The sequence below is a fragment of the Microbulbifer sp. TYP-18 genome (assembly GCF_040932045.1).
In the GTDB taxonomy this organism is placed as follows: Bacteria; Pseudomonadota; Gammaproteobacteria; order Pseudomonadales; family Cellvibrionaceae; genus Microbulbifer.
The window spans coordinates 403,701-519,043 of record NZ_JBFRBC010000001.1 but is presented as its reverse complement, the minus strand read 5'-3'; the positions used below and the strand labels follow the sequence as shown (position 1 = coordinate 519,043).

The window sequence follows — 115,343 nt, the reverse complement described above, 5'->3', positions numbered from 1 at the left end:
TGAATCGCCGAAACCAAGGGCATGTAGACGCCTAATTCATCTGCTTTGCGTTTAATCAGACGAACGGTGTTCACTCCTTCGGCAACTTGACCGATTTCTGCGACGGCCTCCTCCAACGGGCGCCCGCGACCCACCAGGTATCCAACCCGGTAGTTGCGGCTGAGGTCGGAGGAGCAGGTCAGGATCAGATCGCCAACTCCGGCCAAGCCGATAAATGTCATCGGGTCCGCACCCATAGCCTCAGCGAAGCGCATCATCTCGGCCAGGGCGCGGGTGATAAGCAGGCTGATGGTGTTCTGTCCGCGCTCCAGGGCCACGGCCATGCCGGTGACTATGGCGTAGATATTTTTCAGCGCCCCGGCCAGTTCGACACCGAAGACGTCACCGCTGGAGTAAACCCTAAAAGTCTCCGAGTGCAGGACCGTTTGAATGCTGTCACAGAGCTCCGGGTCCTCCGAGGCAACCACTGTGGCAGTATAGTGGCCCTCGACGATCTCCTTGGCGAAGTTGGGGCCGCTCAACACCCCCACGCGCATTTCACTGGTCTCCTCGCGCAAAATATCGCTCATCAGGCGGAAGCTGTCGTGCTCCACACCCTTGGTGGTGGAAATCAGCAAAGTGCCCGGCGCCAGCAGCGGTGCCGCCTGTCGCACCACTTCCCGAAAGGATTTGCTGGGGATTGCCACGAATACTATGCGACAGCCCTGCAGGGCCTGTTCCAGCTCACTGGTGACCTCGAGTTCCGGGTGCAGTGGCACGCCGGGCAGGTAATAGCGGTTCTCGCGCAGCTGGCGACAGGCCTCCGCCCGGTCGGGATTGCGCATCCACTGGCGGGTGTCGTGGCCGTTGCCGGCGACAATATTGGCGATCGCGGTACCAAAACTGCCTCCGCCCAGGACGGCGATGGCGAGAGGTGAAGAAGCTTCCGTCTGTGTCATACGAAACCGGGAAATAGTGGGGACAAATTCTCTCAGTGGACGGATTATAAGGGGACTCAGAGGCCAGCCCAACGCACTGAGGGAGATAATACACATTGCGGCTATTTGGCGATCAAACCACACCAAATTTCCATCAGGTCGTACAAATTTTCAGCAGAAAAAATGCACAAAAAAAAGGCGGCCAAAGGCCGCCTGCAACAGTTCGGTGGCTTTTCTAGCCGTTCAACTCCAGCAACAGTGTGTTCAGACGGCGCACATAGTCCGCCGGGTCGTTCAGCTGGTTGCCGGCGGCCAGATTGGCCTGGTCCACGAGGATGTTGGTGAGATCGGCGAACCGGTCCTCGTCCTGCTCCTGATCGAGGCGCTGCACCAGCGGGTGGTTGGGGTTGAGCTCGAAAATCGGCTTGGCATCCGGCAGCGACTGCCCCGACTGCTCGAGGATGCGGCGCATCTGCGGCCCCATATCCTGATCGCTCACGACCAGACAGGCGGGGGAGTCAACCAGTCGGGTGGTGGCGCGCACTTCTTCGACACGGCTTTTCAACACCTCTTTCACCCGCTCGACCAGCGCGCCGGCGGACTTCTCCGCCTCTTCGCGCTCGGCCTTGTCCTCTTCACTTTCGGCCTCGCCCAGGTCGAGAGCGCCCTTGGCCACATCCTGGAACGGCTTGCCGTCAAACTCGTTCATATGGCCGATAAACCACTCGTCCACCTGGTCGGTGAGCAGCAATACCTCAATACCCTTCTTGCGGAATACTTCCAGATAGGGGCTGGATTTGGCGGTGGCGAAGTTGTCGGCGGCCACATAGTAGATATGCTTCTGCCCCTCCTTCATGCGCTCTACATACTGCTCCAGGGACTGTTCCTGCTTGGGCTCGTCGTTGTGGGTGGAGGCAAAGCGCAGCAGCTTGGCGATCTTCTCCTTGTTGGCAAAATCCTCCGCGGGGCCCTCTTTCATGACGTTGCCGAACAGATCCCAGAATTTCTGGTACTGCTCTGCATCCTTTTTCGCCAGCTTGTCCAGCATATCCAGCACGCGCTTGGTCAGGGCGCTCTTGATAGCGTCGGTATTGCGGTCCTTCTGCAGGATTTCCCGGGATACGTTCAAAGGCAGGTCATTGGAATCCAGCACCCCTTTGACGAAGCGCAGGTACAGCGGTAAAAACTGCTCGGCGTCGTCCATGATAAAGGTGCGCTGCACATAGAGTTTCAAGCCGCGGGCGGCGTCCCGCTGGTACAGGTCGAAGGGGGCGCGAGCGGGGATAAACAGCAGGCTGGTATAGTCCTGCTTGCCTTCCACCCGGTTGTGGCTCCAGTTCAGCGGGTCGTCGAAGTCGTGGGAGATGTGCTTGTAAAACTCCTTGTACTCCTCGGGCTTGATCTCGCTGCGCGGGCGCGTCCACAGCGCCTGGGCCGCGTTGACCGCCTCGAACTCGGGTACCGGCTCTTCTTTCTTCTCCTCTTCGCCCTCGGCGGCGGGGGCTGCGGGCGGCTGCTCTTTCAGCATCTCCACGGGAATGGAGATATGGTCGGAGTACTTTTTGATGATGGAGCGCAGGCGCCAGCCGTCGGAAAACTCCTTGCCATCCTCTTTCAGGTGCAGCACCACACGGGTTCCCCGGTGGGGCCACTCCACGGTTTCCACACTGTACTCGGCCTCGCCGTGGCACTCCCAGTGCACCCCCTGGTCGGCATCCGCACCGGCGCGGCGGGTGTAGACATCCACCCGGTCGGCAACGATAAAGGCGGAGTAGAAGCCCACCCCGAACTGCCCGATCAGGTGGGCATCCTTCTGCTGGTCACCGGTGAGGGTCTGCATAAACTTGGCGGTGCCGGAACGGGCGATGGTGCCCAGGTTCTCGATCACCTCGTCGCGACTCATACCGATGCCATTGTCGGTGACACTGATGGTGCCTTCGTCCTTGTCGAATTCGATGCGGATTCGCAGTTCGGGGTCCTCTTCCAACAACTCGGGCTTGGCCAGCGCTTCAAAACGCAGCTTGTCGGCGGCATCGGAGGCATTGGAAACCAGCTCGCGCAGGAAGATCTCCTTGTTGGAGTAGAGCGAGTGGATCATCAGGTGCAGCAGCTGCTTGGCTTCGGTCTGGAAACCGTGGCTCTCTTTATTGTGGGCCTCGACGGTCATGGAACTTGTCTCCCCTGTCAATGAGTTCGTAACAGGGGGCAATATTGGGTCGCCGGCGATGGTTTCAAGCGCCAGGCGCCGAAGATGGGCTCATCAGGGGCTTTTTTTTGCCGCGGCGATCGCCTGCGCCAGCCGGCCATTGCCGGTAATGTCGATCACGAAATTGGCGGTGAGGTCGGCGATTACCCGGGATTCCGCATTCATGAGAATAACGATGCCCACCTTGCGCTTCTCGGAATAGGCCACCGCCGCGCGGAAGCCTGCCACCCAGCCGCCGTGGTAGATGATGCGATCGTCACCCAGGGTGTACAACCGCCAGCCCAAGCCATAACCGGCGTGGGACAGGTGATCGCGCCAGATCCGGTGGCGCATGTGGCGCTTGGTCTCCACCCGTTCGGTGGTCATATCGTCGATGACCTCCGGCGACAGCACCTTGGGGTAGTAGCCCATCTGCGCCTTCAGCCACTGGGCCATGTCGGCAATACTGGCGTTGACGCCGGCGGCGGGCGCAGCGAGATAGTACTCCTTCCGCACTTTCACCGGGCGCCAGCCCTTACCGGTCTGGATATGCGGTGCCGCGCGGTTGGTGGCGGCCATGAAACTCTCCCAGCCGACTGATGCATTCGCCATCTTCAGCGGCGCGAAAAAGCGCTCCTGCAGCTGCTGCTCATAGCTGACACCGGTGGCTTTGAAAATGACGTCCTCGATCAGACTGAACAAGACGTTTTGGTAGCCGTAGCATTTGCCCGGCGCACAGCGCGGATCTATATCGGCAAACTTGGGCAGAATCTTGCTGAGCGGCTTGTTGGCTTCCAGGTAGTCGTCGTAGGCGTTGGGGGTCAGGCCCGAGGAGTGGCTGAGCAGATGCTCCACCTGCAACTGGCGCGACAGTGAACGGGTCTTGAAACGGAGTTCGGGAACATACCGCACCACCCGGTCATCCCAGTCGAATTTCTTTTCGTGCTCCAGTACCGTGGCCATACTGGCAGCAAACGTCTTGGAGACTGAAGCCAGCCGGAACACGGTATCCAGATCGACTTTGCCCCGCTTGCCCTGGACCTTGACCCCATAGGTGTCCATGGCGACTACCTGGTCTCCGTCCACGATTACATAGGCCGCACCCGGGATCTTCTGTTTTTTCAGCAACTGGCGGAAGTAGCGGTCAAATTCCTTGGCACTGCCGCGCAGATCCCCCGCGCTCACAAGCGGGCCGGCACCACAGAGCAACAACACCAGGCAAACCCGCCCGAGTCCGCACCAGCGCCGGCGGGCGAATACAATAAGGGGAAATAAAACTTTCATGCCGTACTTCACGCCGCCCCGGCAACACTACACATGACAGTAAGACTAGCAGCCTGCGAAAAAATTCTCTCGCGCCTTCTGTACCACGCCCCGGGTCAGAAACCCCGGCGGGCATGGCTCTGCTGCCTCTCTTCCTCCAGATCCGCGCCCACCGCACCGACCGTTGCGTACCTGACCGCTTTTGCGGGCACAAAAAACCGCCTTGCGGCGGTCTTTTGGAACCTGAATGGCCGGGCACTTCCGGCACCCTAAATGGCCTTGTGGTCAGCTGTGGTGTTACAGCTTGTCCGCATTCTCGCTCAGGTAATCGGCCACACCTTGTGGAGAGGCATTCATTCCCTTGTCCCCTTCGCGCCAGCCCGCCGGGCAGACTTCACCGTGTTCCTGATGGAACGCCAGCGCGTCAACCATACGCAGCATTTCGTCGACATTGCGGCCCAGTGGCAGGTCGTTGACCACCTGGTGGCGGACCACACCCTCTTCGTCGATCAGGAAGGAGCCACGGAAGGCGACACCAGCCTCCGCCTCCACGTCATAGGCCTGGCAGATCTCGTGTTTGAGGTCGGCCACCAGGGTGTACTTGACCGCACCGATACCGCCCTCATTCACCGAGGTGTTGCGCCAGGCGTTGTGGGAGAACTGGGAGTCGATGGAAACACCGATCACCTCCACGCCTCGCTTTTGAAACTCTTCAAAGCGATGATCGAAGGCGATCAATTCGGACGGGCAGACGAAGGTGAAGTCCAGCGGATAAAAGAATACCACTGCCTTCTTGCCCTTGATGGCTTCAGCCAGGTTGAAGCTGTCAACAATCTCGCCATTACCCAGCACCGCAGCCGCAGTAAAGTCCGGAGCCGGTTTGCCTACCAGAACTGCCATAAGAACCTCCTCGTTCCAATGATTGGTTAAATAAACAAAACAACAGCAGGGCCCCGGGCTCTGTGGCGAATCATCGCCTCCCAGCCCGGGGCCCTGCTGCAGTGATCAATTTATACACAGTCGCTATAAAGTGAATAGTTTTCGATAGCGGCCGACTATGATACACACGCCACCCTATCCGTCCTATTAATTTTTTAAATCATGTCGATAGCGACGACGATAGTGAAGTCGGACTTTTAGTGACTTTTCGGTCAGAGAGAGCCAGGGCAATTGGCTTGATGGGTCACTAGAATCAAACTCAGGCGACAACGAAATCTTATTGACACTCATTCTCACTTGTAATAAGATCTGCGCAGCCTAAAATTTACTCAATTTCTGCTCCTGGACTCGGCCGACTATGTACGTATGTATTTGTAAAGGCATCACCGACCGCCAGATCAAGGAAGCCATCTATGATGGTTCCACTTCGGTGAAAGCACTCCGTCACCAGTTGGGGGTCTCCTCCCAGTGTGGCCGCTGCGCCGAACTGGCCCAGGAAATTATCGATGACGCCATGACCGGCAGCCTGATGTCCGCCAACAACGACGGCCTCTTCTACCCGGCCGGCTGATCTTTGCCGGCCGCCCATTACGCTCTATAGCAGGTTGTTGAAAAAGGCATCCTGCCTGTTTCAAAACACGAAAAGCGAAAAATGTGATTTTCGCTTTTTTCCCAAAATCAACGATTTGGGCGTCGCCGATTTTGCCGGAACATCCATATTCCGGTATCAGGCGTTGAAATTCTTCGAATTTCAACGCCTGATAGAGTTCCACAGATTTCCCTGCCCAAGCCTCGGCACTTTTCCCCCACACCCCCAGCCAACAGAAAACTGCGTCCAGGGCGTTAACCAGTGGCACTGCCCCTCTTCCCACTATCCGCTGCTGCGCCTTGAAGGTCCCCTCGACAATGTCACGACAGTGCCCTAATGGCTCCATCCGCAGGCAGTGGCACCGGCTTTCGCGGCGCTGTTTGCAACTTTCCTTAAAGCAAAATATTTGCGCGCCGCTCCACCGATGAGTCCAAAACCATCGCAGAAAATAGAAGACGTATCGGATTAATCCCGCCAGTGTTTTTACTAGCAGCCGACGACTCGCAAAAAGGGTGGCTTACAGACGCAATCAAGAAAAAAACAGGCTTATAAAACGGAATCATTTTCGTTTGGCTTCAGCTCCAAGTTTGCTTTAAACCCATTATCTGCAGGCTTCAAGTGCGCTTGACTTGCCAGCCATCGCGACGCAAACTCGTGGCCTCGAACTGCGGATCAGCGAATTACCCCAAAGAAATTTCGCGCTACGCAGGACGCCATATTAGAAGTTTTAGGAATGACCCGCGGATAAAATAGATACCTGCGGGCGCACAGGAGCGAAAGCGATGAAAGGCGATCCCAAAGTTATCGAACATCTGAACAAGGCCTTAAGCAACGAGCTGGTAGCCATCAACCAGTATTTTTTGCATGCCCGCATGTATGACAATTGGGGGCTGAAAGAACTGGGCAAAAAAGAGTACGACGAATCCATTGATGAGATGAAGCACGCCGACTGGCTGATCGAGCGCATCCTGTTTCTGGAGGGTATTCCCAATCTTCAACACCTCGGCAAGCTGCTAATCGGGGAAAATCCTCAAGAAATGCTCAAATGCGACCTAAAACTCGAATCCAAAGCCATCCCGGACCTGCGCGACGCCATCGCCTACTGTGAGTCTGTACGCGATTACCGCAGCCGCGAAATTCTGCAGGACATTCTCGAGTCCGAGGAAGAACATGTGGACTGGCTGGAAACCCAACTGGAGTTGATCGATCGCGTCGGCCTGCAGAATTATCTGCAAACACAAATGGAAAAAGCCTCGGATTAAATGCGATGCCTAAGCCGTTGATTTTGGGAGAAAAGTGAAAAACACATTTTTTGCTTTTCGTGTTTTGACACAGGCAGGATGCCTTTTTCAACAATCTGCCAGAAGAAAACCGCGGTAATACCGCGGTTTTTTGCTTTAATACAACGCCTGACAATTTGCTGTCCCTAACAGAATATCCGGCTCCTAAATCAAGTCGGTAACGGCTTGGCTTGCCGCCAAGGATTTGCAGGCATGCACCACAATCCAGGGCTGAGAAAAGCCGGGCAAAGTTTTTTTACGCAACCTGTCAGTCGCCACTTTCACCTTCACCCTCGGTGGAAGCCTCGTCGACCAGGCTCTTTAATTCACCTTTCTCGTACATCTCCATAATGATGTCACAACCGCCGATCAACTCGCCGTTCACCCACAGCTGTGGGAAAGTCGGCCAGTTGGCATACTTGGGCAGCTCGGAGCGAATTTCCGGATTGGACAATATATCCACATAGGCAAAGCGTTTGCCACACGCCATCAATGCCTGGGAGGCGCGCATGGAAAAGCCACATTGGGGGGCGTTGGGGCTGCCTTTCATGTACAGCAGGATCCTGTTGTCGGCAATCTGCTGCCTGATGTTCTCCAGTGTATCCATAGAGATGTCTAACCTCGGGTAGTAGAACCGTTAGATGGGTGGGTGCCTTTGGGCGGCGGGCCTGGCACTCGGGGCGGCATTGTACCCCAGCGACAGGCCGCATACGAAAAGGCGAATTTTCGTCCAACAGGTATCTGGCGCACTATTAACTATATGGTATTATTGCCATTTTCAGGAAAAGCTGCGGAAGAGACAACACAAAACAGAATTTTCTGCGATTTTAAACAAACCCAGGACCCAGGGAGATCAAAAAGTGGCCACCTCCGCATTGATGGAAAACTACGGCGACAGGCCCCTGACCCTGGTCAGGGGCGCCGGCAGTTATGTGTGGGATGATACCGGCCGGCGGTATCTGGACGCCCTGTCCGGTATCGCCGTATGTGGACTGGGCCATTGCCATCCGGCAGTCACCGCCACCCTCACTGATCAGGCCCAGACCCTGTTGCACGCATCCAATCTGTACAACCTTCCGCCACAGGAGCAGTTGGCCGACAGGCTGGTGTATCTGTCGGGCCTGGACAATGTGTTTTTTTCCAACTCAGGGGCTGAGGCCAACGAAGCTGCCATCAAACTGGCGCGCCGCTTCGGCAGCCAGCGCGGGCTGCCCAGCCCGCATATCCTGGTGATGGAAAACGCCTTTCACGGCCGCACCCTGGCCACCATGACCGCCACCGGCAATGAAAAAATCCGGCAGGGGTTCGGCGTTTTGCCCGAGGGTTTTCTGCGCGTACCTTTTGACGATCTGGCAGCGATAGAGCAGCTGGCCGCGAGCCGCGATGATATCGTCGCCGTGTTGGTGGAACCCATCCAGGGGGAGGGCGGCATCCGTATCCCGGCACCGGGTTTTCTGCAAAAACTGCGCGAACTGTGTGACCATTACCAGTGGTTGTTGATGCTGGATGAGATCCAGACCGGCAACGGACGCACCGGCAAGCTGTTCGCCTATCAACATACCGGTATACTGCCGGATGTAGTGACCACCGCCAAGGGTCTGGGCAACGGCGTACCTATCGGCGCCTGCCTGGCCCGCGGTGTTGCGGCGCAACTGTTCGACGCCGGCAGTCACGGTTCCACTTTTGGTGGCAATCCGCTGGCCTGCCGCGCGGGCCTGACAGTACTGGAGACGCTGGAGCGGGAACAATTGATAGAGCGCGCCGCAACGCTCGGGGCGCGCCTGCTAAACCGCCTGCGAAACCACCTCGGCAACTGCCCCACAGTGACGGATATCCGCGGCTGCGGACTGATGGTCGGCATTGAACTGGACCAGCCCTGCGCGGAACTGGTGGCCCGCGCGCGCGAACGCCAGCTATTGATCAATGTCACTGCGGACAAGGTGGTGCGGCTGCTGCCGCCCCTGATCCTCAGCGATACCGAATGCGACTACATCGGCGACACCGTCGCCGATCTGATACAAAAATTTGCCGGAAGCCCCGGTGGAGAATAGCAACCCATGGCCACAAGACACTTCCTGTCCCTGATGGATTTATCCGCGGATGAACTCCGCGGTATTACCGAACGCGCGATAGAACTCAAAGCCCTTCGCGCCCAGGGAATCACCACCGAGCCGTTTCGCGACAAGGTGCTGGGGATGATTTTCGAAAAGTCCTCCACCCGCACCCGGGTATCCTTCGAAGCTGGCATGGCGCAGATGGGAGGCTCTGCATTGTTCCTGTCCCCACGCGACACCCAGCTGGGTCGCGGCGAGCCAATTGAAGACAGCGCCCGGGTGATCTCGCGCATGGTGGACATGGTGATGATCCGCACTTTTGGCCACAATGTGCTGGAGCGCTTTGCCGCCTACTCCCGGGTGCCGGTGATCAACGCCCTGTCAGACAGTTTCCACCCCTGCCAGCTGCTGGCCGACATCCAAACCTACGTCGAGCACCGGGGCAGCCCCGCGGGCAAGGTAGTGGCCTGGGTCGGTGACGGCAACAATATGTGTCACTCCTACATCAATGCGGCGCGCCTGTGTGATTTTGAACTGCGTATCGCCTGCCCCGAGGGCTACGAGCCCGACGAAAACATCGTCGCCGCGGCGGGAGACAGCGTCACCATCCTGCGCAAGCCCGAGGATGCCGTGCGCGGAGCCGACTGGGTCGCCACCGATGTGTGGGCCTCTATGGGGCAGGAGACAGAGCAACTGGTACGCATCGAAGCGTTCAAAGGGTTTCTGGTAGACCACGAGCTGATGGGGCACGCAAATACAGACGCGGTATTTATGCACTGCCTGCCCGCGCATCGGGGCGAGGAAGTGAGCGCCGAGTTACTGGAAGACGAATCCATCGCTGTGGTGTGGGACCAGGCAGAAAACCGCCTGCACGCGCAAAAGGCGCTGATGGAGTTCCTGCAGGAACAGGGCAGCTAGGGCCTGTTGGCACTAACTGAGATAGCCCTGCTACCGCTGGTTTTGTGGCCCGAAATTGCCTTTTCCGGACAGAGGGCTGCAGGTAAAACCTGATTCCAGCAGCCCACTGTTAACCCGGCAACTCGATAAATTGCCGGGTTAACAATTGCCAGATCCTACAGGGCGCAAACCGGTGGGGCCGAAAGCCATCAGGCCCACATAAAGAACGCCCAAGTGAACCGAGGAAGCATATTAACGCCATCCTACAACGCCCTTTCCAGGGCAGTTTATATACTCGAAAAGAATTGAAAGACGCCATGAAATTGGCATTTGGGTACTATTTAGATTAAAGATTAATCAATGCAAAAGGGTTATTGCTCCACTTAATTTAGGGCCTGGTTACTATTAAAAAATATTCTTAGAAGGGGGTAATCCGCGGCTTTCCCCTGACTGCCCCGAAACGCCCTTAGCAACCACGGGCACTTGCGGCAAAGTGGCTACTGACATAAGCGACCTACCCACACATTATCCACAGCTCCCCCCAAGCTTATTCTGCTTGAAATGGTCCCCTGACCGCATTATCTTGTTGTCCAGTCAACAGACGACCCCAATATATTGGGGTGCGAGCCGAAAATGCCCCGAGCCGATGGGGTGGGTTCGCACGTTGCGGCGCGATTCGGCGCCATATGCCAGGAACAGCTTTTCAGAGCAAATTCCGAGGTGACAGGCGGAAAGGATTCTCCGCCGCAGGCACAAGCCGGCATTACTTTCGGGGAAAACACCGGCAACTGAGCGGCCTGTACCGCTTCCCCGGCAATCGCCAGCGGGAAACTGCGGAAAAACGAAGGACACGTTCCGCGACGCAAGCCTGCACACCAGCGGGTAACAGCGGGCAACCATTACTCATCTTGCGGAGACTTTCATGCACACAGAGACAGGGCTCTCTCAGCCCGTGCCTTTGGCCGATCAGAGCACTTCAAGGGAACAATCCGGCAGTGCCTCCACCCTCGCAGCCACTGCGCCGGGGCAAATTCGTGTAATCAAGCGCAATGGTACTGTAGTCCCCTATGACGACAGTAAAATTTCCCTTGCGGTTACCAAGGCGTTTCTCGCCGTAGAGGGCGGCACCGCCGCCGCCTCCAACCGGATCCACGAGCAGGTTGAAGAACTGGTGGCACAGATCAGTGCCACCTTCCAGCGCCGTATGCCTTCCGGCGGCACCATCCATATTGAAGAGATCCAGGACCAGGTGGAACTGGCACTGATGCGCTCCGGCGAACACAAGGTCGCCCGCGACTATGTCCTCTACCGCGAAGAGCGCGCCCGCCTGCGCGCGCAGAAAACTCAGCGCCAAACCACTCCGTCGGTGGACCTTCACCCCAGCATCCGTGTGAAACTGCGGGATGGCAGCATGGCGCCGCTGGACATGGAGCGGCTGCGCATTATTGTCCGCGAAGCCTGCGAAGGCCTGAAGGATGTAGACAGCGAGGCCATTCTGAGCGAGGCGTTGAAAAACCTCTACGACGGCGTCTCCGAGGCCGATATCAATACAGCCCTGGTCATCACCGCACGCACCCTGGTGGAGCAGGAGCCCAACTACACCTATGCCACGGCTTTCCTGCTGCTGGACAACCTGCGCAGCGAGGCACTGCGCTTCCTCGGCGTGGCCGACACCGCCACCCAGCACGAGATGGAACATCTTTACGGCGAGACGCTCAACGCCTACGTCACCAGAGGTATTGAACTGGAACTGCTGGATCCGGCCCTGGCCGAGTTCGACCTGGCGCAACTGGGCGAAGCGCTAAAACCCGAGCGCGATCACCAGTTCACCTACCTGGGCCTGCAGACTTTGTACGACCGCTATTTCCTGCACAGTGACGACGTCCGCTTCGAGCTGCCGCAGATTTTCTTTATGCGTGTCGCCATGGGTTTGGCCATCAACGAAGACAACAAAAACGAACGCGCTGTTGAATTCTACAACCTGCTGAGCTCCTTCGACTATATGAGCTCTACCCCTACCCTGTTCAATGCCGGGACCCTGCGCCCGCAGTTGTCATCCTGCTACCTCACCACGGTACCGGACGATCTGCACGGTATTTATGGTGCAATTCGAGACAATGCCATGCTGTCCAAATGGGCCGGCGGCCTGGGCAATGACTGGACTCCGGTGCGCTCGCTGGGATCCTACATCAAAGGCACCAACGGCAAATCCCAGGGCGTGGTCCCCTTCCTGAAAGTGGCCAACGACACAGCCGTGGCCGTCAATCAGGGGGGCAAACGCAAGGGCGCAGTGTGCGCCTATCTGGAAACCTGGCATTTGGATATCGAGGAATTTCTCGAGCTGCGCAAGAATACCGGCGATGACCGCCGCCGCACCCACGATATGAACACCGCCAACTGGGTACCGGACCTGTTCATGAAGCGCGTGTTCGAAGACGGAGAGTGGACTCTGTTCTCGCCGGCGGACTGTCCCGACCTGCACGACCTGTTCGGCACCGCCTTTGAACAGCGCTACACCCACTACGAGCAACTGGCCGCAGAAGGCAGCCTGAAGCTGCACAAAAAGATCCGCGCCGCAGACCTGTGGCGCAAGATGCTGGGAATGTTGTTCGAGACCGGCCACCCCTGGATCACCTTTAAAGACAGCTGCAACCTGCGCAATCCACAGCAGCATGCGGGCGTGGTGCACAGCTCCAACCTGTGCACCGAAATCACGCTGAACACCAGCGCCGGTGATGAAATCGCCGTGTGCAACCTGGGTTCCGTAAACCTGGCCCAGCACATCAGTGACGACGGCCAGCTGGACCGCGCCAAACTCACCAGCACCGTAAAGACCGCCGTGCGCATGCTCGACAATGTGATCGATATCAACTACTACTCGGTGGATACAGCGCGCCAGTCCAATATGCGCCACCGGCCAGTGGGCCTGGGTCTGATGGGCTTTCAGGATGCTTTGTACAAGGCCGGCATCGCCTATGCCAGTGAAGGTGCAGTTGCCTTTGCGGATACCACCATGGAGGCCATCAGTTACGAGGCCATCAGTGCCTCCTGCGACCTGGCGGCGGAGCGCGGCAGGTACCAGAGCTACGATGGTTCCCTGTGGAGCAAAGGCATACTGCCGCTGGATTCCATTGCAATCCTGAGCCAGCAGCGCGGTGAACAGTTTATCGAACAGGACACCAGCTGCTCGTTGAATTGGGACAGCCTGCGCGACAAGGTCAAAGCCCAGGGCATGCGCAATTCCAATGTGATGGCAATAGCACCCACTGCAACCATCGCCAATATCACCGGGGTTTCGCAGTCCATCGAGCCCACCTACCAAAACCTGTACGTTAAGTCGAACCTGTCCGGCGAGTTCACTGTGGTGAACCCCTATCTGGTCCACGATCTGAAGGATCGAGGCCTGTGGGATCAGGTGATGGTCAACGATCTGAAGTATTACGAGGGCTCGGTGCAGAAGATTGACCGTGTACCGGAGGATCTCAAAGCCAGATACCGCACCGCATTCGAAGTCGAGCCGCGCTGGATCGTAGACGCCGCCAGCCGTCGCCAGAAGTGGATCGACCAGGCGCAGTCACTCAATTTATACATCGCCGGTGCGGATGGCCGCAAACTGGATCTGACCTACCGCATGGCCTGGTACCGTGGCCTGAAAACCACCTACTACCTGCGCGCGCTCGCCGCCACCTCCACGGAAAAATCCACCGTGGACGTCGGCACCCTAAACGCGGTTAGTGCCGGTGCCGCCTCCGGCGCGGCAATGGCGGCATCGCAGGAAGAAGTGGTTCCGGCGGCAGTGCCCAATGCATGCTCCCTGGACGACCCGGACTGTGAAGCCTGCCAGTAGACGGACGACACAGCTCGCCCCAAAAAAGGGAGAACAAACCAGCCAACAGCAGTCACAACACGCCAGTGGCCGAAATGGAAATCGCCAGGTAGCAACCAAACTGGTTGATCTTCGGGCACACAAGAACTCTCGGGGGAGAGCGTCATGACCACTTGAGTGGGTCAGACCAGCCGCACCGGCCCCGGTACGCCCTGTCTTCTCGTGCAGGAAACAGGAAAAGCAGTATGCGAACCGGGGCTCGGTCGCGAACCCGAAGGGACGGAAACTGACAGCAGGCAGCAGGTAAATAGAAACTACAGCAGAAAATAAAACACAGAAGAGCGAACCATTGATCTGGCACAACCAAAACGGAGCCGGAACAGAGTACAAAACCACAAGCGGCAAAGTCTGCATGGGCAGCGGAAGCCGCAACTATCGATTCGGCGATTTAACTGCCCGCCGGATTGATAGAGACATTCGGGAAAGAGGCGCGAAAACCCCAACAGCGCCTCAATATGAACACGCGGATACGAGCAGGCACTGCTTGTATCGATAAACGGAAGGCAACGATATGCTTAGCTGGGACGATCTCGACACAAAGCCCCAACCTCCCCAAACGGCAACCAAACCGCGACCGGCGCCGGAGCGGCGGCAGCAGGAAGTCATTCCGCCCGCAGTTTCCCGTGAAACTTCGAGTACTCCGGCGCCGCCTGCGGCCCAATCCAGTGCCGTGGAAGCCGCGCGAGCGGCCGTAGACAGTCTGGACCCAGCACCCGGCCTGGAAGAACTGGAAATGGGCGCAGCCCGTATCCAGGTGGATGAAAAGCGCATCATCAACTGCCGCGCCGACCTGAACCAACTGGTGCCGTTCAAGTACGACTGGGCCTGGCAAAAATACCTGGATGGCTGCGCCAACCATTGGATGCCGCAGGAAGTGAACATGAACAAAGACGTGTCCATGTGGAAAGACCCCAAGGGTCTGACCGAGGACGAGCGTCGCATCGTGGAATACTCCCTGGGCTACTTCTCCACCGCTGACTCCCTGGTGGCCAACAACCTGGTACTGGCCATCTACCGCCACATCACCAACCCGGAATGCCGCCAGTACCTGCTGCGCCAATCCTTTGAGGAGGCCATCCACACCCACGCCTACCAGTACTGTGTAGAGTCCCTGGGTATGGACGAGGGCGAAGTGTTCAACATGTACCGCGAGGTACCCTCAGTGGCCAAGAAGGCCGCCTGGAGCCTCAAGTACACCCAGGGCATCGGAGACCCGAATTTCAAGACCGGCACAATGGAGACAGACCAGGAACTGCTGCGCAACCTGATCGCTTTCTATGCAGTTACCGAAGGTATCTTCTTCTACTGTGGCTTCTCCCAGATTCTCTCCATGGGCCGGCGCAATAAAATGACTGGCGTTGCGGAACAGTTTCAATACATTCTGCGCGACGAGTCCATGCACCTGAATTTTGGTATCGACGTCATCAACCAGATCAAACTGGAAAATTCCCACCTGTGGACCGAAAGCTTCCAGCGGGAAGTAACCCAAATGATTCTGGAGGGCATGGAACTGGAAGTGGCCTATGCCCGCGATACCATGCCCCGTGGCGTACTGGGTATGAATGCCAATATGATGGAGGAGTATTTGCACTTCATCGCCAACCGCCGCCTGAGTCAGTTGGGCCTGAAGGAGCAGTTCCCCGGTGCGCAGAACCCCTTCCCGTGGATGTCGGAAATTATGGATCTGCGCAAGGAGAAGAACTTTTTTGAGACCCGGGTGATCGAATACCAAACCGGTGGCGCTTTACAATGGTAGCAGGCTGTGCGTCACAGTATTAAGTGACTGAAATCACAATATGTGAAGCTGCTCGCTTTTCAAGGACATGCGCCGAGCTCCGCCCGGCGGCGGTCCATCCTTGTGTCGCATTAACCTGGCAACTTATTGAGTTGCCAGGTTAATAACCATGGATTTTATTGGGACAAGCCGCACATTTCTCCTGGTGCGGCATTATCGCCAAAACGCTCCTGTATAGCGCCTATATCCTGCTCTACCCTTTACATACCATAGTGGTAAGGCTTACCCGCATTGACCATATCCCGATGTACTGGAGCAAGTGCCACGGCGTAGGCTGCCAGTAATGCCAGGGTATACTGGCTTCGCTCATCTATCGACGGATTGCTGCAATTCAATTCATTATCAAACAGCGAACCTACATCACGGAATATAAGGTGATCCGGAAGAAAGCAGACGTGATTATTTTTACTACCCGTCATGCGAAGTTCACTTACTGGATAGACGCCATTTAAGCTTGCGGAAACGCTGACAATTAAAGCAGGTTTGTGTGCCAATTCATTCGCAGTAGCCAGCATAAGGAAGTTTTTGAGTGCTGGTGTCGCCATTCCGTGCCACTCGGGTGTGATAAAAATAAACGCATCCGAGGATTTTAGCTCTTCGGCAATTTTTCGCCAGGGCCCCCACTCTTCCGTATCATTCCAAACCCCTTCGTTCCAAAATGGCAGGTTGAGTTCATACAGATCGTGAACCACCGTCTGCTCAAACAACGGCTTGGCTTTTTTTTCCAGATAACGGGCCACTGTTAGGCTTTTTGAGTCAGCGCGTTGACTGCCGGAAATAATGGTCAGTTTCATAGGATCTCCTAAACTGCTTTTTGAACGCGGAGTGGTCTGTTGCTGGTTGCCTTTTGTGCAGCCAGTATGATGGAGAGGAATATGGAAATTGCACCGACACACTGTAAGGGTGTGAGCGCTTGGTCCAGAAATAAATAGCCAAGCAAAACGGCGGAAACACTACTTAACAAGCCCAAAAAAGAAACCGTAGTGGCGGGTAGTTTTTCGATACCCCGAAACCACAATGCGTAGGCCATCACCGCCCCTACAAGACCCAGGTAACCGTAGCCAAGCCAGGCTGTTGACGTCAGGTGGACAGGGAGCCCCTCCTGTTCAAGCGCAATAGGCAGCAGTAAAACACCACCAAATAGAAGCTGCCAGCCCGTGAAGCTGAGCAGGGTCATATTTTTCGGCCTTCCCCAACGTTTGGTCAGCACCACCCCTGAAGCCATACTGGCTGCACCGAGCAATCCCACCCAAATACCACTGGTATCCAACTCTGAGGGGGTACTAAACACCAATAGCGCAATACCGGCGATTCCGATAAAACCGGCGCAGAGCTGGTGCATGCTCAAGTCACTGTTGAGCAATACAAAGCCGAAGATCATGACAAAAATAGGCTGCATGGACATGAGCAGCGCTGCCATACCACCCGGCAGAGCATTGGCTGCATAGAAAAGACAGAAGAAGAACAGGCCAATGTTGAGCAAGCCGAGTATGGCTAGCCTGCTCCACCAGTGCCCCTGCGGTAATACCCGACCAGCGAGTACAAGCAGAATACCGGCTGGCAAGGCTCTCATAGTAGCGGCAACCAATGGGCTATTGGCCGGTAGAAGCTCTGTAGTGACGATATAGGTGCTGCCCCAGACGATAGGGGCCATGGAGGTAAGCACCAATGTGACGATAAAATCAACTCTGGTCATAAACATCTCGACAACCCGCTTTTTCACAAGTATCTTTTATAAAAGATACTTTTGTGACAGTAATGGCTTTATTACTTCCCGTCAAGTATCTTTTTTAAAAGATTTATAGGGAGAAGGCTCTATGGAAGATTCAGTGGATGTGATTCTGCAGCAGTGGAGAAATGCCCGGCCTGACCTGGACTGCTCCGCTATGGGGGTGGTTGGTCGCCTACGCCGTGTCAATGGAATCTGGCAAAAACAGCTGGAAGAGATCTTCACTCAATTTGAACTGAGCGGTGTCGAGTTCGACATCCTGGCCACCCTTGGTCGCAGCCAGGTTGCGCTGACACCTACGGAGTTGTACCAAACACTCATGCTGTCGTCGGGCGCGATGAGCACACGCATTGAACAATTGGTACAGCGTGGGCTCATCGAGCGCAGTGCCAGTGAAACGGATCGTCGCAGTTGCCGGGTGCAATTGAGTGGGCTTGGGCAGAAAAGGCTGGATGCGGCGATGGAAGCGCACTTGGAGAATATGGATAACATGCTAGCTATGCTGGACAGGCGTGAACAGGGTCAACTCGCCAGCCTATTGAAGAAAATACTGGTTTTCAATTCCCCGTCGGAATAGTTCAGGCTCTATGAGGAGAACGTGGGATCATCCGTGATCTTACTGCCTTGGCTCGATTCTCAAAAAAATGCAGATGGGAATAAAGGTCGAGGAAGTATGCCTGCAAGTACGGTATAGTGGCCAACAGCAACCACTGTAGAAATTTTAGGCGGTGCTGCTGTCATGTCATATGACATCATAAAAATTTCGTATAGTAACCGAAGCTTTCTGTGTAGTTTGATTGAATATCAATTAAGTACGGTAAAGAAAAATGGGCATGAATGTAAGCATTTCAGTCATTAAGCAAGCCCGCAAAAGTAATAATTGGACACAGCAGCATTTGGCTGATATTTGTTCGCTTAGCTTGCGAACTATTCAGCGAATCGAAAAAACCGGTGTGTGTTCACAGGAGTCTCTAAGCTCTCTTAGCGCAGCTCTCGAAGTACCAAAGGAGTCTTTATTAATAGAGAAGCCTGAAGGTTCCATTAACAGAGAGATTCCCAGGTATAAAGTAGCAATTTATATTCTGACTATTACCCAGCTTGGAAGTTTACTATCGCTATACTTTAGTAGACCAGTGCTCTCGTCTGAACAGCTCAGTATTTATACTGTAGTAATATCGGCCATCTATTTAGGCTCTTTGTTCCTAGTTGCTTGGGAGGGCCTACGGAAAGGTGGATTGAAACTCCCAGAATTGGCCTAACAAAGTGCTGCAGAGGGACGGCCCGTTTTGTGCACTCTGTGTGGAGCAGGGCCACTTGCAGTTATACGTATGCGATAGACAAGGCCCGACTGGGTCTTTTGAACATAAAAAACCCGCACGTCTGGTCGGAGAGGCATTTACCTTACTCCGAACCAGAATCCGCGCGGGACAGTTTTACAAGTGTTAAAAACTAACTTTTCAATCTTTCCGATCTAATCGCAAGAAAGCGATCTAGGCCGCGGCCCCTTCAGCCACCGCGGATTTTTGCAGTGCCAGCTTAGGATCGACAAACTCATAGCCCAGCACATCGGCCACCGCTTGATAGGTCACCATACCTGCATGGACATTGAGACCTTCCAGCAAATTGCTATCGTCCAGCAAAGCCTGCTTGGCGCCCTTGTTGGCCAGTTCTACCGCGTACGGCAGGGTGGCATTGTTCAGCGCCATGGTGGAGGTGCGCGCAACGCCACCGGGCATGTTGGCCACACAGTAGTGCACCACACCATCGACAATATAAGTAGGCTCCTGATGGGTGGTCGGCTTGGAAGTTTCAAAACAACCACCCTGATCGATGGCGACGTCCGCAACAACCGCGCCTTTCTTCATGCGGCTGATGATGTCCCGGGTCAAGAGTTTGGGGGCCGCAGCACCGGGAATCAGCACCGCGCCAACCACCAGATCCGCTTCCAAAGCGTGCTTCTCGATGGCATCGTTGGTGGAATATTCGGTGCGTACGGCACCGCCGAAGATATCGTCCAACTGGCGCAGCCGCGGCAGCGATCGATCCAGAATAGTGACATCAGCCCCCATACCCAGGGCCATTTTGGCGGCGTTGGTACCCACCACACCACCGCCGATAATCAGGACTTTGGCCGGCGCGACACCGGGAACACCACCCAGCAATACGCCCAGGCCGCCCTGGGCTTTTTCCAGGTGATGGGCGCCACACTGTACGGACATCCGGCCGGCCACTTCGGACATAGGGGCCAGCAATGGCAGGCCGCCAAAGCGGTCGGTGACTGTCTCGTAGGCGATGCAGGTTGCGCCGGATTTAACCAGCAGCTCTGTCTGCTTGGGGTCCGGGGCCAGGTGCAGGTAGGTGTAAAGGATCTGGCCCGGGCGCAGCATTTCACACTCGTGGGGCTGGGGCTCTTTCACCTTGACGATCATGTCCGCAGTGGCAAAAATCTCTTCTGCCGAATCTATGATCCGGGCACCGGCCTGCAGGTACATTTCGTCGCTAAAGCCAATGGCGCTGCCACCGTCTTTCTGTACCACTACCGCATGACCGTGACTCACCAGCTCACGCACACTGGCCGGGGTCAGACCGATGCGATACTCGTGGTTTTTGATCTCTTTTGGTACACCAATCAACATTTTTATCACTCCAAGTTTTTGTCTGATGCGCCTATTGGCAGATTGCCGGTGAATGACCGAACCTCTCTTATTCGACCAGTGTAGAACCAGCCCTGGAGTGTATTTATGTATTATTTTTTGCTTAAATAGTGGAATCCACTGATTACATGGCTGAAGCCGCCAGTTTTTAAACAATCCCGCTTATTGGAGCCCCTATGCGCAAACGCGCCAGCGAACTCTCCACCATCGACCGAAACATTCTGCGGGTACTGCAGAAGAATGGCCGCACCAGCTACGCCGAGCTGGCGCGCCAGGTGGGTCTTACCGCCACTCCCTGTGTAGAGAGGGTCAAACGCCTGGAGAACGACGGTGTCATCCAGGGTTATACGGCACTGATCAACCCGGAATTTCTCGATGCGGCGCTGGTGGTATTCGTACAGATACGCCTGAACCGCTCGGCTCAGGATGCCTTTGAGGAGTTCCGCAATGCGGTGGCGGCACTGCCGGAGGTACAGGAGTGCTATCTGGTTTCGGGCAATTTCGACTATCTGATCAAGGCGCGGGTGGCGGATATGAGTGCCTACCGAAAGTTTTACGGCGAGACGCTATTGACGCTGCCGGAGGTACAGGAATGCACCAGTTATGTGGTGATGGAGCAGGTGAAGGAGACGCTGGAAGTGCCGGTACACTACAACCGCTGAACGGCACCGGACAGTTCGAAGCCAGCGGCTGCCCCGCTGGAAACCGGGCAACTGGGGCGGGATTCCGATGAATGGGGAACGATTAATTGGATTGCCGGGCCATTGAGAAATCAGCGCCGCACATAGGCCCCCAATTGTCGCCGGTAGAGCCCGGCCATTTCCTTGTCGAAGCAACAGAACACCGCGGTTTGCGGCGGACATTCCCGATCCTGATGCCGCACTATCTCCTCCACGGCTATTTCCACCGCCTGCCCGGGTGGATAGCCGTAGACACCGCAACTGATGGCTGGAAATGCAATTGACCGCATACCTTCCCGCCGGGCCAGAGCCAAACAGTCGCGATAACAGCATGCCAGCAGTTCCGGCTCGCCGAGACTGCCACCCCGCCACACGGGGCCAACGGTGTGGTAGATGCGTCTGGCACTGAGAGCAAAGGCGGGGGTGGCGCGTACCTCTCCCACTGGACAGCCACCGATCCGACGGCAGGCCTCACCGAGCCGGGGCCCCGCCGCGCGGTGAATAGCCCCGTCCACACCACCGCCACCGGCGAGGTGGCAGTTGGCCGCATTGACGATCACATCGACCTGGAGCCGGGTGATATCGCCGAGATAAACTTCGATCACTCTTGGCTTCTCCAACCGCTTTCTCGTTAATAGGGCGCGGATGGAACTCCATTTCACTGCACGGCAGGGGCCGCACGCACAGCGACGACTCAACCCATCAGTTGGCGGTGTCGCGATGCCACGTCAGTGGGACAATTCGTCACAATACTCACTAACACGATAGCAGTTGCAGAGAAAACAAACGCCGGCAACAGCTCATAAATGTCGAAGATTCCCCCGGAGAGCTGCCGCCAGACCACGACCGTCACGCCGCCGACCACCACACCGGCTATGGCTCCGCTACCGGTCATGCGCGACCAGAACAGACTGATCAGTACTGCGGGTCCGAACGCCGCCCCCAGTCCGGCCCAGGCGTAGGACACCACATCCAGCACCCTGGAGCCGGGGTCCAGCGCCACCCAGACCGCCACCAGCGCCAAGCCTACTACCGCCCAGCGGCCCACCTTCACCATGTCCGCGGGGCTGGTCTGGCGGCCAAACCAGACGTGGTAGATATCTTCCGCCAGCGCCGCTGAGGACACCAGTAATTGCGAGTCCGCCGTGCTCATAATGGCCGACAGAATTGCCGCCAGCAGCACCCCGGCGACCAGTGGATGAAACAGGACTTCAACCAGGGCCATAAATACCCGCTCGCCATCCGGCAGTGTCTGTTGCAGCTCAAGGTGGCCAAACAGGCCCACGCAGATGGCGCCAAAGAACCCCACCAGAGACCAAATCGCCGCCACAGAGGCCGCTACAGGCACATCATCGGGGCTTCTCACCGCCTGGAAACGGGCCAATATATGGGGCTGGCCGAAGTATCCCAGCCCCCAGGCCAGTGCACTGAGAATCGCCACCAGGCCCAGTGCCTGGCCATTGCTGTCGCGCAGCCAGTGCATCAGTTCCGGCACCTGCTGGTGCAACAGGCCCCAACTTTTTGCCATGCCGCCCTCGTCCACAATGACCACCAGGGGCACCGCGACCAGCGCCAGGCTCATCAGCAATCCCTGGAACACATCCGTCCAGGAGACCGCCAGAAAACCGCCAAACAGGGTGTAGGAAATCACCGCTGCCGCACCGGCGATGACCGCCCAGCGGTAATCCCAGCCAAACACCGTCTCGAACAGTTTGCCACCGGCAATCAGACCCGAAGCCACGTAAAAGAGAAAGAACAGCAGGATAAAGAAGGCGCAGACGGTGCGCAGGTAGGGGTGGCCCATGTTGAAGCGCCGATGCAGATAGGCGGGCACTGTCAATGCGTCGTCCAACTCGTAGGTATAGACCCGCAGGCGCCGTGCCATGGTGGTCCAGCTCAGCACTATGCCCGCAAACAGCCCCACCGCAATCCAGCCCGAAGAGAGGCCGGACATATAGGCGGCGCCAGGCAGGCCGAGCAGCAGCCAGCCGCTCATATCGGAGGCTCCGGCGCTCAGCGCCGCCACTGCCGGCGGCAGTGTGCGGCCGCCGAGAAAATAGTCGCTGGCGTTCTTGGTACGCAGATACGCGTAGACACCGATAACGAGAATAAGCCCCAGGTAGGCGACGAAAGTTGCCGCAATCAACCACTGTGCATACATAGACATTCCCTCTGCTGTCGACAGCGGCTTGTCTGCCAGCCCGCCATCACCGAGTTATTGCTGTTATTTGCTACGGATACCTGCCCCAAAACAGGTACTGCAACCTATTTTTGTGTTTATTGCACCTAAATCTACCCATTCGCTGGCGCCGACTCAATCCGCACACTACAAATGGGAAGACACATGGAAAATCCGACAACACTATGGGTATCTGTTTGGACGAACTGCGGCGTATGGTCATTCGTCCGACCCTGAAGCACCTTCGCGCCTGGTCTGCAGGAATGGAAGAACTTCTACTGGGCACCGCCGCACAGGAATCACAACTCGGCTTCCACCTCAAGTTCGGGCGGCGACACGGCCTGGGAATCTACCAGATCCAGCCACACACCCACCGCCGTATCTGGGACGATTATCTGATTCACCACCCAGCCCTGGCCTCCAAGGTAAGAGGGCTGGCGAGCCAGCACGACTTCCTCCAACACCCCCATAGTGAGTTGGCCACCAATCTGCGCTACGCCACCGCCATCGCCCTGCTGGTCTACCGCGCCGCCGATATCGATATACCGGACCCAGGCGACATAGCCGGAATGGCACGTATCTGGCACCGGGTGTTTCATCACGGCCCGGTTGCCACTGCCCGCGACTTTGAACTCAGCTATGCGCGCCTGGTGTCGGGGGCCCCCGCTACAGATTCAACGCCTCGATATACAGAGGGGGCTCGTCCCTATCCCCCGGCGGAAGCCAGGAATTCACCTGGCGCCCGCCTGCCATCTCACCCGCAGGGGCAGCCACTGGCGTAGTCCGGTCCAGGCGCAAATTGACAAAATCGTAGAGTTCGCCATCCGCCAGCTGTGACGGCGATACCCGGGTGAGCGCCGCAAAGATGTTTTCCGTGCGCCCCGGATACTGGCGCTCCCACTCCTGTAACATCCGCTTGACCGCCTGGCGCTGCAGGTTTTCCTGACTGCCGCACAGGTTGCAGGGGATTATGGGAAATGCCTTATAGGTGGCGAAACTGGCCAGGTCCGCCTCGCGGCAGTAGGCCAGCGGGCGAATCACAATATTGCGTCCGTCGTCGGCCCGCAGTTTCGGTGGCATAGCCTTGAGCCGGCCGCCATAAAACATATTGAGGAACAGGGTCTCCACGATATCGTCCCGGTGGTGCCCCAGCGCCACCTTGGTGGCCCCGATCTCCTCCGCAAAACCGTACAGGGTGCCGCGCCGCAACCGAGAGCAGAGACCGCAGGTGGTCTTGCCTTCCGGCACCACCTGCTTCACCACCGAGTAGGTATCCTTCTCGACGATGTGATAGGGCACCCCCAGAGAGCGCAGATAGTCCGGCAGTACCTGTTCCGGAAAGCCCGGCTGTTTCTGGTCCAGGTTGACCGCGACCAGTTCAAAACTGACCGGGGCGCTCTTCTGCAGGCTGAGCAGTATGTCCAGCATCGCGTAGGAGTCCTTGCCGCCGGACAGACAGACCATAAGCCTGTCCCCCTCTTCAATCATGTTGAAGTCGGCGATGGCCCTGCCCACATTGCGGCGCAAGCGCTTCTGCAGCTTGTTGAACTCCAGCCGTTGACGGCGGTTAAGGTCGGACATGGGTTTGCTCGAGTTACCAGGATCTGTTGACACTGTGCGGATACGAGGTGCGCGATTGTACGCATTTCCGTCAGGGAGTACACGACCGCGCATCCACCTCCGCTTGCATCAGACCCTGGATACAGGGCCACACATGCTCCAACAGGGCGGGCTGTGCCCCGGCCGTGGGGTGGATGCCGTCCGCCTGCATGGCACCCTCCTGCAGGGCTACCGGCTGCAAAAAAAACGGCACCAAAGGTACCTGCTCCGCCGCCGCCACTTTTGGGTAAACAGCGGCGAATGCCTCTGTGTAAGCCCGCCCGTAATTAGGCGGCATGCGCATGCCCAACAACAGCACCCGCGCGCCCCCCTCCTGCGCCAGTTGCACCATACGCTGGAGGTTTTGCTGCAGGGACCTGGGCGGGTAACCGCGCAGGCCATCGTTGCCCCCCAGCTCCAGAATCAGCCAGCGGGGCCGGTGCTCCTCCAACAGGCGCGGCAGCCGCGCCAGCCCACCGGCAGAAGTCTCGCCACTGACACTGGCGTTCACCACCATCACCGGCTTGTCCTCTTCAGCCAGGCGCTCGCGCAGCAACTGTACCCAGCCCTCGGTTTCGTCGAACCCATAGGCGGCACTAATACTGTCACCCAGCACCAGTAGTGTGTCACCCGCATCGGCACGGGTGCCGGCCGAAGGGACCAGCAGCAGCAGGTACAAGCCCAGCCGAACCATCGGGTGCCGTAAAAAGTCGATCGCCATGTCATACTCTCCACTGCCATTTACGTATTGTTAACCGGGCAACCGATAAGGTTACCCGGTTAATGCGGCACAGGGATATGCCGCCGCCGGACCAGGGCCGGCGCTAGCCACCAGAAAAATAGCGATTTCTTCTAATCGCCAGTTTTTCAGGGGCGAGGATCCAATCGATGAGGGATTATCCGTTGGATTGCCGGGCTAATACTATGCAACAAACCGCAGCTTAAGGAAGTCGCAATGTCCACCATGCTCAGGGCCGAAAACCTCTGCCACCGCGTCGCCACCAACGAGGGACCACTGACGCTGTTAAACGATGTTTCCCTGCAGCTCCCCCGCGGTCAAAGCCTGGCCATCACGGGCGCTTCCGGGTCCGGCAAGTCTACCCTGCTGGGCCTGCTGGCGGGACTGGAAAAGCCCAGCGAGGGACGTATATGGCTTGCCGACGACGAAATTACAGCCATGGATGAAGAGCAACGGGCCGCCATACGCGCCCGCCGGGTGGGCTTTGTGTTCCAGACCTTCCAACTGTTGCCCGGTCTCACCGCAAAGGAAAACACCATGCTGCCCAGCGAACTGCGGGGGGAGCGCAACGCTTCCAGCCGCGCCGAGGAATTCCTCGCCCGGGTCGGTCTCGATCACCGCCTGCATCACTATCCACGCCAGCTCTCCGGCGGCGAGCAGCAGCGGGTCGCCATCGCGCGGGCCTTCGCCAGCTTCAGCGATAGGGACGGCATCCTGTTCGCCGATGAACCCACCGGCAGTTTGGATGCCGGCAATGGCGACAGGGTCATTGACCTGTTATTCAAACTTAATGAAGAATCTGACGCCACTCTGGTCCTGGTAACCCACGAGCGACGCCTGGCGGAACGCTGCCAGTCCCACCTGCAGTTGGCGGCGGGAGCGGTGGAATCCGTGGATAGATTGTCCAATGACAGTAACCTCTCCGGGATGTCCATCTGATGCTGCCGCTCAAATTGCTCGCGCGCGACTGGCGCGGAGGAGAGTTGGCACTGATCGCTACCGCTCTGGTTTTGGCGGTCAGCTGTGTCACTGCAATTGCCCATTTCGGCGACCGCCTCACCCGCGCCATGCATATTCAATCCCAGACCTTCCTGGCGGCCGAACGGGTAGTCAGCAGCAGCAAACCCGTGGACCCGGCTTGGCTGCAGGAGGCTGACAACCGCGGTCTCCAGCGGGCGGAAACCGTGCAGTTTGCCTCCATGCTGGCGGCCGGCGACCAGTTCCAGTTCGCCGCCGTCAAGGCGGTCAGCAACGACTATCCACTGGTCGGCCATCTGGAAATCCGCAGCGCCGCCGAAGCGGACAAAGAAAGAGTGGCCAGCGGCCCCGCCGCCGGTGAGGTCTGGTTGGAGCCGCGGCTGCTGCCGCTACTGGATTTGCACATGGGCGACAGCCTGCAATTGGGGGACAGTGCCTTCGCAGTCACGGGACTGCTGGAGCACGAGCCGGATCGCAGTGGCAACCTGTTTTCTATGGGTGCCCGGCTGATGATGAACAGCGCCGATCTGGCGGCCACCCATATTATCCAACCCGGCAGCCGCGTGACTTATCGCTACCTGTTTGCCGGCGACAATCAGGTGCTGGACAGCTACTTCAAGTGGCTGCAACCGCAACTCACCGAACATCAGCGGGTGATCGACCTCCGCGAGGGACAGCCCAGGGTGGCCTCGGCGCTGGACCGGGCCGAGCGCTTCCTGTTTCTGGCGGGCAGTCTCGCGGTCCTGCTGGCCAGCGTCGCCGTGGGACTGGCGGCGCGCCGCTACAGCCTGCGTCACACCGCCTATGTGGCAGTGATGAAAAGCCTCGGTGCCGGGCGCGGCAAAGTGTTGCGAATCTATCTCGGCCAGTTGGCGGCACTGGTGCTGCTCGCCACCGCTGCGGGGCTGCTGATCGGCAGCCTGGTGCAGGCACAGGCGGTGGCGCTGATGGCCGACTTTTTCCCTGTGGACCCACCACCGAGCGGCTGGCACCCACTGCTGGTGGGTCTGGCCACCGGCTTTGCCTGCGCGCTCGGCTTCGCCCTGCCGCCGCTGTTTCGCCTGGCCCGCACCAGTCCCATGCGGACGCTGCGGCACGACTGGAGCAACCCCGACCGGCGCGAATGGCTGGGCCTGATCCTCGGTCCCTCATCCATGCTGCTGCTGATCTGGTGGCTGTCCGGCAGCCTCGCCATTACCGCCGCACTGTTTGCCGGCATGGCGCTGCTGGTGGCCGGCAGTGCGCTGGTGAACCGGTTGCTGGTACGCGGCCGTCTCGCCGCCCTCGGCGGTGGCTGGCGCATCGCACTGGGCAGCCTGCAGCGCCGGGCCGCCTTCAATACCCTGCTGATCGCCGCCTTTGGCACCGGCCTGCTGGCCATGCTGGCACTGGTCTTCGTGCGCACCACTCTGATCGACGAGTGGCGTATGCAACTGCCCGAGAATGCCCCCAACCACTTCCTCGTCAACATAGCCCCCGACGAGAAAGATGCGGTACAGACACTGCTGGCCGACAACGGAGTGGTTTCCACCGAGTTGTACCCGATGGTGCGCGGCCGCCTCATCGCCATCAACGGCGAAACCGTCAAAGACCGCCGCGAGCAGGACGGCGCCCTGCGGCGGGAACTGAATTTGAGTTGGACCGACAAGCTGGCACCGGACAACCGCATAGTGAACGGCCAGTGGTGGGATCAGGCCCAGGTCGATGAGGGCGTGTCCGTGGAAGTGGAACTGGCGGCGCGACTGAATCTGCAACTGGGCGACCGGCTGCGCTTTTCCATTGGCGGCCTGGAGTTGGAAGCACCCGTAACCAGCCTGCGCTCACTGGACTGGAACAGCATGCGGCCGAATTTCTTCATGCTGTTCGCACCCGGCAGCCTGGAGGGCTTCCCCGCTACTTATATCACCAGCTTCTACCTCCCCCCGGAACAAAAACTGCTGGTCAACGACCTGGTGCGGGCCTTTCCCAGTGTCAGCGTGATCGAGCTGGACAAAATCATCGAACGCATCCGCGATACCATCAACCAGGTCTCGCTGGCGATCGAGTCGGTCATGGTCCTGATGCTGGTGGCGGGAGTGCTGGTGTTAGTGGCTGGCGTGCGCGCCAGTATCGCCGAGCGATTGCAGGAGGCGGCGATCATCCGCACGCTGGGAGGCCGCCGGCGCCTGCTGCTGCAAAGCCTGGTCCTGGAATTTGGTCTGCTGGGGTGCGCCGCGGGGCTGCTGGCCGCAATCGGTGCCGAAACCACCCTGGCGGTATTGTCACGGCATGTGTTCGACCTGCCCTTCACTCCACACCCACTGCTCTGGCTGCTGGGGCCGCTGAGCGGCGCGCTGTTGGTGGGTGCCGCCGGTACCCTTGCCTGCCGCAGCTCCGTCAGCCAACCGCCACTCAGGGTATTGCGCCAGCTGGCCTGACAGACCATTGATATCGACCCGGCAATCCAGTCCACAGCCCCTCATGGACTGGGTTGCCGGGTTAATATTGCGGTGCACCCATCTACACCAATTGACGCAGTTATGGATCTCGACTTCGACCGCCGGCACATCTGGCACCCCTACGCCTCCCTGACCGACCCGACACCGGTTTATCCGGTGACCCGGGCCGACGGCGTACACATTACTCTCGAGGACGGCACCGACCTCATCGACGGTATGTCCTCCTGGTGGTGCGCCCTGCATGGCTACAATGTGCCGCAGCTGAACCGGGCCGCCACTGAGCAGATGGAGAAAATGTCCCATGTGATGTTCGGTGGCCTCACCCACGAGCCGGCCATAGAAGTGTGCAAAAAACTGGTGGCGCTGTCGCCGGGGCCATTGCAACGGGTATTCCTGGCCGATTCCGGCTCGGTGTCGGTGGAGGTGGCCATCAAGATGGCGCTGCAGTACTGGCAGTCCCGGGGTCGCGCTGAGAAACACCGCCTGCTGGCGTTGCGCAACGGTTACCACGGCGATACCTTCGGCGCTATGGCAGCCTGCGACCCGGTCACAGGCATGCACCACCTGTTCGCCAGTCACCTGAACCGACACCTGTTTGCACCCGCCCCGGCCCCCGGCTTCCATCAGCCCTGCCGCGAAGACGACATCACTCCGCTGCGGCGACTGGTAGAGCAACATCACCGCGAACTGGCAGCACTGATTCTCGAACCCGTGGTACAGGGCGCGGGCGGCATGCGTTTTTACTCACCGGAGTATTTGCGGCGCGCGCGCCAGCTGTGCGATGAATACGACCTGCTGCTGATCGCGGATGAAATTGCCACCGGTTTCGGTCGCACCGGCACTATGTTCGCCTGTGAACACGCCGACATAGCGCCGGATATCCTCACCCTCGGCAAGGCCCTGACCGGCGGCACCATGACCCTGGCGGCCACCCTGTGTACCGACCAGGTGGCCGAGGGCATCTGCCGCGGCGAGGCCGGGATCTTTATGCACGGCCCCACCTTTATGGGCAATCCCCTCGCCTGCGCAGTCGCCAACGCCAGTATCCAACTGCTGCTCGACAGCCCCTGGCAACAGCGGGTCAGTGCTATCGAGGCACAGCTGTGTCGCCAGCTGGCACCCCTCAAACAGGCTCCGGGGGTCGCCGAGGTGCGCACACTGGGTGCCATCGGCGTGGTGGAGATGAAGCAGCCGGTGAATGTGCCGCTGGTACAGAGGGCCCTGATCCAGCGCGGCGTATGGCTGCGCCCTTTCGGGAAACTGGTTTACACAATGCCGCCCTATATCATCTCCCCCGGGGAACTGGGCCAGATCAGCGAGGCCATGGTCCAGGTCCTGGGCGACTTGTAGATCTATGGCGGGTGGATCAAAAGAGAGATTCGCCTACAATCGACGGCAAAGTTGTGGAAGCTCTGATTCATTCGGTGCAACCGGCCGCTTGTTTTTCACTTGAATGCGCAAAAAGGGTTTATGGTTCAACCGCTGTTAGAAGTCACCGAAGTCGAATGTCGCCAGGGTGACAGGATCGTCCTCGAACAGGTGTCCTTCCACCTCCACCAGGGCGAGATCTGCTGCCTGCTGGGCCCCAGCGGCTGTGGTAAAACCACACTGCTGCACACCGTGGCCGGTTTCAATCCTGTCTACCGGGGGCAGATCTCTCTCGCCGGCCGGCCGATCTCCACCGCATCCGCAGTCACACCGCCGGAGCGGCGCAATATCGGTGTGGTGTTTCAGGACTATGCCCTGTTTCCACATCTGACCGTACAGCAAAATATCGCCTTCGGACTCAAATCCGCACCCCAGCCGGAGCGGCGGGCCCGGGTGCGCGAACTGCTGCAGCTGGTACACTTGGAAAGCCACGCCGACAAATTTCCCCACCAGCTGTCCGGCGGTCAGCAACAGCGCGTGGCACTGGTGCGCGCACTGGCGCCGCGCCCGGGACTGCTGTTGATGGATGAACCCTTTTCCAACCTGGATACAGAACTGCGGCGCAGTCTGGCCAGCGAAGTGCGCCATATACTGCGGGAACAGGGCACCAGCGCGATACTGGTGACCCACGACCGCAACGAGGCCTTTGCCGCAGCGGACCGGTTGGGTGTGCTGGCCGGGGGGCGCCTGCAGCAGTGGGACACGCCGGAAAGTATTTTCCGCCACCCCGCCAGCCTCGCAGTGGCGCGCACCGTCAGCGACGGATTTGTGGTGACCGGCAAACTGGTGCGGGAAGGCCTGCTGCAAACGGAAATCGGGCGTTTGGCACCGGTGCCTATGCCGAACCCGGATAGCGGCGAAGTGCAACTGTTCGTACGCAACGAAGCGCTGCTGCCCGGCGATCACGAGGATGCGATAGCGGCCCAGGTGGTCGACAAGAGTTTTCTCGGCGACCGTATCATCTACAAACTGCGCCTGCCCCAGGGACGTGTAATCGAGACCACCTTCGCTACAGATTACCGCCTGGAACCCGGCAGCGAAGTGCCACTGCGCATCGGCGAGGCCCTGATCTTTTCAGACCATTAACCCCATAGATGTTGCCACTAGCAGGTTGTTGAAAAAGGCATCCTGCCTGTTTCAAAACACGAAAAGCGAAAAATGTTATTTTCACTTTTCTCCCAAAATCAACGACTTAGACGTCGTTGATTTTGCCGGAACATCCATATTCCGGCACCAGGCGTCGAAATTCTTCGAATTTCAACAGCCTGCTAGATGTTCCCACGGTTTTTTGCCTGCGGGATCAGGGCTGCGGGGTGGCAAGCGGATCCGCAAATGCCGACCCCGTATCTGCAGCGCGCCTCTGCCCCATGGCACGGCTCAGCAGAATCACCGGCAGCAGTCCCACCAGCACTATCATCAGTGCTCCCAGGGCGGAGCGTTCCAGCATTTCATCGGAAGCGAACTGGTACACATAGGTAGCCAGTGTCTCCAACCCAAATGGCCGCAGCAGCAGCGTAGCCGGCAGTTCCTTCATACAGTCGACAAATACCACCAGCGCACCAGTCAGCAAACCCACGCGCACCAGTGGAAAATGTACCGCCCACAGGGTCTGCCAGCTGCTGCGCCCCAGGGAGCGGGATGCCAAATCCATGGCGGGGGTCACTTTTTCCAGGCTGGATTCAATCGACCCGGCGGAAACCGCGAGGAAACGCACCGTGTAGGCAAACAGAATCGCAAACACGGAGCCGCTCAACAGCAAGCCGGACGAAATACCGAAATGATCGCGCAAAAATGCGTCCACCGTATTGTCGAACGCGGCCAGAGGAATCAGTACACCGATGGCCATCACCGCGCCGGGCATGGCGTAACCCAGTTTGGCGAAATCCACCAGCATCCGTATCACCGGCAGCGGATACAGGCGCCTGCCATAGGCGAGCAGCAAACCGATCATGGCGGTCGCCAGTGCAGCGCCCGCAGACAGCAGAAAACTGTTGCGCGCCGCAGCAAAAAATTCACTGTTCCAATAACGGGAAAAATTCTCCAACGCATACTGCAGTAAAACCACCAGTGGCACCCCAAAACCCAGCAGCAACAGAAGGCTGCAGCAGAGTATCGCACCCAGCGCCCGCGGGCCGCGAAGGACATACTGATCGCGGCGACTCGACGAGGACTGGACAAAGTGTTTCTGGCGCGCACGTCCCATGCGCTCCAGCACAATCAGCAGCACTACGAACGCCAGGGTACTGCTGGCAATCTGAGCCGCGCCCCCCAAATTGCCTCGGCTCAGCCAGGTATCGTAGATACCTACACTCAGCGTGCGCACCGCGAAGAAATCGACGGTGCCAAAATCGTTCAGGGTTTCCATCAGTACCAGCGACAAACCCACCGCTATGGCCGGCCGCGCCATCGGCAGTGACACCCGCACAAAGCTCTGCCAGGGCGTACACCCCAATGCGCGGCTGGCGGCGCGAATACTGCCGCACTGCTCCAGAAAGGACGCCCGGGCAAGCATATAGACATAGGGGTAGAGCACCAGCGACAACATGGCCACCGCCCCGCCCATGCTGCGGATCGGCGGAAACCAGTAGTCCCGCGCGCTTTGCCAGCCGAACCAGTCGCGCAGCACTTTTTGCACCGGGCCGGCGTATTCCAGTAAATCGGTATAGACATAGGCGATCACATAGGCCGGCACGGCAAACGGCAGCAACAGCGCCCAGGTGAAAAAACGCCTTCCGGGGAACTGGCACATGGTCACCAGCCAGGCGCTGGCGATACCTGCCAGCAGGGTGCAGACCCCCACTCCCAGGGCCAGGATGAGGGTGGCGGAAACATAGTGAAGCAACACCGTATCCAGCAGGTGGGGCCAGATATTGTGCTCGGGGAAGAGCGCCAGTAGAAACACCGACAGCAAAGGCAGTGCCACCAGCAGCGCTATGGCGGAGACGGTGGTAATCCAGCGCAAGCGGGAAAAGCCGGCAGTGGAGGGAATGGAATCGATCAGCATAAATGGCAAAAACCGCAATCCGGCAACAGCGACCGAACTGCGATTAAAAAACTGGCACCGGAATTTGAGGCGCCCCAATCAAAAATCGAACTGGACCTCGTCGACCAGGCGCGAGGCGGTCGGTACATGGGTGGCAATCTCAGTAATACTCAACTTATCTTCTTTAAACGCACCCATGTGTTGCCGGATGAGTTCGGAGCGCTGGGTACCCGGACGCACAGGAAATTCAAAATTCTTTTCCGCGTATAGGTACTGGGCGTCCTCTCCGCTGAGAAACTCCAGCAATTTGATGGCATTGCCGCGGTGGGGTGCATATCTGGTTAGGGCCGCACCGGAAATAAACATATGGGTGCCGCGATCGCCCTGATTGGGAAACACCAGGTTGACGGACTCAGCCCATTCAATCTGTTCCGGCTGCTCCGTATTGGTGATCATATTGCCAAAATAGTAACTGTTGCCCAGGGACAGGTCGCACTCTCCCTCGCTGATGGCCTTAACCTGGGCCCGGTCGTTGCCCTGCGGCTTGCGGGCCAGATTGTCTTTCAGTCCCTGCAGCCACTGCTTGGTGTCCGCCTCGCCGTGGTGTGCAATCATGGACGCTATCAGGGATAAAGTGTAGGGATGCTTGCCGCTGCGGGTGCAGATACGCCCTTTCCATTTGGGGTCTGTCAGCTCCTCGTAGCTGGTGATCTCCCCGGCTTTCACACGTTCCTTGGAGGCATAGATCAGCCGCGCACGGGTGGTGAGTCCGAACCAGTTGCCATCCGCATCGCGAAACTGCGCCGGGACATTCCGCTCCAGCACCGCACTCTCCACCGGTTGCGTCAACCCCTTGCCCACCAGATCCATCAGGCTGCTGGTATTGGAGGTCAGCACTATATCCGCAGGGCTGTTGCGCCCCTCGCGCTCCAGGCGCTCGTTGAGACCGGAACTCGCATAGACCACTTGGGTTTCGATACCCGTCTCGCGGGTGAATTCGTCCAGTACCGGTTCGATCAGAAACGGCTGGCGATAGGAGTAGATATTGACCTGTTCGGCGGCACCTGCACTGAGGGCAGTGCCCAGGGCTGCCAGAACAACCGCCATACGGGAGACAAGGGATTTGCGCATCGGGATTCCATGATCCTGTGGATTAATCTGCGAAGAATTCTCATTCTTATTCAGGCGCAAGTCAACCGTGCCGGCCTCCGCTCAGTGACCACCGGACGAGCGGGCACCCTCCAGTTTCTCTGCCTCAGCGTCGGCCATGCGGTTGATGAGAAAGCGGGTGCTGGTGCCCTGTACCAGCAGCGAGAAGAGTACCACACCAAATACCATGGCCTGTATCGTGTACCAGTAGGGCAACTCCGTCGGCAGCGACAGTACCAGCGCCAACGCAATGACCCCGCGCACCCCTCCCCAACTCAAGACCAACCGCCAGGGTTTGAGCAGCGGCGGCCCCACAAAGCGGCACAGAGGCGCCACCAGAAATATGGCCAGCGCCCTGGCACCCACTGCGGCCATGATCGCGATCAGCATTGCCAGCCACTGGCTGGTAAACATACCCGGCGTGATCACCAGCCCCATAATCACGAAAATCAGCGCGCTGAACAGCAGCCCCAACCACTCCCAGGTGGGCCCCACATCCGCCAGGAAAGTATCCTCCTGCTCGCGCAGGCAGATACGGGTGACCACTGCACAAACCATAACCGCGAGAATACCGGACACATGCACCACATGCTCCGCCAAGTAAAAAGTTCCAAAGGCGGACAACACCAGCGTCGCCAGAGCGGCCCCGGCAGAACCCAGAAACAGGACCACAATCGCGGTCAGCAGCCCGCACATCAGGCCCAGCGCCAACCCGCCAAAAAAGATAACGGTGAAATAAAGCGACATGTCCGCCATGCCGAACAGGGGCACACCGGTAACCTCCGCCCCCTCCACCACTGTGTGCATGGCCGCGCCCAGGACCAGGGAAAAAAGTACGATTGACGCCGCGTCGTTGAACAAACTCTCACCCTCCACCACGGTGAGCAACTCCTTGTCGGCGCGGGTCTGGCGCAGCTTGTTGATCACCGCCACGGGATCCGTCGCCGCGAGAATGGTCCCGGTCAACAGGGCTGCGATCCAGGGAAAACCGGGATGCCGGATCCCATAGTAGATAAGTACAGCGGTTAATAAGGCACATATCGCCACCCCCAGTGTCGACAACAGCAGAATGGGTCCCATCCAGCGTTTCAGCAGCTTCGGTTCTATGCGCCAGGCGGCCTCGAAAATCAACACCGGCAGTATGACAAAAAACACCAGTTGGTGGAGATTGTCGGCGCGGATCCCGGTATCAAACTCAATCACCGGCAACAATATGCCCGCGACCACACCCGCGATCAGGCATCCAAGAGTGTTGTCGATGCGCAGCACCCGAGCCAGCATCAACCCGGTCACCGCCGCCATCGCCATGTACAGGCCCTGCCCGACGAGTGTTGTTACTCCGTCCATCACTGCCTCCTCCGGTCGCTGGCAATAACCGCCTTGGTTTTCACTTCTGGCATCAACTCGCTGAGGGGCACCGCCACGCCCCGTTCATTGATCACCTCCACATGATGACGGCGCAGCAGGCGCGGCTCCGGCACACCACAGGAGTGCGCTATGTAACCCACCTCGTGCATCATGCTGCGCGCGTAATTACCCACCCGGTCCGCCTTGTCGATGGGGTCCAGCCCCTGCTGTAGATCCGGGTTGTGGGTGGTGACACCGGTGGGACAGGTATTTTTATTGCACTGCATGGCCTGGATGCAGCCCAGTGAAAACATAAAGCCGCGGCCGCAATTGACGAAGTCAGCACCCATGGCCAGAGCCCAGGCAACAGCGGAGGGGGTCAGCAGCTTGCCCGCACAGATCACTTTGATACGGTCCCGCAGGCCATACTCCGTCAGCAGGTCGACCACCAGCGGCAGGCTGCGGTTGAGCGGCAGCCCCATATAGTCCATCAGGCTCTGTGGTGCAGCGCCACTGCCACCGTCGGCGCTGTCGATATTGATGAAGTCCGGCGCGGTATCCAGGCCGCGCCGGACTATGGAGTCGCACAGGTCGTGCAGCCACTGGCTGGCACCGATGACACACTTGAACCCACTGGGCTTGCCGGTGACTTTGCGAATGTGCACGATCATGTCCAGCAGACCTTCCACATCGTGAAACTCCGGGTGGGCATTGGGGCTGATGGAATCCCTGCCCACGGGTATGCCGCGCACCCGGGCTATTTCCGGGGTCACCTTCGCCGCCGGCAGGATGCCGCCCTTGCCCGGCTTGGCCCCCTGGGACAGTTTCAGTTCGAACATCTTCACCTGTTGGTGGGCCGCCACCTGCGCCAGTTTTTCATCGCTCAGGTTGCCGTGTTCATCACGCACACCATACTTGGCGGTCCCTATCTGAAACACCAGATCGCAACCGCCCTCCAGATGATAGGATGCCAGCCCCCCCTCCCCGGTGTTCAGCCAGATCCCCGCCTTCGCCGCCCCCTTGGACAGGGCCCGCACCGCCGGTACCGACAGGGCGCCAAAGCTCATTCCCGAGATATTGAAAAACGCACTTGTGGTATAGGGTTCGGCGGCGTAACCACTCCCTACCGTCACCGGTGCCGGCGGCACCGCGTCTTTTTCCAAAGTGGGAAACGGGTGATTGAGAAACAGGACATCGCCGGGCTGATTGAGCGATCTGGTGGAACCAAAAGCAACCGTGGAATCCACATTTTTGGCCGAGCGATACACCCAGTTGCGCTGGGCGCGGTTGAACGGCATCTCCTCGCGGTCGAGGGCAAAAAAGTACTGGCGAAAAAATTCCCCCAGATGCTCAAACTGATAGCGGAAACGCCCCAGCACGGGGAAGTTGCGGCGGATCGCCTGTTTGGTCTGGCTGATGTCCGACAGATAGACATAGACCACGTACAACACCAGTACCACCAGCGCAAACGCGAATAACAGCGCAAAAAGCTGCAGAACCTGAACCGCGAATGCACGGATAGCATCAACCGCCTCTAAATCCATCTCGCTGCTCCCAGTCTTATTATGTATGCCATTGTATGTCCCACTTGTCGCCCTTACCCAGGGAAGCCCCCGGCCGTGGTAAGATCGGGCAAAGCCGGGGGGCCGGATTCGCCTTAGCAGGTTGTTGAAAAAGGCATTCTGCCTGTTTCAAAACACGAAAAGCGAAAAATATGATTTTCACTTTTCTCCCAAAATCAACGAGTTAGGCGTCGCCGATTTTCCGGAACATCCATATTCCGGTACCAGGCGTCGAAATTCTTCGAATTTCAACAGCCTGTTAGGGATCATTCCCGCCCCACCCGGTTAGGCCTACCATACCCTGAATTTACACGGGATGCTTTTGTGATAATTGCACCAGTGATAGAGTTGGCCCAGTTCCGGGAAAGAGCCACTAGACAGCACCCGGCGGACCGGCGGATTTACCTATGAGCCTGACCCAGATATTTGTCGCCGGTATATTTTTTCTGGTCATTCTTGCCCTGACCTGCAGCCGGGCACGCCCCTCGCTGGTTTTCGCCGCTGCCGCAGGCGCCTGCTTCCTCACTGGCCTGGTACCTACGGAGAGGGTATTGCAGAAAGCGGTGAACCCGGGTCTCGTCACCCTGATTATTCTGCTGCTGGTGTCCGTTGGTATCGAAAAGGCCCACTGGCTGCGGGCGGCGTCCGACCGGCTTATCCAGGGTTCGCGCACCGGCAGCCTGGCGCGACTTATCGGCGTCGCGGCCCTGAGTTCAGCCTTTGTGAACAACACCGCGGTGGTGGCCGCCCTGGCTCCCGCGGTGCGGGGTCAGCGGCGCCATCCGGCGGGCAAGCTGTTACTGCCACTGTCCTACGCGGCCATACTCGGCGGCACCCTCACCCTGATCGGCACTTCCACAAACCTGATCGTCAACAGCTTTATTCTGGACCGCGGACTGCCGAGCCTGGATTTCTTTGCATTCCTCCCGGTGGGCCTGGGGGCCACAGTCGCCGGCCTGGTGGTTCTGCTGCTGTGCAACCGGTTGCTGCCCCTGGGGCGGTCTTCACAGGAGCCGGTAACCGAGTACCTGCTGGAAGCGGAGGTGGAAGAGGGATCGCCCCTGGACGGCCGATCCGTGGAACAGAACCGGTTGCGCCAGTTGGAAACCCTGTACCTGGTGGAAATCGTGCGCGGTGGCCAGATCATCAGTCCGGTCGGCCCCACGGAGATTGTCCACAGTGGCGACAAACTGATTTTCAGTGGCGATGTGCGGGATCTGGGGCGACTGCAGGACATACAGGGACTGCGCCTGTTTGCGCTACAGGACGAGCTGCTGGAGATGGAGCTGACCGAGGTGGTGCTGGCGCCCAATTCCAGCATCCTGGGGGAGTCCCTGAAGAGCTGCCAGTTCCGTACCCGCTTCGACGCCGCGGTTGTGGCCATGCGCCGCGGTGGTGAGCGCCTGTCCGGCAAACTGGGAGAAATCCGGTTGCGGGCGGGAGATGCACTGCTGCTGGCGGTGGGGCCGGACTTCAAACACCACCGCAATATCGATAAAAACTTCTACGTTGTCAGTGGCAATCAACTGTCGCGGCAGCTCTCCCGGCGCGACAGCTGGCTGCTGGGGCTGGGCTTTGCCACGGTGATCGCCGGTGCCGCACTGGGTTATTTTTCCCTGTTGAAGGGCCTGATCGTTCTGCTCGGTGGCATGATCGGCGTGGGGATTGTCACTACCGCCGAACTGCAGCGACGCTTCCCGTTTCGGATCTGGCTGATCATCGCCAGTGCCCTGGTACTTGCGGAGGCCTTTTCCAGCAGCGGCCTGGCAGATCTGTTGGCCACCGCGCTCAAGGGTTCGGTGGCCGGAGCCGGGCCATACCTGGCACTGGTATGCGTATTCCTGGTGACTCTGGTGCTGACGGAGCTGATGACCAACAACGCCGCCGCCGCACTGACATTTCCCCTGGCCTGGAGTCTGGCGGAGAGTTTTGGCGTCAGTTGGATGCCTTTCGTGATGGCCGTCGCCTACGGCGCCAGTGCCAGCTTCCTGACCCCCTTCGGCTACCAAACCAATCTGATGGTGCAGAACCTGGGCGGCTACCACCTCCGCGATTTCCTGCGTGCGGGCCTGCCCCTGACAATTGCCTATTCGGCTGTTGCTCTGATTCTGCTACCACTGGTATTTCCCTTTTAGCAGGCTGTTGAAATTCGAAGAATTTCGACGCCGGGTACCGGAATATGGATGTTCCGGCAAAATCGGCGACGCCTAACTCGTTGATTTTGGGAGAAAAGTGAAAATCACATTTTTCGCTTTTCGTGTGTTGCAAAAGGCAGGATGCCTTTTTCAACAACCTGTTAGGGTTCTTAAGGAAGCTCTGCTTAAACAGCCGGGTAACCATGTGACTGTGCTACAGTATTTTTGCGTTTAGGACAGTTTCCGCGAAACCGCGGAAACTGTTGAGGAAGCAGCCCCACCGATAAAGGACCATCCCAGCGGTTTGCCAATCGTTTGCCGGATAAGCTGTCGCCGCGCCGCCAGGTCTGTTAGACTGCGCCGCCTTTTGCCCAGACCCGGCTGCGGCGGGGCCATGAACGAACCTCTGATTTAGTCGGTAGCAGACCTCCTTGCCAAAGGCGTCGCATTGAGCGGGCTTGTATCAGTGGGGCAATTTGTCAGCTATGTGACTTGCCCGGCAATCTGTGGCCATTGCACTTGGCTGCGCACAATCCGACTGTAGATCCATATGAATTCCGAAATAACAGACACCCCTGCGCCGCTTGGCTTCGACCAGCTGGCACTGCCGCCCGAAATTCTGACCGCCATCGACAAGCTGGGCTATGAAACCCCCTCGCCCATCCAGGCACAGACGATACCCTCGTTACTGGAGGGTCGCGACGTGCTGGGGCAGGCACAGACAGGGACCGGTAAAACCGCGGCCTTCGCACTGCCACTGCTGGCCCGGCTGGACCTGCGTCAGCGCCGGCCCCAGGCACTGGTACTAGCCCCGACCCGTGAACTGGCCATTCAGGTGGCGGAGGCCTGCCAGGCATACGCCGCCAACCTGAAAGGCTTTCATGTGGCGCCCATTTACGGCGGCGCCGATTATCGCGGCCAGATTCAGCAGCTCAGGCGGGGTGTGCAGCTGGTAGTGGGCACCCCCGGTCGCGTCATGGACCATATGCGCAGGGGCACCCTGGAGCTATCCAGTCTGAACACCCTGGTGCTCGACGAAGCCGACGAAATGCTGCGCATGGGTTTTATCGACGATGTGCGCTGGGTGCTGGAGCAGATCCCGGAACAGCGCCAAATGGCCCTCTTCTCCGCCACCATGCCGAAAGAAATCGCGCGCATTGCGCGGGAATATCTGCGGGATCCGGCGGAAATTAAAATCCGCGTCAAAACGGAGACAGCGGAAACCATCCACCAGCGCTATTGGCCAGTGGGTGGCCTGCACAAGCTGGATGCGCTGACGCGTATTCTCGAAGCCGAGCCGGTGGATGCCACCATCATTTTCGTGCGCACCAAAAACAGCACCGTAGAGCTGGCGGACAAACTGGCGGCGCGCGGTTTCGCCAGTGCGGCCCTCAATGGCGACATGGCCCAGAACCTGCGCGAACAGGTTATCGACAAACTGAAAAGCGGCAAGCTGGATATAGTGGTGGCCACCGATGTGGCCGCGCGCGGCCTGGATGTGGCGCGTATCAGCCATGTGATCAATTACGATATCCCCTACGATGCGGAAGCCTATATTCATCGCATCGGTCGCACCGGCCGCGCCGGGCGCGAGGGCGATGCGATCCTGTTTGTGGCGCCGCGGGAGCGCCGCATGCTGCGGGTTATCGAGCGGGCCACCAAAAAGCCCATCGAAAAACTGATCTTGCCCAGCGCCGCAGCCGTCAATTCCGCGCGAACCCAGCGCTTCCACGAACGCATCAGCGCCACCCTCGGTGGCGAGATCGACCTGGCCCCCTACCGCCAGTTGATAGAGGAATACCTGAGCGCCAATGACATGGATCCGCTGGACGCGGCCGCAGCCCTGGCGGTGATGGCACAGGGCAATCAACCGCTGCTGCTCAACGAGGCGGAGCCAAAACCACCCAAGCGCCCCCAGCGGGAAGACTTTGAGGAAGGCGGGCGCAAACAGGGCGGCTATCACAAGGACAAAAAAATGCCGCCGCCGGATGAAGGTATGGAACGCTACCGCATCGAAGTCGGTCGTATGGCCGGAGTCAAACCCGGCCATATCGTTGGCGCCATTGCCAATGAAGCGGAACTCGACAGCAGTTACATCGGCCGTATCGAGATCTACCCGGAATACACTACCGTGGACCTGCCACAGGGTATGCCCCGGGAAGTGTTTCAGCACCTGAAGCAGGTGCGCGTAGCCGGCAGAGCCATGCAAATCAGCCGACTCGCCGACAAACCCCACAGCCGCGGCAAGCGACCGGCAAAAACCCAGGGGAAACGCCCTTCGCGCTAATTGTTATCAGGCCTGTTTACGCCTGCGGGCGGAGGCCAGCGCAAACCCGGGTTAGGCAAGCCAGGGAGGGCTTTTAACAACCCGCTGGGAATAAATAGTCGCGACAGAAAACAGCTCAGACCGCTCGGATTCCCTTGAGGGTTGCAAAGCAGGTATCCCGCGCAGTCTGCAGAAAGTCCTCCAGATAGGCCCCCTGCCGCATATCCTCCCGCACCGCCGCGTAAAGGGTGCTCCACAAGCCCTGTTGCCCCAGGCGCAACTGCACAATAAAACCCTTTTGCAGGTATTCGTGCAGCGCCCAGTTGGGCAGTGCGCAGACGCCGCGGCCACTGACCGCCAGTTGCACCACCATCACCGTGAGCTCGGCGGTGCGGACCTCCGCGGGTTCGACCCCCGCCGGCTCCAGGAAGCGCTGAAAAATATCCAGGCGCTCCCGCTCCACCGGATAGGTGATCTGCACCTCCCGCTCCAGGTCCTGTGGCTCCACCCAGGTTTTCCCCGCCAGCGCGTGCTTGCGACTGACCCCCAGGCACATTTCAAACCCAAACAGGGGTTCGTAGTGAATGCCGTTCAGGTCGGTGTCCGGGTTGGAGGTAACCACCAGATCCAGATCCCCCCGCACCAGCGCCGGCAGCGGCGCAAAATGAAAACCGCTGGACAGATCCAGCTCCACTTCCGGCCAGTTGTCCCGGTACTCATCCAGGGTCGGCATCAGCCACTGGTAGCAGCTGTGGCATTCGATGGCGATGTTCAACCGCCCCGCCCGACCGGACCCCAGCCGCACCAGGTCCCGCTGGGCCAGCGCCACTCGCGGCAGCACCTCGTCCGCCAGCTGCAGCAGCCGCAAGCCCGCGCTGGTAAACCGCAAGGGGCGCGACTTGCGCACGAACAGCGCCTGTTGGTGGCGCTCCTCCATCTCGCGAAACAGGTGGGACAGGGCCGACTGGGTGAGGTGCAGCCGTTCGGCGGCACGCACCATGCTGCCGGTATCCCGCAGCAGGCTGAGCGCACGCAGTTGGCGCAATTCGAGCATGGCCCCTCCAACTTTAGAAAAATTCAAGTTTTAGGCAAAAAATATGAAATTGATTGAACATCACCCAGAGCGCAGAATCAAGCCTCAAAGCCCGACTGAGAAGATCCCGACAGAATTCATTTAGCCCGGCAGCCTGAGGCCTGCCGGCACTAGGCAGGGTGACGCTCACAAGGGCAAAAGCTTCCACACACCGACAGTGACCATACGGGGAACAGGTTAAATGGCACAGACACATATTCTCGGCTATCCGCGAATCGGCGCTCAGCGCGAACTGAAAAAGGCTCTGGAAGCTTACTGGCGCGGTGAAATTGACCAGATGGAACTCAAGGCCGCAGGGGCCAGGATTCGCAGGGACAACTGGCGCGCCCAAAAGGCAGCGGGGCTGCAGTTTGCCACCGTGGGGGACTTCGCCTGGTACGACCAGGTGCTCAATCACTCCCTGATGTTCGGGGTGGTTCCGGAGCGCTTCCACTCCGGTGTCGCCGGGGACAAACTGGATCAGTACTTCCGCCTCGCCCGGGGACGGGCACCTTCCGGTGCACCGGTAGCCGCCAGCGCCATGACCAAGTGGTTCGACAGCAACTACCATTATCTGGTACCGGAATTCGACTGCCAGCAGCGTTTCGAACTGGACAGCGAATGGCTGCTGGAGGAGGTGCGCGAGGCACTGGCACAGGGACACAGGGTCAAGCCGGTGCTGATCGGCCCACTGACATACCTTTGGCTGGGTCGCATGGAAGGCGACCCGCTGGCACTGTTGCCGGGACTGCTGACCTGCTATGAACAGCTGCTGCAACAATTGTCTGGGGAGGCTGTGGAATGGCTACAGATTGACGAGCCGATTCTGGGGCTCGATCTGCCTTCCCAGTGGCGCGACGCCTTCGCGCCCACCTACGCGCAGTTGCACGGAGCCGCCCCGGCGTTAAAACTGCTGCTGGCCACCTATTTTTCGCCCCTGCGGGAAAATTTGCAGCTGGCTTTCTCCCTGCCCATAGACGGCGTGCATATCGACTGTGTCCGCGCCCCTGAGGAGCTACCCGGTGCAGCGGAATTGCTGCGGGAAGAACAGATACTCTCACTGGGAGTGATCAACGGCCGCAATGTGTGGCGCGCGGATCTGGCCCTCTGGCAGCGGCGGCTGGCGCCCCTGGCCAGCCGGCTGGGGGAGCGGCTGTGGCTCTCAGGCAGCTGTTCACTGCTGCACTGCCCGGTGGACCTGGAGGCGGAAACAACCCTGGCCCCGGAGCAGCGGGATAAACTGGCCTTCAGTCGCCAGAAGCTGGCTGAACTGGGACAACTGCAAACACTGCTGACCCGGGGGGAAAAGAATTCGCAACGGCAACCGGAACACCCGCTGCCCAAAACTCCAGCCGTTGCGGTCGATGGCCTGGGCGTCGAGGAAACCTGGCGCCCCCAGTCATTCGCGCAGCGGGCGCCACTGCAAAAGCGCCGCCTGCAATTGCCGCTTTTACCCACCACCACCATCGGCTCCTTTCCACAGACGGATCTTTTGCGCAGCGTCCGGCGCAGGTACCGCAGTGGCGAAATCTCCGCAGAGGAATACCGGCAGCACCTGCGCGCGGAAATTGCCGAAACCGTCCGCCGCCAGGAAATACTCGGCCTGGATGTACTGGTCCACGGCGAGGCCGAGCGCAACGACATGGTGGAGTATTTTGGCGAGCGCCTGGAGGGGTTTCTGCATACCACCAACGGCTGGGTACAGAGTTACGGCTCCCGCTGCGTCAAGCCGCCGATTATTTTTGCCGATATAGCGCGACCGGCGCCAATCACCGTGGAGTGGAGCCGCTATGCGCAAAGCCTGACCAAAAGGCCGGTCAAAGGTATGCTGACCGGGCCGGTGACGATTCTTAACTGGTCATTCCCCCGCGAGGATATCCACCGCAGCGAAACCTGCCTGCAGATAGCCAGAGCCCTCCGTCAGGAAGTGGAAGACCTGGAGGCCGCCGGTATAGGAATCATTCAGATCGATGAGCCGGCTCTGCGCGAGGGCGCGCCTGTGCGGAATAGTGACCACGCCCAATATTTCGCCTGGGCGGTAGCCTGCTTCCGCTATACCTGCTGCAGGGTGCAACCGGAGACACAGATTCACACCCATATGTGTTACAGCGACTTCAACGCTATCATGGACGCCATCCTGGCCCTGGATGCAGACGTTATCACCATCGAGTCCGCCCGCTCGGATCTAAAACTGTTACAGGCATTTAGCGCGGAAACCGGTGCCTATCCCAACGAGATAGGCCCGGGCATTTACGACATCCACTCGCCCAATGTACCGGAGCGACAGGAATTGATCGACAGGCTGCGTAAAATCGCCGGGGCCATCCCCATGGAAAAACTCTGGGTCAACCCCGACTGTGGTCTCAAGACCCGCTCCTGGGCCGAGGTTGGAACCTCACTGCTGAATATGGTGGAAGCGGCCCGTACCCTGCGGAAGGAACTGCAACCAGCATCCACCTGAATTGATGCCCCGGACAGGAAGTTTTCGGCCGCCAGTCAAGCCTGTGAATGCTTACTTTGTTACGGAGGGGTTGGTGGACATGCGCCGCCAACCCATGCTGAAAAGGTCAGGGAAGGTCTTTTCATCAACCTGCCAGGTGCCAATCACATTCCACGACAGATCGGCGAAAGAGATTCAATAAGGCCGCAACCGGCTGCGCCTCATAAGGGTATCGATGCGGATTTCAAATTTTCACTTGCCGGCTATTCAGCCGCATCTTCAAAAACTTCAGTATTGCGAAGTTTGCACCAAAAACCCCACCAAGATCGGAAACAGGATTTTTTAAACTCTTTTTATAGAAAACTGCGCAAGTCTACCAATCCGGGCTGGATCCATAGCAGTGCGAGCTCATCAATACGAAATACAAGCACAATCCTGTAGAAATCTCTGCCAACATTTCACAATTTAGCCTATTGTTATCGCTCAACAGCCAATACTCGATTAAAGTATTTTGCGCGCACTTCAAAATCCAAGAAACAAAAATAGGAGAAAAAGAATGACAAAGTTTACTGCAATAAAACTTGTACTTTTGTGCCTGATTTTATTCGGAAATACCGCAAATGCTGACGTCTATGGACCAAACATCTCTACATCTGGAATCTATACAATTTCCTGGGACCCAGTTACGGAAATCCCCGGACGGGTGGAATTGCTTTACTATGAGATAATAGAAACTTACGCCACAGACCCCATAAGCTACAACAACTCCATATCGACAAGCAGGACATTCAATAGCACACTCAACGGAAGTTACCAGTACACAGTCAAAGCCTGGGTAAGCTATATCAATCCAGTCACTCATGACGATGTAGTAGCCTCCCAAACGCTGGGCACCGTCACAGTTTATGTAAATCTATCAATGTAAAGGGTCCGTCCACAGTGAATTCAAATATCTCGCCAATAATATCAGGCTCGCTTTTACAGCTGTAATGAGAAACAAAGAGAGAGCTTACCCTGACAATTGGCCTTTATGTTCTATGGATCGCCCTTGGTTAGGAATTTATCCCCATAAAATAAGTTCTATACTAGCGATCAAGCTAAGCTGATACTCAATTTGGCTGCCGGGTTGATATTACGGAGAAAAATTCAAAAAATAAATCATATAAAAATTACACGCCCGGTCGGATGTTCAATTTTTTGAGGGCGATATTGCCAGTGGCGGGCAATGGTATCCTGACTGATCACGGTTGAGGGCTCGCCCGTATTTACCAGGCAGCCCTGATCGAGCTGTGCGCAGTGATCGCAATAGAGTATGACCTGATTCAAGTCGTGCATAACGGCCAGGACGCCATATTCCCGTTGCCGGCAGAGTTCCTGGGCCAACAGCATTATCTGGTGTTGATGACCCAGATCCTGGGCCGACGTCGGCTCATCCAGCAACAATAGTGGAGGTTCCTCAGCCTGGCTGAGTTGCAACAGCACTCTGGCCAGCTGAACCCGCTGACGCTCGCCACCGGACAGGGAGGGATAGAGCTGCCCAGCCAAACCCAGACTATCTGTCATACGCATATAGTGTTGTATCTGCAGATTGGCTGCCCGCTTGCTGATGGATAGGGGCGTCAGGCCAAGTGCCACGACTTCCTGTGCGGTAAAAGGAAAGGACAGCTGACTCGCCTGGGGCAGTACCGCCAGATGGCGGGCCCTGTGTAGCGGCAACCAGCTTTTGAATGGCTTACCATGCAGTACCACATCACCGCTATAGGAAAGTTCACCACTGACCAGTTTGAGGAGTGTGGATTTGCCCGCACCGTTGGGGCCGACAATGGCACACAGCTGTCCTTTTTGCACCGCAAAATCATCGATTGACAGACGCGTTTTGTCACGGCCATTAACCTGTATGCCCTGCAACCTCAACATGCTATTCGCTCCAGTATCGGCGCTGCTGCACCAGCAGGGTGATAAAAAAGGGAGCGCCGAACAGCGCGGTAACCAAACCCACCGGCAGTTCAGCGGGTTGTACCACCAGTCGTGCAAGCAGGTCGGCAATCACCATCAAAGCGGCGCCGCAGAGTGCAGAGAGTGGCAGCAGAGACTGGTGATTGGGCCCTGTGGTGAGTCGTATCAGATGCGGCACCACCAGACCCACAAAGCCGATAATGCCGGCGATGGAAACAGCAAAGCCGACACCTATAGCCGTCACTACAATCAGCTGTAATTTTAATCTCTCAACATTGATCCCCATATGCCGGGCTTCGGGTTCACCCAGGAGAAGCGCGTTCAACGCCTCTGACTTGCGCTGAAAAAACACAGCCAACAGGATCATAACTGCGCCTGTGAGCAGTAGATTTTCCACCGACGCCCCGGTCAGGCTGCCCATTTGCCAGAGGCTTAAGGCACGCAGATCCCGATCGTCGGTAAAATAACTGATAAATCCAATAAGCGACTGCGCAAATGCGGCAATCGCGACACCGGCCAGTAATAAGAACACGACGGATGTGCCATTTTTTGATTTTGCCAGCCCATACACCAATAGCGTGGTCGCCAGGCCGGAGGCAAAGGCACTGAAAGGAATGGTCCAGTTTCCCAGGCTGTCGGCAAACCATACAATAGCAACAATGGCACCGACGGCCGCACCCGATGAGGTGCCGATAATACCGGGATCCGCCAGGGGGTTGCGAAACAGGCCCTGCAGTACTGCACCGGATTGGGCCAGTATCGCACCGACGAAAACAGCCAACAGCATTCGCGGTAACCGCAGCTCAACCACCACCACCCGCTGGAATGCCTCCAGTTGGCTGTAGTGGGTACCCATCAGGGAGTCTACGATACTCAGCAGGCCATCAATGGCCGGCAACTGCATGGCCCCTTGCACCAGAGACAATATGGCGCCTGCCAGCAGTAGCAGCAATAATCCCAATAATACAGAGGGAACAGGCCAACGCATCATGGGGTGTCGGGCTGCAGCTCTTCGGCGAGTTTAATTGCCTGGTCCAGGGCGGCGACACTGAGCCCCGCAATAAGGGTGTTGCTATCGATGGCGAGAATATGCTTCTGCTTTCCGGCGGGGGTATTTTTCAGTATAGGGTTGGCTGCCAGCAATTCATTGACCGCATTTTTTTGTTCACGGCCGGCAACAATAATGATGTCCGGTTGCAGGGCCAGCAAAGACTCCGCAGATACATTGCGATAGTTATCAAAACTGGCGACATTGGCACCATCCAATAATGCGATCAATGCGGAGCCACTGGTGTTGGCGCCGGCAAGCCTGGGCTTGTCGGGGTCGATCGCCAGCAAAAAGGCCGTGCGCATCCCACTCAGGCTGTTGGATTTAAGATGATTTAATTGCTCGTCGATACGGCGGATCAACTGCTCCCCTTCATCGCGGCGTGACAGCATACGGGCGAGCCGGTCAATATTATTGCGCAACTGAGACAGATTCTGCGCGCTTGGCAACTGGACCAGTTCCACATCGGCGTTTTTAAGTGCAGTTAACACATTCGCGGGTCCCATATGCTCATTGCCGATGACAGTGGTGGGACGCAGGCTGAGCAGCCCTTCCGCAGACAAAGTGCGGTGATAGCCAATATTGCCCAATTCCCGGTAACTTTTTGGAAGTTGACTGGTCACATCGACGGCAACCAAATCCTGGTCGGCACCCAGCGCAAAAATGAGTTCGGTAGCGGAGGCATCAGTACTGATCAGGCGCATCGGCTCTGATTGTGCAAATGCGTTGGGAAGGTAGACAATTATACTAATGCCGATGGCAACTGCGAGTTGCACTATTCTGTTAATCATGATCTTGCTCTTTCATCAGGATTTGCGTGTTTTCCACCTGCTGTTCATTCAACAGTGACAACAGCTTTACTAACGGCTCCACTTCGGCATCACGGGCCGGTGCAACGTGAATTTTCGGTTCCAGAAGCGGTTTCATTTGTGAGAGTTTGGCTAACAACGCCGGCTTGAATTCCTGCCAGCTGTCAAACAATTGATCATTGATCGCCCAAATCGGGGGGGTCGGCTGTAGTGTGATCGTCAACACGGAAGCTGTCGCGGTAGCAGTTTCGGCGGGGCTGTCGCTACTGGGAATCTCTACCGGCAGGCTGAGCAGGCGTGTGTTTGCGGTCAACAGCAAAAACACCACCACAATAAACACAATATCAATCAGGGGAGTCAGTTCCAGCCCGGTAGCCGGTACCGGCGTAGTTTTTACGCGGATCATGTTAATGCCCTGGTGCAAACGCCCTCGGTTTGCAGGCTGTGCATATTCATTACCTTCTCAGTCGCATAGGTCAGCTTTTCTACCCACAACTGAAACAGATGCGCAAACAGCAGCGTCGGTACGGCGATAATCAGTCCGACCGCCGTGGTTTTCATGGCCACGCCAAGGCCTCCGGCCAGAAGTGCCGGCTCGATGGGGCCAGAGTGTTCGCCGATACTGTTAAATGCATCAATCAAACCCACGACAGTACCCAACAGCCCCAGCAGGGGGGACAGCAAGGCGATAATATGCAATAAGCGGATACCCGCCGACATGCGCCTTTGCCGCCCCTGCAACCACAGAGCGGCGATTTCATCGCGAATAGCCTTGTTTTCCCCGACGTGGGACACAAGCAATTGCCGGCCATCCTCCTGCAGCCTGCCGCTCAGCGTTGTTAACGAGAGCGCCGCGAGCCGCTCCACGATAATGATGGATGCGACCAATGCGCACAACAGTAGCGGATAGGTCAGTGGGCCCAGTTGTTGATAAAAATAAGTAATCATTGTTTCAGCGATTCATACTTCTTACCGCAGCGCAAACTCGACGGGAATCCTGACCCTCGATTCTGCGCCGATGCCGTTTTCACGGCGGGGTTCGAACTGCCAATGGGAAACCGCCGCAATAGCGGCTTCATCCAATACCGCGACGCCGGAACTTTCCAATAGGGTCAGCTTGGTTTGCCGGCCCCGCTCATCCAGCCAAATCTCCACCAATACAATGCCTTCCTGTCCCCGTTTGCGGGCCAGCGGTGGATACCTGGGAGGCTCCGGGGGGCTGGTGAACACCGGCTCGGCGATCACCGGTTCCGCGTGAACACCCGGTTGCTGCTCGGCACTGGACGCGCTGGCAGTCGCCAGCGGTTCCTGCCGAGGCCCCTGTCTAGATTCAGCTGGGCGCTGCTTTTCCGTGAGCTGCCGGGTCTCAATCGGGTCTGCCGCAGCTTCAGGACTCGCCGGCCTGGGTGTCGCCGGCACCGGCAACGCAGCGCTGGCATTTTTTGATCCCTGTATCGGTTGAGCCGCATGTGGCTGGTCTGCCGGCCGCTGAGCCACAACCGGCTCAACCCCGGGGTCAGGCATCGGTGGCGCAGGCTCAGCCGCTGGTACCTGAGCGCCGTCATCCCGTCGCAGTTGCTTTGCGGGTGCCACAAAATTCAGCGCCACGGCCTTGTGGTGTTGAAAGCCACCCGCTGTGCTGGTGTTGTCCACGGACAAGGCGGAATTCGCCTTTGGCCCGAATAGCCAAAGGACCGCACCCAGCACATAGGCTGTGCGCCAGCCGAGTAGCTGCCAGTTTGCCCCGGACATCACCCGCTCTCACCTCATGGGCCACCTTGGTTGCGCAGCACCATAGCGGAATCAAAAATAAATGTAAACAATAACAATTCCTATTTACATGCGGAAAGTTAGATGTGTATGATTCGCGCCCTGAGTGTCAGTCAAGCCTGTCGATAAATGACCTGGGTCACAGAAACGCAAAAGGATTCGAGACAATGCAATCAAGCCCTTCAGTTCAACGCCCTGTCCACCGGCACCGGATGGAAACCCCTGCCCTGACCTTGCTGGCATCCAGCTTACTGCTGGCCACTTCGCCCGCCTTGGCCACTACTGTGAGCGAGCTGAAAAGCGTAGTGGTCAGCGCTACCCGCGCGGAGGTGGGGATCGATGAAGTGCCACGGGCTGTGGCAGTGGTTGATAGAGAGGCAATCCAGCCCCTGCAACCCAAGTCCGCCGCGGAGGTACTGCGCTTTCAGCCAAACGTTGCGGTGTCCGGTGGTCCGCGCTCCGGGCTTCAATCGGTCAATATCCGCGGATTGAGCGGCAACAAAGTACTACAGACAGTTGACGGCATCAGGCAGGACTTCAATTCGGGACACCGCGCGGACTACTTCCTCGACCCGGAGTTTTTGTCCAGCATCGAGGTGGTAAAAGGGCCCGCCAGCTCCCTGTGGGGATCCGGCGCCATCGGCGGTGTAGTGGCCCAATCGACCCTTTCCGCCCGCGATTTACTCTCGCCAGATGAAACCCTGGGCGGCTTTGTTAAGAACGGGTTCAATGACAATAACGACCAGTCGACAACCAGCGCCGCCGTGGCAGGCCGCACCAGCAGCGTCGATTGGCTGCTGGGAGGCTATTACCGGGATAGCAATGATATAGAGCTGGGCAATGGCGCGAGTCTGGAAAACTCAGCCACCCGTAACAACGGCCTGCTGGCCAAAGCTGAGTGGCAGGTGGATGACAGCCAGTCCGTTTCAATCAACTACCGCTCAGCGGATGCGAGCGGCGCTGTTCCCTCCAATGGCACGGCCCCCCTGGGCAGCAGTAATTTTCTGATCAATAGCGACCAGGATACCGATTCGCTGATATTGGGCTATGAGCTGGATACCGCTTCCCCGTTGGTTAATGCCCATGCCAATGTATATTGGAATAACGTTGCCATCGATGAGGAGCGCCTTAGCGATGGGCGTGCTGACAGCACTGAACTGGATGTGTATGGCTTTCAGTTGAGCAATCTGTCTACAGTGGCCGGGGCAAGCCTTCTGTATGGCGTCGATGGCTATCACGAAGATTTTAACGCTAACCGCAGTGGTATCGATCGCCCCACTCCACCCGAAGCGGAGACGGATGTTTGGGGCGCTTTTGTACAGGCCAGTATTCCTCTGGCGGAGCAGTGGGCCCTTGAATTGGGGGCACGCTATGATGATTTCTCCAGCGAATCCACCAACCTGAATGTGGACAACTCCGACAGTGAAATATCCCCCTCCGCCGCCATCATCTGGCAGACAACCCAGTGGATGCAACTGGCATTGCGCCATGACCGGGCATTCCGGGCGCCGGGCTCGGAAGAGCTTTACACCACCGGCACACACTTTTGTATCGGCCCTCCATTCGGCTGTAACCGCTTTGTTTCCAACCCCGATTTAAAACCGGAGAGTGCGGCCAATACTGAGCTGCTGGCAAAACTGCGCTTTAATCAGTTGTTTTCCGATGACGAATTGCGCATCGACATATCGGCATTTCAAAACAAGGTCGATGATTTTATCGAGCAGATTGTCACCCCACCCTCGTTTGTGCCATTTCCCAATGCGGGATCCACCACCTGGCAGAATGTGCAGGACGCCCAGCTAGAAGGCTTTGAAATCGCAGCAGATTATCAGCTCGATAAACTGCGCCTTAAGTTGTCCTATGGCCAGGTCCGCGGCGAAGACGATCAGACCGGGCGCGATCTCAGCAATATTCCGGCAGATACTATCACCGCCGACCTGAATTACGCCTTCCTGAATGACCGGTTAATAGCGGGAATTCGAGCCATCGATGCCGCCACACAAAGCAGAACCCCCGATGGCCGAAGCTTTGAGGGCTATACCGTCGGCGATATCTATGCCTCCTGGCAGCCCAGCTCCCTGCAGGGAGTAAAGTTTGGATTGACCGTCAATAATCTGACCGACAGACAGTATCAGCGCGCCTTTGAAGAGCTGCCGGAGGCGGGCCGTGAGATTATTGCCTCTGTGCGGTTTGACTTATAAGGGGGACCCAGATGACACCAACAGAGGGTAATTTAGCACCAGCGCTTCCAGGAAGCGAAGCTGAAAGTTTGATGCGCGAACTATCCAGCTGGGCCAATACCGTCACTATCATTTTGCACGGTGGCTGTGTGTTTGAGTTCAAGGGTGTGTTTCCCCCGGGCAAAGTGGCTCAGGGTTACTACAACCTGACATCCGGCGGGAGTGGATTTGAAGGGCACATCAAACTGGCGGCGATCCATCGCATCACCTTTCAAACCAAACCCCATAGGGGCAGGGAAAGTTATGCATTCGTATTTGAAGACCGGGATAATAGCGCCATTTTCAAGGTTTTTCTGGGCCGCGATAAAAACGGTGATTTATTAACCGAGCAAGTAAAATTTTTCAAAGAGTTGTATGGAAAAATATCGGGAGACAACCATGAAAAACAAGAAACTTGAAAGCCGCTTAAGTGGTGAAATAGAGGCTTTTATTGCAAGCAGAAAAAGCCTCAATTTAGCTACAACGAAAGAAGATGGCTCTGCTTATGCCTCCTATGCGCCTTTTGCGATAGGGGATGAGTGCCTTTACGTATTGCTGAGCGAGATAGCGGTTCACGCCGTAAACCTGCAGCACAACCCCCAGGCCTCAGTATTGATTATCGAGGATGAGGATGACTGCGGGGAACTGTTTGCCCGTATAAGGGTTAATTATACCGTCAATGCCACACTGCTGGATTGGGATACACCTTCATGGAAGCAGGGTATAGAAATCCTGGCCGCACGTCACGGCGAGCGCATCCACAACCTCAGTCAGCATGAGGATTTTAAATTGTTCAGGCTGACACCAGCCAGAGGGCGCTATGTCAAAGGTTTTGGCAGGGCTTACGAACTGGCGGGAGAGACCCTGACTGGCGAAGCCATTGATCAGTTGCGGGATGGACACAAGCCGCGCTCAGTGGCTTAGATTGGCACAAGACTAGGAAACACCAGGCAGATTTTATGGGAAAAACAGGGTTTACTGGTTTGATAAAGGCACCTAAACCTGAAATCAAAAAAACCAGGTAAACCCTGTGACGCTTGTTAACCATCGTTTCGTTAACCCCAAGGCCAGATTGCTCTATTCGAGGATAGATGCTCGGCAAAGGGGCGAGCTGCTGCGAACTATGAAAATGGGCTGTTGAAAATACACCGGAAGCTTCCGGTGTATTCAATATATATTTTCAACTGCCTTCGAAGTCTGGTACAGAGTAAGGCACTGAACCCACCCAGAAAACCACCCACTTGCACGGCGCTGCTCAGGGAACACGCCTCATTGTCGGCGGCGGGCCCACCTGAGTCATTCACTGACATCTCTTGAATCGCTGCCCGCGAACAGTTCTACCGGGCCCTGATGGAAGCAGTCAGCTGCAACAAAATCAGCTTAGCACTGACTGCTCATCACAATCTGTAGCAATCGCATAAGAGATAAGGCAATTTCTTGTATAAGAATTGCCGCGGCCAATAGAGCCGCGAGGTAATTGATTCACACTCGAGGGGATCTCTTTTCACGCCATCAACTAGGGACGAGCTACCTAAACAGGCAGTTTAACCCCATTGAGGCTATCGAACAGTGGGCGTGTGGTTTCGCGGGGTAATGCAAAGATAAACACCTCCATAGCGCCAATCGGTCAGCAGATACCGAATCGATGTAGCGACAGGGAAAAACCATCCAGGACGTATCTACTTGCACAGCCTGCTAGACTCGATCAGAGGTCAGGGTTCATCCGGGGAGACCTGGCGTACAGGGAGGTTTCAATGCTTCGCAATGGATTGGCATGGATAGTTGCCGGCGCCATTTGTATAAGTCCGGCCTGGGCGGATACGGCGAAAACCGAGGGCGGACTGGAAATCATTTCCAGTGACGGCCGTTTCTCCGCTGCCCTGGGAGGCCGTATTCACTTTGACACCTATTTGTTTAACGACGACATAGATGACACGGTGAGTACCACTGAGTTTCGCCGCACCCGTATCACCCTGTCCGGCAAGGTCTACAACTGGAAATACAAACTGGAACAGGATTTTGCCTCAGGTGACACCCGCGACGGTTTTCGGGATGTTTACCTCGCCTATGATTTTTGGGGCGGCTCCATTTCCATCGGGCAGTTCAAGCCCTACCGTTCAATGGAAGAACTCACCAGCTCCAATAACATCACCATGCTGGAGCGCCCCTTTACTAGCGCCACGGGCATTTTCGATCGGCGTCAATTTCAGCAGGGCATCGGCTGGAGAAACCACTGGGACTGCTATACCGCCGGTATAGTAGCGTTTAACCTGCGCAACGCCGGCGAACTGCGCAATGAAGGGGTTGGCGCGGCGGGCCGTTTCACCTGGGCACCGGTGGATGTCGCCCTGGAAACAATCCACCTGGGTGTCTCCTACAGCTACGAGGATGCGGGCAGGCAGTCGCCGCCCCTTGAAGCGGACGCGCCCTACGCCGGCCGGCGCGGACCGCGCCAGCTGATGGCGCTGACCCCCGGTGACCGCATCTTTTTCTTTGGAGACTTTGGCGATGAGGAATTCTTTTTGGGTGATGCGGGCGGCAGGGTCAATGTGGGCGGCCTTGAGCTGGCGGCCACCCGGGGCCCTCTGTACGCCCAGGCGGAATACACCTACGGCAACTACGACGGTGACTTTTTTCTCTCCGAACAATCCTTTGAGGATTTTTTCGGCGCCCCCCCAACCTTTGGCTGCGACCCGGAATTCGGCTGTTTTATCGGCGATCAGACAGTGCGCGCATGGTATGTGATGGGCAGCTGGATAATCACCGGTGAACACAAACCCTACGATGCCCGCAAAGGGGTATTCAAAACCGCCAAACCCAACAGCGCTTGGGGCGCCTGGGAGCTGACCGCCCGCTACGAGAAAATCAGCAACGATGACATTCCCGACCTGGAGGCGGACAGCATTATTTTGGGAGTAAACTTTTACGCCAATTCGCGGGTGCGTTTTATGTTTAACCTGCGCTTTGGTCACGACGATTTCACGGACAACGGGACCGATCAATTGGGGGTGAGGGCGCAGGTCAACTGGTAACCGCACTCCAAGAAGCATAATGGCGCCGGGGTCCGGCGCCCTGTCATTAACCCGGGACTCAGCCCACCTGCTGTGCTGTCGCCGGGTCAAACACCTCAGCGGTCGGGGCCTGCGCAGCTGTGGCAGGATTGTCGAAACGCCGCTGCTCTGCATCGCGCTGCCAATACGCATCGGCAACACTCGCTTCTTTTACCGGGCCATAGCCACGGATCCGGTCCGGGTAGCGCAACAACTCCACCGCGGCCTCGTGATTTTCACCGTTCAACTGCCCCAGAACCCGGTTGACCAGGGTTTCATACTCGCCGATCAGGGCGCGCTCCATGCGCCGCTCGGCGGTATAGCCAAACAGGTCCAGCGCTGTGCCGCGCAGGAACTTGAGCCGGGCCAGCAGCCCGAAAGCGCGATACATCCAGCCGCCAAATTTCAGCTTTCGCGGACGGCCGAGCACCCGGTCGAATCCGGCGATCAGCGGCGGCGAGAGATTAAACTCCAAGGTGTATTCGCCATCAAAGTTCTCTTTGAGCGCCTGGATAAAGCGACCGTCCGTATAGAGGCGCGCCACTTCATATTCGTCCTTATAAGCCAGCAGCTTGGCGTAGTTGCGCGCTACGGCTTGCGCCAGCCGGTCACTGCCCGGCACTTTGAGTATTTCCGCGCGGCGCACCTTTTCAACCAGATCCTTGTAGCGCTCCGCCAGTTGGGCATTCTGATAACCGGTCAGATGTTCGGCCCTATGGGCCACTATCTCTTCCAGGGTCCGGGGCAGAGGCGCCTCGTGCACACCCCCATCCAGCAATCCATCCAGCAGTTTCGCATCCGCAGCGGCGATACGACCGGCGGCAAATCCCTGCAGGTTTGCCTTCACCGCCACGCCGTTGAGTTCGATCGCCCGCAGCAGCGATTCTTCCCGCAGCGGCAGCAGGCCCATCTGCCAGCTGTAGCCGAGCATAAATATGTTGGCGGCCAGGGTGTCGCCCAGCGTCGCAGTGGTGAGCTTGTGGGCCTCGACAGTACGCATTTCCAGCACCGCCTCGGAAACCGTATCCAGGACCGCCTGGGGGGAGTGGGTATCCTCCCGGCCCAGCACCGAGGCGGCGGTCGGAGCCAGATGGGTGTTAACCACCGCGCGGGTGTGAGTCTCGTCCAGCTTTGCCAGACAGGCAGCCAGATTGCCCGCCGCGATAAGGTCACAGGCCATCAATCCGTCCGCGCGCCCGTCAGAAATACGCACCGCCTGCAGCAGCGCCGGTCGTTCGGCGAAGCGCACATGGGAATAGACGGCACCCCCCTTCTGGGCCAGGCCGGTCTGATCCAGAGTGCTGGCAGCCTTGCCTTCAATGTGCGCTGCCATTGCCAACAGCGCACCGATAGTCACCACGCCGGTCCCGCCGACACCGGTGACCAGCAGGCTGTAGGGCGCCTGCAGCGAGGGCAGCCGGGGGGACGGCAGTTTGGCCGCCTCGGTACGCAGGCTGTCACCAACCCCGGCGCGCTTGTATAGACTGCCACCCTTGACGGTCACAAAGGACGGGCAGAAACCGTTGACACAGGACATGTCCTGATTACAGCTGGTCTGGTTGACACGGCGCTTGTCGCCCTGGGCGGTCTCCACCTTTTCCACCGCGATACAGCTGGACTGCTGCACACAGTCACCGCAGCCTTCACAGACCAGTTCGTTGATAAAAGGCCGCCCTGCCGCTTTCGGCAGCAGGCCGCGCTTGCGTTTGCGTCGCAGCTCGGTGGCACAGGTCTGGTCGTAGACGATGACGGTACAACCCTGTTCCTCACGCAGTGCCCGCATCACCGCGGGCATATGGTCCCGGGGCTGGATTTCCACCTCCGGGGGAAACCGCAGTAGACCCCGGTATTTGTTCACATCATCCATCACCAGCACGACTTTGCGCACGCCCTCCGCCAGTACCTGGCGGCAGATCATGTCCGGGTGCAGTTCGCCGTCGTGGGGCTGGCCGCCGGTCATAGCCACTGCATCGTTAAACAGGATCTTGTAGGTGATATTTACTTTAGCGGCTACGGCGGTGCGGATCGCCAGAATACCGGAATGAAAGTAGGTGCCATCGCCGAGGTTCACAAATACATGCTTTTCCTGGGTGAAAGGCGCCTGCCCCACCCAGTTGACACCTTCCCCACCCATCTGGGTAAAGGTGTAGGTGTCCCGGTCGAGCCACTGGGCCATGTAGTGGCAGCCAATGCCCGCCAGCGCGCGGCTGCCCTCGGGTACCTTGGTGGAGCGGTTGTGCGGGCAGCCGGCGCAGAACATCGGCAGGCGAGCCACATTTGCACCCGTCTGCCGGGAAATACGCTCTGCCAGGGTGCCCAGGCGCGAGAGCCGGTGCTGGGCCCGCTCACTGAGACGCTTGGGGGGCAACAGACGCCCCAGCACCCGGGCCACCACCGCCGGTGACAACTCACCGTACATGGGCATCAGGGGCTTGTCGTGCTCGTCCACCTTGCCGACGATGCGTGGGAAACTGGGGTCCTGCAAATGGACGTTGTACAGTTCCTCTTTGAGCTGTACCTCCATCAGGCTGCGCTTTTCCTCCAGCACCAGAAGATAATCGAGTCCGCGGGCAAATTCCTGGATACCGGGCACATCCAATGGGTAGGTCATACCCACCTTGAGGATGCGGATGCCCAGATCGCGGGCCTGCCCCTCGTCTACTCCCATATCCTCCAGCGCCTGCATCAGGTCCAGATGAGCCTTACCGGCGGTGACGATACCCAGAGTGGCATCGGGGTTGTCCAGCACCGCCCTGTTGAGGTTATTGGCGCGCGCGAAAGCCAGGGCGGCCGGGCGTTTGTAACGCCACAGACGCTCTTCTTGCTCCAGGGGGTTATCCTGCTTGCGGATATTCAGGCCGCCGGCCGGCATTTCTATGTCCGGATAGCTGAACCGCATCCGCTCGGGGTCCACCGCCACGGTGGCGGAGCTGTCCATGTTCTCGGTGAGGGTGATCATGGCCACCCAGCAACCGCTAAAACGCGAGAGTTCAAAACCGTAGTGACCATAGTCCAGCACTTCCTGCACCGTGGCCGGGTTGAGCACCGGAATCTGCATGTCCACAAATGCGAACTCGGACTGGCCGGGATAGGAAGAGGATTTGCAACCGTGGTCGTCGCCGGCAATGATCAGGGCCCCGCCCCGGGGTGAGGACCCGGCGGCATTGGCGTGGCGGAAGGCGTCGCCGGAGCGATCCACACCGGGTGTCTTGCCATACCAAATACCGCAAACGCCATCCACCTCGGCACCCTCAAACAGGCCCACCTGCTGGGAACCCCAGACCGAAGTAGCGGCAAGTTCCTCATTGACGCCCGGAACAAAGCGAATATTCTGTGCATCCAGGTGTTGTTTGGCCCGCATCAGCTGCTGGTCGTAACCGCCCAGCGGAGAACCGCGGTAGCCGGAAATAAAAGTGGCGGTATTGAGCCCTCTATCCCTGTCCATACGCATCTGGTCCAGGGGCAGGCGCACCAGCGCCTGGATGCCGGACAGGAGTACGCGACCCTTCAGTACTGTGTAGCGGTCGTCCAGGGAGACCTGCCTGACTGAGGGTGTGGCCGCGCTCTGCGGGCTGTTCGACTGCTCACTCATACGCCTGTTTTCCGGTTGCCTGTCCAGCTCGAAAACGAGACCGGACGGTTGGTCATTTGTTTTTTTCGGTCTCACCACCGGTGTTCCACGGTAGACCGGTGGGCTCATACTAGTGCGTTAAGCGCAATAGAACATTGCTTTATTTACATTTTTGCGCTTAAAATTATGATAAGAATATCGATATTACCAAATTTTATAGGATGGGGGTATATATGAAGCGTTCGACAGACCTGGACGATTTTGACCGCAAGATCCTGCGGGCTCTGCAGGAAAACGCCGATTATTCCATGGCCGAACTGGGGGACAAGGTCGGTCTGTCCCACACGCCCTGCTGGCGCCGCATCAAGCGCCTGGAGGCGGAGGGGATCATCCGCGGACGGGTGACCCTGCTGGATCCGCGCAAGCTGGATCTGGGCGTCACAGTATACTGCTATGTCACCATTCAAAACCATGACGAGGACTCCCTGAACAGTTTTGAATCCGCAGTTCAGGGCGTGCAGGAGGTGGTCGAGTGCTACTCCACCAGTGGCGACAAGGACTATGTGCTGCGCGTGGTGGTGGACAGTGTGGAGCACTATGAGCAGCTGCTGAAGCGCACTCTGGTGCACCTGCCCAACGTGGCTTCTGTCAACTCCACCTTTGCCCTCAAGCAGGTGAAGTACACCACCCAGCTGCCGCTCTGACCGCCCCCTCGGGGGACGGGTGTTGCGCAGACCCCCGGACGCGGACGATCCCGTGTAATTGCCCAGAGGATCAAGGGCGACAACCCTATCGGTGAGGGATTATCTCTATTGGGTTGTCGGGTTAATAAGCGGCCCGCAGGGCAGCCAGTACCCGCTCCAAAACCTGCTGCAAATCTCCATCGTCGCAGCGGACGGTGATATCCGCGTACTGACGGTACAGGGCCTGCCGCTCTTTGAACAGGTCGGCGAAGCTCTGCCCCGGCGCCTTGGCGATACCGCGGTCGTCATAGTTGTGAATCCGCCGCCGCAGCTCTGCGGCGGAACAGTCGAGGAAAACGATCGGACCAAGACGCGCCAGGTTTTTCATCCCCTCCGGGCTGTAAACCGCGCTGCCCCCCGTGGCTATCACGTGATTGGGCAGATCCGCCCCCGCCAATACCTCGCCTTCGATTGCGCGCAAATGGCTATAGTCGGACGCATCGATAATTTCCTGCAGTGTTTTTTTCTCGCGCAGCTGGATCAGCACGTCCGTATCGACGAAATCCAGGGCCAACTCCTTTGCCAGCAGCACCCCCAGTGTGCTCTTTCCCGCACCCGGCATACCAATCAGAACGACACTTCTAGTTTTTCCCATCGCGCTTACCCGGCACTGTCAACGGCAAATTCCCAGGATCCCGGCCGCGGCGCTCAGTCACCGCGCCGCGGCAGCAGTCGTGCCCGCAGCCACCCCCACAGAGTGTTTCCACTCAGCAGCATCCTGTCCAACTGCTCCATATTGTGCGCCTGCCGGGAAGCGGTGGCAAACAGCGCCTCCCGTGTGAGCATCCGCCGCCCCGGCTGGATCTGCTTGACCGGCCGCGCGGGGTTTCCGGCCACCACTGTGTTGGCCGGCACCTCATGAGTCACTACGGCGCCCGCTCCCACCACCGAGTTATCGCCGATCTTCACTCCCTTGCAGATAATCGCGCTGTCCCCGATCCAAACATTGCTTCCCAGTGTGACCGGAACTGTGCAGCGGAAGGGACGGGTGCGATTGTAAAGCCCGTGCCAGTCGGAATCGGAGATATACACATTGGCGGCGATCATACAGGCGTTGCCGATAGTGATGGACTGGCCGGCGGAGATGCGCACACCGGGGGAAATCAGTACGTAGTCTCCGATTGTTATGCACGCCTCGCCGCCGCGGTGTCCGAAAGTGGTGAAACGAATCGGTTTGTCAGGGGTGGAGATCAAATGCGGGTAATGGCCCAGACAAATATTGCCGCCGAACACCTGGACCGAACCCGGGTCCATGATCTCCGGCTCCTGCCCGATCCGATCGAATTGCGGCAGCAGAAAGTGCCTGGCCTTCCAGTGGCGAAACCAAAGTTGTAACTTCTTCAGCCAGTATGGCCGGTGATCCCTGCGCATCTTTTCCCAGTGTCAACTGCTCTGTTGCGACACCCGCTGTAGCGGTGCCGAAATTTGTCTGGCAGACAATTGCTTTTGCCCCTGGGGCGCTTTAGTGTCTGCGCTACCGGCAGTAGTGAGCGCGCACCCATGAACCTTGAATTCCCAACCGACATCCACTCAATCAAGGGTTTTCTCGCCCCCAGTGAAGGCGAAGCACTTTATCGACTGGCGGCAGAAGCCAGTACACTCGGCCCCTGCCTGGAAGTGGGCAGCTATTGTGGCAAGTCCTCGATTTATCTGGCAACGGCCTGTAAGCAAAAGAATAGCCTTCTGTTCGCAGTGGACCATCACCGCGGCTCGGAAGAGCACCAGCGGGGAGAGGAGTATCACGACCCGGATCTTTTCGACGCAGCCGCGCAGCTGGTGGATAGCTTTGGCGTATTTCGCACCAATATCAGGGCCGCGCAACTGGAAAACTGGGTTGTGCCCCTGGTCGCGCCCTCCGCGGTCGCCGCCCGCCACTGGAGTACGCCGCTGGGAATGGTGTTTATCGACGGCGGCCACTCGTCCGAGGCAGCCATGACCGACTACCGCTGCTGGTCCCGCCACATAGTGACCGGTGGAATTCTGGCCATTCACGATATCTTTCCAAACCCCGCTGATGGTGGCCAGGCACCCTACGAAATTTACCGGCTAGCCCTGGCTTCCGCTCAATTCGAGCCCCTGGAGATGGTCGATACGCTCGGGGTGCTGCGCAGGCTGTAAGGCTATTAACCTGGCAATCCAATAGATGATCCCTCATCCATTGGATTGTCGCCCTTGAAAACCCGCACAATTACGGGGAATTGCTCGCATTTCAACGACTCGCGCCGGCTTCGCCCGGCGGCAACACATTCCAGTACCGCACTAACCCGGCAACTTAGTTAGTTGCCGGGTTAACAGTTGCACGCCGGTAAACAGGCCACTGGCGCGTGTCAGCCCCGCCAGCGCGTCCGCCGCCAACAACATTGCGCCGAGCGTCCAGGTGGTTTTTTCCTCCGGCCAGACCGCCTTGTCCCGGTACACATAACCGGTCCAGTAGCCACCGTCCGCGTCCTGCCAACGGTGCAGACTCCGGTAAAGCTTTTCCGCACGCCCCCGTTCCCCCACCGCTAGCAATGCCATGGTCAGCTCGCAGGATTCCGCTACCGTCACCCAGGGCTCGTCGTCCACACAACGGCAGCCCAGGTCCGGGACCACGAATCTGTCCCATTTTTGTCCCAGCCGGGCAAGTGCATCCCCCCCCTGGACCACTCCGGTCAGGACCGGATAGAACCAGTCCATGGAAAAGCGAGCCTTGCTCTCCCAGGTGCGGTCAAAACGGTGCGGCCGTTCCCGCAGCGTATATCCCAGTCTCTCCCGCGCCGCCATCCAGGACGCCGCCGGCCGGGCCAGTGTGTGGGCGATATTGATGGCGCATTCCAGGCTTTTGTATATTGAGCAGCAGCCCGTCACCAAGGCGTCCTCTCTGGGCCGCCCCTCCCCATCGACCGCCCAGTGAATATCGCCGTGGGGCGTCTGCAGCCCCAGGACAAAATCCACCGCCCGCGCCACAGTGGGCCAGTAGCTGTGCAGGAAATCCCGGTCGTCAGTGACCAGGAAATGGTGCCAGATACCAGTGGCAAAATAGGCCACAAAATTACTTTCGCGCCGCTCGCCGTTCTCCACCCCACCATCTTTGTAGGCGGCCCACCAGCTGCCATCCGGCAACTGTATATCCGCCAGCCAGGCGTAAGCGCGCTCGGCCGCGATCCATTCGCCACAGATACTCAGCCCCATGGCGGCCTCCACATGGTCCCAGGGGTCGGCATAACCCCCGTCGAACCAGGGGATAGAACCATCGGCCTGCTGCCGCTGGAGGATATACTGCGCGGACAGGCGCAAAAATCCCTCGGGAAATACGGCGCGGCCTGCGGCCGGCTGCAACAGGGATTCACTCAAGACACGGCTCCGGCGGCAGTCGACACCCCGCTCTCAGCCTCTGCCGGCTTGACGAAATACAGCACGATACTTTTTCCCAGAATCGGATTCAGCAGTTTTTCCAGCCAGCGGGTGAGCAGCGGCTTTTGCATCAGGTCCCACACCAGCAGCCGGTGATAGGCATCGAGAAGGCGCGACGCGGGCCGTTTCCACAACAGACACTTGAGCCACCAATAGGGGGCGTGCAGAGCGTGGGCCCTGTGGCCGGCGAAATAGCGATGGCCCTGTCGCTCGATGGCGTTGCGCAATTCGCGCTCGCGAAAGATGCGGATATGCCCGCCCTCCACCTGGTGGTATTCGTCCCGCAATTTCCAGCAGATCCACTCGGGGAAAAATGCCGGCACGCTGGCCGCAAAAATACCCGCGGGTTTCAGTACGCGGTCGATCTCTTCCAGCAGCCCGGTGCAATCCTCGACGTGTTCCAATACCTCGGAACAGATCACCACATCGAAAGTGCCATCGGCGAACGGCAACTGCAGGCCATCGGCCACCCCCAGCAACAGACGTCCCGGCACAGAGCCCTGCTGGCGAAAGTGTTCTGCCCGGTCCTGGGCCGTTTCAATATCACTCTGACTGAGATCGATTCCCACCACTTCCAACGGTTCGGAAATCAGCAAATGAATCGCGTGTCGACCCTCACCACAACCCAGGTCCAGCACCCGCTGCCCCGGCTGCAGATTCAATTTACCTGGATCTACGGTGATCATCAGGCCGCCTCCACACTGGTATCCGCCGCTACGGAGGCGCTGTCATCGCTTTCCATCGCCCCATTCTCCTGCCCCAGCACCTGGCGGTAGTATCGCACCAACCGCTCAGCGGCGCGGTGCCAGGAAAAGTGACGCTCGATACGTTTGCGCCCCTTAGCGCCCAGTTCCCCGCGAAGCCGCTCATCGCCCAGCAGCCGCCGTATCGCTTCGGCCAGTGCCGCACTATCGCCCGCGGGAACCACCAGGCCAGCGTCGCCAACCACCTCCGGCAGCGCGCCGCCATCACTGGATATCACCGGCACCCCACAGGCCATCGCCTCCCCCGCAGGCAGGCCAAAGCCCTCGTAGAGTGAAGGGCATACCACCATGCTGGCACTGGCGTAGTGCCCTACCAGTTCTTCGGTGGAAATCTCACAGACAAATCGCACCGACTGGTGCAAATGCAATTCGTCGAGAAGCTTTTCCGTGCTGCCACCCTCCTGCAAGCGCCCCACTACCATCAATTCCAGTTCTGGATACTGTTGGCGAAGTTCCGCCAGCGCCCGCAACAGGAATCGCAACCCCTTTAGGGGCTGGTCTGCGGAGGCAGTGGTCATTATCCGCAAGGGTTGTCGGGGTACATTTGGCTGTGGCCGGAACACCTGAGTGTCGATACCGTTGTAGATCAGCTGGAGCTGTCCGGGCGCAACACCGAACTGCTGCACAAGGTCGTGCAGGGATTGACTAGAAACTGTAACGATATGGCGCAACCGTCGCGCCACTTTCATCTGCATCTTCACAAAGCCGTACCAGCGGCGCACCAGCAGCCGGTGGCCCCAGTTAGGGGCAGCATCCAGGGCCAGTTGCCGGTCGCGGCTAATGGGGTGGTGGATGGTGGCCACCACGGGCAGTCCCCGCCGCTCTATTTCCAGCAGGCCATAACAGAGAGACTGGTTATCGTGCACAATGTCATAGCGATGGCCGTGCCGGCGCAGGTACCTGGCCGCCCGGCGACCGAAGCTGTAGGGTTCGGCAAAACCACCACTGAGTTTGCCCCACCACTCGGAGAAGTCCGCCCAGGATCGCAGATGCCTCCAGCGCAGCGCGCGGGTGGGATGCTTTTCCTCATACAGGTTCAGGCCCGGCATTTTGATCAGCCGTACACGCGGATCCAGATGTGGGTAGGGCTGACCGGAAATAACGTCCACCGAATGGCCGGCCTCCACCAAAGCCTTGCTCAGATAGTGCAGATAGACTCCCTGGCCGCCGCAGAAGGGATGGCTTCGAAAACCCAGCAGGCAGATGTTCAATGGCCGAGACACGTCGGCGGCTGACGGACCGTCGGCAAAATTCCCCAAGGCGGTCATAGATTCCCCGTACGACTGCAGTTACCAACCGGGCAAATAAGACAGGTCTTCCCGACCCTATTCATTGTCGCGCGGTCAATGGCGGCACCTGTGCCGCGTTTTTCTCAGCCCGACATCAAACAACTGTGCCGCGCCCAATTTGAATAGCTGTCGCCAAAACACCAGGACTGTTTTGCGGCGCCGGCTATCCGCAACCGGCGACACCCGCTGCCCGGCAACAACCTAGGGCCTGCTGACACTGGTTTTGTGGCCTGCAAGGCAGGAATTGCGCTGTGTGGTGGGTCCACATAAACAATTTCTAACGCCGCAGGGCGCGAAACCAGGGGCAGCCCCTCGGGTTGTGCCGGAAAAGGCGCCACTCTTCGTTGCTCGTCGCTCATTTGGAACAACCAAACCGCGCTCCTCTTGCCTCGATTGGCACCGTTTCTGTCACAACAGGGCCAACTCCGTTAGTGTCAACAGGCCCTAGGCCGGACCAGGTATTTCACTGGCTGGCGGGGGGCAAGAATACACCGGCATGGGAATGACTGCCAGACAGAATCCATCCACTTTCACTAGCGGATTCCGACAGCGAAGAAATGAATGACGCCCGGCGAGAGGGGGCCGCACCCAGTCGATACGCCCCACTCCAAGGGAAAAAAGTCCGGACTTAAAAGGAGAACTTGTAGCCGAATCCGAGGTTGAAAACCCACGAATCCATGTCGACTTCATCCCGGGTCCGCACGGAAACGATAGCCGGGTCATCAAACCCCGGCACAAAGGCCTCGGCATCAAAGCCGATATGGACGTCGGGCGAGGCGTCGATGTACATAACCGAGGCACTCACCACCCAGTTGCTGTGGTGCCCCAGCACCAGGTCTACACCCGCCTGGGCAGTCCAGCTGAAATCACTGCCAAAACTGACATTGCCGGCGCCGAAGCGATTGTTGGTGGGAAAAACCGGCCGCACAAAGTCATTGGAAATATCCGTGTAGTTGACTCCCAGCCCCACATAGGGTTGCCACAGACAGGTGGGGTCGAGAAAGTACCAATCCACGAACAGGCTAGTGAAATAGGTATCGAAATCACCCAGGCGCTCTCGAAGCTCACCGATAAACTCGCGCTCGAAGAAGGCTTCAGAGGTAAGGTGCGCCGAAAAGTTGAGATCGTTGGCGTGATAGAGTTCTACCGCCCAGTGATCCATAAATACCCAGGTGGCGTTGATGAACCAGTTGGTGTCGTCATTCAGATCGACTCGATTAACTACATCCAGTCGCCCTTCCACCGGATCGTCGATGAAGGTGGTGGTTCTCTCACGGAAGTCGTCGTCGGGATCGGCATAGGTGGCCCCGATGCGCACTACAAAGGTACCGGCTCCCCATACCGGGGGCGGCTGCTGCATGGGGTAACCAGAGGGGCCCGCCATCGCGGATTCAGCCGCTAAACCGGCAAAACCCACCGCGGCCAGAGGAATGAGGAGAGACTTCAATGTCATGGGTAACTCCTTGTAACGCTAAAAAGCTCCTTCGCCGCAGTTGCGGTTACACACAGTATAGGCAGGCTTTTCCCGCGTACGACAAGAGTTACCCAAAAGACAATGCCTCGAGGGAAAAAAAACCGTCAAGGTAATTATAGGAAAAAAAATGCCCGCCATTGGCGGGCCAGGTTTCTCGAACACACTTTCAGGAGGAGAGTTTAAGCGTTAAACGCTCACCTATAGGTATAGCAAATTATCGCCACCCCCAAAGGGCCCCGACCTGATCAATTCAAATTGCGGGTCTATTGCGTGACAGCGGCCGTCTGCAACCCTGCCAAACAAGGAAGCCGGTGCCGGCAGCTACACCCCAGGCTCATACCCGGTACAGATAGCTCTGATATTCGATATCCGTAACCCGCGCACCGATTTCCGCCAATTCCTGCCGCTTGAGCAACAGAAACAATTCGACAAAACGCGGATCCAGAGCTTTTTGCCACAGGGCACTGCGCTCGAAACGCTGAAGGGCGGCACTCCAGCTGTTGATCAGCTGTTCGCTCTCCACCTGATAGGCATCCCCCTCCACCGGCGCCGGCGCCTCCAGGCGGTTTTCCAAACCCTGGCAGACGCCGGCCAGAATGGCCGCCAGCACCAGGTAGGGATTGGCGTCCGCACCGGCTATACGGTGCTCGATACGGCGGGCCGCCGGTTCGCTGGCGGGAACCCGCAGTGTGGTAGTGCGGTTGTCATAGCCCCAACACAAATTCAGCGGCGCGTGGGAGCTTTCCTGAAAACGTCGATAGGAATTGGCGTGTGGCGCAAAAATCGCCATAGCGTCATTGGCGGTGGCGAGCATACCGGCCACCGCATGGCGCAGGTAGTCGGACCCAAGCTCGCTGCCGTCATCGAACACATTGCGACCGGAAGCGTCCACCAGACTCATATGCACATGCATGCCGTTGCCGGCGCGGTCGCCAAAGGGCTTGGCCATGGTGGTCACCCGCAAGCCATGGCGGCGCGCGACCCCCTTGAGCAAGCGCTTGAACAGCAGTGTCTGATCGGCGACCTGTACCGGGTAGGCGCTGTGCAGCAGGTTTATTTCGAACTGCCCCGGCGCACACTCGGAAAGCACCGAGTCGGCGGGAATACCCTGCTGTTCACAGGCTGCGCGGACATCGGTGAAAAAACTCTGTCGGGCTTCCAGTTCCGACAGGCTGTAGACATCCGTAGAGGGGACCAGCTCAGCGCAGTTGTCGCTGACCGGCTCCGGCCGCCCCAGCGCATCCACCTCCTCTCTGAGCAGGTAGAATTCCAGCTCGGTGGCCACGGTGGCAACCAGCCCCAGCTCCGCCAGGCGCGCAACCACCCGCTGCAGCTGGGTGCGTGGGTCCGCATAGAGAGGGCAGCCATCCGCCTCGTGCAACTGCATATGCAACTGTGCGGTCTGCTCCCGATGCCAGGGGGCCGCAGCGATGGGCGATACGGGGACACAGATGCCATCGCTATCGCCACTGGCAAAGACCAGCGGACTGTTTTCCACATCCCGCCCCCAGACGTCCAGGCTCGCAGCACTGCGGGGCATCTGCAGGCCCCCTTTGAGCAGTTTGCCGGCCGCCTCGGCCGGCAGCCACTTACCCCGGGGAATACCGTTGATATCGAACATGAATCCCTCAATCCGCTTGAGGTCAGGGTGTTCATGCAAAAATTTCTGCGACGTGCCAAGCAATTCTTGGGAAGGGGAAAACTCTTCTTTTGACGACATATTAAGCCTGGAAAGCAAGGTTCGGAAAATGGTTAACGGGCACTCGGGTGCCCGTTTCAACCACAGTTTACGCCAGAGCTTCGGCGGTATCATCCAGTGCGCGGCGCGCCTTTTCCACCAGCTCATCCACCTGTTGGTTGGTGATGATCAGCGGTGGCGCAATAATCATCGTATCGCCGGTGGCGCGCATTACCAGACCATTTTTGATGCTCATATCGCGACAGACACCGCCGGCTGTACAGTCGTCGTCAAACCGCGCGCGACTGCCTTTGTCCCTGACCAGCTCCAGCGCTCCCACCATACCCAGGGAGCGCGCCTCGCCCACTATGGGATGGTCCGCCAGTTCGGCCCAGCGCTTGGCCAGGTAGGGTCCGGTATTGTCCCGCACATTTTCAATAATGTTCTCGCTGCGCAGGATATTGATGGTTGCCAGCCCCGCCATACAGGCCGCCGGATGGGCCGAATAGGTGTATCCGTGGGTGAATTCACCCCCTTTGCCTTTGATCACTTCCGCCACACGGTCGCTCACCATGGTACCGCCCAGCGGGAAGTAGCCGTTGGTCACCGCCTTGGCGAAAGTCATCAGGTCCGGCTGCATGCCGTAGTAGTCAGCACCAAACCACTCGCCGGTGCGGCCGAAGCCGAAGATCACCTCATCCATCACCAACAGTATGTCGTACTGATCCAGCACCTTCTTCACTTCCGGCCAGTAGGTTTGCGGCGGAATAATCACACCACCGGCACCCTGAATCGGCTCGGCGATGAACGCCGCCACCTTGTCCGGGCCAAGTTGCTGGATTTTCTCATCGAGGCAACGCGCCGCGTAGACACCGAATTCCTCCGGAGACATTTCGCCGCCTTCACCGAACCAGTAGGGTTGCTGGATATGCTCGATATAGTCCAGGGCCTGGAACTGCTTGTGCATACCGCTCATACCACCGAGGCTGGCACCCCCAATAGTGGATCCGTGATAGGCGTTCTTGCGCGAGATAATGATGCGTTTGTCGGGCTGCTGTTGCAGATCCCAGTAGCGACGGATCAGGCGCAGGTTGGTGTCATTGGCCTCGGAGCCTGAACCGGTAAAAAACACATTGTTCATGTCGCCGGGAGCGACTTCCGCCAGCGCATTGGCCAGTTCAATGGAAGGCACTGTAGTGCACTGGAAGAAGCTGTTGTAAAACGGCAGGGTTTTCAACTGCTCATAAATGGCGTCGGCAATCTCGTTGCGGCTGTAACCCAGGTTGCAACACCAGAGGCCGGACATGCCGTCGAGCATACGGTGGCCGTCAATATCAATGATATAGGCGCCCTCCGCATGGGTGATTACCCGGGTGCCTTGCTTGCCAAGGTCATGGAAATCGGTGAAAGGGTGCAGGAAATGCTCCCGATCCCGCTGTTGCAGCTGGCTCTTGTTCATAGCGCTCACTCCGGTCAGTTGTTCTAGCGGGGCAGAATCCGGCCGCAATGGTGTCTCGCGGCATCTGCGCTCCAATTTGTGATCACATTTTAGAGCGAGCCTTGGCGGGAGCGCAAGATCTAAAAAACTACCAGGGCCTGTTCACACAATTGAGTTAGCCCTGTTGCAACTCTAACGTCGGCGCCCCCCCTCACCCATAGCCCCGCATCGCCGCTACAGCCGGCACTATTCTGGACAAGTCGCCGGGTCAATGCGGAACAGGGATGTGCCACCGCCGAGCGGATACCAGGATAAAAGTCGTCACGCCGGCGACCGGGAGGCCTCATCCATTCCCGGGCCCGGTCATTTTGACCAAGCAGTCATGGACCTGTCAGTCGCAAAAAGGGGAAACTGGCCGCTCGTTGGGGGAAATACCGTGACTATTTTGCCCGGAAGGTTCAGGCTAGCCGCCAATTGCTCTGGTTGGCGGCAAACTGCCCGACGAAGAGGACCTACAGGAGCAGGTGTGGCAAGTTCGAATCGCCATCACAAGAGGCACTGATAGCCGCACCGCACAGTATCTTGCTGGTGGAGAGGGTACTAGCAATAACAAGCCGAACCGGTGAACGGACTGCTCAAGCGGTTGGCGGGCCTTATGCGCCCAGTGCAGATGGTTACTCCACCGACTTTACTTTCGGTGGTTTCCAGGAACCGCTAAGCGCGTCGATTTCCGGCCAGTAAAGGCGCAGGTTCATACTGAAGTCGCCGGACTCGGGCGCCGGGAGCCAATTACTTTCCCTGTCCTTACCGGGGGAGTCACGCTGTATGTACAGTGTGAGCGAACCATCCGCACCGTACTTCAGCTCGTCTCTGTCACCGAGCGCATAGCGGTTCAGGGGGTTATCGGCAAAGAACTGCTTGTCGTTATACATGGTCAGCGACCAGAATGCCCGCACCGGAGGGATCTGATCCTTACGGAAGTGCAGCACATATTTTTTCCCGGAATCGAATGGCTGGCCATCGGCATCCATGGCCGCGAAGGGATAAATAGCATCCCGGACCACGTTGGCCCCCAGCCCGGCGTAGGCAATTTCCGCCCGCCGCAGATAGGCGGTACCGTAGGTGCCGATGGGTGGCATCACCATCGACCAGTTATTGACCTGGTTGGCCGCAGTGGTAATGCCGGCGGCGATCCACTTTTGCGCCAATGGCACCGCTTTTCGGAGCGCCTGTTGCAGCTGCGGCGATGCCTTGTCGAAGTCAAAGGGCACACCGGCTTCCAGGCCTATCCGCTTCATCCTCGCCAGCACCGGATAATCGTTGGCGTGGGGGGGATTGTGTTTGGTCAGCTGCGCAAACCGGGTGAAAAACGCAGCCGCATCCATCTCTGCCACCTGATCGACCGGTGGTGTCGCCGATATCCCCGCATTCACCTCACCCTTGGGCGGAGTGTAGGCCCTGCCCCATGAAGAAAGAGGAACGGCCTTCAGGCCGGCTTGAAACCTGTTGACGCTGGCGAAATCCGCCGGGCCATTGGTCTGTGTCCGGCCAATCATCCAGCCCACCGCAGTCGGTGACCGGATCATCCCCATGTCCTGCGGAAGCTCCCCGTCCCAGTTGGGGCCGACTATGGCAAAAGTCTGCGCGGCGGTACCTGTGGTGCGCTTGCCCGGCGAAGCGAACACGTCGGTCCACAGGTCCAGCATGGGCAGCAAATAGTAGCGGCCACCGGAATCCGGTACCTGGATAACCAGCGGCTCCTCGGCGACGTCGAACCAAAGGCTGGAATAGAGGGTATCGGCATTGGGACGCACCACATCGGTGAAAGTCGCATCCGGAAATGTGGCGGCGTGAACGAATTGGTTCATCGGCGCGCACAGGTTTTCGACAACGGGCGACTCGCAGTTTGTCCCCAGCTGCCGGGTAATCTCCATAAGAACCGCAGGGTAAGCATAGAGGTAGGCTTCCACCGCTATGTTGACCAGTTCATCCCGGTCCACCTTTTGCGCCACCAGCGGCGGACACGCAAGCAGGGTGAGCAACAGGGAAACAAGTGCTGCCGCCCAGGGGGGGACAAACCCTTGACGTGAATTAGTGCAACCGTTGCGCGCAGTCATGGGGGTAATTCCTTTTACGGGTGCTGGCCCCGGCCAAATGGTGCCTCCGTCTACAACTGGGGAGTATAGACACTGCCGCCGCCGGCCCCGCGCCGGGAAACCGTGATCAGGCGCGGGACGGGACTGCCTGCACCACGCGCACAAGATAATCCCAGAAATTGGCCACACTGCGGATATGTACCCGCTCTTCCGGTGAATGAGCGCGACGGATGGTGGGGCCAAAAGAGACCATATCCCAGTTGGGGTAGGGTTTGGCCAGCAGACCGCACTCCAACCCCGCGTGAATCACCTTGACCTCGGGTTCCTCGCCACTCATATCCTTGTAGACCCTCTTCATCAGTGCCAGCAGAGGGGACTGAATATTTGGCGTCCAGCCGGGATAGGCATTGTCCAGCACCACCTGTGCGCCGGCCAGTTCGAAGGCGGCGGCTACATTGAGCCCATGGTCATCGCGGGCAGTGTCGGACAAGCTGCGCACCAGGCATTGAATACGCACCTGATTCCGGCCCGCCTCTTGCTCGATCACTACTCGCGCCAGGTTGTTGGATGTTTCAGCGACACCTTCCAGGGAATCGCTCATGCGCTCTACCCCATTGGGGCAGCAGCGGATCGCCTCTATCAGTTTTCCCTGGCTGGCCTTGTCCATAACGCTAACTGGCGCGGAGGTTGCTTCGAGGGAGATTTCCAAACCGGTTTCGCTGTCCAGCTCAGCGGCGATGACTTGAGTCTCCGCTGCCAATACTTCTCTCAATCGCGCTTCGTCACTGTCCGGCACTGTCAGGACGGTGAAGGATTCCCGCGGGATAGCATTGCGCAGACTGCCGCCATCCAGGCTGGCGATACGCAGATCCACCGATGCGCGCCGGACCCTGTCTATGATCCGATTGGCAATTTTGTTGGCATTACCGCGGCCCTTGTCGATGTCCAGGCCAGAGTGCCCGCCGCGCAAGCCGCGCACGCTGAGCCTGAATGCCTTGTGACCAGCCGGCAAGGCTTCCGCCCGATAGGACAGAATGGCGTTGACATCGACACCACCAGCGCAACCCACATAGAGTTCCCCTTCATCCTCGGTATCCAGGTTGAGCAGAAGATCCGCATCGAAGTAACCGGGTTGCAGCTGCTTGGCGCCGGTCATACCCGCTTCCTCGTCGATGGTCAGGAGCGCTTCCAGCGGTGGGTGGGGAATATCGGTACTTTCAAACAGTGCCAGAATGGCAGCCACGCCTATGCCGTTGTCGGCGCCGAGGGTGGTCCCTTCGGCCGTAACCCAATCGCCGTCGATATAGGGCCTGATGGGATCGGTGAGAAAGTCGTGGTCGGTATCGGCATTTTTCTGCGGCACCATATCCACATGGCTCTGCATGGCGAGGATCTTCCGCGCCTCCATACCCGGAGTCCCGGGCTTTTTCAGAATGACATTGCCGACCCGGTCCAGCTGCACATCCAGGTTGCGGCTGTTGGCGAATTCGACAATGTATTCCACCACCTTGTGTTCGTGTTTGGAGGGGCGGGGAATCTCGCACAGTTTGGCGAAGTGCTTCCACAGGGGGTTGGGTTTCAGTTCCGCGACGGCACTCATCGACAGCCTCTTATTGCCGGTTGATTTGTCGTATAAGGTTTGCGGCCCTACGCCGCAAACCCGCAGTTACTGAGCCTTGCCGGTCTCGGCCAGGGGCTCCTCTCCCGCGGCCTGGGCCGCTGCGCTGTCTTCGCTGACCAGATTCAGCGCTATGCGGCGCCGGTCCACATCCACCGACGCGATTTTTACTTTTACCGGCTGATCCAGCTGGTATTCCTGGCCGCGGTGGGTGAGGATCAGATGTTTGCCGTCGAACTCCGGCTGCTTCTTTTTATTGCCGTTCAGGCGCACAAAACCATCCACGCCATTTTCATCCAGGCGCACGCCAAGCCCGGCGCCGTTCACCAGCGTGATGACCCCCGCAAACTCGCGACCCACCTTATCCTGGAGAAACTGACAGTAGAGCCACTGTTCCAGGGCCCGGTTGGCCTGGCGGCCGCGAACGAGGTTTTCCTGCAGTGTATCGATTTCCTCGTCGGTGAGCGTCTTCGCGGCTGCCCCTTCAGCTGCAGCACGCAACACCCGGTGATTGTGCAGGTCGTTGTACTTGCGGATCGGCGAGGTAACCGTGGCGTAAGCCGCCAGTCCCAGTCCCAGGTGAACACCGGGCTGGTTGTCCAGTTGACCGGGGCGCAGCATGCGCTTGAGCACCGCCAGCAGGTTGCGCATTTCCGCTGCGTCACTGGCCTCCAGCTGTTTCACCAGCGCCAGGTAGTTGGGCAGCTGGTGCAGGTCCTGCTCCGCATACTGCGGCAACAATTCCCGCAACAGACTCTTCACCTCCCCCATGCGCTCTTCACGGAAGCCGAGATGTACCGAGAAACAGCCCTGTTGCACTTCTGCCAGCTTGGTGCCAACAGCGATATTTCCCGCCAGCATGGCCTCCTCCACCATACGCTGGGCGACGTTGCGCTCCTGGCGCTCGATACGGGCAATCTTGCGCTGCTCGTCGAGGTGGATTTCATAATCCGGGCGGTCTTCCATGACAAGCGAATGGCTGGCGCGAAATACACTGCGAGCCTCACTCAGCAGGGCCAGGCCACGCAGACCGGCCCGCGCTTCCTCCGGTACCGCCTCCTGGTCCCCCCCGATGAATCTGCTCACGCGGTCATAGCTCAGCTTGTGCTGTGCGCGGATGGCGGCGAAGTCGAAACTGCTCTCACCCAGGCTGCCGTCCTCATTGACCTCAATCTGGAGTAGCAACACCGGGCGCAGTTGGCCCGCCAGCAGGGAAAAGGTGTTTTCACACAGATCCGCGGGCAGCATGGGCAGGGTTTCGCCGGGCAGATACTGGCTGTGTGCGCGGGCGAAAGCCTCCCTGTCCAGTGGGCTGCCGGACTCTATCAGGCTGGACGGATCGGCCACGGCAATGTGCAGGGTCCAGCCTCCGCCGTCGCGTGCAGACACAGCGATGGCATCGTCCATGTCGCGGGTGGTTTCGGCATCGATAGTGACGAAGCCCAGCTGCGACAGGTCTTTGCGCTCCGCCAGCAAAGCGTCCAGCTTGCCTTGTATCTCCCCCACCTGTTTGAGGGCGGCGTCGCTGAACTTTTCCGGCAGGCGGTGCTGGGCGACCACCAGGGCGTGCTCGATACCGGCGGTCTCCGGCCGGCCGATCACGGACTCCACCCTGGCCTGGGCCTTGCCGTCCTTGAACGGGTGGCGGCTCACTACACAGGCGATGTACTCGCCGGGCCGAGCCTTGCCCCTGGCTCGTGGCGGCAGAAAGATCCAACGGTCCAAGTTGTTGTGACTGGGCTGTATAAAATGACCCTGTCCTCGCTGTACATAGGTCCCCACCAGAAACTTGAACTCCGATTCCAGCAGCTGGTCCAGTTCCGCCGACAGCCTGCCCTTATCGTCTTCGGTGACGCTGGCCCTGACGCGGTCACCCGGAAAAACGCGCTCCATTTCCGCGGGTGGCAAAAAGGCCTCGCGCCCGTCGTCGAGGGTAACAAAGCCAAATTTTCCATTGCTGCCGCGCACGCGGCCGTCAACGAAGTCCTTGTTGGAGCGGATGTCGGTTTTCAGTTTGGATAATTGTTTTAGCGCATCGGCGTTGAGCATCGTGGGTCCCAAAGAATCGGTTTGGGCGCGGATTCTACCAGACCAAAGCGGCGGGATCAGCGCACCTGAGAGGGAACCCGAAACTTTTATGACTAGCTGACACCCGTTGTTCCTCGACAATCAGCCATCCTAAAATGAGACAAAATGCGTGATAAATCGGCCGAGTTTTCGTCTCATTGTGCAAAATTTGCAAACCAATGATCCATTTGCAGGATATAATCTGCCGGGCGATAAAAACGGAAAGGGCTGTGGTTGCCGTCCAGCTGTGAAATCGGCCTCCAGAGAGGAACATAAAATGAGTATTTTTTCCCACCCCGCCTACGACAAACACGAACAGGTGGCCTTCTACCAGGACGCCAGCAGCGGTCTGAAGGCGATTATTGCGGTGCACAATACCAATTTGGGACCCTCGTTGGGGGGCTGCCGCATGTGGCCCTACGCCGACGACGGCGAAGCGCTGAACGACGTGTTGCGGCTGTCCCGCGGCATGACCTACAAATCCGCCATGGCGGGCCTCAGGCTGGGCGGCGGCAAGTCAGTGATTATCGGCGATCCACGCAAGCAGAAAACACCGGAGCTGCTGCGGGCCATGGGCGATTTCATCAACACCCTGAGCGGCCGCTATATCACCGCGGAAGACTCCGGAACCAGTGTCGAGGATATGCACATCATCGGCGAACACACCGAATATGTGTCCGGCCTGATCGAGGGTTCCGAACACGGTGGCGACCCCTCCCCCTCCACCGCCTACGGTGTATTTGTGGGCCTGAAAGCCGCAGTGGAGCACCGCTGGGGCAAGTCGGACCTGAACGGCCTCAAAGTGTCCGTGCAGGGCGTCGGCAATGTGGGTTTCCGCCTGGCCAAACTGTTGAGGGAGGCCGGCGCTGAACTCTATGTGACGGACATCTTTCAGGACAATGTCGACCGCGCCGTAAATGAATTGGACGCCAAAGCGGTGAATGCAGAGGAGATTTTCGATCTGGACGTTGATCTCTTCGCCCCCTGCGCCATGGGCGCCATTCTGAATGACGACACCATTGCCCGCCTGCGGGCAGGTGCCATTGCCGGCGCCGCCAACAACCAGCTGGCGGAGGAGCGCCACGCCGAGGTGTTGCGCGAAAAAGGCATCCTCTACTCCCCCGACTATGTGATTAACGCTGGGGGTATCATCGATGTCTACTACCAGCAGCAGGCCGGCTACGACCCGCAGCGGGTGCAGGAACATATCGAGACCATCGGTGTCACCATGCAGGAGGTCTTTCAGCGCGCCGAGGAAACCGGACAGACCACGGCACATGTGGCGGATCGGGTGGCGGAAGAGCGCTTCGGCCACGAGGACACTGTAAAAAAAACTGATTCAGCCGCGGCGTGATCGCCGAGCGGGCGCCGTTCCCGGTGCCCGCAAAGCCTGTCCCTTCAGGCACCAGCTAAAGACTCTCTCTCCCGGTGATACATCCACCGCGCCATATGGCTTTTGACGCGGCAGTTGCCGGACCAGAAGCGATATACTAGGGCCTGTTCACACTAACGGAGTTGGCCCTGTTGTGACAGAAAAGGTGCCAATCGAGGCAAGAGGAGCGCGGTTTGGTTGTTCCAAATGAGCGACGAGCAACGAAGAGTGGCGCCTTTTCCGGCACAACCCGAAGGGCTGCCCCTGGTTTCGCGCCCTGCGGCGTTAGAAATTGCTTATGTGGACCCACCACACTCCGCAATTCCTGCCTTGCAGGCCACAAAACCTGAAGCAGCAGGGCTATCTCAGTTAGTGTGAACAGGCCCTAGTCAGACTATGGGGAAAACCTTCTGTGGGCTCTTCCCTATTCGGGCTTGCGGTCATTTCCACGAGCCCTTTACTTCAAGTCAAGCTGCTACAGGTTTGATTTGCACCCCGGACATTCCTCTCCGGGACAGCAGGCTGCCGGCAATATCTTCTTCGGCGGTCTGCCAGTTGTGTACACGGCCCCGGCGCCGGGTTGATCCAGCAAACGAAAGGCGGAAACACCAATGGATTTACGCACTCCCCTCTTTTTTCTCCTATTGTCGTCACTGGCCCTGAGTGCCTGTGTCGAGAAAGATGCGCATCCGGCCCTCACCGTGGATCGCGAGGCTGCGGCAAGCAGCAAGGCGGCGGCCGCCAACGACGCGGCCTATGTGGAAGCGCCCAAGATCGAGATCCCGTTTCACAGGGAACGCCTGGACAACGGGCTTACGGTGATAGTGCACGAGGATCACAAGGCGCCGGTGGTCGCCATCAATATCTGGTACAAGGTGGGCTCCAAGGACGAGAAGCCGGGCAAAACCGGATTTGCCCACCTGTTTGAGCACCTGATGTTCAACGGCTCTGAAAACTATCCGGGGGAATTTTTTGAGCCCTTCCAACGCTCCGGTGCCACCGATATGAACGGCACCACCAACAATGACCGCACCAACTACTTCGAAACAGTGCCCAAGGGCGCTGTGGATATGGCCCTGTGGATGGAATCGGACCGTATGGGCCACTTCGCCGGCGCCATTACCCAGGAGGTATTGGATGAACAGCGCGGAGTGGTCAAAAACGAGAAACGCCAGGGTGAGAACGCACCCTACGGCAAAGCATTCGACACCATTGCCAGCGGTACCTTCCCCCCAAACCATCCCTATTCCTGGACCCCCATAGGTTCCATGGAAGACCTGGACCGGGCCAGCCTCGAGGACGTGAAACAGTGGTTCGCGGATTACTATCAGCCAGCCAACGCCATACTGGTTATCGCGGGCGACATCACCGTGGACCAGGCGATGGCCAAGGCGCGCGAGTATTTCGGCGATATACCCAGCACCTCGGTCCCGCCGCGGATTAACAACTGGCAGCTGCCGGGACAGGTGAGCAAGCGTGAAGTGCTGTACGACAAGGTACCCCAGACACGTATTTACCGGGTGTGGAATGTACCCGGGGTCGCCGGCGAGGAGGAAAACGCCCTGGAGCTGATGGCTTCGCTGCTGGCCAACCGCAAGAATTCCCTGCTCTACCGCCGCCTGGTTCGCGACGAAAAGGTCGCCACCAGTGTCAGTGCCTTTTACTATGGCCGGCAGTTGGCGGGTCAGTTCATCATTACCGTGGATGTCAAACCGGGCCAGCCGCTGGAAAAAGTCGAAACTCTGCTGCAAGAGGAGCTGCGGAAATTTGTCAAAGGCGGAGTCAGCGCCGAAGAGATCCGCCGTATCAAGCAAAGTGAATTCGCCGGCCTGGTGAAGGGACTGGAGAAAATCGGCGGTTTTGGCGGCAAGACCGATATCCTCGCCCGCTCCGAGTTTTACTACGGCGACCCGGGTGCGCTGGTGGCGGGACTGGAGGACTATGCCAAAGTCGACGCGGCGCAGGTACAACAAGCCGCGGAGCAATGGTTGACTGAAAACAGTTACACCTTGATCATCCAGCCCAAAGAAGAATATACCGCCAGCGAGCAGGGCGCCGACCGCTCCAAACTGCCGCCGGTAGACAAAACGGTGGAGCTGGAGCTGCCGCAACAGCAGAGCTTTACCCTGGACAACGGACTCAAAGTCATTTTGGCGGAGCGGCACGACACCCCGGCCGTATTCATGAACCTCCAATTCCGCAGTGGCGCCGCCGCCGACGGCGACAAGCCGGGGCTGGCGTCCATTGCGGCGCGGATGCTGAGCGAAGGTGCCGGCAAATATGACAGCCTCGAATTCAGCTCCCGCCAGGAGGAACTGGGCGCGACCATCGGTGCCGGCAGCGGACTCGATTACAACAGCATCACTTTCAGCGCCCTGAAAACCCAGTTGAAACCGTCTCTGGAGTTGTTCGCCGATGTGGTCACCCAACCGCTGTTTCCGGCGCAGGACCTGACCCGCGTGGTTTCCAACCGCATCGACGCCATCTCCCAGGAAAAGGCCCAGCCCCAGGGGTTGGCCCTGCGCGAACTGCCGCCACTCCTGTACGGCGAGAATCACCCCTACGGTACCCCACTGACCGGATCCGGAACCGTCGAGGGTGTGCGCTCCATCACCCGCGATGATCTGGTGAAGTTTCACAATACCTGGCTGAGACCGGACAACGCCATGCTGACCATCGTCGGCGATGTCACCCGCGACGAAATCGAACCCCTGCTGAACGACGTGTTCCGTAACTGGCGCTCCCCCAAAACCCCGCTGGCCTCCGCCGACATACCTGCAGTAGAGCGCCCGTCGGGTACCAGGGTCTTTCTGCTGGACCGCCCCGGAGCCCAGCAGACCTACATCATGGCAGGCCTGGTGATGCCCCCCTGGACACCGGATGGTGCCGAGGCGTTTGACGCCATGGCCAAGGTGATCGCCGGCAAATTTACCTCGCGGGTCAACATGAACCTGCGCGAGGACAAGCACTGGTCCTATGGTGCCAGAGCCGTGTCTCTGGATACGGAGGGCCAAAGGCCTTACCTGCTCTTCGCACCGGTACAGACGGACAAGACGGGCCCGGCCATTCAGGAGCTGCTGAAGGAATATCGCGAATTCCTGTCCAGTCGACCCATCAGCGAACAGGAACTGGCGGACTTCCGCGACGACGAAATCCTCAAGCAGAGCGGGGCCTTCCAGACCAAGGGGCAACTGCTGTCCAGTATCACCTGGCAGAACGAGAAGGGACTGCCGCCGGAGTATATCGCCGACTATCCCCAGCGCGTGGCGGCGCTGACCAAACCGGAAGTGGAGGCTGCGGCCAGGGAATTCCTGGCTCCGGAGCAGTTCACCTGGGTGATCGTAGGGGATCTCGCGCGCATCCAGCCGGAAATCGAGGCGCTGGACCTGGGCCCGGTTACCGTACTGCCGGCCGCCGAATGACCAATTGCTCGGATAGCCCGCTAGGGCCTGTTCACATCGACTGAATTGGCCCTAGCAGGCTGTTGAAATTCGAAGAATTTCGACGCCCGGTACCGGAATATGGATGTTCCGGCAAAATCGGCGACGGCTAAGTCGTTGATTTTGGGAGAAAAGTGAAAATCACATTTTTCGCTTTTCGTGTGTTGCAAAAGGCAGGATGCCTTTTTCAACAACCTGCTAGGGCCTGTTGAAAAAGTCCTCCCCGACTTTCCTCAACCCGGGTTTGCGGCGCATGTCCGCAAGTCCTCCACGACAAATCAAGCAGTTACACGCTTGATTTACGGCCCGAACATCCCTGCTAGGCGCGGGCACTTGGGCGCTGGCTCACCGCCGTGTGCCAGCGCACCAGATTGGGATGCTCGCTGGCATCGGGGCGGATCTTGACCACTTTGCCAAAATCCAGGGCACACAACATGCTGATATCGGCCACTGAGTAGTATTCGTCCACCAGATAAGGGCTGGAGGCCAGATGCTGGTCCAGTGTGGAAAGAAACTGCATTGCCTTGCGGCCGCATTCGCGGCCGAATTCCGGAAACAGCTCCATACGATCGGCGAAAAAGCCGCTGCTGTGCTGGAAGTTCATACCGATGTTGAACATCAGGTTGAAGTCGGCGCGCCGGTTCCACATTTCCACCAGTGCCCGCTCCCGGGGGTCGCGTCCAAAAAGTGCCGGCTCCGGGTGCAACTCCTCCAGGTAGCGCTGTATCGCCACTGACTCGGCGATACAGGTACCGTCACTCAGCTCCAGCACCGGCACCTTGGCATTGGCATCCCGCGCCCGGTATTCCGGGGTGAGGTTCTCTCCGCTGGCGATATCCACCTGCACAAACTCCATATCCAGGCCTTTCTCAGCCAGGAACACCCGCACCCGCCGGCAATTGGGGGCCTTCGCATATTCGTAGATTCTCATGTTCGGACTTCCTCTCCGCTCTGTCATTGGGGTAGATTGTGCAGCACGCGAAACTCAACGGATTTACAACCAGCGACTCTAAGTCAGACGCAAAAGGGGTCACAATGACAACAAGTGCCAACCGGGGAAACCTCCTCAGCCGAATGACCGCCGCTGCACTCGCACTGTGCGCGGCCTTTACCTTCAACCAGGCAGTGGCGGAAGGGATCGCCATCTATGCCGGCAGCCTGTTCGATAGCGAAAAGGGCAACCTGCTTGAAAATCGCACAATCCATATTGTCGATGGCCGTATCGAATCGGTACAAAAGGGTTTCGCCAAGCGCGATAGCGAAAGGCTGGTGGACCTTCGGGAGTACACGGTACTGCCGGGACTGATGGATATGCACACCCACCTGTCCACTGAATTCGGGCCACGCACCTATATGGAGGCCTTCACTTGGAACCCCGCAGATTTCGCCCTGCGCGGCGTGGATACCGCCCATCGCACCCTGCAGGCCGGATTTACCACCGTGCGGGACCTGGGGGACACCGCCAATGTCACCATCAGTCTGCGCAACGCCATTGAACGCGGGATTATCGATGGCCCCAGGGTATTTACCGCCGGCAAGTCCATCGCCACTACCGGCGGCCATGCGGATCCCACCAACGGTCGCCGCCGGGACCTGATGGGCCAGCCGGGGCCAGTCGACGGGGTTGTCAATGGCGTCGCCAGCGCGCGTGAAGCCGTGCGGCAGCGCTACAAAGACGGCGCAGACCTGATCAAGATTACCGCTACCGGCGGGGTGCTGAGCGTGGCCAAGAGCGGCCAGAACCCACAGTTCATGGAGGATGAACTGGAGGCGATCGTCTCCACCGCCAAGGATTACGGTTTCACCGTGGCGGTGCATGCCCACGGCAAGGAAGGTATGGAGCGCGCCATCCGCGCCGGTGTCGACTCCATTGAGCACGGCACCTATATGGATGGCGAAACCATGGAGTTGATGCGACGCTACGACACCTGGTATGTGCCAACCCTGCTGGCGGGCGAGTGGGTGACGGAAAAATCGAAACTGGAGGGTTTCTTCCCGGACATGGTGCGGGTCAAGGCCGCCACCATAGGCCCGCGCATCAAGCAAACCTTTGCCAACGCCTACAAGCGCGGCGTTAAAATCGCATTTGGTACCGACAGTGGCGTCAGTCGCCATGGGGATAACGGCCGCGAGTTCGCACTGATGGTGGACGCGGGAATGACGCCGGCAGATGCGATTCGCAGCGCCACCTGGAATGCCGCTCAACTCCTCCAGGCGGAAGATGAACTCGGCAGCATCAGTGCGGGCAAGCACGCCGATATTGTGGCCGTCGCCGGCAATCCGCTGGAGGATATCAACCAGCTGCAACAGGTGCGCTTTGTCATGAAAGGGGGCGAGATCTATAAGGAGCCCGCCGACACCGTGAACCCGGCAACTCAGTAAATTGCCGGGCCTGCGTCAGCAGTGCGCCACAGGGAAGTGCGCTACCGGGCAGAGGCCGGCGCTGGCCCCTGAAAAGCAAGTGACCCAGTGTCAATGCACTGGTTTTCAAGGGAGACAATCCAGTCGATAAGGGGTTGTCTACCGGCCCGGGGGTGCAAGGTGGACCTTCGCCTTTCCCTCAATCCCGCAGCTCAAATACCAGGTCCAGATCCACGGTCACTTTGGTCTCGCCCAGTGCAATCGGTACCCGGGCATCCGCCGACGCCATTTCCGCACGCATCATGGGGAGGGGAATCCCCCTGCCCGCGCCCTCGGATATGCTGACGATACGCCCGACTTTCATACCCAGAGCCTCGGCAAAAGACTGTGCCCGCGCGCGGGCCTTTTCCACTGCCTGCTTGCGGGCTTCCGCCATCAGTGGCTCCGGCTCACCGATGGAAAAGCTGGGACCGTGGATATTGGTGGCTCCGGCCTCGGTCAGGACGTCGAGAATCCCACCCAGGTCTTCGATTTTGCGCACCTTTATCTGCACCGTATTGCGCGCCATGTAACCCGTGATCTGCGGCCGTTTGACACCGGAGGAGCTGGTGACCGGCCCGTAGCGGGGCGACAGACTGATACCGCTGGTCTGTACATCCTTCTGCTCGATACCGGCTTTTTCCACCGCCTTGACAAGCTTGTCCATCTGCTCCGCGTTGGCCTGCATCACCGCCTTGCTGTCTTTACCTTCCGTAGTCACGCCGGCGGAGATCTCTGCAACATCCGGCGCCTTGCTCACTTCCCCCTGCGCAGAGATATTTACCAATGTTCCCTCCGCCTCGCCACCGCGACTGCCACAACCGGTTGCGAGCACCACCAGGCCGGCCAACAAGGTGCCGGCCACCAATTTCATTCCATTCTCCATGGCATTGTCCTCGAAATTTCCACAGTGTTTGTTTTGGGGCGGAAACTGTCGCTCATGCTACCTGAACACCTGCTGAAAGTCCTCTTCCCCATCGTGGTAGATGGCGAATCCGAGCCGCAACATCTGCTTGCGACGATCACACTGAACACCGCGGGACTGCAACTCGCGCTGCAGTTCCAGTGATCGCTCCGGAGTGGCGCAATCAAAGGTAAAAAAATGGCCGTGGCCGCTATCCAGATCGTGGTAAACCAGATTGTCGCGATTCAACAGTGGGTGGCGGGCCGCATCCATGGAGTGCAGGAAACGCCGCTGGGCAGCCAGCACAAACTGGTGAATCTTTGCCACGGTCACACCATCGCGTTCATACATCTGCAGAACCGCCAGCGCCTTGTACAGTGTCGAGTAATCCATGGTGGAACCGGCAAAGCGCAGCCAGTTATCGGCAAAGCCCACCCGGTCTGCGCGGTTCTCCAGTTCCGCCATATCGGCGAACCAGCCGGTATACAGGGGCCGCAGCCGGCAGCCCTCGGGCAGGCTCATAAAGCACAGGCCCTCTCCGGCTCCCTGGTACTTGTAGGAACCGGCGGTGTAATAAACCTTGTCGGCCACACGGCTGAGATCCGTCGGCAGCGCAAAATAAGCGTGGTAGCCGTCAACCACAAACTCGGTTCCCTCCGGCTTGCGCGCCACAATATCCAGCAGGTGCGGAAACACCACCCCCGACTCAAAAAACACCTGGCTGGCGTACGCCAGGTGATACCCTCCCCGGTGCAGCTCCCTTTCAAAGCGCTCCGCCAGAGTGTCGTAGGGCAGCTTATCGATACGGGTTACCTCTACCCCCGACTCCTCCTCCAGACGCTGAAGCTGGCGGGCGAAACTATAGAATTCACCGTCGGTAGTGAGAATCCGCAGTGGCCGCGTCAGATCAAAAGCGCTGATCAGACGAAACACCAATTCGTGGGTATTGGGCGCCAAAGCGATGTGATCCGGCCTGGGCAGGCCCAAAGTGTGGGCCACAGCCGTCTGCCAGGCGGGAATCTTGTCGGCGAAGATAGGTTCCCACTTGGCGTCGGCCAGGCTGGCGGAATCCCGCCAGTACTGCTGTACTGCCTCGAAGGTGACATCCGGCCAGTAGTGATGCGAGTGGCAGGCCATATGCAGAGGCGGATAGGCATGGGCAGTACTCGCCTCGGCGGCACCCTGCAAAAATCTGCGAAAATATTGCTGATACATAGGATTCAGACACCCCTTAATCAGAGGTTCCCTTGTAGTTTGTGGCCGATTGTAGCCGGTTTGCCCCGACGCAGACATCGCCGGCGGGCACAGGCAGGTAAACTGGTTATAAAATAAATAGGCCGGACTTCATTCATCTGGCAGGCCGCAGTCCTCAACAGGAATAAGCGGATCGCAAGTCGAACCTGTGGCTGCATGATTTGTCCGAAGGGTTTGCGGACATGCGCCGCGAACCCGGGTGTTGGATTGGCGGGTTGATAGTGTGTTCCCGGCAACACCCGGCCGTCGCGCCCGGTGGCGCCGTACAGTGCGGATGAAGATTAGCTGTCGGGCTGATAACCTGTAACCGGATAAGCAGAGGAGTAAACAGCGTGGAATATTTACACACCATGGTCCGGGTAGCAGACCTGGAAGAGTCGCTCAAGTTTTACTGTGAAAAGCTGGGTCTGCAGCAGATCAGCCGCCAGGACCACGACCAGGGGCGTTTTACCCTGGTATTTCTGGCCGCACCGGGAGACGCGGATGCCGCGCGCGAGTACAAGGCGCCGTGCCTGGAACTGACCCACAACTGGGATCCCGAAACCTATGACGGCGGCCGTAACTTTGGCCATCTGGCCTACCGTGTGGATAATATTTACACCGTCTGCCAGCGGCTGATGGACCAGGGCGTCACCATCAATCGTCCACCCCGGGACGGCTATATGGCTTTTGTGCGCTCCCCTGACGGCATTTCTATCGAGCTGCTGCAGAGAGGCGAGCCGCTTGAACCGCAGGAGCCCTGGGCTTCCATGCAGAATACCGGTGAGTGGTAGGCAGTGGGCTAAAGAGGGGGCGACTCAGTGAATTTGAACACCAGGTGATTCAGTGAAAAATTCTTCCTGTGTAATGCTGGCGGGAGCCGGCGCGGCAAAGCGGATTCGCGCAGAGGGCCTGCAACCGGATCAGGTCTCGGTGCTGCTGGGCGCCTCCGGCGGCGCCAAGTGGCTGGTTATCAGCCAGCTGGACCGGGTGCTGATGGGCGAGTTCTTCATGGGGCGGCAAAAGCCCATCACCACCCTGGGATCCTCCATCGGCAGCTTTCGCGGCCTCTGCTATGCCATGGACCACCAGCTGTCAGCGCTGGAAACCCTCGAACACGAATATATCAATCAGACCTACGCTTCCGACAAACCCACACCAGATGAAATAACTGCCAAAGGCCAGGAGATTATACAGGGCGTGCTGGGCATCCATGGGGCGCGACAGGTGGTGGAAAATCCCGTCTGGCAAAGTCATTTTGTGGCCGTGCGCGGACGCGGACCCCTGGCCAGTGAACGCAGGGCCATACTGGCACCGGCATTGCTGACTTCCGCACTGGCAAATGCGGTATCGCGTCGCACCCTGGCGGCCTTCTGGGAGCGGGCGGTGTTTCACGCGGGTGCGGAATCGTCTGTGCATTTTAGCAACCTCCGCACAGTCAATATTCAGCTCAGTACCGGCAATGTACAAACCTCGGTGCTGGCCAGTGGTTCCATCCCACTGGTGATGGCCGGCGTGCGCAATCCCGAAGGCGCGCCCCCGGGCAATTATCGCGATGGCGGTATTACCGACTACCACTTCGACCTGGAGTTCCAGCACCCTGACGGGCTGGTGCTCTACCCCCACTTCTTTCCCACCATGGTGCCCGGCTGGTTCGACAAGGGCCTCGCCTGGCGCTGGGTACGGGGTGGTGCACTCAACAATACCCTGCTGGTGGCACCATCGCCGGAATTTGTAGCTCGATTACCTTTCGGCAAAATTCCGGATCGCAACGACTTTTATAAATTCAGCAACGAAGACAGGGTGAAATACTGGCGTCAGGTGGTCGATGCCAGCAAGCGCGTGGCCGATGACTTCTATCATCTGTGGCAGAGCGACCGAATCGCCGAATGCCTGGTACAGGTGGGACCCGATGACCTGCTGCACAAGCTGGGCGGGAGGACTGCGGCATGACCGCTGCACAGGAATTCAAACTGCCCCAGGAGTCCTACCGTACCACCCAGGAGCGGGTCTATTTCCAGGTGCGCGATGCCATACTGCGGGGTAAGTTTCTGCCCGGCTGCGCCATCACCATCCGGGGTCTGGCGGCGGAACTGAATTGCAGCCCCATGCCGGTGCGCGAAGCGCTGCGCCGGCTCACCTCGGAACGCGCGCTGGAAGTTTCCGATACCCGCCGGGTAAAAGTGCCCACCATGACCCCGGACAAACTCTCCGAGATCTGTGCCGCACGGGTGGCGCTCGAATGCCAGGCGGCGGAACAGGCGCTGCCATTCGTAGGGGACGAGGAATTGCAGCAACTGCGCCGGCTGGACGAAGATGTCACCGCGGCACTGGCGGAGGGGGATATCGAGGCCTATGTCACCGCCAACCTGGAATTTCACTTTACCCTCTACCGGCTGGGGCAGCCGCATATTATCCTGTCTTTGATCGAGAGCCTGTGGCTTCAGACAGCCCCACTGCAACACCTGGTATTTCAGCGCTTTGGCATGCAGGAGCTGCCAGACCGGCACCAGGACCTGCTCGAAGCCATCGGCGCAGGGGATGCCGGCCGGGTGCGCACCGCCATTCGTCAGGATATCGAAGAAGGTCTGGGTTCCATCTCCGCCGAGGAGTTGTTGTAATCCGGGCGAGTATGGTGGGCTGAGTTCGGTTTTATCCCCCTGTCACCACCACAAAGCTGTGAAGCTTCTGGCAAATACCCACCGCGAGACACCCTAACCCCTCCCCTGGTATTGTCGGTGCACAATCCTATAGCCCACGCTTATTTACCCGGCAATCCAGCAGATGATTCCCCATCCATTGGATTAGCATCGTTGAAAAACTGCACAATTACTCGGAATCGCTTGCTATTCGAGGGACTTCGCCGGCCACCCGCCGCAGTGGTATTATCCGCGCGCGCTGTACAACGTTGCGACAAGAAGCGCACTGTCAGCCAATTGCTTATTACAAAATAATGGTATCTTGATGCAGAAATTAGCCCTTTTAGCCGTTTTCATAACTTTCTGTGGTTTGGCGCAGGCAGAAGAGTTTGAGATCTCCCCGCTGTCCATCGGGGAGACCATTCGTTTCCCATCCAAAATCTTGAAGGAGGAGCGCCGTTTAAACATTTACCTTCCAGCCAGCTATCACAAGAACCAGGATAAAACCTATCCGGTTATCTATCTTCTGGATGGTTCCGTGGAGGAGGACTTTTTGCACATTGCCGGTTTGATGCAATTTGGCGCTTTTTCCTGGATCAATATGCTCCCGGAAAGCATACTTGTCGGTGTGGAGAACGTCGACCGAAAGCGGGATTTTACCTATGCGTCGCAGGATACCAGAGACAGGAAAGAGTTCCCCACGTCCGGGGGTTCAGGCAAATTTATAGCGTCGCTCAAAAAAGAAATTCTCCCAGCGATAAAACAGAATTACAGGGTGAATGGAGAGTCCACCTTGATTGGACAATCCCTGGGCGGATTATTGGCGACCGAGATCCTGATCAAACATACGAGTTTGTTCGACAACTATATTATTATCAGCCCCAGCCTCTGGTGGGACCGGGAGTCCTTATTGCAGTCAATACCAGCGGACTGCTGTGGCGCCGGTACTATTTACGTCGGCGTTGGCAAGGAGGGCCAGGTGATGGAGCGACTGGCCAGGAATCTCTATCAAAAACTGGACCCGGAAAACAGCACCGAAACAGTTCACTTCGGCTACTTCGACCAGCTCAACCACGGGGACACACTGCATCTGGCAGTGTACGATGCCTTTAACAAGCTTTTTTCAGGCCGGGAAAATCAAGAATAGGACAGCCTGCTGGCCCTGCGAGCAGCTTATTAACCCGGCAACGCAATAAGTTGCCGGATTGGTAATTTCCCCGGGGTCCTGTCTTGCAGGCCACTAAACCAGTGGCAGCAGAGCTATCTCAGTTAGTGTCAACAGGCCCTAGTCAAAGCGATCGAGGTTCATCACCTTCGCCCAGGCACTGGCAAAGTCCTGCACAAACTTCTCCCCTCCGTCATTCGCGGCATAGACCTCCGCTACCGCGCGCAACTCGGAATTGGAGCCGAAAATCAGGTCTACCGGTGTCGCTGTCCACTTGACCTCACCGGTTTTGCGATCTTTGCCTTCGTATACACCCTCCGCGGATGACTTCTGCCATTCCGTGGACATGTCCAGCAGATTGACAAAGAAGTCGTTACTCAACCTTCCGGGGCTGGAAGTGAATACTCCGTGCCTGGAGTTGTCGGCATTGGCCCCAAGCACCCGCATACCCCCCAACAAAACTGTCATTTCGGGGACGGTCAAGGTGAGCAGGCTGGCCCGGTCGACCAGCATATCCGGCGGCGAACGGCTGTTGTCCGGATCGAAGTAATTGCGAAAGCCGTCGGCGCTGGGCTCCAGCACCGCAAAGGCCTGCACATCCGTCTGCGCCTGAGAGGCATCGGTCCTGCCCGGCTTAAAGGGCACCTCAATATCGTACCCCGCTTGACTGGCCGCCTGCTCCACCGCCGCTGTGCCACCCAGCACGATGACATCGGCCAGGGACACCTGCTTGCCCCCGGATTGGGCCCCATTGAAATCCTGTTGCACCTGCTCCAGCTTTTGCAGTGCCTGCGCCAGCTCCTCGGGATCATTCACCGGCCAGTCCTTTTGCGGCTCAAGCCTGATACGCGCGCCATTGGCGCCACCGCGCAGATCGGTCCCGCGGAAAGTGGATGCCGATGCCCAGGCGGTGCGCACCAGTTGGGGCACCGTCAGGCCGGAGGCCAGGATATCGGTCTTGAGCTGGGATATATCCCCGTCGTCGATCAGCGGGTGGTCCACCGCCGGAACCGGGTCCTGCCAAATCAGCTGTTCTTCCGGTACCTCGGCTCCGAGATAGCGCCCCCTGGGGCCCATATCCCGGTGGGTGAGCTTGTACCAGGCCCTGGCGAATGCGCTTTTCAGTTCGTCCGGGTTTTTCATAAACCGCTGTGCGATCTTGCGGTATTCCGGGTCCATTTTCAGTGACAAATCGGTAGTCAGCATCACCGGCGCATGACGCTTGTTGGGGTCGTGGGCATCCGGCACCAGGCTGGCGGCACGGGGGTCAGTGGGAATCCACTGCACAGCCCCGGCGGGGCTCTTGGTTTTTTTCCACTCGTAAGTGAACAGATTGGTTAGGTAATTATTGCTCCATTGAATGGGCGTGACAGTCCAGGCACCTTCCAGGCCACTGGTAATGGTATCGGCGCCATCCCCCTCCCCACACCGGTTCTTCCAGCCCAGCCCCTGCTGGTCTATGGGCGCCGCTGCCGGTTCAGGTCCGACACAGTCCGGTTTCACCGCGCCGTGGTTTTTGCCAAAGGTATGGCCGCCAACAATCAGAGCCACTGTCTCCTCGTCATTCATAGCCATGCGCCCGAAGGTATCGCGAATATCCTTGGCAGCTGCCACCGGATCGGGATTGCCATTCGGCCCCTCCGGGTTTACGTAAATCAGACCCATTTGCACGGCGGCAAGTGGCTTCTCCAGTTCCCGCCCCGCCTTGTAGCGCTTGTCCGCCAGCATTTGGGTTTCGGGGCCCCAGTACACCAGATCCGGTTCCCAGTCGTCCTCCCGACCACCGGCGAAGCCGTAAGTTTCGAAACCCATGGACTCAAGCGCCACGTTGCCCGTCAGTATCATCAGGTCCGCCCAGGAGAGCTTGCGCCCATACTTCTGCTTTATGGGCCACAAAAGTCTTCGCGCCTTGTCCAGGTTGGCATTATCGGGCCAGCTGTTGAGTGGGTCGAAGCGCTGCTGGCCGCCACCGGCGCCGCCGCGGCCATCCCCGATGCGGTAAGTACCCGCACTGTGCCAGGCCATGCGGATCATCAGGGGGCCATAGTGTCCAAAATCCGCCGGCCACCAATCCTGGGAGGTTTTCAGCAGTGTTTCTATATCCTTTTTGACTGCGCCGAGATCCAGCGACTTGAACTCCGCACCATAATCGAAATCCTCACCCATCGGATTGGATTTGGGGCTATGCTGGCGCAGAGGCGTTAAATTCAACTGATTTGGCCACCAGAATGAATTCGGCTTTGGCTGCCCCTGGGCGACGGTTTGGCCACTTGGCAGCAAAGCTCCCATAAGGACGATGGAAAGACTGGTACACAGCCAGTTAGCGCGGTTGGACATGGGTGCTGGCTCCTCGCGATGGAAATTAGCGGAAACTCCCGCGCTTAATATAGAAAACTTTTTTCCCATCGGCCGTCACAGGTTGATTCAGCCGCCCCGCCCCTGTCATGTTTGAATATTTTTTCTAATCCATACTTGCCCTTTACCGGGTATCCAGCGCTGGCGGGAAACCTGTATGCCATCGTATGAAAGGTGGTTTCCGCGCCAACATAGACTGACATCACTTTTATTAAACACTGATCTCTCTCCGGACTTGGCGAATCCACGGATTTTCGACAGAATTGGAGCCAGCGATAACCCAATAAGAAAAATCCAGCCGATTCACGCTGCCCGGCCGAACCCGGCCGGAATCGAGGAGATCACCGCGAATGGACAAGATCATTCACTGCACTATCGATTTACCCTGCGACGCTAAAATGGCCTTCCAATTGTTCACCGACAACCAGCACTTGGAATCCTGGCTTACGGTAGAAGCCGATGTCACAACGGAGGTTGGAGGCAAATATGAATTGTTCTGGGACCCACAGGGCAGGGAAAATAACAGCACCATCGGCTGTAAAATTACGGCCATAGAGCAAAATGAATTGCTCGCATTTGAGTGGCGCAGCCCGGTTCAATTTAAACGCTTCGCCAATAGCGCCGATCCACTCACCCACGTGGTCGTCTGTTTTATTCCCGATGCGTCAGGAACCACTGTGCACCTGCTGCATTCCGGCTGGCGATCCACGGACGAGTGGGAGCAGGCGAGGTTATGGCAAGAGCGATCCTGGCGCTTCGCCTTTACCCGCTTATCGGAAAATATCAGTTCCATGCTGGTCTGATAAGACTAACCAGCAGTATTGGAGGTTAAACTGCATTAGGCAGTGTCACCCCATTATCGCTGGCAATAAAGCCAAGATCTGTGAGAATCTACCTTCTCAATACGGATACTACGCCAGGGCACAACATTAGAACGGGGCGTCCCGCAGCAACGGCAGTCTCCGGGATTGTAAGAATCTCAATCAAGCGGACAATTCAACAGGAAAACCTTCCACCCGCTGGTAAAATTTGGCAGGTGTGAGCCCAGCGAGTGAATCCAGCCCACCCTCTCTATTAACCATGCCCTATTTATCGATACTTTATTTAGTGTAACCAACTCTAATATAGTCTTAAATTCCTGCTGTTTGAAACTAGAAAAGATTAGATTTTCTTGCACACAGCCCCTCGTGGACGTCGAGGAGTCGTTCTGCTATAACTTCAGAAATCAGTAATATTGCCAAATCCACTTAGGGTAAAAATCTACCACACTCAATCAAACCAATTAATCAGAAAAATAATTTTTCGCGCCGAAAATTGCGCGAGATAGCTCTATAAAAACATACCTGAATTAAAAATGGCACATAAAAATACTGGCATATGATTTACAATTTAAATTACATGGTATTGTATCGAAGGATTTGAATTAGAATTTTATTATCAAAAAAATTACATGAAAAATTAATTTTTTAAAATAAAATAACTCACCAAAAATAAAAGACTAATCATTTCCACAAAAAACCTTGACTAATTATAAATAAATCCATGAGGCGCCTATAAGATTTAAAATATGCCAAATCAAATAAATCAATTATTTTTTATTGGAGAAAAATCATGAATAAGTCAATTTACAATTTTAAAATAAGCAGACTTAACTGGATACTTTTATCAAGTTTATTTTTTGTTTTTTTAAGCGCATATGCCCAATCTTCTGCAATAAAGGCTAATGAAGTTATCGCAACCATTGATCTGGAAAATGGCAATCAATACGTATTTTTGTCATCCAAAAATAAACACGGAACCGTGGACGATATTATTATATTACAAGGAGAAAAATCGGAAATGGATCTTTGGAGTCCCTATATACGGAAAACCTGAATCCTTTGAATATTTTCAATGGTTTAAATATGGCGCAAGAGGAAATACCAGCCATTCTCAGGGATTTATATACTGAAGACTTTATGCCCCCCGGATGGCTTGCCGATCAGATCTTAACAAGCCATACAAGCAGGTTACTTGTTACTTGTGATGACCTCTGGTGGAAATCCCGATTTGGAGATTTACAGTCAGGCTATCAGTACCATGACGGTCCAAATGATGGCGTATGGTTGAACACCCGATGGATTACATTCACCTGGGGAAGAACCGGCCTGGACGGATACAATGTAGGCGTTTGCCTGCAGGACGTAGATAAAAATGTCCTTGTAAGATTCAACACCTGGAACGGTTCTAATTGGGTTAATTTTTTTGAAAGGCTCACCGTAGAAGGAACTTGGTGGTACGCGAGGCATAGTAGTGGATCTTCAATACAGATCCAGCTAATAGGGTCTGAGGCCAATACCTTCGATATAGGTTTTGACTATAACCGGTAATTTTTGCCATCAAAGGCAAAACGCTTGAGATAGAATTTATATTTTTCCGCCACCTGTTATGCTGACCAGCAGGTGGCGATATTTTTCACCGAGAAGCTTCCAACGATAGCGACTAAAGTCCGCAAGGGGCAGTTCCCTCCCCATTTGATGGCGCTCGGCCAGGGCACAGAGCTTTGCGATGGCATCGGGCACATCTGCAAACCGCATCTCCCGGGGATAGTAATCCGGGTAGGCCTGCTCATCGGGCACCAGCGGGCTGCAGCCGAGTGCGCTCGCCTCCATGGCCGCCAGACCCTGAAATTCATGGGCGGCGGTGGACAGGAAGACATGGCTCTGCCGGAGTATCCCTCGGTACTGGTTTTTGTCCTCCACAAAACCCACCGACAACAGCCGATGGGCAAAATCACGGCGAATCAGCGCAAACTCCTCCGGACTGTTACGGAAGGTCTGACCCAGCATATTCAGCCGGAAGTCGACCCCCGCAGCTTCCAGGCCCTGCAGTATATGCAATAGGCGATCCGGTCTCTTGTCATACTCCCAGCGCGCCGCCCAACTGAGGGTGAAGGGTCGGCCCTTCAGTTGCTGCGTTTCGGCCTCGAATAATGCGTCCTCCAAGGGTACAGGCAACAGGTATGACTTGGCCGCTATCTCTTCACAAATGCCGGCGGGTACGCAGTCGGGCAGCCTCCGCAGCAGCCGCTCTGCCCCTTCCAGTAGCGTGCGCCGATTGAACTCGGAGTTGAACAGCAACATATCGCCGCAGAGGGCGGTGTAGATATTCAGCATCTGGGGTTCTATCGAGTGGGCGGCCTTCTCGCTGCGCGGGTAGGCAAACTGATTTTCGTGAAAATAGACTGCAGTGGGAACAAGGCCGATCCGCGGCACCAGGCCACGCAGGGCGGCCAGGTCGGTCATGGAGGTGGCGACCACAAGGTCCCAGGGGCGGGCCATCAATTCAGCCGCCTCCCCCCGGCCCCAGCTCAGGCTGTTGCCGCGTACCCGCCAGCTGAAGTTACGCGGGGGCAGGGTCAGCTGGGTCCAGTGCCAGTCCGGCATCGCCGCCACCAGGCCGCGCCGCCATTGCCGATGGCTGGCGGCATCGTAAGCCGAAAGCAGCAGCACATGCATTGTGCCGACCCGCCTTAGTCGGCTTCCCCGGCAAAAGAGCGTAGATTCATAAGGCGGGCAAACAGACTGGAGGTATCCCAGCGGCCGCCCCCGAGCGCCTGGACCTCGCTGTAAAATTGATCCACCAGCGCTGTCACGGGCAACAGGGCACCGTTGTGTTGCGCCTCATCGAGGACGATCGCAAGATCCTTGCGCATCCAGTCCACGGCAAAGCCATGCTGGTATTCCCCGGCAAGCATGGTCTTGTAACGGTTTTCCATCTGCCAGCTCTGGGCGGCACCCTTGGAAATCACCTGGATCACTTGCTCCGCATCCAGGCCCGCCGCCTTGGCGAAGTGCAAGCCTTCGGCAAGCCCCTGCACCACCCCGGCGATGCATATCTGGTTGACCATTTTACACAACTGACCACTGCCGGCGGGGCCCAACAGGCTGCTGGCGCGGGCGTAACACTGTAGAAGCGGCTGTGCGCGTTGGAAATCCGTCTCATCACCCCCCACCATGATAGTCAGCGCGCCATTTTCCGCGCCGGCCTGGCCTCCGGATACAGGTGCGTCCAGGAAGCCGATTCCGCGCTCCCGGCCCGCCGCCTGCAACTCCCGGGCAATGCCGGCAGAGGCAGTTGTGTGGTCGACAAACAGTGACCCCTCCGCCATCGCCGCGAAAGCGCCCTGTCTCCCCAGCACAACCTGGCGCAGATCCCTGTCGTTGCCGACACAGGCAAAAACCATATCGGCCCCGCGCGCGGCCTCGGCCGGAGTCGCAAAAGATTCACCGGCATAGTCCCGCAGCCACTGTTCAGCACGGCTTGCGGTGCGATTGTATACCCGCAGCTTATACCCGGCCCCGGCGAGATGACCGGCCATGGGATAGCCCATGACACCGAGGCCCAGAAAAGCGATTTTTGTCATTGGCGGTTACCCCCAGACCATCCAAAGCAGTACCGCACCCAACAACAGGCGATAAATGGCGAATGGGGCCATACCGATGCGGTTGATGAATTGTAAGAACAAATGGATACACAGATAGGCGGTGACCCCGGACAGCAGCATACCCAGAAATATCGCGCCCCAGGGCACCTGCTCCAGGGACAGTAAATCAAACACCAGCAGCAAGGCGCTTAGAGCGGTTACCGGAACCGACATCAGAAAGGAAAAGCGCGCAGCGTCCTCGCGCTTCATACCCAGCATCAGACCTGCTGTTATGGTAATGCCCGAGCGCGAAGTACCCGGAATCAGCGCCAGTGCCTGCGCCACACCGATACCCAGTGCTTTCTTCCAGTTGAGCTGGACCAGCGTCTCCTGCCGTTTGCCCACCGCATCCGCCCACCACAGCAACACGCCGAACCCGATAGAGGCAAAGGCTATGACCGTTGCGGAGCGAAAGTGCACCTCGATGAACCCCTTGAACAGAAGCCCGATCAACCCCGCAGGGATTGTCGCCAGTACCAGCAGCCACGCCAGCCGCCCGTCATCGGTGAATTGCCTGTCCACCAGCCCCCCCAGGCCATCCCTGAGCAGCGCCCAAAGTTCGCTGCGAAAGTAAATGACGACGGCCAACAGGGAGCCGAAGTGCACCGCGACATCGAAAGCCAGCCCCTGGTCGGGCCACCCGAGTACTTCTGCGGGCAGGATCAGGTGCGCCGAGCTGGAGATGGGTAGAAATTCAGTGAGCCCCTGTATCACTGCCAGAACTGCAATTTGGAAGGTATCCATAAAAAACCCGAAATAGCTTAGGAACGGATTCTCTGTCGTTTTTGCCAGGCTACTTGATCCCGCAGATAGAGCGGTTCCAGCTCTTCCGCGCTGACGGCTACGCCATTTCGCCACAAGAGCAGAGCCAACTCCGCGATATCCGCCGCATGGATGCTTAGGTCCGTGTCGATGGCTGTGAGCGGCGCGGATGAAAACTGCGGATACTGCCAGCCCGGCCCGGCGCCATAGCAGTCCCGCGGCAGGTCTGACTGGCTCAAAACCTCGAGCACCTGTTGCGGGTCCTGTACCGCCTCCGGCAACAGGCTGCAGTTGGGGGCTTTGACACTGTACACACCCCAATAGACCTGCTGCATCCGCGCATCCAGGGCCGCGACTACAGGCAGGTCCCGCCAGTCCGGGTGCCTGCGCCGGGCACCCGCGGCCAGGGCAGCCAGACTGGAAACCGGCACTACCGGTTTGTCAGCGGCGAAGGCCAGTCCCTGGGCACAGCTGATGGCGATACGCAATCCGGTAAAAGAGCCGGGGCCGCGGCTGACCGCCAGTGCATCGAGATCCTTGAGGCTCAATTCAGCCTCCGCGAGTACCTGGTCCACCATCGGCAGCAGACGCCGGGTATGGTCCCGTTCCGCTTCAACAAACCGCTCTGTGGTGTGCCCATGACAGTGCAGGGCCACGGAACAGGCTCCGGAGGTGGTATCGAGGGCAAGGATCTTCACGGTGACTCAGGCAACAACTTCTTGGGGCCAATTGTCGCACGGTCGCGGAGGGGAGTCATGCGCTTACATCCAAATTCCCGGCTCGGCGGAATCCGGCAGGCTGTAAATACAAAAGCCCCGGGGTTCCCGGGGCTTGTGGAAGCTTGGGGCTCAGCCCCTTACGGCGATCCGCCCTACTTCTTCTTGGGCGGGCGACCGCGACGAGTCGCCTTCTTCTTGGCCGTGGCGGCCTTCTTCGGCGGACGCCCGCGACGGGCTGCCGTCTTTTTGCCTGCGGCGGCCTTGGGTGGGCGACCCCTGCGAGTCGCTTTCTTTTTGACCGCCGTTTTCTTGGCTACGGTTTTCTTGGCGGTAGTTTTCTTAGCCGCCTTTTTCTTGACCGCCGTCTTCCTGGCTACCTTTTTCCTGGCTGGCGCTTTCCTGGCTGCCGCCTTCTTTGGACGCCCCGCCTTTTTGGACGCCTTCTTCGCCGCCGTCTTCTTGGTTTTCTTGGCCGCTTTTTTCGCTTCGGCCTTGGCCTTGGCTGCCGCCTTCCTCTCTAAAGCCTTGACGGCTGAAGTGGCTTTTTTAGCCGCAGCCTTGACTTTGGCTTCGACTTTTTTCTCCGCCACTTTCAACTTCCTAGCGGCGACTTTCGCCCTGGCCTTCCTCCAGCGCGCCTCGAAAGCCGCTATGGCTTTGGATAGCTCTTTGTCGTGCTGAGCCTGCAACTTGTCAGCCATTTCATTGAGCTTTTGCTTGGCCGCCTGCTCGGCCTGGCGCACTGCATCCATCGCCTTGGCCTTGGCCATATCAACTTTTGCTAAAGCAACTTTGGCGCGTAAATCTCGAACTTTGGCATTGGCTCTGGACAGCGAGTCCTTCGCAGCTGCAGTGCTTTTCTTCTGTACTCTCGCCCGTGCCTTTGCCACCCGATCCAGTTGCGCATCCAAGGACTTTGCTGCCCTGTCTACTGCTTTTTCCGCTCTGGCGACCGCCGGAGAAGCCATCACTGCTTTCGCGCGTGAGGCTTTTCTGGTGCGCGCTTTCTTTCTCTTTACACGTGCCATTCCTTGTCTCCTCTCTGAGTAGAAAGTTTTACCCCTACTAACTCAAAAGTGTGCCGGCAATATCGCCAATTTGCTATCCCGGTAAGGCGAATGCAAAATGGCAGTTGCCGGGTCCAATGCAAGCCACACGGTTTGAAACCGATGCAGCTCTATCAAAGTTAATAAAAAAAGGGGGCTTTGCAAGAAAATTTGGCAAAAAAAGATGGTTTTTTTGTAAAAAAATGCCGTTTTTCGATTAATTGGCTGGCAAAACACTGTATTGCCACCAATTTTGGTAAAAAAATCAGCTCGCCGCTATCCGCCAGTGGAAGACGGGAATCGCTCCTGGACAATTGCCGCCAGCGCCCGAATGTGATCGGGGCGAGCGTTCAGTGCCGGAATATATCGATATTCTCCGCCGCCGGCCTCGACAAAATTAGCGCGATTCTCCTCCGAAATTTCCATTAAAGTCTCCAGGCAATCCGCTGAAAACGCCGGACAAATCACATCCACACTGGCCAGTTTCTGCCTGCCCCATTCCACCAGGGTCTTGTCCGTGTATGGCTGCAGCCATTCCGCTTTACCGAAGCGGGACTGGTAACTCAGCGTCCACTCGCCTTCGGTCAGCCCCAGCTCAGCTGCGAGCTGCACGGCCGTTTCGCTGCATTGGCGCTCATAGGGATCGCCTTTGCTGACGTTGGCTTTGGGTATGCCGTGAAACGACAACAGCAATTTTTCCGCTTTGCCGTGTTCTTTCCAATGTTCCCGCACTGAATTTGCCAGGGCGCGGATATACAGTGGATGGCGATAGTAATCATGTACCAGCTGGATATCCGGCACATCGCGGTTTTCACAAAAGATTCGCGCCACCTGATCGTAAATAGCGCCGGTGGTGGTGCCCGAGTACTGCGGATACATTGGAAGCAGCAAAAACGATTCACAGCCGTCACTGCGCAGCCGGTCAACTACTGACGCCAGACCGGGCTCACCATAGGTGACCGCGTGCGCGACGGTAATGTCCGCACGGGTGGCGGCCAGCTGTAGCTGCAACATTTCCGCCTGCCGCCTGGTGTAATACAGCAACGGAGATCCCTCCACCGGCTCGCCGTCCGCTCCGCGGTTCCAAATGCCGGCGTACTCGGGCGCTATGCGACGCGCGCGAAACGGCAGGATGAAGCCGTGAAGAATAGGCAGCCATATGGGGCCGGGTATCTCCACTACCCGTGAATCAGAAAGAAACTCGCGCAAAAACCGGCGCACTGAGGCCGGCGTGGGGTCAGCTGGGGTACCCAGGTTTATCAGAATGACGGCAGTGGACATAGATGGACCTGCTGATTTTGGAATTACACCATGGTAACGGCAATTGTGGAGCAGTAATACCGATGGCCGGCACGGAATAGGACCATCTATTTGGTCGCCGGGCGAGAGTTTGTTTGGACCCACGGTTGCGCACACTGTGCCTAACCGGGCCCCGAACAAAAAAAGCCCCCGACAGTCGGGGGCTTATTTACGTATTCCGATCCGGTGTGGATCACGTCAGGGCAGAGGACACCTGTTGGCAGATCTCGTCCACGGAACCAATCCCCACTACCTTGCTGTATTTCGGCGCTGACTCCGGTTGCCTTTGGGCCAGTTCCCGGTAGAAACCCACGAGTGGTTCTGTCTGCTCGTGATAGACGGACAGCCGGCTGCGCACGGTTTCCTCACAGTCATCGCTGCGCTGAACCAGTGGTTCGCCGGTGACATCATCCACACCCTCCTGTTTGGGCGGGTTATAGGCGATGTGATAGACGCGACCGGAATTCTCGTGAACCCGGCGTCCGGACAGCCGTTTGACGATCTCCTCGTCGTCGACCTCCAGCTCCAGCACATGGTCTATCGCCACATCGGCATCCAGTAGCGCCTGTGCCTGGGGAATGGTGCGCGGAAAGCCGTCAAACAGGAAACCATTGGCGCAATCCTGTTGCGCTATGCGCTCTTTGACCAAGGCGATAATCAGATCGTCGGAAACCAGTTTTCCCGCTGCCATCACATCTTTGGCCTGCAGCCCCAGAGGAGTCCCCTCTCTCACCGCCGCGCGCAGCATGTCGCCAGTGGAGATCTGCGGAATAGCGAATTTCTCGGTAATGAACCTTGCCTGAGTACCTTTGCCGGCCCCCGGTGCCCCCAAGAGAATAATCCTCATAGTGAGATTGCCCTTATGATCCGTACGTGCCGATGCCCGTTGGGTAAAAAGAGCGCTACCTTACACTCAGGCTCCGGGCAGGGCAAGGTGAGACACCCTCTGCGCACCCGGGACCACAGGGGTATCGAGAAGGTACATGGATATTCAGTCACGACAGCAATGAAAGGAACATCAGACCGCACAGGCGCAGCCTTTCTGTATGAAATTTGATCCAATGTAACCGGGCATGACCGGGCTTGGGTTCCGCCACCGGGGCCACTGGACAGCGGGCTACTTTTCGCCCGCCTTGGCCTGAACCCACAAGGCTTCCAATTGATCTGCGGACAGGTCCGACAAGCGCCGCCCGCCTCTGCTGGCGGTATCTTCCATGGCCCTGAATCGCCGCTCGAACTTCCGGTTGCAACCCCGCAACAGCCCTTCCGGCTCCGCCTGCAAGTGGCGGGCCGCGTTGACACAGGAAAACAGCAGGTCCCCCAGTTCCTCCCGCGCATGCTCGCAATCACCGGCGGCAACTGCCTGCCGCAACTCCGAAAGTTCCTCTTCAACCTTGTCCAGCACACGATCCAGGTCAGGCCAGTCAAACCCAACCCTGGCGGCGCGCTTCTGCAACTTGCCGGCCCTGGTCAGCGCCGGCAAGCCTGTCGCCACACCATCCAGTGCACCGCCCTGGCCTCTTGCATCCCGTTCGGCGGCCTTGATGGATTCCCAGTTTTGCCTGACGGTGGACTGGTCGACGCTATTCCCGGGGCTGTCTGCATAGAGACTGCCCCCAGGAAATACGTGCGGGTGGCGCCGCAGGAGCTTGGCAGCCAGGGAGTCGACTATGCGCGAAAAATCAAAACGCCCCTGCTCGCGCCCCAACTGCGCGTAAAAGACGACCTGAAACAAAAGGTCACCCAGCTCTTCGCGCAGATGCTCGAAATCGGCGGTTTCGATTGCCTCCGCCACCTCATATGCCTCCTCGATGGTCGAGGGGGCTATGCTGGCAAAATCCTGTTTTCGATCCCAGGGGCAGCCACTTTCCGGGTCGCGCAATCGCTCCATCAGGAACAGCAGGTCGTCGAGGGTGTACTTTTCCCGGTCTTCCATGGCGCTCACACAAGTTTTCGGTTAATGCAAAATTCGCCGCTTGGCGGACATGACATTTGGCAGCCGGTTGATCCGGTGCAACACCCGGCTCAACTCTTCGAAATTGCGGATTTCAGCGGTCAACACTATCTCTACCGTGTGTTTGTTCCTGTTGGAGCGGGTTTGCATGGCGGTGACATTGATCCGCTGACTGTCCAGCATTGCAGTAATATCCCGCAACAGGCCGTGCCGGTCATAGGCTTCAATTATGATCTCCACCGCATACAGCTGTGAGGGCTTCTCCGACCACTCCACCTGCAGTACCCGCTCGCGCTCTTCAGACTGCATACGCAGCATGTTGGCGCAATCCTTGCGGTGGATGGAAACCCCGCGACCCAGGGTGATATAACCCATGATGTCATCCCCCGGTACCGGATTGCAGCACCTGGCAATATGCGTCATCAGGTTGCCCACGCCATCGATGTAGACATCCGCCTTGCCCTCGCCCCGTGCCACGGGAGCGGTGAGAGAGGGCGCCGGCTCAACGTGATCGACGTTGATCATGCGCTGGGCCCGATTCAGCACTTGGCCCACACCGATGTCACCGGCACCAACAGCGGCATAGAGGTCATCCAGGGAATGCATGTTGAGCTTTGTGGCCAGCTGTTCGAAGTCAAAGTTGGTCAGCGCCAGCTGTTTGAACTCACCGTCGAGAATAGTGCGGCCATCGGCGATATTCTGGTCTCTCGCCTGCTGCTTGAACCAGTGAATCACTTTGGCGCGGGCACGGGAAGTGGTGATGTACCCCATCCCCGCCGACAGCCAGTCGCGACTGGGTGACTCGCGCTTGCCGGTGAGGATTTCCACCTGATTGGCCGTCTGCAACGCGTGGTTTAGCGGCACTATGCGCCCATCCACTTTGGCACCACGGCAACAGTGGCCGATTTCAGTGTGAATCCTGTAGGCAAAATCCAGCGGTGTGGCGCCCCGGGGGAGATCCATCACATGGCCGTCGGGGGTAAACACATAGATGCGCGTATCGACGTCACTGGTTTGCAAATCGTCCTGCAGGGGATTGCCGCCCACCTCTTCGTGCCAGTCGAGTACCTGGCGCAACCAGGAAATTTTCTGCTCGTAACCGTCCCGCCCCTCGGCCTGACTCTGACTCTTGTCAGTGCCCTTGTATCGCCAGTGGGCACAGACACCATACTCCGCCTCTTCGTTCATGGCATAGGTGCGAATCTGCACCTCCAGTACCTTCTGATCCGGACCTATCACCGCGGTGTGCAGGGAGCGGTAGCCGTTTTCCTTGGGCGAGGCGATGTAATCGTCAAACTCATTGGGAATATTGCGCCACAGGTTGTGCACTATACCGAGTACTGCATAACAGTCCCGCACCGTAGGCACTAGGATTCTCACTGCGCGAATATCGTAAACCTGGGAAAAACCGATATTTTTCCGGCGCATTTTGCGCCAAATACTGTAGATGTGCTTGGCACGCCCGTACACTTCACCGTCGATATCCGCGTGCTTGAGTTGCCCGCGCAACAGTTTCAGCACTTCGTCGATATAGTTTTGCCGCGCCAGCCGCTTCTCGTCCAGCAGTCTGGCGATTTGCATATAGTCATCCGGTTCCAGGTAACGGAAGGATAGATCCTCCAGCTCCCATTTGATATGACCTATGCCCAGGCGATGTGCCAGGGGGGCATAGACATCGGCAACTTCCCGCGCAATGCGGCGGCGCTTGTCCGGCTCGGAGTTTTTGGCAGCGCGAATCGCACAGGTGCGCTCGGCGAGCTTGATGAGCGCGACCCGCACATCGTCCACCAGTGCCACCAGCATACGGCGGATATTCTCCGAATGCTCTTCGACAGCCCCGCCTCTGCTCTCACTGCCGGTTTCGGCACTGCGGCTGCGAATTGCCGCCATCTTCAGCACGCCGCTAATCAGTTTGGCGACCGTCTGGCCGAAGCTTTCCTCCACTTTTTTCAGCGGCAGCCGTTTCTCCCGCACAGCGCGATAAAGTATCGCGGCGCACAAGGCCTCACCATCGATTTGCAGATCGGCGAGAATCTCTGCCATTTCCAGGCCGGTGGCAAAACTGCTGGCACCTTCCGCCCAGATATTCTCCGCCGCTATCGCCCGCTTCTCCGCCTCGGCACTCACTTCCGCGGCCCGGCGCAGAGTAACCAGAGTCCCGCCATCCAGCTGCGCCAGCCGCTGCATGTGACGCAACCAGGATTCCAGGTCCAGGGTCCCGTCGCCATCGACTGAATGGTGTTTTCTAACCTGTACCATCTAGTCCCCAATTTATTGCGGCGCTTACTCGTTAAAAAGCCCGGATGAAAGGTACCTGTCGCCGCGGTCACAAACGATGGCGACGATGGTGGCATTCTCCAGCTCTGACGACAACCGCAGTGCAGCGGCCACCGCCCCCCCGGAGGAGACACCGCAGAAAATGCCTTCGACACGGGCCAGCTGTCTCGCCATCTGTTCGGCCTGGCGCTGATCCATGTCGATCACCCTGTCCACCTCTTCGGGCACAAAGATACTGGGCAGATAAGCCTGGGGCCAGCGCCGGATTCCGGGGATACTCGAGCCTTCGGTAGGCTGAAGCCCGACAATCTCTATCCCGGGATTGCACTCTTTCAAATAGCGTCCACAGCCCATGATGGTGCCTGTGGTGCCCATGGATGAAACCAAATGGGTAATACGGCCGCCTGTCTGATGCCAGAGCTCCGGTCCGGTTCCCTCATAGTGCGCCCGGGGGTTGTCGTCGTTGGAGAATTGGTTCAGCACCAGTCCCCCGCCATCGGCCTGCATTTGCAGGGCCAGGTCCCGCGCGCCCTCCATGCCCTCTTCAGCACTGACCAGCACCAGCTCGGCGCCATAGGCCGACATGGCCGCCTTGCGCTCATCGGTGGCGCTTTCGGGCATGATCAGGATCATGCGATAGCCCTTGATGGCGGCGGCCATGGCAAGTGCTATGCCAGTGTTGCCGCTGGTGGCTTCGATCAGCGTATCGCCGGGCGCTATCTGACCGCGGGCCTCGGCCTGATTGACCATCGACAGAGCCGGGCGGTCCTTGACTGAACCGGCCGGGTTGTTTCCCTCCAGCTTCAGTAAAATCGTGTTGCTCGTCTCCCCCTGCAGGCGTTGCAGTCTGACCAGCGGAGTCGCGCCGACACAGTCAGCAATAGTGGGATAGTCCATGGTACTCCAGTCCCCGGCAAATTGCGGAGCGACATTCTACCCATCCGGCCGCGCTCCTGCGAGCTTCGACCGGACCGCTACGCAATAGTGCCATATGCCCCCGACAGCGCTAAAATCCAGTTAAAAAATAGAACTCCCAATTGGGCTCCACACCATGGCCGTACCCAAACCAACAGGGCTGCCGGCAGGCTCGCCGCGCAAGATAAGGTCCCTGCGGGCGATACTGTTCAGATTCACTCTCACGCCGGCGATAGCACTGGCGCTGTTGCTGGCACTGGTGTTCGCCCTGCAGCAAATGGAGGACCGCCGCCAGTTACTGCTCAGTCACGGTCGCGCCAGCGCCGAGCAATTAGCCGAATTGATCGAACTTAGCGGTGGCCAGCCGCTGGAGCTGCGCCTCGAATGGTTGCGCCGCAGCCTGCTGGCACTGATGCTGGAAAAGGACATGGTGCGTTCAGTACAGATTTATTCCACCGAGGGGGAAATCGACCCAGAAACCGGCCTGCGTCTGCTGGCCAGCGCCGGTCCGCGTGCGCGGGCTGCGGTAACCGCCGAGGACCTGCACACCCAGCAGCCATTCATTCGGGAGACCGACCGCAACCTGGCGGTGCTCTATCCCCTCAATGGTGAAGACATCACCTGCTGGATCGCCATTGAGCTACACCGGCCCTATTTTACCGTCGGTACTTATCAGGTAATGCTGGCGGGATTACTGGGTCTCATATTTTGCGCCCCGGCTGCATTGATCTGGTCGGCTTTTCTGGCCGAGCGCTTCGCGCAACGGCTCTCCCGGATCGGCGACAGCCTGGACGAGCTGGGACAGGGACGTTTCACAACCCGGGTGGCACGCAGCCAGGTTCGCGAACTGGACTGGCTGGGTAAACGGGTCAACAAAATGGCCGCCGGCCTGGCTGACCATCGGGTCGATTTCGAGACTTCATTAAAACAGTCGATGGAGGACCTGAAGGAATCCCTCGACAGCATGGAGGAGCAGAACGTCGCAATGGACCTGGCCCGGAAAAAGGCGGTGGAGGCGAGCCGGATCAAGTCGGCATTTTTGGCCAATACCAGCCACGAAATCCGCACACCTCTGAACGGCATTATCGGGTTTACCAATCTGCTGCTGAAAACCGATGTCAACGAGCTGCAACAGGATTACCTGCGCACCATTTTGCGGTCATCGGAAAACCTCTTGACCACAATCAACGATATCCTCGATTTCTCACGCATCGAATCCGGCAATCTGGTCCTCGACCATATTCCCATGAACCTGGGCCAGCTGCTGGAAGAGACACTGCAGATCCTGGCTCCATTCGCATATGAGCACAACCTGGAGCTGGTGCCTTTGATCGACAACCAGCTGCCGCACACGCAGATCGGCGATCCACTGCGTATCAAGCAGATTCTCACCAATCTGGTCGGCAACGCCGTGCGCAGTTCCAAGAACGGCAATATACCTGTGCATATCGGCGTGCAAAATGTCAGGGAGTCGGAGCTGGTGGTGCAGATCAGTGTGAGCGACCTGGGCAACCGCATCGACGACCGGGCGCGGCGCGAACAACGGCAACTGCTGGAGAATTCGGCCCCGGCACAGGGGCAACAGATCAACAGCAGCAACCTGGGCCTGGCCATAGCGCGCAGCCTTCTGGACCGCATGCGCGGCTCTATTGGCTTCGACGATACCAACGGCGCTGGCTCCACTCTTTCCGTGCAGATACCTTTGCGCCTGGAGCGAAACAGCACGCCGCCCGTGCGGGAGGGGTTTCCGCACTGCCGGCTGCTGATCGCCGATCCCAACCCTATGACCCGGACACAGGTCGCACAATTACTGGCGCACTGGCAGGTGGAACCGATCGAACTTGGGGACACGGCGACACTGGAACCCGCTATCGAACAGATGTGGCGACACGATGCGCTGCCGGATGCAATCATCGTCGACACCGGGATTGCAAACCGGGAGTTCGACCCTTTTATCGCCACGGTACAGCAACTTGTGGACACTTATCAGTGCCGTATCATTCTACAGGGGTCGCCGGTGGAACTGCGGCGTTGCTACGAATCGCTGCGCACCCGGGTGCTTTCTTTTCTGGGCAAGCCGGTGGCCCGTGACAACCTCCTGCGGGCACTGCGACGGACCCTTCCGCAGCAAAATCAGGCTCGCGTCAACGGCGACTCCCCACCTCTGCCCTGGCCCAGCACACCCAGGGTCCTGGCGGTGGACGACTACGAAGCCAACCGCACCCTGGTCGCCGAACTCTTGCGCACCCAGGGCATAGAACCGGTGGTCGCAGCCAGTGGAGAGGAGGCTATCGATTTGTGCCACCAGCAGACTTTCGACCTGATTTTCATGGATATCCAGATGCCAGGCATGAACGGGATTGAAGCCACCAGCCGGATTCGCAAACGGGAAACCAGCGGGCGCACACCGATCATTGCGTTAACCGCCCACGCAGGCAGCGAGGAAAAAGCGCGATTGCTGTCCGCCGGCCTGGACGACTATATGAGTAAACCGGTCACCGAGGCTCAGCTCACCCATACCATCAAACGCTGGATGAATATCCTGGTGCCGCAAAGCTCTAACGGTGAACTCCTATGCGATCCACATCTGGTGGATATTGCGGAAAGTCTCAGTCTCAGTAATAACGATGCTGGCCTGGCCAGGGATATGCTGCAGATGCTGATCAAGGGTCTGGTGGAGGACGAGCAGGAACTGCACCGACTGCGCAGTGCCGGCGACCACCGCGGTCTGTTTGAATTAATCCACCGTCTGCATGGGGGTTGCTGCTACTGCGGGGTTTCACGCTTGCGAGAGGCCACACGCCTGCTGCAGGAACACCTGCGCCCACTGCAAGAGCAGCCGGAATCCGCTATCGACGCCGGCAAAATCGAGATAGTAGCGCGGGAGATCCGCGCCCTGCGGGAATGGGCCTCGGAACAAAACCTGGATGCTCTATTTGGGCTACAGGAGACCACTGGCTAACGGTAATCCCGCCCCTGGCCCTCAAACACCACAAACGCCAGGGCGAAATCTTTTTCGTCCGACAGCGTCAGGTGAATCCGCTCTACGCCCATCCGGTCCGCGCGGCTGCGCGCCTGCCCCGACAGATACACCTCAGGGGCCCTGCCACGGCGGCGGCGAACCTCGATGTGCTGCCAGGAAATCCCCGCACCGATACCGCTACCCAGCGCTTTGCCCAATGCCTCCTTGGCCGCGAACCGCTTGCATAGGTAGGCGGCGCGATGGGGGTCCGCGAGTGCGGAAAAAGCCGAGCGCTCCCCCGGGCAGAGTACTCGCGCGACAAAACGATCGCCAAAACGATGCCAGGACGCCTCTATCCGGGCCAGACTGCAGATGTCCGTGCCGATACTAATGATCATGGTAAACCTGCCTGAACAATTCGCGACTGCGCAGCGGCTTTTCCCCCAGCAGAGGGGTAAGTAACAGGCGCGTGAGCTGCCTGGCGGATGCCGGCAGCTCGCAACCGCTGGCGCTGCCGCGCATCAGCAGGTCCATTGCCAGGAGATCGGCACCGGTAAAAACACCCGCTGGCGGGCGCCGTGCACCGCTTCGAACAACCGGTACCAGTCCGGTTTCGTTCTCCAGCCGATACAGACCTGCCGCATCAACTTCCCCCCCGCTGTGGGCACAGTGATTCAGCGGCGGGCAGCTGCCAAGCTCGCTCAGTAGTTGCAGTTCAAAACGCCGCAGGGGTGCCTCCAGCGGTGCGGCAGAGCCCCCGTCGAGCAGTGCCAGCGACTCCAGTAATGTCTGGTAGCCGGCAAAAGCCCTGTAGTGGGTTTCACCCGCCGGCAACAGGCGCACCAGCAATTCGTTGGCGTAGAAGCCAGCGTAAACCGCCCGCCCCTGCAGGCGCAGAGCCGCACCGGCGCTCTCCACGGCCCCCAGGTTCTTCAGTTCACCCCGCCCCAGCAGCGAAACCAGCAGCGGGGTAAACGGCTGCAAAGCCCGCTGGCGGCGCTGCTTGCTACGCCTGGCCCCCCGGGCGACACAGGCGATCCGCCCCCACTCCGGCGTCAGGAGATCCAGTAGGAGGCTCGAATCCCTAAAAGGTCGCGTGTGCAGTATGTACGCCGGCTGGGGGGGCTGTGGTGTCATAAGGTCAGTGAGTATAAGGGTTGCCGCGACTAGTCGTCCCGGTAGCCGAGACTGCGCAGTGCGCGCTCGTCGTCGGACCAGCCGGATTTCACTTTCACCCACAGGTTGAGCATCACTTTGCTATCCAGCAGCCGTTCGATATCCTCCCGCGCCTGGCTGCCAATCTGTTTGATGCGCTCACCCTTGTTGCCGATGATAATCCGCTTCTGTCCGGAACGCTCCACCAGAATGGCGGCGCTGATGTGCAGGATATTGCCTTCCTGAACAAACTCTTCCACTTCCACGTTCACCTGGTAGGGAATTTCTGCACCCAACTGCCGGGTAACCTTTTCCCGCACTATTTCCGCGGCCAGAAAACGGGAACTGCGGTCAGTAATCTGATCTGCGGGGAAAAAATGCTGCCCCTGGGGCAGATGCCGCACTATCACACTTTCCAGGGCGTCCAGATTGACACCGCGCAGGGCGGAAACCGGCACGATCTCGGCATTCGGGTGCCGGTCGGCCAGTGCCTGCAGCTGCGGTAGTAGCTCGGCCTTGTCCTCGAGCTGGTCCACTTTGTTGACGGCTATCACCAGCGGACACTTGAGCCCCTGTAATCTATCCGCGACCAGTTGGTCTCCCTCGGTCCAGCGAGCGCGTTCCACAACGAACACCACCAGATCCACATCCCGCACCGCGCCACTCGCGGCCCGGTTCATGTAGCGGTTGATCGCCCGGTCGGCATCCGCGTGCAGTCCCGGTGTGTCGACAAAAATAATCTGGTCGCTGCCCACGGTTTTTATACCCAGCATATTGTGCCGGGTCGTCTGCGGCTTGCGCGAGGTGATCGCCAGCTTCTGGCCCAGCAGGTGGTTTAGCAGCGTGGACTTGCCCACATTGGGTCGGCCCACTATGGCCACATAGCCACAGCGGTGGGGTTGAGAGGAAACCGTGTCGTTCAAATACTTTCTCCAGATAGACGAATGTCTGCCTCGACGTTTGCAGTTTAAGCTGTAATGGCACCGATGGCGCCCTGAATGCACAAAGACTGTGGCGCTGCTACGCGCGGGAATCAGGCGCCGCCGGTCAGGCGCCGATAGGCCACTGATGCGGCGAGTTTTTCCGCTGCCCGGCGACTGCCGGCCTCGCCCCTCGCCGGTTCCGCCAGGCCGTTGACCCGACACTCCACGATAAATCGCTGGGCGTGTTCCTCTCCGGCAATATTGACCACCCTGTATTCGGGCAGTGGCCGCTTGCGGGCCTGCAGCCATTCCTGCAGCTGCGTCTTGGCATCCTTGGTATTTTCCGGGGACAGTGACTGCAGACGGGAGGCAAACCAGGTCAGTACCCGCTCCCGCGCCCTCTCCAGCCCCGCGTCCAGGTAGATGGCACCGATCAAAGCTTCCAGCGCATCGGCGAGGATGGACGCACGGCGAAAGCCGCCACTTTTCATTTCCCCATCCCCCAGGCGCAGGCACTCGCCCACTTCCATCTCCCTGGCCAGATCGGCCAATGTCTCACCGCTGACCAGCTGCGCACGCAGCCGGCTGAGCTGCCCCTCCCGCCCCTGGGGAAACTGCTCAAACAGTGCCGCACCGATGGTGAAGCCGAGAATGGAATCGCCGAGAAATTCCAGCCGCTCATTGTTGCGACTGCCGTGGGAACGGTGGGTGAGCGCCAGCTCCAGCAGATCCCGGCGCGCAAAGGAGTGTCCCAGTCGCTGACTGAGACGATCGAGTAATAGGTCAGTCACTTTTGCGAAATTGCTTCAGGTCCACCAGGGGCTCGCAGCAGAGGTCCGCCTTGGCGGTATTTAACTGTTTATTGAATTTCATCACCACATCGACATTGTAGATCAGCGGCTGGCGCAGTTCGTACTCAACGCTCACCAACTTACTGTCGGCGCCACTGATCACCCGCAACGCCTTGGTGGGCTCGCCACGGACATTGTTGAGGAGGAAAAAGCGATCCAAATCAGTTCTGATCTGACCCTTGGTCATAGTCTCCAGGTCCGGGTTTTGCGCCAGTTTGCGCAATCCTTCATCGACATAATAAGCGTCGATGTATGCGGGCCCCATCCGGGAGACGCAGGTCAGTACAAACCCAAACACCGCTATTACCAGTAGCAGCCCCCAGTAACTCAAGCCGCGCTGCTGCCGCAGGGAAACCCTTAGCTGCTTGCCCATTGCCAAATCCTCGACTGATTTTAATTATTGGATCGAGCCCACGCGTTTAAAACTCGGCAGGCTAAACAGATTGTCCCAGTGCATCCAGATCGCGAACGCCTTGCCGACCACATCCTGCTCGGGCACGAAACCCCACTTGCGGCTGTCGAGGCTGTTGTCGCGGTTGTCCCCCATCATAAAGTAGTGACCCTCGGGCACCACTCCGCTGTAGTTGCTGTACAGACTGGGAGCCACATGCCGCGCCATCAGGTGGCGGCGACCGTAGATCTCCTCCCACTTGACCTCCAGCTGCGGATTCCCCGGGGGCAACGCCTGGATCAGTTCCTGTGGCGCCCGCTCACCATTGATAAACAATACATTGTCCCTGAGCTCCACTTTATCCCCGGGCAGACCGATAACCCGCTTGATGAAGTAGGTGTCGTTCATGTGCGGGGGGAAAAACACCATCACATCGCCGCGCTGGGGCTCGCCGATATCGATCACCTTGGTGCGCGCGACCGGCAGGCGCAGGCCATAGGCGTATTTGTTCACCAGAATAAAATCCCCCACCTGCAGCGTCGGCACCATCGACCGGGATGGAATCTGAAAAGGCTCCACCACAAAGGAGCGCAGAATAAAGATAATCGCCAGTACGGGGAAAAAAGACTTGGCGTACTCCACGACCAGGGGCTCAGCGACATCCTGAGCGCGGCGACGGGCAAAAAACAGACTGTCCACCAGCCAGATACCGCCGCTGCCGACTACCAACCACAGGAGGATCAGGGGAAAGTTAATATCCATGCTCGTTTCTCTAGCTTCGTTTGCACAACCGGCGGGACCGCCCTACTGATCCACCTTGAGTACCGCCAGAAATGCCTCCTGCGGCACTTCGACCCGACCCAACTGTTTCATGCGGCGCTTGCCCTCTTTTTGTTTCTCCAGCAGCTTCTTTTTCCGCGTCACATCACCGCCGTAGCACTTGGCGGTAACATTCTTGCGCAGTGCTTTCACTGTGGTGCGCGCTACCACCTGGCCCCCTATGGCTGCCTGTATGGCTACGTCGAACATTTGCCGCGGGATCAATTCTTTCATCTTTTCCGCCATAGCGCGGCCCTTGTGGTGGGCATTGTCGCGGTGCACGATCAACGCCAGCGCATCCACCCGGTCGCCGTTGATAAGGATATCGAGGCGAACCAGCTTTGCCGCGTCGAAGCGCACAAATCCGTAGTCCAGCGATGCAAAGCCCCGGCTCACGGACTTGAGGCGGTCGAAAAAGTCCATCACCACTTCGCTCATGGGCAGCTCGTAGCGCAGGGACACCTGGTTGCCCAGGTACTGCATATCCCTCTGCACCCCTCTTTTTTCCACACACAGGGTAATCACGTTACCCAGGTACTCCTGCGGCACCAGAATATTGACCTCGGCGATGGGCTCGCGCATTTCAGCAATGGAGCCGAGGTCCGGCAACCGCGAGGGATTGTCCACGGTGACCACACTACCATCGTTCAGCGCCACTTCGTAGACCACAGTGGGCGCCGTGGTAATCAGATCCAGGTCGTACTCGCGCTCCAACCGCTCCTGAATGATTTCCATATGCAGCATGCCCAGAAAGCCACAGCGAAAACCGAAACCGAGCGCATCGGAGGTCTCGGGCTCATAGAACAGGGAGGCATCATTCAGGGACAGCTTCTCCAGCGCATCGCGAAACGCCTCATAGTCGTCGGAGCTGACCGGAAACAGGCCTGCGTACACCTGTGGCTTGACCCGCTGGAAACCCGGCAGCATGTCCACCTCTTGCGCGCCCTTGGCATGGGTCAACGTATCCCCCACCGGTGCGCCGTGGATATCCTTGATACCCGCCACCACAAAGCCCACTTCACCAGCGCGCAATACACCGGTTTCATTGCGCTTGGGGGTAAAGGTGCCGACACTGTCCACCACATGGGCACGGCCAATGGACTTGGTCACTATCTTGTCTTTTACCTTGAGGGTGCCCTGCACCACGCGTACCAGAGAGACCACCCCCAGATAGCTGTCGAACCAGGAATCGATAATCAGTGCCTGCAGCGGCGCATCCACATCGCCCTGGGGTGGCGGCACCCGGCGCACCAGATCCTCCAGGACATCTTCGACAGCGAGCCCGGACTTGGCGCTGCAGCGTGTCGCTTCAGTGGCATCTATGCCGATAATGTCCTCGATCTCCTCCGCCACCTTGTCCGGATCCGCCTGGGGCAGATCCATCTTGTTGAGTACCGGAATCACCTCCAGACCCTGCTCGATGGCGGTGTAGCAGTTGGCCACCGACTGGGCTTCCACCCCCTGGGCCGCATCCACCACCAGCAGGGCGCCCTCACAGGCGGCGAGGGAACGGGATACCTCGTAGGAGAAATCCACGTGGCCCGGGGTATCGATGAAGTTCAGCTGGTAGGTCTCACCGTCTCGGGCCGTGTAATCCAGGGTCACGCTCTGGGCCTTGATGGTGATACCGCGCTCACGCTCCAGGTCCATACTGTCGAGCACCTGCTCGGCCATTTCCCGATCACTGAGGCCGCCACACACCTGGATAAAGCGGTCGGCCAGGGTCGATTTGCCGTGATCGATATGGGCAATGATGGAAAAGTTGCGGATATGGGACAGATCTGTTGCCACTGGGGAATAGAAACCCTTGCAAAATCAAAATGTTAACCAGGCCCAGGGCCTGCGGCGAGGCGCAAGTCTAGCAGAAGGCGGCGGCTGCTGGGCAGTACCGGGCTGATAAAACGACAGCGGCGGCCGGTTTTCACCGGCCGCCGCCAGGGCTAATGTCCGGGGCCGATTTCTCAGCCGTCTATCTGGATAGTGCGGAAAGTGGGCTGTCCACCGCGGAAGAAGCGGATCGGCAGCAACTCTCCCTGGGGCAGGTCCTTGGAAATCTTGACGTAGTCTTTCAGGTTGCGCACTTCGTCAAACCCCAGCTGCGCCACTATATCGCCACTCCGCAGGCCAGCCTTGGCACCGGGTTTACCGGGCACCACCTGCCTGACCACAACGCCACCATCCACGTTCCAGCGCTGTTTCAGGGTATCGGGGATATCCTCCACTACCAGACCCAGGCGCCCTCCCTCCGCACTGGCGGGGCCTACGGAAGTTTGCAGGGCATCGTTCGCTTCAGTGTCCAGGGTACCGACAACCACACTGACATTCTTCGACTCACCCTTGCGCATCAGCTGCACTGTGACTTCACTACCGGGCCTGGTCCGTCCCACCACATGGGGCAGGTCACCGGACTCCGAGATTTTTTCACCGTCGAAGCGCAGAATAATGTCACCGGCCATGATTCCGGCCTGGGCCGCGGGCGCACCGGACTCCACCTGGGCCACCAGGGCGCCACTGGGTGTGCCCAGACCCATAGCCTCCGCCATCTTGCGGTCCACATTCTGGATGCCGACACCGAGCCAGCCGCGGTCCACGCGCCCCTTTTCCTTCAACTGCGCCACCACGTCCCGGGCGAGGTCCGAGGGGATGGCGAACGACAAGCCGATAGAGCCGCCGCTGCGGGTGTATATCTGTGAGTTGATACCCACCACCTCACCATCCAGGTTGAACAGTGGACCGCCTGAGTTGCCCGGATTAATTGCCACGTCAGTCTGGATGAAAGGCACATAGTTCTCGCGGCTTTCGTTGGGAATACTGCGGCCCTTGGCACTGATGATCCCTGCGCTGGCGGAATAGTCGAGACCGAACGGGGAACCGATGGCGACCACCCATTCGCCCACTTCCAGATTGTCCGACTCACCCCATTCCACTGCCGGCAGGTCGTCGGCCTCTATTTTCAACAGGGCCAGGTCTGATGCCACATCCGTGCCTATGACCGTGGCGTCGTATTCACGCCGGTCCGTCAGGGTCACCACCACCTTGTCAGCGCCGTCCACCACATGGTTGTTGGTCACTACATAGCCGTCGTCCGAAATGATGAAGCCCGAGCCCATGGTGGCGGTGGGGCGCGGCTG

Annotated in this window: 92 protein-coding genes (2 of these 92 cut by a window edge); 35 read left to right on the top strand and 57 right to left on the bottom strand. The window is 58.3% G+C overall.

The window, feature by feature from the left end:
* The 4 genes from ABVT36_RS02015 to ABVT36_RS02000 form a co-directional block, all read right to left on the bottom strand.
* Positions 1-938: the 5' portion of an NAD(P)H-dependent glycerol-3-phosphate dehydrogenase gene (locus tag ABVT36_RS02015; protein ID WP_368455017.1), read on the bottom strand. Its footprint begins 97 nt before the window's first position; only the first 938 of its 1,035 coding nucleotides appear in the window; it begins with the start codon at positions 936-938; its stop codon lies beyond the left edge, outside the window.
* Between the two features lie 214 nt (positions 939-1,152).
* Positions 1,153-3,084, bottom strand: a complete 1,932-nt coding sequence (htpG, locus tag ABVT36_RS02010; RefSeq protein ID WP_367152181.1) for a molecular chaperone HtpG — start codon at positions 3,082-3,084, stop codon at positions 1,153-1,155.
* Positions 3,085-3,177: 93 nt separating this feature from the next.
* A complete protein-coding gene (locus tag ABVT36_RS02005) occupies positions 3,178-4,386 on the bottom strand; it encodes a serine hydrolase domain-containing protein (RefSeq protein WP_368455016.1) in 1,209 nt (402 codons plus the stop codon).
* Between the two features lie 276 nt (positions 4,387-4,662).
* Positions 4,663-5,265, bottom strand: a complete 603-nt coding sequence (locus ABVT36_RS02000) for a peroxiredoxin (RefSeq protein ID WP_368455015.1) — start codon at positions 5,263-5,265, stop codon at positions 4,663-4,665.
* Between the two features lie 397 nt (positions 5,266-5,662).
* Here ABVT36_RS02000 and ABVT36_RS01995 point away from each other — a divergent pair, with 397 nt between their 5' ends.
* A complete protein-coding gene (locus ABVT36_RS01995; RefSeq protein ID WP_367152186.1) occupies positions 5,663-5,875 on the top strand; it encodes a bacterioferritin-associated ferredoxin in 213 nt (70 codons plus the stop codon).
* Between the two features lie 800 nt (positions 5,876-6,675).
* Positions 6,676-7,155, top strand: coding sequence for a bacterioferritin (bfr, locus tag ABVT36_RS01990; protein WP_367152187.1), 480 nt, complete (start codon positions 6,676-6,678; stop codon positions 7,153-7,155).
* Between the two features lie 286 nt (positions 7,156-7,441).
* Here bfr and grxD read toward each other — a convergent pair whose 3' ends face one another.
* Positions 7,442-7,780, bottom strand: a complete 339-nt coding sequence (grxD, locus tag ABVT36_RS01985; protein ID WP_368455014.1) for a Grx4 family monothiol glutaredoxin — start codon at positions 7,778-7,780, stop codon at positions 7,442-7,444.
* Between the two features lie 253 nt (positions 7,781-8,033).
* Between grxD and ABVT36_RS01980 the strand changes: the two genes are divergently transcribed.
* From ABVT36_RS01980 to ABVT36_RS01965, 4 genes are all read left to right on the top strand, one after another.
* A complete protein-coding gene (locus tag ABVT36_RS01980; protein WP_368455013.1) occupies positions 8,034-9,224 on the top strand; it encodes an aspartate aminotransferase family protein in 1,191 nt (396 codons plus the stop codon).
* 6 nt (positions 9,225-9,230) lie between these two features.
* Positions 9,231-10,145, top strand: coding sequence for an ornithine carbamoyltransferase (argF, locus tag ABVT36_RS01975; protein WP_368455012.1), 915 nt, complete (start codon positions 9,231-9,233; stop codon positions 10,143-10,145).
* Positions 10,146-11,046: 901 nt separating this feature from the next.
* Positions 11,047-13,971, top strand: a complete 2,925-nt coding sequence (locus tag ABVT36_RS01970) for a ribonucleoside-diphosphate reductase subunit alpha (protein ID WP_368455011.1) — start codon at positions 11,047-11,049, stop codon at positions 13,969-13,971.
* 550 nt (positions 13,972-14,521) lie between these two features.
* Positions 14,522-15,766, top strand: coding sequence for a ribonucleotide-diphosphate reductase subunit beta (locus ABVT36_RS01965; protein WP_367152196.1), 1,245 nt, complete (start codon positions 14,522-14,524; stop codon positions 15,764-15,766).
* 239 nt (positions 15,767-16,005) lie between these two features.
* Here ABVT36_RS01965 and ABVT36_RS01960 read toward each other — a convergent pair whose 3' ends face one another.
* Together ABVT36_RS01960 and ABVT36_RS01955 are read right to left on the bottom strand one after the other, a co-directional pair.
* Positions 16,006-16,599 (bottom strand): NADPH-dependent FMN reductase, encoded by a 594-nt coding sequence (locus ABVT36_RS01960; protein ID WP_368455010.1) that lies wholly within the window; start codon positions 16,597-16,599, stop codon positions 16,006-16,008.
* A gap of 8 nt (positions 16,600-16,607) precedes the next feature.
* Positions 16,608-17,501, bottom strand: a complete 894-nt coding sequence (locus tag ABVT36_RS01955) for a DMT family transporter (protein WP_368455009.1) — start codon at positions 17,499-17,501, stop codon at positions 16,608-16,610.
* Positions 17,502-17,622: 121 nt separating this feature from the next.
* On the opposite strand from ABVT36_RS01955, the gene ABVT36_RS01950 reads away from it, so the two are divergent.
* A complete protein-coding gene (locus ABVT36_RS01950; RefSeq protein WP_368455008.1) occupies positions 17,623-18,111 on the top strand; it encodes a MarR family winged helix-turn-helix transcriptional regulator in 489 nt (162 codons plus the stop codon).
* A gap of 250 nt (positions 18,112-18,361) precedes the next feature.
* A complete protein-coding gene (locus ABVT36_RS01945; RefSeq protein WP_368455007.1) occupies positions 18,362-18,793 on the top strand; it encodes a helix-turn-helix domain-containing protein in 432 nt (143 codons plus the stop codon).
* Positions 18,794-19,024: 231 nt separating this feature from the next.
* Here ABVT36_RS01945 and ald read toward each other — a convergent pair whose 3' ends face one another.
* On the bottom strand, positions 19,025-20,170 hold the full coding sequence (gene ald / locus ABVT36_RS01940; RefSeq protein ID WP_368455006.1) for an alanine dehydrogenase: 1,146 nt from the start codon (positions 20,168-20,170) through the stop codon (positions 19,025-19,027).
* A 194-nt stretch (positions 20,171-20,364) separates the two neighbouring features.
* On the opposite strand from ald, the gene ABVT36_RS01935 reads away from it, so the two are divergent.
* Positions 20,365-20,850: an Lrp/AsnC ligand binding domain-containing protein gene (locus ABVT36_RS01935; RefSeq protein WP_367151865.1), complete on the top strand. Its 486-nt coding sequence runs from the start codon at positions 20,365-20,367 to the stop codon at positions 20,848-20,850.
* A 110-nt stretch (positions 20,851-20,960) separates the two neighbouring features.
* On the opposite strand, the gene ABVT36_RS01930 is transcribed toward ABVT36_RS01935, so the two are convergent.
* Both ABVT36_RS01930 and putP read right to left on the bottom strand, forming a co-directional pair.
* On the bottom strand, positions 20,961-21,473 hold the full coding sequence (locus ABVT36_RS01930; RefSeq protein WP_368455005.1) for an O-acetyl-ADP-ribose deacetylase: 513 nt from the start codon (positions 21,471-21,473) through the stop codon (positions 20,961-20,963).
* Between the two features lie 89 nt (positions 21,474-21,562).
* Positions 21,563-23,035 carry a sodium/proline symporter PutP gene (putP, locus tag ABVT36_RS01925; RefSeq protein WP_368455004.1) on the bottom strand — a complete coding sequence of 491 codons (1,473 nt, stop codon included), beginning with the start codon at positions 23,033-23,035 and terminating at the stop codon, positions 21,563-21,565.
* 197 nt (positions 23,036-23,232) lie between these two features.
* Here putP and ABVT36_RS01920 point away from each other — a divergent pair, with 197 nt between their 5' ends.
* Positions 23,233-23,829, top strand: coding sequence for a hypothetical protein (locus ABVT36_RS01920; protein WP_368455003.1), 597 nt, complete (start codon positions 23,233-23,235; stop codon positions 23,827-23,829).
* Here ABVT36_RS01920 and ttcA read toward each other — a convergent pair.
* Together ttcA and ABVT36_RS01910 are read right to left on the bottom strand one after the other, a co-directional pair.
* Positions 23,714-24,628 (bottom strand): tRNA 2-thiocytidine(32) synthetase TtcA, encoded by a 915-nt coding sequence (ttcA, locus tag ABVT36_RS01915; RefSeq protein WP_368455002.1) that lies wholly within the window; start codon positions 24,626-24,628, stop codon positions 23,714-23,716. The two genes, ABVT36_RS01920 and ttcA, sit on opposite strands and share 116 nt — an antisense overlap.
* Positions 24,629-24,698: 70 nt before the next feature.
* Positions 24,699-25,367 carry an arylesterase gene (locus tag ABVT36_RS01910; RefSeq protein WP_368455001.1) on the bottom strand — a complete coding sequence of 223 codons (669 nt, stop codon included), beginning with the start codon at positions 25,365-25,367 and terminating at the stop codon, positions 24,699-24,701.
* Between the two features lie 234 nt (positions 25,368-25,601).
* Here ABVT36_RS01910 and ABVT36_RS01905 point away from each other — a divergent pair, with 234 nt between their 5' ends.
* The 4 genes from ABVT36_RS01905 to ABVT36_RS01890 all read left to right on the top strand — a co-directional run bounded on the left by ABVT36_RS01905 (position 25,602) and on the right by ABVT36_RS01890 (position 31,315).
* Positions 25,602-26,324 carry an ABC transporter ATP-binding protein gene (locus ABVT36_RS01905; protein ID WP_367151877.1) on the top strand — a complete coding sequence of 241 codons (723 nt, stop codon included), beginning with the start codon at positions 25,602-25,604 and terminating at the stop codon, positions 26,322-26,324.
* Positions 26,324-28,780 carry an ABC transporter permease gene (locus ABVT36_RS01900; protein WP_368455000.1) on the top strand — a complete coding sequence of 819 codons (2,457 nt, stop codon included), beginning with the start codon at positions 26,324-26,326 and terminating at the stop codon, positions 28,778-28,780. Before ABVT36_RS01905 ends, ABVT36_RS01900 begins: the two co-directional genes overlap by 1 nt.
* Before the next feature lie 102 nt (positions 28,781-28,882).
* Positions 28,883-30,151, top strand: a complete 1,269-nt coding sequence (gene bioA / locus ABVT36_RS01895; protein ID WP_368454999.1) for an adenosylmethionine--8-amino-7-oxononanoate transaminase — start codon at positions 28,883-28,885, stop codon at positions 30,149-30,151.
* Positions 30,152-30,271: 120 nt separating this feature from the next.
* Entirely contained in the window at positions 30,272-31,315 is a 1,044-nt protein-coding gene (locus ABVT36_RS01890) for an ABC transporter ATP-binding protein (RefSeq protein WP_368454998.1), read from the top strand.
* 214 nt (positions 31,316-31,529) lie between these two features.
* On the opposite strand, the gene ABVT36_RS01885 is transcribed toward ABVT36_RS01890, so the two are convergent.
* The 4 genes from ABVT36_RS01885 to ABVT36_RS01870 all read right to left on the bottom strand — a co-directional run bounded on the left by ABVT36_RS01885 (position 31,530) and on the right by ABVT36_RS01870 (position 37,252).
* The gene (locus tag ABVT36_RS01885) at positions 31,530-33,233 is read right to left on the bottom strand and encodes an ABC transporter permease (protein ID WP_368454997.1); all 1,704 of its coding nucleotides are present in this window, start codon (positions 33,231-33,233) and stop codon (positions 31,530-31,532) included.
* Positions 33,234-33,311: 78 nt separating this feature from the next.
* Complete coding sequence (locus tag ABVT36_RS01880) at positions 33,312-34,343, bottom strand: Fe(3+) ABC transporter substrate-binding protein (protein ID WP_368454996.1); 1,032 nt, start codon at positions 34,341-34,343, stop codon at positions 33,312-33,314.
* Between the two features lie 81 nt (positions 34,344-34,424).
* On the bottom strand, positions 34,425-35,708 hold the full coding sequence (locus tag ABVT36_RS01875) for a cation:proton antiporter (RefSeq protein ID WP_368454995.1): 1,284 nt from the start codon (positions 35,706-35,708) through the stop codon (positions 34,425-34,427).
* A complete protein-coding gene (locus ABVT36_RS01870; RefSeq protein ID WP_368454994.1) occupies positions 35,708-37,252 on the bottom strand; it encodes an FMN-binding glutamate synthase family protein in 1,545 nt (514 codons plus the stop codon). The genes ABVT36_RS01875 and ABVT36_RS01870 overlap by 1 nt, the downstream gene beginning before the upstream one ends.
* Positions 37,253-37,677: 425 nt before the next feature.
* Between ABVT36_RS01870 and ABVT36_RS01865 the strand changes: the two genes are divergently transcribed.
* Both ABVT36_RS01865 and ABVT36_RS01860 read left to right on the top strand, forming a co-directional pair.
* Entirely contained in the window at positions 37,678-39,405 is a 1,728-nt protein-coding gene (locus ABVT36_RS01865; protein ID WP_368454993.1) for an SLC13 family permease, read from the top strand.
* 550 nt (positions 39,406-39,955) lie between these two features.
* Complete coding sequence (locus ABVT36_RS01860; protein ID WP_368454992.1) at positions 39,956-41,692, top strand: DEAD/DEAH box helicase; 1,737 nt, start codon at positions 39,956-39,958, stop codon at positions 41,690-41,692.
* A gap of 115 nt (positions 41,693-41,807) precedes the next feature.
* On the opposite strand, the gene ABVT36_RS01855 is transcribed toward ABVT36_RS01860, so the two are convergent.
* The gene (locus ABVT36_RS01855) at positions 41,808-42,725 is read right to left on the bottom strand and encodes a LysR substrate-binding domain-containing protein (RefSeq protein WP_368454991.1); all 918 of its coding nucleotides are present in this window, start codon (positions 42,723-42,725) and stop codon (positions 41,808-41,810) included.
* 220 nt (positions 42,726-42,945) lie between these two features.
* Between ABVT36_RS01855 and metE the strand changes: the two genes are divergently transcribed.
* A complete protein-coding gene (gene metE, locus ABVT36_RS01850) occupies positions 42,946-45,204 on the top strand; it encodes a 5-methyltetrahydropteroyltriglutamate--homocysteine S-methyltransferase (protein WP_368454990.1) in 2,259 nt (752 codons plus the stop codon).
* Between the two features lie 535 nt (positions 45,205-45,739).
* On the top strand, positions 45,740-46,108 hold the full coding sequence (locus tag ABVT36_RS01845; protein ID WP_368454989.1) for a hypothetical protein: 369 nt from the start codon (positions 45,740-45,742) through the stop codon (positions 46,106-46,108).
* 233 nt (positions 46,109-46,341) lie between these two features.
* Here ABVT36_RS01845 and ABVT36_RS01840 read toward each other — a convergent pair whose 3' ends face one another.
* Genes ABVT36_RS01840 through ABVT36_RS01815 form a run of 6 tightly spaced genes read right to left on the bottom strand, consistent with a single transcriptional unit; the run spans position 46,342 to position 50,748 of the window.
* On the bottom strand, positions 46,342-47,100 hold the full coding sequence (locus ABVT36_RS01840) for a heme ABC transporter ATP-binding protein (RefSeq protein WP_368454988.1): 759 nt from the start codon (positions 47,098-47,100) through the stop codon (positions 46,342-46,344).
* A gap of 1 nt (position 47,101) precedes the next feature.
* Positions 47,102-48,130, bottom strand: a complete 1,029-nt coding sequence (locus tag ABVT36_RS01835) for a FecCD family ABC transporter permease (protein WP_368454987.1) — start codon at positions 48,128-48,130, stop codon at positions 47,102-47,104.
* Complete coding sequence (locus tag ABVT36_RS01830; protein WP_368454986.1) at positions 48,127-48,978, bottom strand: hemin ABC transporter substrate-binding protein; 852 nt, start codon at positions 48,976-48,978, stop codon at positions 48,127-48,129. Before ABVT36_RS01830 ends, ABVT36_RS01835 begins: the two co-directional genes overlap by 4 nt.
* Positions 48,971-49,402 (bottom strand): ExbD/TolR family protein, encoded by a 432-nt coding sequence (locus ABVT36_RS01825; protein ID WP_368454985.1) that lies wholly within the window; start codon positions 49,400-49,402, stop codon positions 48,971-48,973. Before ABVT36_RS01825 ends, ABVT36_RS01830 begins: the two co-directional genes overlap by 8 nt.
* Entirely contained in the window at positions 49,399-49,944 is a 546-nt protein-coding gene (locus ABVT36_RS01820; protein WP_368454984.1) for a MotA/TolQ/ExbB proton channel family protein, read from the bottom strand. The genes ABVT36_RS01825 and ABVT36_RS01820 overlap by 4 nt, the downstream gene beginning before the upstream one ends.
* 21 nt (positions 49,945-49,965) lie before the next feature.
* The gene (locus ABVT36_RS01815) at positions 49,966-50,748 is read right to left on the bottom strand and encodes a TonB family protein (protein ID WP_368454983.1); all 783 of its coding nucleotides are present in this window, start codon (positions 50,746-50,748) and stop codon (positions 49,966-49,968) included.
* 185 nt (positions 50,749-50,933) lie between these two features.
* Between ABVT36_RS01815 and ABVT36_RS01810 the strand changes: the two genes are divergently transcribed.
* From ABVT36_RS01810 to ABVT36_RS01795, 4 genes are all read left to right on the top strand, one after another.
* Complete coding sequence (locus ABVT36_RS01810; RefSeq protein ID WP_368454982.1) at positions 50,934-52,967, top strand: TonB-dependent hemoglobin/transferrin/lactoferrin family receptor; 2,034 nt, start codon at positions 50,934-50,936, stop codon at positions 52,965-52,967.
* Positions 52,968-52,978: 11 nt separating this feature from the next.
* The gene (gene hutX / locus ABVT36_RS01805) at positions 52,979-53,404 is read left to right on the top strand and encodes a heme utilization cystosolic carrier protein HutX (protein WP_368454981.1); all 426 of its coding nucleotides are present in this window, start codon (positions 52,979-52,981) and stop codon (positions 53,402-53,404) included.
* Positions 53,385-53,909, top strand: a complete 525-nt coding sequence (locus ABVT36_RS01800) for a HugZ family protein (protein WP_368454980.1) — start codon at positions 53,385-53,387, stop codon at positions 53,907-53,909. The genes hutX and ABVT36_RS01800 overlap by 20 nt, the downstream gene beginning before the upstream one ends.
* Before the next feature lie 830 nt (positions 53,910-54,739).
* Positions 54,740-56,017, top strand: a complete 1,278-nt coding sequence (locus ABVT36_RS01795) for an OprO/OprP family phosphate-selective porin (protein WP_368454979.1) — start codon at positions 54,740-54,742, stop codon at positions 56,015-56,017.
* A gap of 58 nt (positions 56,018-56,075) precedes the next feature.
* Here ABVT36_RS01795 and ABVT36_RS01790 read toward each other — a convergent pair whose 3' ends face one another.
* Positions 56,076-59,627 (bottom strand): indolepyruvate ferredoxin oxidoreductase family protein, encoded by a 3,552-nt coding sequence (locus ABVT36_RS01790; protein ID WP_368454978.1) that lies wholly within the window; start codon positions 59,625-59,627, stop codon positions 56,076-56,078.
* Between the two features lie 212 nt (positions 59,628-59,839).
* Between ABVT36_RS01790 and ABVT36_RS01785 the strand changes: the two genes are divergently transcribed.
* Complete coding sequence (locus tag ABVT36_RS01785; protein ID WP_367148451.1) at positions 59,840-60,310, top strand: Lrp/AsnC family transcriptional regulator; 471 nt, start codon at positions 59,840-59,842, stop codon at positions 60,308-60,310.
* Positions 60,311-60,431: 121 nt separating this feature from the next.
* Here ABVT36_RS01785 and ABVT36_RS01780 read toward each other — a convergent pair whose 3' ends face one another.
* Together ABVT36_RS01780 and ABVT36_RS01775 are read right to left on the bottom strand one after the other, a co-directional pair.
* Entirely contained in the window at positions 60,432-60,944 is a 513-nt protein-coding gene (locus ABVT36_RS01780; protein WP_368454977.1) for a shikimate kinase, read from the bottom strand.
* A gap of 53 nt (positions 60,945-60,997) precedes the next feature.
* Positions 60,998-61,720, bottom strand: a complete 723-nt coding sequence (locus ABVT36_RS01775; protein ID WP_368454976.1) for a DapH/DapD/GlmU-related protein — start codon at positions 61,718-61,720, stop codon at positions 60,998-61,000.
* Between the two features lie 129 nt (positions 61,721-61,849).
* On the opposite strand from ABVT36_RS01775, the gene ABVT36_RS01770 reads away from it, so the two are divergent.
* Positions 61,850-62,467 (top strand): class I SAM-dependent methyltransferase, encoded by a 618-nt coding sequence (locus ABVT36_RS01770; RefSeq protein WP_368455063.1) that lies wholly within the window; start codon positions 61,850-61,852, stop codon positions 62,465-62,467.
* A gap of 141 nt (positions 62,468-62,608) precedes the next feature.
* On the opposite strand, the gene ABVT36_RS01765 is transcribed toward ABVT36_RS01770, so the two are convergent.
* The 9 genes from ABVT36_RS01765 to ABVT36_RS01725 form a co-directional block, all read right to left on the bottom strand.
* Positions 62,609-63,682 carry a prenyltransferase gene (locus ABVT36_RS01765; RefSeq protein WP_368454975.1) on the bottom strand — a complete coding sequence of 358 codons (1,074 nt, stop codon included), beginning with the start codon at positions 63,680-63,682 and terminating at the stop codon, positions 62,609-62,611.
* Positions 63,679-64,428, bottom strand: coding sequence for a methyltransferase domain-containing protein (locus ABVT36_RS01760; RefSeq protein ID WP_368454974.1), 750 nt, complete (start codon positions 64,426-64,428; stop codon positions 63,679-63,681). The genes ABVT36_RS01765 and ABVT36_RS01760 overlap by 4 nt, the downstream gene beginning before the upstream one ends.
* Positions 64,428-65,774 carry a glycosyltransferase family 4 protein gene (locus ABVT36_RS01755; protein WP_368454973.1) on the bottom strand — a complete coding sequence of 449 codons (1,347 nt, stop codon included), beginning with the start codon at positions 65,772-65,774 and terminating at the stop codon, positions 64,428-64,430. The genes ABVT36_RS01760 and ABVT36_RS01755 overlap by 1 nt, the downstream gene beginning before the upstream one ends.
* Before the next feature lie 649 nt (positions 65,775-66,423).
* Complete coding sequence (locus ABVT36_RS01750) at positions 66,424-67,248, bottom strand: OmpW family protein (RefSeq protein WP_368454972.1); 825 nt, start codon at positions 67,246-67,248, stop codon at positions 66,424-66,426.
* A gap of 355 nt (positions 67,249-67,603) precedes the next feature.
* Positions 67,604-68,929, bottom strand: a complete 1,326-nt coding sequence (locus tag ABVT36_RS01745; protein WP_368454971.1) for a glutamine synthetase family protein — start codon at positions 68,927-68,929, stop codon at positions 67,604-67,606.
* Between the two features lie 127 nt (positions 68,930-69,056).
* Positions 69,057-70,406 carry an aspartate aminotransferase family protein gene (locus ABVT36_RS01740; protein WP_368454970.1) on the bottom strand — a complete coding sequence of 450 codons (1,350 nt, stop codon included), beginning with the start codon at positions 70,404-70,406 and terminating at the stop codon, positions 69,057-69,059.
* 653 nt (positions 70,407-71,059) lie between these two features.
* Positions 71,060-72,502 carry a DUF1254 domain-containing protein gene (locus ABVT36_RS01735; RefSeq protein WP_368454969.1) on the bottom strand — a complete coding sequence of 481 codons (1,443 nt, stop codon included), beginning with the start codon at positions 72,500-72,502 and terminating at the stop codon, positions 71,060-71,062.
* 106 nt (positions 72,503-72,608) lie between these two features.
* Positions 72,609-74,081 carry an aminoacyl-histidine dipeptidase gene (locus ABVT36_RS01730; RefSeq protein ID WP_368454968.1) on the bottom strand — a complete coding sequence of 491 codons (1,473 nt, stop codon included), beginning with the start codon at positions 74,079-74,081 and terminating at the stop codon, positions 72,609-72,611.
* Between the two features lie 66 nt (positions 74,082-74,147).
* On the bottom strand, positions 74,148-76,148 hold the full coding sequence (locus ABVT36_RS01725; protein WP_368454967.1) for a VacB/RNase II family 3'-5' exoribonuclease: 2,001 nt from the start codon (positions 76,146-76,148) through the stop codon (positions 74,148-74,150).
* A 295-nt stretch (positions 76,149-76,443) separates the two neighbouring features.
* Between ABVT36_RS01725 and ABVT36_RS01720 the strand changes: the two genes are divergently transcribed.
* Positions 76,444-77,520, top strand: a complete 1,077-nt coding sequence (locus ABVT36_RS01720) for a Glu/Leu/Phe/Val dehydrogenase dimerization domain-containing protein (protein ID WP_368454966.1) — start codon at positions 76,444-76,446, stop codon at positions 77,518-77,520.
* Positions 77,521-78,149: 629 nt separating this feature from the next.
* Complete coding sequence (locus tag ABVT36_RS01715; protein ID WP_368454965.1) at positions 78,150-80,960, top strand: M16 family metallopeptidase; 2,811 nt, start codon at positions 78,150-78,152, stop codon at positions 80,958-80,960.
* A gap of 337 nt (positions 80,961-81,297) precedes the next feature.
* On the opposite strand, the gene ABVT36_RS01710 is transcribed toward ABVT36_RS01715, so the two are convergent.
* Positions 81,298-81,909, bottom strand: coding sequence for a glutathione S-transferase family protein (locus ABVT36_RS01710; RefSeq protein ID WP_368454964.1), 612 nt, complete (start codon positions 81,907-81,909; stop codon positions 81,298-81,300).
* 104 nt (positions 81,910-82,013) lie between these two features.
* On the opposite strand from ABVT36_RS01710, the gene ABVT36_RS01705 reads away from it, so the two are divergent.
* The gene (locus ABVT36_RS01705) at positions 82,014-83,360 is read left to right on the top strand and encodes an amidohydrolase family protein (RefSeq protein WP_368454963.1); all 1,347 of its coding nucleotides are present in this window, start codon (positions 82,014-82,016) and stop codon (positions 83,358-83,360) included.
* A 178-nt stretch (positions 83,361-83,538) separates the two neighbouring features.
* On the opposite strand, the gene ABVT36_RS01700 is transcribed toward ABVT36_RS01705, so the two are convergent.
* Positions 83,539-84,252: an SIMPL domain-containing protein gene (locus ABVT36_RS01700; protein ID WP_368454962.1), complete on the bottom strand. Its 714-nt coding sequence runs from the start codon at positions 84,250-84,252 to the stop codon at positions 83,539-83,541.
* Positions 84,253-84,321: 69 nt separating this feature from the next.
* Entirely contained in the window at positions 84,322-85,497 is a 1,176-nt protein-coding gene (locus tag ABVT36_RS01695; protein ID WP_368454961.1) for a hypothetical protein, read from the bottom strand.
* 371 nt (positions 85,498-85,868) lie between these two features.
* Here ABVT36_RS01695 and ABVT36_RS01690 point away from each other — a divergent pair, with 371 nt between their 5' ends.
* The 4 genes from ABVT36_RS01690 (at position 85,869) to ABVT36_RS01675 (ending at position 89,301) form a co-directional block, all read left to right on the top strand.
* Entirely contained in the window at positions 85,869-86,309 is a 441-nt protein-coding gene (locus tag ABVT36_RS01690) for a VOC family protein (RefSeq protein ID WP_368454960.1), read from the top strand.
* Between the two features lie 52 nt (positions 86,310-86,361).
* Complete coding sequence (locus ABVT36_RS01685; protein ID WP_368454959.1) at positions 86,362-87,468, top strand: hypothetical protein; 1,107 nt, start codon at positions 86,362-86,364, stop codon at positions 87,466-87,468.
* Positions 87,465-88,136 carry a GntR family transcriptional regulator gene (locus tag ABVT36_RS01680; protein ID WP_368454958.1) on the top strand — a complete coding sequence of 224 codons (672 nt, stop codon included), beginning with the start codon at positions 87,465-87,467 and terminating at the stop codon, positions 88,134-88,136. The genes ABVT36_RS01685 and ABVT36_RS01680 overlap by 4 nt, the downstream gene beginning before the upstream one ends.
* A gap of 343 nt (positions 88,137-88,479) precedes the next feature.
* On the top strand, positions 88,480-89,301 hold the full coding sequence (locus tag ABVT36_RS01675) for an alpha/beta hydrolase (RefSeq protein WP_368454957.1): 822 nt from the start codon (positions 88,480-88,482) through the stop codon (positions 89,299-89,301).
* A 138-nt stretch (positions 89,302-89,439) separates the two neighbouring features.
* Here ABVT36_RS01675 and katG read toward each other — a convergent pair whose 3' ends face one another.
* A complete protein-coding gene (katG, locus tag ABVT36_RS01670) occupies positions 89,440-91,608 on the bottom strand; it encodes a catalase/peroxidase HPI (RefSeq protein WP_368455062.1) in 2,169 nt (722 codons plus the stop codon).
* A 416-nt stretch (positions 91,609-92,024) separates the two neighbouring features.
* On the opposite strand from katG, the gene ABVT36_RS01665 reads away from it, so the two are divergent.
* From ABVT36_RS01665 to ABVT36_RS01655, 3 genes are all read left to right on the top strand, one after another.
* Positions 92,025-92,477: an SRPBCC domain-containing protein gene (locus tag ABVT36_RS01665; protein ID WP_368454956.1), complete on the top strand. Its 453-nt coding sequence runs from the start codon at positions 92,025-92,027 to the stop codon at positions 92,475-92,477.
* An 808-nt stretch (positions 92,478-93,285) separates the two neighbouring features.
* On the top strand, positions 93,286-93,549 hold the full coding sequence (locus tag ABVT36_RS01660; RefSeq protein WP_368454955.1) for a hypothetical protein: 264 nt from the start codon (positions 93,286-93,288) through the stop codon (positions 93,547-93,549).
* Entirely contained in the window at positions 93,522-94,043 is a 522-nt protein-coding gene (locus ABVT36_RS01655; protein WP_368454954.1) for a hypothetical protein, read from the top strand. Before ABVT36_RS01660 ends, ABVT36_RS01655 begins: the two co-directional genes overlap by 28 nt.
* Positions 94,044-94,079: 36 nt before the next feature.
* Here the strand turns inward: ABVT36_RS01655 and ABVT36_RS01650 are convergent, their stop codons facing one another.
* The 10 genes from ABVT36_RS01650 to cysM form a co-directional block, all read right to left on the bottom strand.
* On the bottom strand, positions 94,080-95,171 hold the full coding sequence (locus ABVT36_RS01650; protein ID WP_368454953.1) for a DUF3524 domain-containing protein: 1,092 nt from the start codon (positions 95,169-95,171) through the stop codon (positions 94,080-94,082).
* 14 nt (positions 95,172-95,185) lie between these two features.
* A complete protein-coding gene (locus ABVT36_RS01645) occupies positions 95,186-96,079 on the bottom strand; it encodes an NAD(P)-dependent oxidoreductase (protein WP_368454952.1) in 894 nt (297 codons plus the stop codon).
* A gap of 6 nt (positions 96,080-96,085) precedes the next feature.
* Positions 96,086-96,883 (bottom strand): undecaprenyl-diphosphate phosphatase, encoded by a 798-nt coding sequence (locus tag ABVT36_RS01640; protein WP_368454951.1) that lies wholly within the window; start codon positions 96,881-96,883, stop codon positions 96,086-96,088.
* Between the two features lie 17 nt (positions 96,884-96,900).
* Positions 96,901-97,599: a tRNA (adenosine(37)-N6)-threonylcarbamoyltransferase complex dimerization subunit type 1 TsaB gene (gene tsaB / locus ABVT36_RS01635; protein ID WP_368454950.1), complete on the bottom strand. Its 699-nt coding sequence runs from the start codon at positions 97,597-97,599 to the stop codon at positions 96,901-96,903.
* A 173-nt stretch (positions 97,600-97,772) separates the two neighbouring features.
* Entirely contained in the window at positions 97,773-98,648 is an 876-nt protein-coding gene (locus ABVT36_RS01630) for a hypothetical protein (RefSeq protein ID WP_368454949.1), read from the bottom strand.
* A 294-nt stretch (positions 98,649-98,942) separates the two neighbouring features.
* A complete protein-coding gene (hemH, locus tag ABVT36_RS01625; protein ID WP_368454948.1) occupies positions 98,943-99,947 on the bottom strand; it encodes a ferrochelatase in 1,005 nt (334 codons plus the stop codon).
* Between the two features lie 211 nt (positions 99,948-100,158).
* A complete protein-coding gene (gene adk / locus ABVT36_RS01620) occupies positions 100,159-100,812 on the bottom strand; it encodes an adenylate kinase (RefSeq protein ID WP_368454947.1) in 654 nt (217 codons plus the stop codon).
* Positions 100,813-101,082: 270 nt separating this feature from the next.
* Positions 101,083-101,901 carry a nucleoside triphosphate pyrophosphohydrolase gene (gene mazG / locus ABVT36_RS01615; protein ID WP_368455061.1) on the bottom strand — a complete coding sequence of 273 codons (819 nt, stop codon included), beginning with the start codon at positions 101,899-101,901 and terminating at the stop codon, positions 101,083-101,085.
* 21 nt (positions 101,902-101,922) lie between these two features.
* Positions 101,923-104,178: a GTP diphosphokinase gene (gene relA, locus ABVT36_RS01610; RefSeq protein WP_368454946.1), complete on the bottom strand. Its 2,256-nt coding sequence runs from the start codon at positions 104,176-104,178 to the stop codon at positions 101,923-101,925.
* Positions 104,179-104,202: 24 nt separating this feature from the next.
* Positions 104,203-105,093: a cysteine synthase CysM gene (cysM, locus tag ABVT36_RS01605; protein WP_368454945.1), complete on the bottom strand. Its 891-nt coding sequence runs from the start codon at positions 105,091-105,093 to the stop codon at positions 104,203-104,205.
* A 154-nt stretch (positions 105,094-105,247) separates the two neighbouring features.
* On the opposite strand from cysM, the gene ABVT36_RS01600 reads away from it, so the two are divergent.
* Entirely contained in the window at positions 105,248-108,073 is a 2,826-nt protein-coding gene (locus ABVT36_RS01600; protein WP_368454944.1) for a response regulator, read from the top strand.
* Here ABVT36_RS01600 and acpS read toward each other — a convergent pair.
* From acpS to ABVT36_RS01560, 8 genes are all read right to left on the bottom strand, one after another.
* The gene (gene acpS / locus ABVT36_RS01595) at positions 108,070-108,471 is read right to left on the bottom strand and encodes a holo-ACP synthase (RefSeq protein ID WP_368454943.1); all 402 of its coding nucleotides are present in this window, start codon (positions 108,469-108,471) and stop codon (positions 108,070-108,072) included. The two genes, ABVT36_RS01600 and acpS, sit on opposite strands and share 4 nt — an antisense overlap.
* A complete protein-coding gene (gene recO / locus ABVT36_RS01590; protein ID WP_368454942.1) occupies positions 108,461-109,210 on the bottom strand; it encodes a DNA repair protein RecO in 750 nt (249 codons plus the stop codon). The genes acpS and recO overlap by 11 nt, the downstream gene beginning before the upstream one ends.
* Before the next feature lie 29 nt (positions 109,211-109,239).
* Complete coding sequence (era, locus tag ABVT36_RS01585) at positions 109,240-110,151, bottom strand: GTPase Era (protein WP_367148487.1); 912 nt, start codon at positions 110,149-110,151, stop codon at positions 109,240-109,242.
* Positions 110,152-110,261: 110 nt separating this feature from the next.
* Positions 110,262-110,942: a ribonuclease III gene (gene rnc / locus ABVT36_RS01580; protein WP_368454941.1), complete on the bottom strand. Its 681-nt coding sequence runs from the start codon at positions 110,940-110,942 to the stop codon at positions 110,262-110,264.
* Entirely contained in the window at positions 110,935-111,375 is a 441-nt protein-coding gene (locus tag ABVT36_RS01575; RefSeq protein ID WP_368454940.1) for a DUF4845 domain-containing protein, read from the bottom strand. The genes rnc and ABVT36_RS01575 overlap by 8 nt, the downstream gene beginning before the upstream one ends.
* 24 nt (positions 111,376-111,399) lie before the next feature.
* Positions 111,400-112,155, bottom strand: a complete 756-nt coding sequence (gene lepB, locus ABVT36_RS01570) for a signal peptidase I (protein WP_368454939.1) — start codon at positions 112,153-112,155, stop codon at positions 111,400-111,402.
* Positions 112,156-112,197: 42 nt separating this feature from the next.
* Positions 112,198-114,003 carry a translation elongation factor 4 gene (lepA, locus tag ABVT36_RS01565; protein ID WP_367148491.1) on the bottom strand — a complete coding sequence of 602 codons (1,806 nt, stop codon included), beginning with the start codon at positions 114,001-114,003 and terminating at the stop codon, positions 112,198-112,200.
* A 170-nt stretch (positions 114,004-114,173) separates the two neighbouring features.
* Positions 114,174-115,343: the 3' portion of a Do family serine endopeptidase gene (locus ABVT36_RS01560; protein WP_367148492.1), read on the bottom strand. 228 nt of this gene lie beyond the right edge of the window; 1,170 of the gene's 1,398 nt are visible here — the last part of the coding sequence; its start codon lies beyond the right edge, outside the window; it ends in the stop codon at positions 114,174-114,176.

Bases quoted from the DNA above. Each gene is read 5' to 3' on its own strand.
- htpG (WP_367152181.1), bottom strand. From the start codon at position 3,084: ATGACCGTCGAGGCCCACAATAAAGAGAGCCACGGTTTCCAGACCGAA.
- ABVT36_RS02005 (WP_368455016.1), bottom strand. From the start codon at position 4,386: ATGAAAGTTTTATTTCCCCTTATTGTATTCGCCCGCCGGCGCTGGTGC.
- ABVT36_RS02000 (WP_368455015.1), bottom strand. From the start codon at position 5,265: ATGGCAGTTCTGGTAGGCAAACCGGCTCCGGACTTTACTGCGGCTGCG.
- ABVT36_RS01995 (WP_367152186.1), top strand. From the start codon at position 5,663: ATGTACGTATGTATTTGTAAAGGCATCACCGACCGCCAGATCAAGGAA.
- bfr (WP_367152187.1), top strand. From the start codon at position 6,676: ATGAAAGGCGATCCCAAAGTTATCGAACATCTGAACAAGGCCTTAAGC.
- grxD (WP_368455014.1), bottom strand. From the start codon at position 7,780: ATGGATACACTGGAGAACATCAGGCAGCAGATTGCCGACAACAGGATC.
- argF (WP_368455012.1), top strand. From the start codon at position 9,231: ATGGCCACAAGACACTTCCTGTCCCTGATGGATTTATCCGCGGATGAA.
- ABVT36_RS01970 (WP_368455011.1), top strand. From the start codon at position 11,047: ATGCACACAGAGACAGGGCTCTCTCAGCCCGTGCCTTTGGCCGATCAG.
- ABVT36_RS01965 (WP_367152196.1), top strand. From the start codon at position 14,522: ATGCTTAGCTGGGACGATCTCGACACAAAGCCCCAACCTCCCCAAACG.
- ABVT36_RS01960 (WP_368455010.1), bottom strand. From the start codon at position 16,599: ATGAAACTGACCATTATTTCCGGCAGTCAACGCGCTGACTCAAAAAGC.
- ABVT36_RS01955 (WP_368455009.1), bottom strand. From the start codon at position 17,501: ATGACCAGAGTTGATTTTATCGTCACATTGGTGCTTACCTCCATGGCC.
- ABVT36_RS01950 (WP_368455008.1), top strand. From the start codon at position 17,623: ATGGAAGATTCAGTGGATGTGATTCTGCAGCAGTGGAGAAATGCCCGG.
- ABVT36_RS01945 (WP_368455007.1), top strand. From the start codon at position 18,362: ATGGGCATGAATGTAAGCATTTCAGTCATTAAGCAAGCCCGCAAAAGT.
- ald (WP_368455006.1), bottom strand. From the start codon at position 20,170: ATGTTGATTGGTGTACCAAAAGAGATCAAAAACCACGAGTATCGCATC.
- ABVT36_RS01935 (WP_367151865.1), top strand. From the start codon at position 20,365: ATGCGCAAACGCGCCAGCGAACTCTCCACCATCGACCGAAACATTCTG.
- putP (WP_368455004.1), bottom strand. From the start codon at position 23,035: ATGTCTATGTATGCACAGTGGTTGATTGCGGCAACTTTCGTCGCCTAC.
- ABVT36_RS01920 (WP_368455003.1), top strand. From the start codon at position 23,233: ATGGGTATCTGTTTGGACGAACTGCGGCGTATGGTCATTCGTCCGACC.
- ttcA (WP_368455002.1), bottom strand. From the start codon at position 24,628: ATGTCCGACCTTAACCGCCGTCAACGGCTGGAGTTCAACAAGCTGCAG.
- ABVT36_RS01910 (WP_368455001.1), bottom strand. From the start codon at position 25,367: ATGGCGATCGACTTTTTACGGCACCCGATGGTTCGGCTGGGCTTGTAC.
- ABVT36_RS01905 (WP_367151877.1), top strand. From the start codon at position 25,602: ATGTCCACCATGCTCAGGGCCGAAAACCTCTGCCACCGCGTCGCCACC.
- ABVT36_RS01900 (WP_368455000.1), top strand. From the start codon at position 26,324: ATGCTGCCGCTCAAATTGCTCGCGCGCGACTGGCGCGGAGGAGAGTTG.
- bioA (WP_368454999.1), top strand. From the start codon at position 28,883: ATGGATCTCGACTTCGACCGCCGGCACATCTGGCACCCCTACGCCTCC.
- ABVT36_RS01890 (WP_368454998.1), top strand. From the start codon at position 30,272: ATGGTTCAACCGCTGTTAGAAGTCACCGAAGTCGAATGTCGCCAGGGT.
- ABVT36_RS01885 (WP_368454997.1), bottom strand. From the start codon at position 33,233: ATGCTGATCGATTCCATTCCCTCCACTGCCGGCTTTTCCCGCTTGCGC.
- ABVT36_RS01880 (WP_368454996.1), bottom strand. From the start codon at position 34,343: ATGCGCAAATCCCTTGTCTCCCGTATGGCGGTTGTTCTGGCAGCCCTG.
- ABVT36_RS01875 (WP_368454995.1), bottom strand. From the start codon at position 35,708: ATGGACGGAGTAACAACACTCGTCGGGCAGGGCCTGTACATGGCGATG.
- ABVT36_RS01870 (WP_368454994.1), bottom strand. From the start codon at position 37,252: ATGGATTTAGAGGCGGTTGATGCTATCCGTGCATTCGCGGTTCAGGTT.
- ABVT36_RS01865 (WP_368454993.1), top strand. From the start codon at position 37,678: ATGAGCCTGACCCAGATATTTGTCGCCGGTATATTTTTTCTGGTCATT.
- ABVT36_RS01860 (WP_368454992.1), top strand. From the start codon at position 39,956: ATGAATTCCGAAATAACAGACACCCCTGCGCCGCTTGGCTTCGACCAG.
- ABVT36_RS01855 (WP_368454991.1), bottom strand. From the start codon at position 42,725: ATGCTCGAATTGCGCCAACTGCGTGCGCTCAGCCTGCTGCGGGATACC.
- metE (WP_368454990.1), top strand. From the start codon at position 42,946: ATGGCACAGACACATATTCTCGGCTATCCGCGAATCGGCGCTCAGCGC.
- ABVT36_RS01845 (WP_368454989.1), top strand. From the start codon at position 45,740: ATGACAAAGTTTACTGCAATAAAACTTGTACTTTTGTGCCTGATTTTA.
- ABVT36_RS01840 (WP_368454988.1), bottom strand. From the start codon at position 47,100: ATGTTGAGGTTGCAGGGCATACAGGTTAATGGCCGTGACAAAACGCGT.
- ABVT36_RS01835 (WP_368454987.1), bottom strand. From the start codon at position 48,130: ATGATGCGTTGGCCTGTTCCCTCTGTATTATTGGGATTATTGCTGCTA.
- ABVT36_RS01830 (WP_368454986.1), bottom strand. From the start codon at position 48,978: ATGATTAACAGAATAGTGCAACTCGCAGTTGCCATCGGCATTAGTATA.
- ABVT36_RS01825 (WP_368454985.1), bottom strand. From the start codon at position 49,402: ATGATCCGCGTAAAAACTACGCCGGTACCGGCTACCGGGCTGGAACTG.
- ABVT36_RS01820 (WP_368454984.1), bottom strand. From the start codon at position 49,944: ATGATTACTTATTTTTATCAACAACTGGGCCCACTGACCTATCCGCTA.
- ABVT36_RS01815 (WP_368454983.1), bottom strand. From the start codon at position 50,748: ATGTCCGGGGCAAACTGGCAGCTACTCGGCTGGCGCACAGCCTATGTG.
- ABVT36_RS01810 (WP_368454982.1), top strand. From the start codon at position 50,934: ATGCAATCAAGCCCTTCAGTTCAACGCCCTGTCCACCGGCACCGGATG.
- hutX (WP_368454981.1), top strand. From the start codon at position 52,979: ATGACACCAACAGAGGGTAATTTAGCACCAGCGCTTCCAGGAAGCGAA.
- ABVT36_RS01800 (WP_368454980.1), top strand. From the start codon at position 53,385: ATGAAAAACAAGAAACTTGAAAGCCGCTTAAGTGGTGAAATAGAGGCT.
- ABVT36_RS01795 (WP_368454979.1), top strand. From the start codon at position 54,740: ATGCTTCGCAATGGATTGGCATGGATAGTTGCCGGCGCCATTTGTATA.
- ABVT36_RS01790 (WP_368454978.1), bottom strand. From the start codon at position 59,627: ATGAGTGAGCAGTCGAACAGCCCGCAGAGCGCGGCCACACCCTCAGTC.
- ABVT36_RS01785 (WP_367148451.1), top strand. From the start codon at position 59,840: ATGAAGCGTTCGACAGACCTGGACGATTTTGACCGCAAGATCCTGCGG.
- ABVT36_RS01780 (WP_368454977.1), bottom strand. From the start codon at position 60,944: ATGGGAAAAACTAGAAGTGTCGTTCTGATTGGTATGCCGGGTGCGGGA.
- ABVT36_RS01775 (WP_368454976.1), bottom strand. From the start codon at position 61,720: ATGCGCAGGGATCACCGGCCATACTGGCTGAAGAAGTTACAACTTTGG.
- ABVT36_RS01770 (WP_368455063.1), top strand. From the start codon at position 61,850: ATGAACCTTGAATTCCCAACCGACATCCACTCAATCAAGGGTTTTCTC.
- ABVT36_RS01760 (WP_368454974.1), bottom strand. From the start codon at position 64,428: ATGATCACCGTAGATCCAGGTAAATTGAATCTGCAGCCGGGGCAGCGG.
- ABVT36_RS01755 (WP_368454973.1), bottom strand. From the start codon at position 65,774: ATGACCGCCTTGGGGAATTTTGCCGACGGTCCGTCAGCCGCCGACGTG.
- ABVT36_RS01750 (WP_368454972.1), bottom strand. From the start codon at position 67,248: ATGACATTGAAGTCTCTCCTCATTCCTCTGGCCGCGGTGGGTTTTGCC.
- ABVT36_RS01740 (WP_368454970.1), bottom strand. From the start codon at position 70,406: ATGAACAAGAGCCAGCTGCAACAGCGGGATCGGGAGCATTTCCTGCAC.
- ABVT36_RS01735 (WP_368454969.1), bottom strand. From the start codon at position 72,502: ATGACTGCGCGCAACGGTTGCACTAATTCACGTCAAGGGTTTGTCCCC.
- ABVT36_RS01730 (WP_368454968.1), bottom strand. From the start codon at position 74,081: ATGAGTGCCGTCGCGGAACTGAAACCCAACCCCCTGTGGAAGCACTTC.
- ABVT36_RS01725 (WP_368454967.1), bottom strand. From the start codon at position 76,148: ATGCTCAACGCCGATGCGCTAAAACAATTATCCAAACTGAAAACCGAC.
- ABVT36_RS01720 (WP_368454966.1), top strand. From the start codon at position 76,444: ATGAGTATTTTTTCCCACCCCGCCTACGACAAACACGAACAGGTGGCC.
- ABVT36_RS01715 (WP_368454965.1), top strand. From the start codon at position 78,150: ATGGATTTACGCACTCCCCTCTTTTTTCTCCTATTGTCGTCACTGGCC.
- ABVT36_RS01710 (WP_368454964.1), bottom strand. From the start codon at position 81,909: ATGAGAATCTACGAATATGCGAAGGCCCCCAATTGCCGGCGGGTGCGG.
- ABVT36_RS01705 (WP_368454963.1), top strand. From the start codon at position 82,014: ATGACAACAAGTGCCAACCGGGGAAACCTCCTCAGCCGAATGACCGCC.
- ABVT36_RS01700 (WP_368454962.1), bottom strand. From the start codon at position 84,252: ATGAAATTGGTGGCCGGCACCTTGTTGGCCGGCCTGGTGGTGCTCGCA.
- ABVT36_RS01695 (WP_368454961.1), bottom strand. From the start codon at position 85,497: ATGTATCAGCAATATTTTCGCAGATTTTTGCAGGGTGCCGCCGAGGCG.
- ABVT36_RS01680 (WP_368454958.1), top strand. From the start codon at position 87,465: ATGACCGCTGCACAGGAATTCAAACTGCCCCAGGAGTCCTACCGTACC.
- ABVT36_RS01675 (WP_368454957.1), top strand. From the start codon at position 88,480: ATGCAGAAATTAGCCCTTTTAGCCGTTTTCATAACTTTCTGTGGTTTG.
- katG (WP_368455062.1), bottom strand. From the start codon at position 91,608: ATGGGAGCTTTGCTGCCAAGTGGCCAAACCGTCGCCCAGGGGCAGCCA.
- ABVT36_RS01665 (WP_368454956.1), top strand. From the start codon at position 92,025: ATGGACAAGATCATTCACTGCACTATCGATTTACCCTGCGACGCTAAA.
- ABVT36_RS01660 (WP_368454955.1), top strand. From the start codon at position 93,286: ATGAATAAGTCAATTTACAATTTTAAAATAAGCAGACTTAACTGGATA.
- ABVT36_RS01650 (WP_368454953.1), bottom strand. From the start codon at position 95,171: ATGCATGTGCTGCTGCTTTCGGCTTACGATGCCGCCAGCCATCGGCAA.
- ABVT36_RS01645 (WP_368454952.1), bottom strand. From the start codon at position 96,079: ATGACAAAAATCGCTTTTCTGGGCCTCGGTGTCATGGGCTATCCCATG.
- ABVT36_RS01640 (WP_368454951.1), bottom strand. From the start codon at position 96,883: ATGGATACCTTCCAAATTGCAGTTCTGGCAGTGATACAGGGGCTCACT.
- ABVT36_RS01630 (WP_368454949.1), bottom strand. From the start codon at position 98,648: ATGGCACGTGTAAAGAGAAAGAAAGCGCGCACCAGAAAAGCCTCACGC.
- hemH (WP_368454948.1), bottom strand. From the start codon at position 99,947: ATGTCCACTGCCGTCATTCTGATAAACCTGGGTACCCCAGCTGACCCC.
- adk (WP_368454947.1), bottom strand. From the start codon at position 100,812: ATGAGGATTATTCTCTTGGGGGCACCGGGGGCCGGCAAAGGTACTCAG.
- mazG (WP_368455061.1), bottom strand. From the start codon at position 101,901: ATGGAAGACCGGGAAAAGTACACCCTCGACGACCTGCTGTTCCTGATG.
- relA (WP_368454946.1), bottom strand. From the start codon at position 104,178: ATGGTACAGGTTAGAAAACACCATTCAGTCGATGGCGACGGGACCCTG.
- cysM (WP_368454945.1), bottom strand. From the start codon at position 105,093: ATGGACTATCCCACTATTGCTGACTGTGTCGGCGCGACTCCGCTGGTC.
- ABVT36_RS01600 (WP_368454944.1), top strand. From the start codon at position 105,248: ATGGCCGTACCCAAACCAACAGGGCTGCCGGCAGGCTCGCCGCGCAAG.
- acpS (WP_368454943.1), bottom strand. From the start codon at position 108,471: ATGATCATTAGTATCGGCACGGACATCTGCAGTCTGGCCCGGATAGAG.
- recO (WP_368454942.1), bottom strand. From the start codon at position 109,210: ATGACACCACAGCCCCCCCAGCCGGCGTACATACTGCACACGCGACCT.
- ABVT36_RS01575 (WP_368454940.1), bottom strand. From the start codon at position 111,375: ATGGGCAAGCAGCTAAGGGTTTCCCTGCGGCAGCAGCGCGGCTTGAGT.
- lepB (WP_368454939.1), bottom strand. From the start codon at position 112,155: ATGGATATTAACTTTCCCCTGATCCTCCTGTGGTTGGTAGTCGGCAGC.